The organism is Hydrogenophaga sp., from assembly GCF_050182545.1.
In the GTDB taxonomy this organism is placed as follows: domain Bacteria; phylum Pseudomonadota; class Gammaproteobacteria; order Burkholderiales; family Burkholderiaceae_C; genus Hydrogenophaga.
In genome coordinates, this window is sequence record NZ_JBFXCD010000001.1 from 222,694 (window position 1) to 332,586 (window position 109,893).

Annotated in this window: 107 protein-coding genes, 1 tRNA gene, 3 pseudogenes and 2 riboswitches (2 of these 113 cut by a window edge); of the genes and pseudogenes, 66 read left to right on the forward strand and 45 right to left on the reverse strand. The window is 66.8% G+C overall.

The features are described from left to right. Positions 1 to 342, forward strand: the end of a protein-coding gene (locus tag AB7P10_RS01095; RefSeq protein ID WP_428291984.1) for a LysR substrate-binding domain-containing protein. Its footprint begins 549 nt before the window's first position; only the last 342 of its 891 coding nucleotides appear in the window; its start codon lies beyond the left edge, outside the window; the stop codon is at positions 340 to 342. A gap of 20 nt (positions 343 to 362) precedes the next feature. Here the strand turns inward: AB7P10_RS01095 and AB7P10_RS01100 are convergent, their stop codons facing one another. The 3 genes from AB7P10_RS01100 to AB7P10_RS01110 are packed head-to-tail and all read right to left on the reverse strand — an operon-like array spanning position 363 to position 2,549. Further along, a complete protein-coding gene (locus AB7P10_RS01100) occupies positions 363 to 791 on the reverse strand; it encodes a VOC family protein (protein WP_428291985.1) in 429 nt (142 codons plus the stop codon). 22 nt (positions 792 to 813) lie between these two features. After that, a complete protein-coding gene (locus AB7P10_RS01105) occupies positions 814 to 1,584 on the reverse strand; it encodes an ABC transporter permease (protein ID WP_428291986.1) in 771 nt (256 codons plus the stop codon). Then, a complete protein-coding gene (locus tag AB7P10_RS01110; RefSeq protein WP_428291987.1) occupies positions 1,581 to 2,549 on the reverse strand; it encodes an ABC transporter ATP-binding protein in 969 nt (322 codons plus the stop codon). Before AB7P10_RS01110 ends, AB7P10_RS01105 begins: the two co-directional genes overlap by 4 nt. A gap of 55 nt (positions 2,550 to 2,604) precedes the next feature. Between AB7P10_RS01110 and AB7P10_RS01115 the strand changes: the two genes are divergently transcribed. Continuing rightward, entirely contained in the window at positions 2,605 to 3,699 is a 1,095-nt protein-coding gene (locus AB7P10_RS01115; protein ID WP_428291988.1) for a PA0069 family radical SAM protein, read from the forward strand. A 4-nt stretch (positions 3,700 to 3,703) separates the two neighbouring features. Here AB7P10_RS01115 and AB7P10_RS01120 read toward each other — a convergent pair whose 3' ends face one another. The 3 genes and pseudogenes from AB7P10_RS01120 to thiC all read right to left on the reverse strand — a co-directional run bounded on the left by AB7P10_RS01120 (position 3,704) and on the right by thiC (position 6,068). After that, positions 3,704 to 3,931 carry an oxidoreductase-like domain-containing protein gene (locus tag AB7P10_RS01120; protein WP_428292181.1) on the reverse strand — a complete coding sequence of 76 codons (228 nt, stop codon included), beginning with the start codon at positions 3,929 to 3,931 and terminating at the stop codon, positions 3,704 to 3,706. 15 nt (positions 3,932 to 3,946) lie between these two features. After that, positions 3,947 to 4,174, reverse strand: a pseudogene (locus AB7P10_RS01125) (DUF1653 domain-containing protein); the annotation flags it as partial. A 10-nt stretch (positions 4,175 to 4,184) separates the two neighbouring features. Beyond that, complete coding sequence (gene thiC / locus AB7P10_RS01130) at positions 4,185 to 6,068, reverse strand: phosphomethylpyrimidine synthase ThiC (protein ID WP_428291989.1); 1,884 nt, start codon at positions 6,066 to 6,068, stop codon at positions 4,185 to 4,187. 109 nt (positions 6,069 to 6,177) lie between these two features. Next, a riboswitch (TPP riboswitch) is annotated at positions 6,178 to 6,289 on the reverse strand. Positions 6,290 to 6,392: 103 nt separating this feature from the next. Here thiC and AB7P10_RS01135 point away from each other — a divergent pair. The 8 genes from AB7P10_RS01135 (at position 6,393) to AB7P10_RS01170 (ending at position 13,424) form a co-directional block, all read left to right on the forward strand. Further along, positions 6,393 to 7,694: a GTP cyclohydrolase II gene (locus AB7P10_RS01135; protein ID WP_428291990.1), complete on the forward strand. Its 1,302-nt coding sequence runs from the start codon at positions 6,393 to 6,395 to the stop codon at positions 7,692 to 7,694. After that, positions 7,691 to 8,968, forward strand: a complete 1,278-nt coding sequence (locus AB7P10_RS01140) for a URC4/urg3 family protein (RefSeq protein WP_428291991.1) — start codon at positions 7,691 to 7,693, stop codon at positions 8,966 to 8,968. The genes AB7P10_RS01135 and AB7P10_RS01140 overlap by 4 nt, the downstream gene beginning before the upstream one ends. A 37-nt stretch (positions 8,969 to 9,005) precedes the next feature. Then, entirely contained in the window at positions 9,006 to 9,635 is a 630-nt protein-coding gene (upp, locus tag AB7P10_RS01145; RefSeq protein ID WP_428291992.1) for a uracil phosphoribosyltransferase, read from the forward strand. A 16-nt stretch (positions 9,636 to 9,651) separates the two neighbouring features. Next, positions 9,652 to 10,773, forward strand: coding sequence for an MBL fold metallo-hydrolase (locus tag AB7P10_RS01150; protein WP_428291993.1), 1,122 nt, complete (start codon positions 9,652 to 9,654; stop codon positions 10,771 to 10,773). A 780-nt stretch (positions 10,774 to 11,553) separates the two neighbouring features. After that, positions 11,554 to 12,210, forward strand: coding sequence for a hypothetical protein (locus AB7P10_RS01155; RefSeq protein WP_428291994.1), 657 nt, complete (start codon positions 11,554 to 11,556; stop codon positions 12,208 to 12,210). Positions 12,211 to 12,281: 71 nt separating this feature from the next. After that, complete coding sequence (locus AB7P10_RS01160; protein ID WP_428291995.1) at positions 12,282 to 12,584, forward strand: type II toxin-antitoxin system RelE/ParE family toxin; 303 nt, start codon at positions 12,282 to 12,284, stop codon at positions 12,582 to 12,584. Then, on the forward strand, positions 12,581 to 12,880 hold the full coding sequence (locus AB7P10_RS01165) for an addiction module antidote protein (protein ID WP_428291996.1): 300 nt from the start codon (positions 12,581 to 12,583) through the stop codon (positions 12,878 to 12,880). Before AB7P10_RS01160 ends, AB7P10_RS01165 begins: the two co-directional genes overlap by 4 nt. Positions 12,881 to 12,953: 73 nt before the next feature. Beyond that, on the forward strand, positions 12,954 to 13,424 hold the full coding sequence (locus tag AB7P10_RS01170) for an MAPEG family protein (RefSeq protein ID WP_428291997.1): 471 nt from the start codon (positions 12,954 to 12,956) through the stop codon (positions 13,422 to 13,424). 52 nt (positions 13,425 to 13,476) lie between these two features. Here AB7P10_RS01170 and AB7P10_RS01175 read toward each other — a convergent pair whose 3' ends face one another. From AB7P10_RS01175 to AB7P10_RS01190, 4 genes are all read right to left on the reverse strand, one after another. Continuing rightward, positions 13,477 to 13,776, reverse strand: coding sequence for a hypothetical protein (locus tag AB7P10_RS01175; protein WP_428291998.1), 300 nt, complete (start codon positions 13,774 to 13,776; stop codon positions 13,477 to 13,479). 68 nt (positions 13,777 to 13,844) lie between these two features. Continuing rightward, on the reverse strand, positions 13,845 to 14,045 hold the full coding sequence (locus AB7P10_RS01180; protein ID WP_428291999.1) for a hypothetical protein: 201 nt from the start codon (positions 14,043 to 14,045) through the stop codon (positions 13,845 to 13,847). Between the two features lie 97 nt (positions 14,046 to 14,142). Continuing rightward, complete coding sequence (locus tag AB7P10_RS01185) at positions 14,143 to 14,538, reverse strand: DUF1398 domain-containing protein (RefSeq protein ID WP_428292000.1); 396 nt, start codon at positions 14,536 to 14,538, stop codon at positions 14,143 to 14,145. 25 nt (positions 14,539 to 14,563) lie between these two features. After that, complete coding sequence (locus AB7P10_RS01190) at positions 14,564 to 15,034, reverse strand: MarR family winged helix-turn-helix transcriptional regulator (protein WP_428292001.1); 471 nt, start codon at positions 15,032 to 15,034, stop codon at positions 14,564 to 14,566. A 285-nt stretch (positions 15,035 to 15,319) separates the two neighbouring features. On the opposite strand from AB7P10_RS01190, the gene AB7P10_RS01195 reads away from it, so the two are divergent. Further along, complete coding sequence (locus tag AB7P10_RS01195; RefSeq protein ID WP_428292002.1) at positions 15,320 to 15,538, forward strand: YdcH family protein; 219 nt, start codon at positions 15,320 to 15,322, stop codon at positions 15,536 to 15,538. Positions 15,539 to 15,547: 9 nt separating this feature from the next. On the opposite strand, the gene AB7P10_RS01200 is transcribed toward AB7P10_RS01195, so the two are convergent. Next, a complete protein-coding gene (locus AB7P10_RS01200) occupies positions 15,548 to 16,129 on the reverse strand; it encodes a TetR/AcrR family transcriptional regulator (RefSeq protein ID WP_428292003.1) in 582 nt (193 codons plus the stop codon). A gap of 102 nt (positions 16,130 to 16,231) precedes the next feature. Here AB7P10_RS01200 and AB7P10_RS01205 point away from each other — a divergent pair, with 102 nt between their 5' ends. Together AB7P10_RS01205 and AB7P10_RS01210 are read left to right on the forward strand one after the other, a co-directional pair. Next, entirely contained in the window at positions 16,232 to 16,681 is a 450-nt protein-coding gene (locus tag AB7P10_RS01205; protein WP_428292004.1) for an NAD(P)H-dependent oxidoreductase, read from the forward strand. Next, the gene (locus AB7P10_RS01210) at positions 16,682 to 16,819 is read left to right on the forward strand and encodes a hypothetical protein (protein WP_428292005.1); all 138 of its coding nucleotides are present in this window, start codon (positions 16,682 to 16,684) and stop codon (positions 16,817 to 16,819) included. It begins immediately after the preceding gene. 12 nt (positions 16,820 to 16,831) lie between these two features. Here the strand turns inward: AB7P10_RS01210 and AB7P10_RS01215 are convergent, their stop codons facing one another. After that, positions 16,832 to 18,175 carry a YhjD/YihY/BrkB family envelope integrity protein gene (locus tag AB7P10_RS01215; protein ID WP_428292006.1) on the reverse strand — a complete coding sequence of 448 codons (1,344 nt, stop codon included), beginning with the start codon at positions 18,173 to 18,175 and terminating at the stop codon, positions 16,832 to 16,834. 220 nt (positions 18,176 to 18,395) lie between these two features. Between AB7P10_RS01215 and AB7P10_RS01220 the strand changes: the two genes are divergently transcribed. Further along, positions 18,396 to 19,217, forward strand: a complete 822-nt coding sequence (locus AB7P10_RS01220) for a DUF72 domain-containing protein (protein ID WP_428292007.1) — start codon at positions 18,396 to 18,398, stop codon at positions 19,215 to 19,217. A gap of 57 nt (positions 19,218 to 19,274) precedes the next feature. Here AB7P10_RS01220 and xdhB read toward each other — a convergent pair whose 3' ends face one another. Both xdhB and xdhA read right to left on the reverse strand, forming a co-directional pair. Next, positions 19,275 to 21,581 (reverse strand): xanthine dehydrogenase molybdopterin binding subunit, encoded by a 2,307-nt coding sequence (gene xdhB, locus AB7P10_RS01225; RefSeq protein WP_428292008.1) that lies wholly within the window; start codon positions 21,579 to 21,581, stop codon positions 19,275 to 19,277. Beyond that, the gene (gene xdhA, locus AB7P10_RS01230) at positions 21,578 to 23,071 is read right to left on the reverse strand and encodes a xanthine dehydrogenase small subunit (RefSeq protein ID WP_428292009.1); all 1,494 of its coding nucleotides are present in this window, start codon (positions 23,069 to 23,071) and stop codon (positions 21,578 to 21,580) included. Before xdhA ends, xdhB begins: the two co-directional genes overlap by 4 nt. Positions 23,072 to 23,165: 94 nt before the next feature. Here xdhA and AB7P10_RS01235 point away from each other — a divergent pair, with 94 nt between their 5' ends. The 9 genes from AB7P10_RS01235 to guaD all read left to right on the forward strand — a co-directional run bounded on the left by AB7P10_RS01235 (position 23,166) and on the right by guaD (position 33,722). After that, positions 23,166 to 24,110 (forward strand): LysR family transcriptional regulator, encoded by a 945-nt coding sequence (locus tag AB7P10_RS01235; protein WP_428292010.1) that lies wholly within the window; start codon positions 23,166 to 23,168, stop codon positions 24,108 to 24,110. A gap of 37 nt (positions 24,111 to 24,147) precedes the next feature. Then, on the forward strand, positions 24,148 to 25,704 hold the full coding sequence (locus AB7P10_RS01240; protein WP_428292011.1) for an ABC transporter ATP-binding protein: 1,557 nt from the start codon (positions 24,148 to 24,150) through the stop codon (positions 25,702 to 25,704). Then, positions 25,691 to 26,746 carry an ABC transporter permease gene (locus AB7P10_RS01245; RefSeq protein WP_428292012.1) on the forward strand — a complete coding sequence of 352 codons (1,056 nt, stop codon included), beginning with the start codon at positions 25,691 to 25,693 and terminating at the stop codon, positions 26,744 to 26,746. The genes AB7P10_RS01240 and AB7P10_RS01245 overlap by 14 nt, the downstream gene beginning before the upstream one ends. A gap of 2 nt (positions 26,747 to 26,748) precedes the next feature. Further along, a complete protein-coding gene (locus tag AB7P10_RS01250) occupies positions 26,749 to 27,669 on the forward strand; it encodes an ABC transporter permease (RefSeq protein ID WP_428292013.1) in 921 nt (306 codons plus the stop codon). Positions 27,670 to 27,742: 73 nt separating this feature from the next. Further along, positions 27,743 to 28,885, forward strand: coding sequence for a BMP family ABC transporter substrate-binding protein (locus tag AB7P10_RS01255; RefSeq protein WP_428292014.1), 1,143 nt, complete (start codon positions 27,743 to 27,745; stop codon positions 28,883 to 28,885). Between the two features lie 200 nt (positions 28,886 to 29,085). Continuing rightward, positions 29,086 to 30,126, forward strand: a complete 1,041-nt coding sequence (locus tag AB7P10_RS01260; protein WP_428292015.1) for a Rieske 2Fe-2S domain-containing protein — start codon at positions 29,086 to 29,088, stop codon at positions 30,124 to 30,126. Between the two features lie 20 nt (positions 30,127 to 30,146). Continuing rightward, positions 30,147 to 31,160: an adenosine deaminase gene (locus AB7P10_RS01265; RefSeq protein ID WP_428292016.1), complete on the forward strand. Its 1,014-nt coding sequence runs from the start codon at positions 30,147 to 30,149 to the stop codon at positions 31,158 to 31,160. A 116-nt stretch (positions 31,161 to 31,276) separates the two neighbouring features. Further along, positions 31,277 to 32,368, forward strand: a complete 1,092-nt coding sequence (locus tag AB7P10_RS01270; protein ID WP_428292017.1) for a BMP family ABC transporter substrate-binding protein — start codon at positions 31,277 to 31,279, stop codon at positions 32,366 to 32,368. Between the two features lie 73 nt (positions 32,369 to 32,441). Beyond that, entirely contained in the window at positions 32,442 to 33,722 is a 1,281-nt protein-coding gene (guaD, locus tag AB7P10_RS01275) for a guanine deaminase (RefSeq protein ID WP_428292018.1), read from the forward strand. A 328-nt stretch (positions 33,723 to 34,050) separates the two neighbouring features. On the opposite strand, the gene AB7P10_RS01280 is transcribed toward guaD, so the two are convergent. Genes AB7P10_RS01280 through AB7P10_RS01290 form a run of 3 tightly spaced genes read right to left on the reverse strand, consistent with a single transcriptional unit; the run spans position 34,051 to position 37,049 of the window. Continuing rightward, positions 34,051 to 35,049 (reverse strand): cytochrome d ubiquinol oxidase subunit II, encoded by a 999-nt coding sequence (locus tag AB7P10_RS01280; RefSeq protein ID WP_428292019.1) that lies wholly within the window; start codon positions 35,047 to 35,049, stop codon positions 34,051 to 34,053. Positions 35,050 to 35,074: 25 nt separating this feature from the next. Further along, complete coding sequence (locus AB7P10_RS01285) at positions 35,075 to 36,439, reverse strand: cytochrome ubiquinol oxidase subunit I (protein ID WP_428292020.1); 1,365 nt, start codon at positions 36,437 to 36,439, stop codon at positions 35,075 to 35,077. Between the two features lie 19 nt (positions 36,440 to 36,458). Continuing rightward, complete coding sequence (locus AB7P10_RS01290; protein WP_428292021.1) at positions 36,459 to 37,049, reverse strand: GbsR/MarR family transcriptional regulator; 591 nt, start codon at positions 37,047 to 37,049, stop codon at positions 36,459 to 36,461. Between the two features lie 117 nt (positions 37,050 to 37,166). Here AB7P10_RS01290 and dcd point away from each other — a divergent pair, with 117 nt between their 5' ends. The 4 genes from dcd to AB7P10_RS01310 all read left to right on the forward strand — a co-directional run bounded on the left by dcd (position 37,167) and on the right by AB7P10_RS01310 (position 41,404). Beyond that, positions 37,167 to 37,733, forward strand: a complete 567-nt coding sequence (dcd, locus tag AB7P10_RS01295) for a dCTP deaminase (RefSeq protein ID WP_428292022.1) — start codon at positions 37,167 to 37,169, stop codon at positions 37,731 to 37,733. A 51-nt stretch (positions 37,734 to 37,784) separates the two neighbouring features. Further along, complete coding sequence (locus tag AB7P10_RS01300; RefSeq protein WP_428292023.1) at positions 37,785 to 38,891, forward strand: fatty acid desaturase; 1,107 nt, start codon at positions 37,785 to 37,787, stop codon at positions 38,889 to 38,891. A gap of 60 nt (positions 38,892 to 38,951) precedes the next feature. Further along, positions 38,952 to 39,863: a KPN_02809 family neutral zinc metallopeptidase gene (gene ypfJ, locus AB7P10_RS01305; protein ID WP_428292024.1), complete on the forward strand. Its 912-nt coding sequence runs from the start codon at positions 38,952 to 38,954 to the stop codon at positions 39,861 to 39,863. A 68-nt stretch (positions 39,864 to 39,931) separates the two neighbouring features. Then, positions 39,932 to 41,404 (forward strand): DEAD/DEAH box helicase, encoded by a 1,473-nt coding sequence (locus AB7P10_RS01310; protein WP_428292025.1) that lies wholly within the window; start codon positions 39,932 to 39,934, stop codon positions 41,402 to 41,404. Between the two features lie 49 nt (positions 41,405 to 41,453). On the opposite strand, the gene AB7P10_RS01315 is transcribed toward AB7P10_RS01310, so the two are convergent. After that, a complete protein-coding gene (locus tag AB7P10_RS01315) occupies positions 41,454 to 42,290 on the reverse strand; it encodes a symmetrical bis(5'-nucleosyl)-tetraphosphatase (RefSeq protein WP_428292026.1) in 837 nt (278 codons plus the stop codon). A 9-nt stretch (positions 42,291 to 42,299) separates the two neighbouring features. Here AB7P10_RS01315 and AB7P10_RS01320 point away from each other — a divergent pair, with 9 nt between their 5' ends. Together AB7P10_RS01320 and AB7P10_RS01325 are read left to right on the forward strand one after the other, a co-directional pair. Then, positions 42,300 to 43,613 carry a hemolysin family protein gene (locus AB7P10_RS01320; RefSeq protein WP_428292027.1) on the forward strand — a complete coding sequence of 438 codons (1,314 nt, stop codon included), beginning with the start codon at positions 42,300 to 42,302 and terminating at the stop codon, positions 43,611 to 43,613. 236 nt (positions 43,614 to 43,849) lie between these two features. Then, positions 43,850 to 45,271, forward strand: a complete 1,422-nt coding sequence (locus tag AB7P10_RS01325; protein ID WP_428292028.1) for a hypothetical protein — start codon at positions 43,850 to 43,852, stop codon at positions 45,269 to 45,271. 69 nt (positions 45,272 to 45,340) lie between these two features. Here AB7P10_RS01325 and AB7P10_RS01330 read toward each other — a convergent pair whose 3' ends face one another. Beyond that, on the reverse strand, positions 45,341 to 47,626 hold the full coding sequence (locus tag AB7P10_RS01330) for an ATP-dependent DNA helicase (protein ID WP_428292029.1): 2,286 nt from the start codon (positions 47,624 to 47,626) through the stop codon (positions 45,341 to 45,343). Positions 47,627 to 47,659: 33 nt separating this feature from the next. Here AB7P10_RS01330 and AB7P10_RS01335 point away from each other — a divergent pair, with 33 nt between their 5' ends. The 5 genes from AB7P10_RS01335 to AB7P10_RS01355 all read left to right on the forward strand — a co-directional run bounded on the left by AB7P10_RS01335 (position 47,660) and on the right by AB7P10_RS01355 (position 50,979). Next, a complete protein-coding gene (locus AB7P10_RS01335) occupies positions 47,660 to 48,451 on the forward strand; it encodes a hypothetical protein (protein ID WP_428292030.1) in 792 nt (263 codons plus the stop codon). Positions 48,452 to 48,533: 82 nt separating this feature from the next. Then, positions 48,534 to 49,055 (forward strand): DUF962 domain-containing protein, encoded by a 522-nt coding sequence (locus AB7P10_RS01340; protein ID WP_428292031.1) that lies wholly within the window; start codon positions 48,534 to 48,536, stop codon positions 49,053 to 49,055. Then, positions 49,052 to 49,582, forward strand: coding sequence for a GNAT family N-acetyltransferase (locus AB7P10_RS01345; RefSeq protein ID WP_428292032.1), 531 nt, complete (start codon positions 49,052 to 49,054; stop codon positions 49,580 to 49,582). The genes AB7P10_RS01340 and AB7P10_RS01345 overlap by 4 nt, the downstream gene beginning before the upstream one ends. Before the next feature lie 49 nt (positions 49,583 to 49,631). Next, complete coding sequence (locus AB7P10_RS01350; protein ID WP_428292033.1) at positions 49,632 to 50,105, forward strand: Rrf2 family transcriptional regulator; 474 nt, start codon at positions 49,632 to 49,634, stop codon at positions 50,103 to 50,105. Continuing rightward, on the forward strand, positions 50,077 to 50,979 hold the full coding sequence (locus AB7P10_RS01355) for an NAD(P)/FAD-dependent oxidoreductase (RefSeq protein WP_428292034.1): 903 nt from the start codon (positions 50,077 to 50,079) through the stop codon (positions 50,977 to 50,979). Before AB7P10_RS01350 ends, AB7P10_RS01355 begins: the two co-directional genes overlap by 29 nt. A gap of 17 nt (positions 50,980 to 50,996) precedes the next feature. On the opposite strand, the gene AB7P10_RS01360 is transcribed toward AB7P10_RS01355, so the two are convergent. After that, positions 50,997 to 51,791, reverse strand: a complete 795-nt coding sequence (locus AB7P10_RS01360; protein ID WP_428292035.1) for a metallophosphoesterase family protein — start codon at positions 51,789 to 51,791, stop codon at positions 50,997 to 50,999. After that, the gene (locus tag AB7P10_RS01365; protein WP_428292036.1) at positions 51,788 to 52,750 is read right to left on the reverse strand and encodes a diacylglycerol/lipid kinase family protein; all 963 of its coding nucleotides are present in this window, start codon (positions 52,748 to 52,750) and stop codon (positions 51,788 to 51,790) included. The genes AB7P10_RS01360 and AB7P10_RS01365 overlap by 4 nt, the downstream gene beginning before the upstream one ends. An 86-nt stretch (positions 52,751 to 52,836) precedes the next feature. Between AB7P10_RS01365 and AB7P10_RS01370 the strand changes: the two genes are divergently transcribed. Further along, a complete protein-coding gene (locus tag AB7P10_RS01370) occupies positions 52,837 to 53,985 on the forward strand; it encodes an aromatic ring-hydroxylating oxygenase subunit alpha (protein ID WP_428292037.1) in 1,149 nt (382 codons plus the stop codon). Between the two features lie 22 nt (positions 53,986 to 54,007). Here the strand turns inward: AB7P10_RS01370 and AB7P10_RS01375 are convergent, their stop codons facing one another. Beyond that, positions 54,008 to 56,890, reverse strand: coding sequence for a transglycosylase domain-containing protein (locus AB7P10_RS01375; protein WP_428292038.1), 2,883 nt, complete (start codon positions 56,888 to 56,890; stop codon positions 54,008 to 54,010). A gap of 189 nt (positions 56,891 to 57,079) precedes the next feature. Here AB7P10_RS01375 and AB7P10_RS01380 point away from each other — a divergent pair, with 189 nt between their 5' ends. The 8 genes and pseudogenes from AB7P10_RS01380 (at position 57,080) to AB7P10_RS01415 (ending at position 66,747) form a co-directional block, all read left to right on the forward strand. Next, on the forward strand, positions 57,080 to 57,985 hold the full coding sequence (locus AB7P10_RS01380) for an RNA polymerase sigma-70 factor (protein WP_428292039.1): 906 nt from the start codon (positions 57,080 to 57,082) through the stop codon (positions 57,983 to 57,985). Positions 57,986 to 58,064: 79 nt separating this feature from the next. After that, the gene (locus AB7P10_RS01385) at positions 58,065 to 58,526 is read left to right on the forward strand and encodes a carboxymuconolactone decarboxylase family protein (RefSeq protein ID WP_428292040.1); all 462 of its coding nucleotides are present in this window, start codon (positions 58,065 to 58,067) and stop codon (positions 58,524 to 58,526) included. A 35-nt stretch (positions 58,527 to 58,561) separates the two neighbouring features. Further along, on the forward strand, positions 58,562 to 59,317 hold the full coding sequence (locus AB7P10_RS01390; RefSeq protein ID WP_428292041.1) for an SDR family oxidoreductase: 756 nt from the start codon (positions 58,562 to 58,564) through the stop codon (positions 59,315 to 59,317). A gap of 84 nt (positions 59,318 to 59,401) precedes the next feature. Beyond that, positions 59,402 to 60,067, forward strand: a pseudogene (locus AB7P10_RS01395) (enoyl-CoA hydratase/isomerase family protein); the annotation flags it as partial. 33 nt (positions 60,068 to 60,100) lie between these two features. After that, positions 60,101 to 60,505 (forward strand): VOC family protein, encoded by a 405-nt coding sequence (locus AB7P10_RS01400; protein WP_428292182.1) that lies wholly within the window; start codon positions 60,101 to 60,103, stop codon positions 60,503 to 60,505. 58 nt (positions 60,506 to 60,563) lie between these two features. Next, on the forward strand, positions 60,564 to 64,628 hold the full coding sequence (locus tag AB7P10_RS01405) for a non-ribosomal peptide synthetase (protein ID WP_428292042.1): 4,065 nt from the start codon (positions 60,564 to 60,566) through the stop codon (positions 64,626 to 64,628). 416 nt (positions 64,629 to 65,044) lie between these two features. Further along, positions 65,045 to 66,001, forward strand: coding sequence for a 2-hydroxyacid dehydrogenase (locus tag AB7P10_RS01410; RefSeq protein ID WP_428292043.1), 957 nt, complete (start codon positions 65,045 to 65,047; stop codon positions 65,999 to 66,001). Next, on the forward strand, positions 66,001 to 66,747 hold the full coding sequence (locus AB7P10_RS01415; RefSeq protein WP_428292044.1) for an SDR family oxidoreductase: 747 nt from the start codon (positions 66,001 to 66,003) through the stop codon (positions 66,745 to 66,747). Before AB7P10_RS01410 ends, AB7P10_RS01415 begins: the two co-directional genes overlap by 1 nt. Before the next feature lie 47 nt (positions 66,748 to 66,794). Here the strand turns inward: AB7P10_RS01415 and AB7P10_RS01420 are convergent, their stop codons facing one another. Further along, positions 66,795 to 67,442 (reverse strand): TetR/AcrR family transcriptional regulator, encoded by a 648-nt coding sequence (locus AB7P10_RS01420; RefSeq protein WP_428292045.1) that lies wholly within the window; start codon positions 67,440 to 67,442, stop codon positions 66,795 to 66,797. A 160-nt stretch (positions 67,443 to 67,602) separates the two neighbouring features. Here AB7P10_RS01420 and AB7P10_RS01425 point away from each other — a divergent pair, with 160 nt between their 5' ends. The 8 genes from AB7P10_RS01425 to AB7P10_RS01460 are packed head-to-tail and all read left to right on the forward strand — an operon-like array spanning position 67,603 to position 74,570. After that, entirely contained in the window at positions 67,603 to 68,571 is a 969-nt protein-coding gene (locus AB7P10_RS01425) for a hypothetical protein (protein ID WP_428292046.1), read from the forward strand. Continuing rightward, positions 68,568 to 69,755 (forward strand): FAD-dependent monooxygenase, encoded by a 1,188-nt coding sequence (locus tag AB7P10_RS01430; protein ID WP_428292047.1) that lies wholly within the window; start codon positions 68,568 to 68,570, stop codon positions 69,753 to 69,755. The genes AB7P10_RS01425 and AB7P10_RS01430 overlap by 4 nt, the downstream gene beginning before the upstream one ends. 5 nt (positions 69,756 to 69,760) lie before the next feature. Then, complete coding sequence (locus tag AB7P10_RS01435; RefSeq protein WP_428292048.1) at positions 69,761 to 70,228, forward strand: nuclear transport factor 2 family protein; 468 nt, start codon at positions 69,761 to 69,763, stop codon at positions 70,226 to 70,228. Further along, positions 70,225 to 70,626 (forward strand): nuclear transport factor 2 family protein, encoded by a 402-nt coding sequence (locus AB7P10_RS01440; protein WP_428292049.1) that lies wholly within the window; start codon positions 70,225 to 70,227, stop codon positions 70,624 to 70,626. Before AB7P10_RS01435 ends, AB7P10_RS01440 begins: the two co-directional genes overlap by 4 nt. Positions 70,627 to 70,680: 54 nt before the next feature. Then, on the forward strand, positions 70,681 to 71,790 hold the full coding sequence (gene dctP, locus AB7P10_RS01445; RefSeq protein ID WP_428292050.1) for a TRAP transporter substrate-binding protein DctP: 1,110 nt from the start codon (positions 70,681 to 70,683) through the stop codon (positions 71,788 to 71,790). Then, positions 71,787 to 72,359 carry a TRAP transporter small permease subunit gene (locus tag AB7P10_RS01450; protein WP_428292051.1) on the forward strand — a complete coding sequence of 191 codons (573 nt, stop codon included), beginning with the start codon at positions 71,787 to 71,789 and terminating at the stop codon, positions 72,357 to 72,359. The genes dctP and AB7P10_RS01450 overlap by 4 nt, the downstream gene beginning before the upstream one ends. Continuing rightward, positions 72,310 to 73,683, forward strand: a complete 1,374-nt coding sequence (locus AB7P10_RS01455) for a TRAP transporter large permease (RefSeq protein ID WP_428292052.1) — start codon at positions 72,310 to 72,312, stop codon at positions 73,681 to 73,683. The genes AB7P10_RS01450 and AB7P10_RS01455 overlap by 50 nt, the downstream gene beginning before the upstream one ends. 8 nt (positions 73,684 to 73,691) lie before the next feature. Then, the gene (locus tag AB7P10_RS01460; protein WP_428292053.1) at positions 73,692 to 74,570 is read left to right on the forward strand and encodes an NAD(P)-dependent oxidoreductase; all 879 of its coding nucleotides are present in this window, start codon (positions 73,692 to 73,694) and stop codon (positions 74,568 to 74,570) included. 65 nt (positions 74,571 to 74,635) lie between these two features. Here the strand turns inward: AB7P10_RS01460 and AB7P10_RS01465 are convergent. Continuing rightward, a pseudogene (locus tag AB7P10_RS01465) lies at positions 74,636 to 74,845 on the reverse strand (Lrp/AsnC ligand binding domain-containing protein); the annotation flags it as partial. A gap of 28 nt (positions 74,846 to 74,873) precedes the next feature. On the opposite strand from AB7P10_RS01465, the gene AB7P10_RS01470 reads away from it, so the two are divergent. After that, positions 74,874 to 76,082, forward strand: a complete 1,209-nt coding sequence (locus AB7P10_RS01470; RefSeq protein WP_428292054.1) for a ThiF family adenylyltransferase — start codon at positions 74,874 to 74,876, stop codon at positions 76,080 to 76,082. Next, positions 76,079 to 76,600 (forward strand): Mov34/MPN/PAD-1 family protein, encoded by a 522-nt coding sequence (locus tag AB7P10_RS01475; RefSeq protein ID WP_428292055.1) that lies wholly within the window; start codon positions 76,079 to 76,081, stop codon positions 76,598 to 76,600. The genes AB7P10_RS01470 and AB7P10_RS01475 overlap by 4 nt, the downstream gene beginning before the upstream one ends. Positions 76,601 to 76,847: 247 nt before the next feature. Here the strand turns inward: AB7P10_RS01475 and AB7P10_RS01480 are convergent, their stop codons facing one another. The 5 genes from AB7P10_RS01480 to AB7P10_RS01500 form a co-directional block, all read right to left on the reverse strand. Continuing rightward, positions 76,848 to 77,546 carry a succinate dehydrogenase iron-sulfur subunit gene (locus tag AB7P10_RS01480; RefSeq protein ID WP_428292056.1) on the reverse strand — a complete coding sequence of 233 codons (699 nt, stop codon included), beginning with the start codon at positions 77,544 to 77,546 and terminating at the stop codon, positions 76,848 to 76,850. Further along, complete coding sequence (fdxA, locus tag AB7P10_RS01485) at positions 77,546 to 77,869, reverse strand: ferredoxin FdxA (protein WP_428292057.1); 324 nt, start codon at positions 77,867 to 77,869, stop codon at positions 77,546 to 77,548. Before fdxA ends, AB7P10_RS01480 begins: the two co-directional genes overlap by 1 nt. 63 nt (positions 77,870 to 77,932) lie before the next feature. Further along, complete coding sequence (locus AB7P10_RS01490; RefSeq protein ID WP_428292058.1) at positions 77,933 to 79,120, reverse strand: NnrS family protein; 1,188 nt, start codon at positions 79,118 to 79,120, stop codon at positions 77,933 to 77,935. Between the two features lie 133 nt (positions 79,121 to 79,253). Beyond that, entirely contained in the window at positions 79,254 to 80,516 is a 1,263-nt protein-coding gene (serA, locus tag AB7P10_RS01495; RefSeq protein WP_428292059.1) for a phosphoglycerate dehydrogenase, read from the reverse strand. A gap of 77 nt (positions 80,517 to 80,593) precedes the next feature. Beyond that, positions 80,594 to 80,827 carry a SlyX family protein gene (locus AB7P10_RS01500; protein ID WP_428292060.1) on the reverse strand — a complete coding sequence of 78 codons (234 nt, stop codon included), beginning with the start codon at positions 80,825 to 80,827 and terminating at the stop codon, positions 80,594 to 80,596. Between the two features lie 62 nt (positions 80,828 to 80,889). Between AB7P10_RS01500 and AB7P10_RS01505 the strand changes: the two genes are divergently transcribed. Together AB7P10_RS01505 and AB7P10_RS01510 are read left to right on the forward strand one after the other, a co-directional pair. Continuing rightward, on the forward strand, positions 80,890 to 81,435 hold the full coding sequence (locus AB7P10_RS01505) for an MOSC domain-containing protein (RefSeq protein ID WP_428292061.1): 546 nt from the start codon (positions 80,890 to 80,892) through the stop codon (positions 81,433 to 81,435). 128 nt (positions 81,436 to 81,563) lie between these two features. Next, positions 81,564 to 82,076, forward strand: coding sequence for a hypothetical protein (locus tag AB7P10_RS01510; protein WP_428292062.1), 513 nt, complete (start codon positions 81,564 to 81,566; stop codon positions 82,074 to 82,076). A gap of 15 nt (positions 82,077 to 82,091) precedes the next feature. On the opposite strand, the gene AB7P10_RS01515 is transcribed toward AB7P10_RS01510, so the two are convergent. The 4 genes from AB7P10_RS01515 to AB7P10_RS01530 are packed head-to-tail and all read right to left on the reverse strand — an operon-like array spanning position 82,092 to position 85,137. Continuing rightward, positions 82,092 to 83,024, reverse strand: coding sequence for a thiamine phosphate synthase (locus AB7P10_RS01515; protein ID WP_428292063.1), 933 nt, complete (start codon positions 83,022 to 83,024; stop codon positions 82,092 to 82,094). Beyond that, the gene (locus AB7P10_RS01520) at positions 83,021 to 83,830 is read right to left on the reverse strand and encodes a thiazole synthase (RefSeq protein ID WP_428292183.1); all 810 of its coding nucleotides are present in this window, start codon (positions 83,828 to 83,830) and stop codon (positions 83,021 to 83,023) included. Before AB7P10_RS01520 ends, AB7P10_RS01515 begins: the two co-directional genes overlap by 4 nt. A 17-nt stretch (positions 83,831 to 83,847) precedes the next feature. Continuing rightward, positions 83,848 to 84,045, reverse strand: coding sequence for a sulfur carrier protein ThiS (gene thiS, locus AB7P10_RS01525; RefSeq protein ID WP_428292064.1), 198 nt, complete (start codon positions 84,043 to 84,045; stop codon positions 83,848 to 83,850). Between the two features lie 12 nt (positions 84,046 to 84,057). Continuing rightward, on the reverse strand, positions 84,058 to 85,137 hold the full coding sequence (locus AB7P10_RS01530) for an FAD-dependent oxidoreductase (RefSeq protein WP_428292065.1): 1,080 nt from the start codon (positions 85,135 to 85,137) through the stop codon (positions 84,058 to 84,060). Between the two features lie 115 nt (positions 85,138 to 85,252). On the opposite strand from AB7P10_RS01530, the gene thiD reads away from it, so the two are divergent. Beyond that, on the forward strand, positions 85,253 to 86,092 hold the full coding sequence (gene thiD / locus AB7P10_RS01535; protein ID WP_428292066.1) for a bifunctional hydroxymethylpyrimidine kinase/phosphomethylpyrimidine kinase: 840 nt from the start codon (positions 85,253 to 85,255) through the stop codon (positions 86,090 to 86,092). A gap of 20 nt (positions 86,093 to 86,112) precedes the next feature. Here thiD and AB7P10_RS01540 read toward each other — a convergent pair whose 3' ends face one another. The 3 genes from AB7P10_RS01540 to AB7P10_RS01550 all read right to left on the reverse strand — a co-directional run bounded on the left by AB7P10_RS01540 (position 86,113) and on the right by AB7P10_RS01550 (position 89,320). Next, a complete protein-coding gene (locus AB7P10_RS01540; protein WP_428292067.1) occupies positions 86,113 to 87,435 on the reverse strand; it encodes a purine-cytosine permease family protein in 1,323 nt (440 codons plus the stop codon). Positions 87,436 to 87,508: 73 nt separating this feature from the next. Then, positions 87,509 to 87,619, reverse strand: a riboswitch (TPP riboswitch). Positions 87,620 to 87,727: 108 nt separating this feature from the next. Further along, positions 87,728 to 89,005 carry an FCSD flavin-binding domain-containing protein gene (locus AB7P10_RS01545; protein WP_428292068.1) on the reverse strand — a complete coding sequence of 426 codons (1,278 nt, stop codon included), beginning with the start codon at positions 89,003 to 89,005 and terminating at the stop codon, positions 87,728 to 87,730. A gap of 12 nt (positions 89,006 to 89,017) precedes the next feature. Then, on the reverse strand, positions 89,018 to 89,320 hold the full coding sequence (locus AB7P10_RS01550; protein ID WP_428292069.1) for a c-type cytochrome: 303 nt from the start codon (positions 89,318 to 89,320) through the stop codon (positions 89,018 to 89,020). Positions 89,321 to 89,604: 284 nt separating this feature from the next. Between AB7P10_RS01550 and soxC the strand changes: the two genes are divergently transcribed. From soxC to soxB, 7 genes are all read left to right on the forward strand, one after another. Next, complete coding sequence (gene soxC, locus AB7P10_RS01555; protein WP_428292070.1) at positions 89,605 to 90,945, forward strand: sulfite dehydrogenase; 1,341 nt, start codon at positions 89,605 to 89,607, stop codon at positions 90,943 to 90,945. A gap of 11 nt (positions 90,946 to 90,956) precedes the next feature. Then, positions 90,957 to 92,018 (forward strand): c-type cytochrome, encoded by a 1,062-nt coding sequence (locus tag AB7P10_RS01560; RefSeq protein ID WP_428292071.1) that lies wholly within the window; start codon positions 90,957 to 90,959, stop codon positions 92,016 to 92,018. Between the two features lie 166 nt (positions 92,019 to 92,184). Next, a complete protein-coding gene (gene soxY / locus AB7P10_RS01565) occupies positions 92,185 to 92,640 on the forward strand; it encodes a thiosulfate oxidation carrier protein SoxY (protein WP_428292072.1) in 456 nt (151 codons plus the stop codon). Positions 92,641 to 92,697: 57 nt separating this feature from the next. Next, positions 92,698 to 93,009, forward strand: a complete 312-nt coding sequence (gene soxZ, locus AB7P10_RS01570; RefSeq protein ID WP_428292073.1) for a thiosulfate oxidation carrier complex protein SoxZ — start codon at positions 92,698 to 92,700, stop codon at positions 93,007 to 93,009. A 78-nt stretch (positions 93,010 to 93,087) separates the two neighbouring features. Beyond that, positions 93,088 to 93,897 (forward strand): sulfur oxidation c-type cytochrome SoxA, encoded by an 810-nt coding sequence (gene soxA, locus AB7P10_RS01575; protein ID WP_428292074.1) that lies wholly within the window; start codon positions 93,088 to 93,090, stop codon positions 93,895 to 93,897. 16 nt (positions 93,898 to 93,913) lie between these two features. After that, positions 93,914 to 94,567, forward strand: a complete 654-nt coding sequence (gene soxX / locus AB7P10_RS01580; RefSeq protein WP_428292075.1) for a sulfur oxidation c-type cytochrome SoxX — start codon at positions 93,914 to 93,916, stop codon at positions 94,565 to 94,567. 94 nt (positions 94,568 to 94,661) lie between these two features. Next, a complete protein-coding gene (soxB, locus tag AB7P10_RS01585; RefSeq protein WP_428292076.1) occupies positions 94,662 to 96,386 on the forward strand; it encodes a thiosulfohydrolase SoxB in 1,725 nt (574 codons plus the stop codon). 119 nt (positions 96,387 to 96,505) lie between these two features. On the opposite strand, the gene AB7P10_RS01590 is transcribed toward soxB, so the two are convergent. Then, positions 96,506 to 97,492: a porin gene (locus AB7P10_RS01590; RefSeq protein WP_428292077.1), complete on the reverse strand. Its 987-nt coding sequence runs from the start codon at positions 97,490 to 97,492 to the stop codon at positions 96,506 to 96,508. Between the two features lie 216 nt (positions 97,493 to 97,708). Between AB7P10_RS01590 and AB7P10_RS01595 the strand changes: the two genes are divergently transcribed. Beyond that, positions 97,709 to 98,956: an NAD(P)/FAD-dependent oxidoreductase gene (locus AB7P10_RS01595; RefSeq protein WP_428292078.1), complete on the forward strand. Its 1,248-nt coding sequence runs from the start codon at positions 97,709 to 97,711 to the stop codon at positions 98,954 to 98,956. 126 nt (positions 98,957 to 99,082) lie between these two features. Here AB7P10_RS01595 and AB7P10_RS01600 read toward each other — a convergent pair whose 3' ends face one another. The 7 genes from AB7P10_RS01600 to AB7P10_RS01630 all read right to left on the reverse strand — a co-directional run bounded on the left by AB7P10_RS01600 (position 99,083) and on the right by AB7P10_RS01630 (position 107,107). Continuing rightward, positions 99,083 to 99,928 carry an STAS-like domain-containing protein gene (locus AB7P10_RS01600; protein ID WP_428292079.1) on the reverse strand — a complete coding sequence of 282 codons (846 nt, stop codon included), beginning with the start codon at positions 99,926 to 99,928 and terminating at the stop codon, positions 99,083 to 99,085. A 614-nt stretch (positions 99,929 to 100,542) separates the two neighbouring features. Next, positions 100,543 to 100,618: transfer RNA gene (locus AB7P10_RS01605), tRNA-Thr, on the reverse strand. Between the two features lie 31 nt (positions 100,619 to 100,649). Further along, on the reverse strand, positions 100,650 to 101,660 hold the full coding sequence (locus AB7P10_RS01610) for a class 1 fructose-bisphosphatase (protein ID WP_428292080.1): 1,011 nt from the start codon (positions 101,658 to 101,660) through the stop codon (positions 100,650 to 100,652). 14 nt (positions 101,661 to 101,674) lie between these two features. Continuing rightward, positions 101,675 to 104,371, reverse strand: a complete 2,697-nt coding sequence (pepN, locus tag AB7P10_RS01615; protein ID WP_428292081.1) for an aminopeptidase N — start codon at positions 104,369 to 104,371, stop codon at positions 101,675 to 101,677. Positions 104,372 to 104,374: 3 nt separating this feature from the next. Beyond that, positions 104,375 to 105,479, reverse strand: a protein-coding gene (gene prfB / locus AB7P10_RS01620) for a peptide chain release factor 2 (RefSeq protein WP_428292082.1) whose coding sequence is annotated in 2 segments (ribosomal slippage) — positions 104,375 to 105,397 and positions 105,399 to 105,479 — 1,104 coding nt in all. Because the reading frame shifts where the segments join, the coding sequence is not laid out codon by codon here. Between the two features lie 78 nt (positions 105,480 to 105,557). Next, positions 105,558 to 106,112 carry a hypothetical protein gene (locus tag AB7P10_RS01625; protein WP_428292083.1) on the reverse strand — a complete coding sequence of 185 codons (555 nt, stop codon included), beginning with the start codon at positions 106,110 to 106,112 and terminating at the stop codon, positions 105,558 to 105,560. A 77-nt stretch (positions 106,113 to 106,189) separates the two neighbouring features. Then, positions 106,190 to 107,107, reverse strand: a complete 918-nt coding sequence (locus AB7P10_RS01630; RefSeq protein ID WP_428292084.1) for an alpha/beta fold hydrolase — start codon at positions 107,105 to 107,107, stop codon at positions 106,190 to 106,192. Positions 107,108 to 107,142: 35 nt separating this feature from the next. On the opposite strand from AB7P10_RS01630, the gene AB7P10_RS01635 reads away from it, so the two are divergent. Beyond that, positions 107,143 to 108,891: an acyl-CoA synthetase gene (locus AB7P10_RS01635; RefSeq protein ID WP_428292085.1), complete on the forward strand. Its 1,749-nt coding sequence runs from the start codon at positions 107,143 to 107,145 to the stop codon at positions 108,889 to 108,891. A gap of 66 nt (positions 108,892 to 108,957) precedes the next feature. Here AB7P10_RS01635 and AB7P10_RS01640 read toward each other — a convergent pair whose 3' ends face one another. After that, complete coding sequence (locus AB7P10_RS01640) at positions 108,958 to 109,641, reverse strand: OmpA family protein (protein ID WP_428292086.1); 684 nt, start codon at positions 109,639 to 109,641, stop codon at positions 108,958 to 108,960. A 161-nt stretch (positions 109,642 to 109,802) separates the two neighbouring features. Between AB7P10_RS01640 and AB7P10_RS01645 the strand changes: the two genes are divergently transcribed. Further along, a protein-coding gene (locus AB7P10_RS01645; protein ID WP_428292087.1) for an aldo/keto reductase crosses the window boundary here: on the forward strand, positions 109,803 to 109,893 show its 5' portion. The gene runs 953 nt beyond the window's last position; the window shows 91 of its 1,044 coding nt (coding positions 1-91); it begins with the start codon at positions 109,803 to 109,805; the stop codon falls past the right edge of the window.

Consider the following 109,893-nt stretch of genomic DNA (forward strand, 5'->3'; position numbering starts at 1 on the left):
GGCCCCGTCCGTCTGGGCGAATTGCATGCCTTCTCGGTCGTCCAGCTGGCACGGTCCAGCAGCGTGCGGCAGTACGTCGAGGCCGCGATCTATCCCAAGCGCATGCGCACGGTGCTTGAACTGGAACAGCTCAGCACGGTGGCGTTCATGGTGCAGGCGGGCCTGGGCATCACCATCGTGCCGTCACTGACCCTGTTCCATTTCCGCCTGCCCGGCCTGCTGGCGCGCAAGGTGCGGTCCGCAGGGCTCAGGCGGCAGGTGTTCCTGGTGCGCCGCTCGGACCGCTCCCTGTCGTCGGCCGCGCAGGGGCTGCACGCCCTGTTGATGCACAACCGGCCATGAGAAGCCGCGCCTGCGCGCGATCAGCCCAGTTCGGCCAGCCCCGGGTTGAACACCACTTCCCACAGATGCCCGTCCGGGTCCCGGAAGTAACCGGCGTAGCCGCCATAGAACGTGTCCTGCGCCGGCTTCACGGTGTGTGCGCCCGCCCGCGTGACCAACCGCATCACGGCATCCACTTCGTCGCGAGAGCCCACGTTGTGGCCCAGCGCGACATCGAGTCCGACGGCGTGCCGCGGCGACAGAGGCAGGCCGGTGTCGGCCGCGAGGCTGCGGCGCGGCCACAGGCCCAGCTTGAGGCCGCCCTGCAAGTTGAAGAAGGCCACTGCGCCGTTTTCGAATTCGGTGCCGATGATGCCCTGCGTGGGCCATCCCAGACCGTCGCGGTAGAAGGCGACGGCGCGTTCCAGGTCGTCCACGGTGAGGGTGATGACGGTGACGTGGGGGTGCATGGATCGCCTTCCTGAAGCGGCTTCAGCGCCGCAGCCTGTATCCGGTCTTGAAGACCCACCAGATGAAGCCCAGGCAGGCCATCATGAACACCAGCGTCATGCCGGTGCTCACGGCGATGTGCACGTCGGCCACGCCGTAAAAGGCCCAGCGGAAGCCGCTGATGAGGTAGACCACCGGGTTGACGAGCGAGACGGTCTGCCACAGCGGCGGCAGCATGTTGATGGAGTAGAACGCGCCGCCCAGGAAGGTCAGCGGGGTGACCACCAGCAGCGGAATCACCTGCAGCTTCTGGAAGTTGTCCGCCCACAGGCCGATGATGAAACCGAACAGGCTGAAGGTGACGGCGGTGAGCAGCAGGAAGCCGATCATCCAGAGCGGGTGCGCAATGTGATACGGCACGAAGAAGCGCGCGGTCAGCAGGATGAGCAGGCCGAGCATGACCGACTTGGTGGCCGCCGCGCCGACGTAGCCCAGCAGCACCTCGATCCAGGACACCGGCGCGGACAGCAGCTCGTAGATGGTGCCCGACCACTTGGGCATGTAGATGCCGAAAGAGGCGTTGGAGATGCTCTCGCTCAGCAGCGAGAGCATGACCAGCCCGGGAATGATGAAGGCGCCGTAGGTGACGCCGTCGATGTTGCCCATGCGCGAACCGATGGCGGTGCCGAAGACGATGAAATACAGCGAGGTGGTGAGCACCGGCGCGACGATGCTCTGGGTGATGGTGCGGAAGGTGCGCGCCATCTCGAAGCGGTAGATGGCCCGGATGCCATGGATGTTGAGCCGGCTCATGCGCGTGCCTCCTGGGGTTTGCGCACGAGGCTGACGAAGATGTCCTCGAGCGAGCTTTCGCTGGACTGCAGGTCCTTGAAGGCGATGTTGTGTTCGGCCAGGTCGCGCAGCAGCTCCGGGATGCCGCTGTCGTCCTTCTGCGAGTCGAAGGTGTAGGTGAGCGTGTGGCCGCCCGCCGACAGCTCCAGCGGCCAGCGCGCGAGCGCCTCGGGCACGCGGTCCATCGCGTGTTGCAGGCTGAGCGTGAGCTGCTTCTTGCCCAGCTTGCGCATGAGCACATGCTTGTCTTCCACCAGGATGAGTTCGCCGTGGTTGATCACGCCGATGCGGTCGGCCATATCTTCGGCTTCCTCGATGTAGTGGGTGGTGAGGATGATGGTGGTGCCGCGCTCGCGCAGCTCGCGCACCATGCGCCACATGTCGTGCCGAAGCTCCACGTCCACGCCGGCGCTGGGCTCGTCCAGGAACAGGATCTTTGGCTCGTGCGACAAGGCCTTGGCGATCAGCACGCGCCGCTTCATGCCGCCAGAGAGCGTCATGATCTTGTTGTCCTTCTTGTCCCAGAGCGAGAGGTCGCGCAGCACCTTCTCGATGTAGGCCGGATCGGGCGCCTTGCCGAACAGGCCGCGGCTGAAGCTGACCGTGGCCCAGACCGATTCGAAGGCGTCGGTGTGCAGCTCCTGCGGCACCAGGCCGATGGCCGCGCGCGCGGCGCGGTAGTCGCGCACCGTATCAAAGCCATCGGCCGTCACCGCGCCTTCGGTGGCGCTGGAGATGCCGCAGACGATGCTGATGAGGGTGGTCTTGCCCGCGCCGTTGGGGCCCAGCAGGGCGAAGATCTCGCCGCGACGGATGTCGAGGTCGACGCGTTTCAAGGCCTGGAAACCGCCCGCGTAGGTCTTGCTCACACCGCGCACGGACACGATGGGGTCGACGGGTGGTGCCGCCGTGGAATTCATGGTCATGGAGCCTCCTGAAGCGCTGCACTCTACACTGGTTTTGTGTACAGTGTTCGGTGCCATGGAAAACGTCCACATTCCGATTCAGGCCATCAAGGGCCGCGGCATCAGCCGCCAGCAGCCGCACCGCTTCCAGCGCGACGCGCGCGAGGCCTTCGACGACGGCTGGGGCGCGCTCGACGAACAGGCCCTGGCGCGCGGCGAGTCACCGACCCCGGCCACCGAGGTGACGTGGGAAGACTGCAAGAGCGCGATCACGAAGAACGACTCGCCCGACGTCGGCTTCGACCTCGGCCTCAATCCCTACCGGGGCTGTGAGCACGGTTGCGTGTACTGCTATGCGCGGCCCACGCACAGCTACCTCAACCTCTCGCCCGGTCTGGACTTCGAGACCAAGCTGATCGCCAAGCGCAACATCGCGGCCGTGCTTCAGCGTGAACTCGCCAGCCCGCGCCATGTGCCCGGCTTGCTGGCCATCGGCACGGTGACCGATGCCTACCAGCCGGTCGAACGCGAGCTGCGACTCATGCGCGATGTGTTGCAGGTGCTGGCCCAGGCGCGGCACCCATTGGCCATCGTGACCAAGGGCAGTGGCGTGGAACGCGACATCGACCTGCTCGCGCCCATGGCCGCTCAGGGGCTGGCGGCGGTGTACGTCACCGTCACCACGCTGGATGCGAAGCTCGCGCGCATCCTGGAGCCGCGCGCCGCGGCGCCCCACCGCCGCCTGCGCACCATCCGCGCGCTGGCCGAGGCCGGTATACCGGTGGGCGTGAGCGTGGCGCCGCAGATTCCCTTCATCAACGAGGACATGGAGCAGGTGCTCGAAGCCGCGCGGGAGGCGGGCGCGCGCCGCGCCTTCTACACCGTGCTGCGCCTGCCCTGGGAACTGAGCCCGATGTTCCGCCACTGGCTGGACCTGCACTACCCGGACCGCGCCGCGCGCGTGATGGCGCGCGTGCAGGAGATGCGCGGCGGCAAGGACTACGACGCGAACTTCGCGCAGCGCATGAAGGGCGCGGGCATCTGGGCCGACCTGATCCGCCAGCGGTTCGACAAGGCCTGCGCCCGGCTGGGCTACCACACCGAGCGCGAGCCGCTGGACACCTCGCGGTTTCAGCCGCAGGCGTTGCGCGCGCAGCAGGAGCTGTTCTGAGTGTTCATCGATCCGCCGGCGCCGGCAGTCGCGCCAGCGCGTCCTCGCGCCAGTGGTGCAGCGCGGTGTAGTAGCCCTCCCACACGCAGCCGTTGCAGCCGCGCCCGCAGCAGGTCTGGGGCTCGGGCGGCGGCGGGCGCAGGGCGGCATCCAGGTCGATGCCGCGCCGTTGCGCCAGCCCCCGCAGGTGGGCGATCAGCGCTTGCGCGGTGGGCAGGTCGGCCAGCGGCACCTGCGCCGGGTCGTGCCGCGTGAAGCGCGGCTGCTCGCGCCCCTCGAACACGCCCGCCTCGGCGAACATCGCCGCCGGCCGCACCCACAGGCCCCAGCCGCCGTACAGCGCGCGGTACAGCGTCATGCCCTGCAGGGTTTCGCTGCAGCGCACGGTTTCCAGCACCTCGTACCAGCCGCCCTTGTAGTGGCGGTACAGGCCGGGGGGCGTGGGCACCAGCGGGGGCAGGTCGTCGTCGGTCATGGCGGCGAGTTTATGCGCCGGTCTTTTTCGGGATCGATGACACCGGCACGTAGAACTCACCGCCCGCGGCCCTGAACTCCGCCGATTTCTCCGCCATGCCTTGTTCCGCGAAGTCGCGCACGTCCTGCGTGATCTTCATCGAGCAGAACTTCGGCCCGCACATGCTGCAGAAGTGAGCCTCCTTGCTGCTGTCTTTCGGCAGGGTCTCGTCGTGGAAATCGCGCGCGGTGTCCGGGTCCAGGCCGAGGTTGAACTGGTCGTGCCAGCGGAACTCGAAGCGCGCCTTGCTCATGGCGTCGTCGCGCGCACGGGCACCGGGGTGGCCCTTGGCGATGTCGGCCGCGTGCGCCGCGATCTTGTAGGCGATCAGGCCCTGCTTCACGTCGTCGCGGTCGGGCAGGCCCAGGTGTTCCTTCGGTGTCACGTAGCACAGCATGGCCGTGCCCATCCAGCCGATCATGGCCGCGCCGATGGCGCTGGCAATGTGGTCGTAGCCGGGCGCGATGTCGATGGTGAGCGGGCCCAGCGTGTAGAAGGGCGCCTCGTGGCAGTGCTTCAGCTGCTCGTCCATGTTGGCCTGGATCAGGTGCATGGGCACGTGGCCCGGCCCTTCGATCATGGTCTGCACGTCGTGCTTCCACGCGGTCTGCGTGAGCTCGCCGAGGGTCTTCAATTCGGCGAACTGGGCCTCGTCGTTCGCATCGGCCGCGCTGCCGGGGCGCAGGCCGTCGCCGAGCGAGAAGCTCACGTCGTACGCCTTCATGATTTCGCAGATCTCGTCGAAGTGCGTATAGAGAAAGCTCTCCTGGTGGTGCGTGATGCACCACTTGGCCATGATGGAGCCGCCGCGCGAGACGATGCCGGTGCGCCGGTTGGCCGTGAGGTGGATGAACGGCAGGCGCACGCCGGCGTGGATGGTGAAGTAGTCGACCCCTTGCTCGGCCTGTTCGATCAACGTGTCGCGGTAGATCGCCCAGGTCAGGTCCTCCGCCACGCCACCGACCTTCTCCAGCGCCTGGTAGATCGGCACCGTGCCGATGGGCACGGGTGAGTTGCGCACGATCCAGTCGCGCGTGGTGTGGATGTTCTTGCCGGTGGAGAGGTCCATCACGTTGTCCGCGCCCCAGCGGATGGCCCACACCAGCTTGTCCACTTCCTCCTCGATGCTGGAGGTGACGGCCGAGTTGCCGATGTTGGCATTGACCTTCACGAGGAAGTTGCGGCCGATGGCCATGGGCTCGACCTCGAGGTGGTTGATGTTGGCCGGGATGATGGCGCGCCCGCGTGCCACCTCGTCGCGCACGAACTCGGGTGTGATCAGCTCGGGGATGCGCGCGCCCATGGGATTGCCCTTGAGTCGCGCCTCACGTCCTGCGTCGGCCAGGTACCCGGCCATCCATTCGCGCCGGCCGTTCTCCCGCAGGGCCACGTATTCCATTTCGGGCGTGACGATGCCGCGGCGCGCGTAGTGCATCTGCGTCACGTTCATGCCGCTGCGTGCGCGGCGCGGCGTGCGCTGCAGGCCGGCGGCCTGTGCGCGCAGCGCCTCGATGCGCTCGACGGTGGTGTCGTTCTGGTGCGCTTCGTTCTTCACGCCGTCGTCCAGCGACTGGCGCGTGCGGCCCGCGTAGGTCTCGGTGTCGCCGCGCGCGGCGATCCACGCGCCGCGCACGTCGGGCAGGCCACGCCTCACGTCGATCGCCGCGGCCGGATCCGAGTAGGGGCCTGAGGTGTCGTACACCACGACGCGCTCGCCGTTGGTGAGCGCGATCTCGCGCATCGGCACGCGCACGCCGGGATGTTGCCCGGTCACGTGGATCTTGCGGGAGGCGGGGAAGGGTTCGCGACTGCGGGCGAACTGGTCGGCGAAGGGGATCTTGTCGGGGGCGTTCATGGCGGGGTCTCCGGTTGGGGGCTGGGTCAAGCTCCGGAGACCGCCCGCCAGACCACGCGCCCCGCGCGGACCCACCCTGGGGCGGGGTGGTGCGGGGAGGTGTGCATGCCCTGGTGGCGTGCGCTCTTCTTTCGCCGGTACTAACCGGATCAAGTTCGCGGGTTTGGTCTTGCGGCCATCTCAGCGCGGGTCTTTCGACCCGTGCACCCCGGAGCAGCGGCCAGTATAGCCAGCGGCGGCCAACACGCGCGGGGCTTGGCATCCAACTTGCTCACGCGTATCGTGAGCCCCACGCAAGCCGCATGGCGCAACCCAAGGTGTTTCATGTCTGACAACGCTTCCACTCCCGCAGCCGGCATTGACGCGGTGCCGCCGTCGCCCCGTTCGCCGCATCCGCGCCACATTCGGCTGACCTCGCATTCGGGTGGTTTTGGTGGCCTGCCCATCCAGTGGGGCGCGGCCACGGCGCGCGAGCGCGGGCCGGTGGTGGGGACCACGCTCAACATCGGCAACCGCAACGTGATCGGCACGCACAGCGGCAGCTACAGCGTGTACCGCGCGCTGGCGGTGGCCGCGGGCGCGCTCAAGCGCGAGCACCGCGCCGACCTGACCAACACCGCGCCCACCGACATCATCGGCCCCTACCCGCAGTGGGCGGACCCGGAGAAGATCGTCAGCCTCGACCCCTGGGGCGCGGTGATTGCCGACGTGTACGCCAACGAGCTGGAAGCCGGCTACGACATCCGGCCCACCATTGCCGTGACCAAGGCGCACGTGATCCTGCCCGAGGTGATCGAGGCGCTGCAGAAGGGCCGGCTGCAGCCCGACGGCAAGTACCTCACCCCCGGTGGCGCGGCGGTGGTGACCAAGGTGGCGGTCGAGCCTGTGTGGTACCTGCCCGGTGTGGCCCGGCGCTTTGGTTGCACGGAAGCCGAGCTGCGCCGCGTGCTGTTCGAGGAAACCGGCGGCATGTACCCCGAGCTGGTCACGCGCTCGGACCTGGAGGTGTTCCTGCCCCCTATTGGCGGGCAGACGGTCTACATCTTCGGCAACCCGCGCGACCTGGCCAACCGCGACGTGGAGCTGACCGCGCGCGTGCACGACGAGTGCAACGGCTCGGACGTGTTTGGCTCCGACATCTGCACCTGCCGGCCCTACCTCACACACGCGATCGAGGAATGCATCCAGGGCGCGCAGCGCGGCGGCGTGGGCCTGGTGGCCTATTCGCGCAAGGAAGGCCGCGCGCTGGGCGAGGTGACCAAGTTCCTGGTCTACAACGCGCGCAAGCGCCAGGTGGGCGGCGACACGGCCGACCAGTACTTCGCCCGCACCGAATGCGTGGCCGGCGTGCAGGACATGCGCTTCCAGGAACTCATGCCCGACGTGCTGCACTGGCTGGGCGTGACCAAGATCCACCGCCTCGTGTCCATGAGCAACATGAAATACGACGCCATCACCGGCTCGGGCATCGAGGTCGGCGTGCGCGTGAACATCCCGGACGAACTCATTCCCGCCGACGCGCGCGTGGAGATGGACGCCAAGATGGCGGCGGGCTACTTCACGCCCGGCGCCGTGCCCGACGCCGAAGAACTCAAGCTCGCCAAGGGGCGGGCGCTCAACGGATGACCCGCTTCGCCGAATCCGTGCCGGCGGGCCTGCCGGACACCACCCGCCCGGCCGGCGCCGCGCAGGCGCTGCGCAGCACCGTGGCCGTGCGCGAACGCGCGCGCTTCCTGCTGGCGCGCGCCCGCGCCGGCCGCTCCCCGCACTTCGCGGTGAACGACGCCGCGCTGGCGGGCGCCGCGCGCACGGTGGCCGAGCTCACGCGCGCGCGCTTCCCGGACCTGCGCATCCCGTACCACAGCCGCTGGCGCCATTTCGAGGCCGGGCAGGTGGACCGCGCGGGCCAGCTGGACGCGCTGCTCGGCCCGGTGGACGCGGCCACGCGCGCGCGTGCGCAGATCGACCTGGCGCTGGTGAGTGTGCTGCTGGACGCCGGCGCGGGCGCCGACTGGCGCTACGCCGAGGCGGGCAGCGCGCAAAGCTTCTCGCGCTCCGAAGGCCTGGGCGTGGCGAGCTTTCACGCCTTCACCGCCGGCCTGTTCTCCAGCGACCCGCAGCAGCCGCTGCAGGTGGACGCCGCCGGCCTGAGCGCGCTGACCACCGCGCAACTGGGCGAGGCCTTCCAGGTCAGCGACAGCAACCCGCTGGTGGGGCTGGAGGGACGCGCCGACCTGCTGCGCCGCCTGGGTGCGGTGCTGGCGCGCCAGCCCGGCACCTACGGCCCGCTGGGCCGGCCCGGCGGCCTGTTCGACGCGCTGCTGCACCCGCTCGGTGGCGGTGCCGCGCCCTCGGTCGAGGTGCATGAGCTGCTGGACCTGCTGCTGACCACGCTCTCGGATATCTGGCCCGCGCAGAATGCGATCGACAGCGAGGCCCTGGGCGACTGCTGGCGCCACCCGGACGTGCCGGGCGACGGCCTCACGCACGGGTGGATGCCGTTCCACAAGCTCTCGCAGTGGCTCACCTACTCGCTGCTCGAACCCTTCGAATGGGCGGGCGTGCCGGTGCGCGGGCCCGACGCGCTCACCGGCCTGCCCGAGTACCGCAACGGCGGCCTGCTGATCGACGCCGGCGTGCTGCGCCCGCTGCCAGCCGACCACGCCACCCGCGTGTGGACGGCGGGCGATGTCTTCATCGTCGAATGGCGCGCCCTCACCGTGGCCCTGCTCGACGAGCTCGCGCCGCTGGTGCGCGCCGAACTGGGCCTGCCGCCCGAGCGCATGCCGCTGGCCTGCGTGCTCGAGGGCGGCACCTGGGCCGCCGGCCGCCTGCTCGCGCAGCGTCTGCGCGGCGGCGCGCCCCCGCTGCACATCGCCAGCGACGGCACGGTGTTCTGAATCCCCACTTCCCCGCCAACCCGCACCCACCATGACCTTGAACGACGTCCACCTCATCGACCACCCGCTGGTGCAGCACAAGCTCACCCTCATGCGCCGCAAGGACGCCAGCACCAACAGCTTTCGCCGCCTGCTCAATGAAATGGCCATGCTCATGACCTACGAGGTCACGCGCGACATGCCCATGCAGGACATCGAGATCGAGACGCCGCTGGAGACCACGACCTGCAAGGTGATCGACGGCAAGAAGCTGGTGTTCGTCTCCATCCTGCGCGCGGGCAACGGCATCCTGGACGGCATGCTCAGCGTGGTGCCCGGCGCGCGCGTGGGCCACATCGGCCTGTACCGCGACCCCAAGACGCTGACCGCGGTGGAGTACTACTTCAAAATGCCCAAGGACATGCACGAACGCGACGTGATCGTGGTCGACCCGATGCTGGCCACCGGCAACTCCGCCATCGCGGCGGTGGACCGCCTGAAGGAGTGCCGACCCAAGTCGATCAAGTTCGTCTGCCTGCTCACCTGCCCCGAAGGCATCGCCGCGCTGCACAAGGCGCACCCGGACGTGCCGATCTACACCGCCGCCATCGACCGCGAACTCAACAGCCACGGCTACATCCTGCCCGGGCTGGGCGATGCGGGGGACCGCATCTTCGGCACGCAATGAAGAATCGCTGCGCGGCATGAACAGCTTCGGCAAACGCGCGCAGGGCGAACGGCTCGAACGCATGCGCGCGTCCCCGCTGTGGAACGGCGAAGGTTTTCGCAACATCCACCCGATCACGCCCGGCCTGCGCGACAGCACCGCAGCCCGGCCCACGCTCAAGGAGTTTTTGAGTTCCGGCGGGCGGCGCACCCCGGACGGCCCGCTGCCCGCACTGGACCCGCGCGAGCGCTGGAGCCAGCCTGTGCAAAGCGGCCTGCGCGCCACCTGGCTGGGGCATTCCACCGTGTTCATCGAGATCGACGGCCACCGCGTGCTGACCGACCCGGTCTGGGGCACGCGCGCGTCACCCTTCCGCCTGCTCGGGCCGCGGCGCTTCCAGCCCGTGCCGCTGCGCCTGCGGCACATGCCCGAGGTGGACGTGGTCGTGATTTCGCATGACCACTACGACCACCTGGACTACCCCACCATCCGCGCGCTCGCGCGGCACAGCGCGGTGCCCTTCGTGACATCCCTCGGCGTGGGCGCCCACCTGCAGGCCTGGGGCGTGGCGGCCGAGCGCATCACCGAACTGGACTGGTGGCAGAGCCACCGCGTGCCCGGCACGGGCCTGACCATCACCGCCGCGCCGTCGCAGCACTTTTCAGGGCGCGGCCTCAAGGACCGCAACGCCACGCTGTGGTCGTCCATGGTGATGCACACCGAACGCCACCGCGTGTTCTTCAGCGGCGACACCGGACTGACCACCGAGTACGCCACCATCCGCGAACGCCTCGGCCCGTTCGACCTGGTCATGCTCGAAGTCGGCGCGTTCCACCCCGCCTGGGGCGATATCCACCTGGGGCCCGTCAACGCGCTCAAGGCCCATGCCCTTCTGGGCGGCGGCGCCTTCCTGCCCGTGCACTGGGGCACCTTCAGCCTGGCCATGCACGAATGGGACGAACCCGCCGAGACCTTGCTGCACCTGGCGCCCAATCAAGGCGTGCCCCTGCTCATGCCGCGCCTGGGCGAAGCGGTGGAGCCCGCCCACGCAGAGGGCGTGGTGACGCCCTGGTGGCGCGGGCTGGAGCAGGGCGTGCCGCCGGCGCACCCGGTTGAGGTGCCGGCGCTTCGGCGTGGGTTGCCTTGGCCGCTGGATTGAGCGGGCGGTCGCAAAAGGAGCATGGTGTCGCCCTCAATCCGGACAGGCCTTTTTCGCCTGCGGGCTATAGTGCGGATCGCGAATGTGTTCCTGAGGCGGATCCAAGAGTCAGGTCGATACGAAAGAGGGGCTGCCGGTTTTCATGGTTGCGTTACGCCTGTACAAAAAGCAGGCTCAAGCGTGAAACCCCATGATCTATCAACGTTTCGGGGAGGAAGACGTGACCAGAATATCCCGCACTGTCCAGCTTGTCCCGCAGGTTCTGCGGGATACATTGCGTTAGGCATCGGCAGCGTATGAGCCACTACCGATACTTCATCATCGAAACGTACGCGGCGGTCGGGGAGCGCTCGCCCAGAAAGATTCGGGCGAGACCACTCTCGGGTCAAGGTGTGTCAACTTCCCTAAATCTCGAGTGCTCAGTTGCAATGCGAGAGGCACACCCGCCAGGCACGTTGTTCAAGGTCGACTGCAAAGTGACAGATCGAGAGGGGACGCCTTACCTGTATCGATACTACGGTTGGCCCTACGAGATCGTTACGCCTGAGCAGGCGCAGCTCTTCATCAAGACGAAGTTTGCATATCAGCCGAAGAGGGCGGAGAGGGAATAAATCGTTTGATCGCGAAGCGCTTCAGGGATGGCGGACTGCCTAACTTGGAGTTCAACCGGACAGCTTGCGCAGCCTGGACCTCCAGGGCCTGCGAATGGTCCCTTCCGGCCCAGGCCGCGCAAGCCGCCGGTCAACGTAGGCGTTAGGCCTCGCAACCCAACATCGTGCCGTGCTCAAGCACAAACCATGCGCCTACTGCGGCTCCAAGGCCGTTCCTCGCGGAAAGGGCCACGTCTTCCCCAGGTCCATCTACCCGGACACGTTGCCTGATGCCAAGCGCATCACCGTTCCGGAGTGTGAGACCTGCAAGGCAATCTGGGAGGACGCTGAGCCCCACTTTCGAAACGTTCTACTTTCGATTTGGGATCCTGAGGTTGCTCCACTGGACAACCGCACCGCAAAGCTCTGGCGTAGTTTCGACGAATTGGACGGCTCCCGCCGGATTCAAGACTTGTCCGCAATGCTGCGCCCGGCACATGTGGACGGACAAGAACGCGCCAAGATTTACCCAGACGAAGACGAGAGGTTCAACCTCATCCTCCGCCGCATTGTCCGAGGGCTCTCCCACGAACATCGGCTCGGAACGGCTATCCCGGACAGTGCAGTTGTGTCCGGCGTCATGCGCTGGATCGTTCCACCCGCGTTCGAACCCAGTTTTAGCTGGCACACCATCGCACCTGACTTCATCTCCTACGCGTACGCAAGGGTCGATGAGAGCCATACCTTCTGGCTCCTCCGGTTCTCAAGACACATCACCTTCTTCGCAAGCATCGGCCCAGTCGTCGGCGTGAACCGCCCCGGTTTTCGTGCAGGCCGGTTGATTTAAGTCCCTTTCATTCGTCAGACCACACAACAATCTCCCTTGACGAGCTGTATCCATATGGCTACATTTGAGGCATGTTTGCCGTCCGCCAGACCGAAGAGTTCGTCGCCTGGCTCGACGCGCTGAAGGACAAGCGCGCTCAGATCCGCATCGCGGCGCGTCTGCGGCAGGCAGAAGCTGGGAATCTGGGCGACTGGCAGGCGGTCGAAGGCGAAGTTTCCGAGATGAGGGTTCACTACGGCCCGGGCTACCGCCTGTACTTCGTTCGTCGCGGACGCGTGATCGTTGTCATGCTCAATGCGGGCGACAAGTCGAGCCAGAAACGCGATATCCGCCACGCACTGAAGCTGGTGTCCGAACTCGGAGATGACCTATGACCAAGACCAAGGCCCCCCTCAAGCTCGTGGCATTCGATGCCGCGCGTTACCTCGACGATGACGAGGCCATTGCGGAGTACATGACCGCGGTACTCGAAGCCGATGATCCCGACTTGCTGCTCCTCGCGCTCGGTGATGTGGCGCGAGCCAAGGGCATGGCCCAGGTGGCCAGGGACGCGGGCCTGGGCCGGGAAAGCCTCTACAAGGCCCTGGCGCCCGGGGCGAAGCCACGCTTTGAAACCGTCATGAAGGTGGCCCGCGCGCTGGGCGTCAAGTTCACGGCCCACCCTGCCTGAGTGGCCACTTCGCGCGGAGCGGCCTGGCTCGGTGGGCGGCACGATTCCTTTCCCTGCTGCTGGAGATGTCTGAATGACCTCATCGCTAAGCCTCGAGAACACGGTCTTCTGGACCTACGCCCTGGCCGCTTCGATCATGCTGCTGAAGTTGCTTCTACAGCCGTGGATGACGGTCGTCCGCATGATGAAGGTGAACGCGGGCTTTCGGAATCCGGAAGATGCGAAGAAGAGCCCGATGAATCCTTCGCCGAGTCTTGCGCAGCTGGAGCCGAACGAGTATGTCGAGCGGTCTCGCCGATTGAATCTCAATGACCTGGAGAGCATCCCTGCGTTCCTGGTCGCCGGGCTTCTGTTCGTGATGGCGGCTCCGCCCCTGCTTCTGGCCCAGGTGCTCATCTGGGGGTACGTCCTCTCAAGGGCGGCTCATTTCGTGGCGTATGCGACGGCGCAGCTTCACGAGGTCCGCGCCACGTTCTGGAGCATCGGTTCCATCGCGGTGCTGGTCATGGTGGGTTACACCATTGTCCAGCTGCTCGCCAGATAAGGGCTCGACGTCTCCAGCGGCGTCCACCGCTGGCGGGTGGAGTGCCGCGCCCTCAGATCGGGTCGGCCAGCAGCTTGGACAGCGCCGCAATGTTTGCCGCGCTGGGCACCTGGGGTTTCATCTCGTCTTCTGCGGCCGTGGCGTTCTCGTGCGCCTGCACGGCGTTGACCATGGCGTACTGGTTCTCCCATGAGAGCGTCTTGCCCTCCGGGCACATGTCGCGCACGGTGCCGAACCAGTAGTAGCCGTCCTTGCCGCCGAACAGGGTGTCGATGCCACCGGCGTCGCCCGGCTTGAGGCCGTGGGCGGCCAGGATGAGTTTGAGTTTGTGGTGGGAGACGGAGTATTGCATGGTGGCACGTGGAAAGGGATGCGCCCGCGAAGGGCGCGCCAAGTGTGCCACGGTCGCGGCGGGCGCCGTCAGGCCATGAACACGGCGATGAAGGCCAGCATGAAGATCAGGATGGCCGCCATGACCGGCAGGGCCAGGGGCATGTACTGGACGATGGATTCGAGGATGTCCTCGGCCTGCTCGTCCGCGTATTCCTTGAGTTCGGGGTCCGAATAGGTCTTCGGGTGGTCGGCCAGGGCCAGGTCGGGTGGCATGGCGTGGTGTTGCATGGTGATCTCCTTGAAAAAGGTGGATCCCTCGCCTCCTGGACCGATTGTCCTCCTGTTCGCGGCCGGGTTCCAGTGGCCCCGGCCTTGCTGCGGAGACTCAATCTGGAAACTTCTCAACGTGGCTTTCGCCGCGGCGGCCGTGGTAGCGCACATGGCGGCCCGCGATCCAGACTGTGTAACCCACGCAGCCCGCGCGCTGCGACAGGCGCAGAAACTCCGGGTACATCACGCGGCCTTGCTGCGCTCCCTGGATCACGGCCTGGATGGCCGGCGCATCGAAGTCGTCCGCCACCACTTCGGCGGAGGGATCGAAGGGCAGGTCCAGTGTTTCGCCGCCTGGCAGGTAGTAGGTGGAGCGGCCGGCGCGGTAGTCCACGTGGTAGGACTCGACCTGCACGGCCATGAGCTGGCCGACCACCTGGCCGAAATGGATGCGACCTTCATGCGAGGCGTCGAAGGTTTCCTGGATCGCTTGTCGGGTGCTGGCTTGCATGGTGTGCTGGATCCTTCGGGTGGCGTCAGTGGGTGGGCGTTTCCGTGAGCTGGTGGTGCTGCACCAGTTCCTGCATCAGGGCCATCAGCCCTTCGCGCTCGGTGGCGGTCAGGTGGCCGAAGAAGTGCGCGTCGTTGGCATCGGCCAGGGCGGCCAGCCGGGGCACCAGGGCCTGGCCCGCTGCGGTGAGCACCAGCACCTGTTCGCGCTGGCGTCCGTCGGCCAGCCAGCGCTCGGCCAGGCCTTTGTCCTGCAGCCGGCTGATCACCTTGGACGCGGCACCCTTGGACATGCCCAGCGCCAGGATGAGCGCCGCATGCGTGGTGCCCTCCGGCCCCAGCAGGGTGCGCAGCGCCACCCATTCGGTGACGCTGATGCCTTCGTCCTGCAGCAGCTTCTGAAAGCGGGCGGAGACATGGTTGGAGACGAAGCGCAGCCAGAACCCGAGGTGGGCTTCCAGGGGCGAAGGCGTGGCGGGTTTGCGTTTGCCGGGCATCAGGTTTCCATGGAAACGTTTTTTCGGGATTTTAGTTTCCACGGAAACCTGCGTCAAGCAGGCACGCCGCCGTGGTGCGACTCCGCGGGCGGATGCCATGCGGTGGCATCCGTCCCGGGAAGATTACAAAAATTGACCCAAAAAATGGTCCGATTGATCAGAAAGCACTTGTTTGCGCGGGGTCGCTGCGCGCAATATGTCCGAGGGTGCCGAGGAACGCTGGCGCCCGATTTGCATCCCACGCGTTCGCAATTCCCGCAGCCCTCAACGGAGAAAGGCAGTCCCATGTTTCCAGAGTACCGAGACCTCATCACCCGCCTGAAGAACAAGGATCACCACTTCACGCGCCTGTTCGACAAACACAACGAACTCGATCAGAAGATCTGGAACATGGAGGAAGGGACCGAGGTGGCCACCCAGCTGGAGATTGAAGCGCTCAAGCGAGAGAAGCTGCATCTGAAGGACGAGCTGTACGCCGTGCTGAAGAAGGCGAACGGCGACTGAGCCGCCGATTCAGCCGCCCGGCGGCGACAGCCAGGCGCGCAGGTAGGGCAGCAGCCGGTCCTTCATGCGCTTGTCGCGGTGCAGGGCGCAGAAGTTCAGCGCCAGGGTCTGCACCAGAAAAGCCTCCACCCCCTCGACCAGGATGTCGTTCGGCACGTCTTTGCGGAACGCGCCCTGTTCGAGCCACTGCCCGACGATCTCTTCCAGCCGGCCGAAGGTCAGGGCGATGGGGCCGATCTCTTCCAGGGCGGCCGCGCCCGAGCGGCGCAGGATCACGTCGAACACATAGCGCTCGGAGGCCATCAGGTCCACCACGGGCAGCAGGCGCCTGACCAGATGGTCCACGTCGCGCGGGGCGGGGCGGGCCGCCATCTGCTCCAGCAGGGCGCTGATGCGTTCGCCGATGAGCAGGTCCATCAGCTCGTCCTTGTCCTTGAAGTGGGCAAAGAAGGTGCCTTTGGCCACGCCGGCACCGAGCACCACCTCTTCGATGCGCAGGGCCTCGAAGCCCTTCTGGGCCACGAGTTCGTGCGCCACCGAGGTCAGGCGGGCGCGGGTCTCAAGGGTGCGTTGCTGGACGGCTCTTTTCATCGGGCGTGCGTCACTCGAAAAGTGACCAAAGTCAAAATAAATTGACCATGGTCAAAATAGCGGCTATAAATTTGACTCCGGTCAATTTTACAGGAGCCCTTCATGAAACGCATCTTCATCCTCAATGGCCACCCGGCCGAACGTTCGCTGTCCCGCACCCTGGTGGAGGCGTATGCCGACGCCGCGCGCCAGGCCGGTCACGAGGTTCGCCTGACCCACCTGCACGACCTGCGGTTCGACACCGACTACGGCAAGGGCAACTTTGATGACCCCAAGCCGCTGGAGCCCGAACTGGAGCAGTTGTTGCAGGATCTGTCGTGGAGCGAGCACTTCATGATGTCCACGCCGATGTGGTGGGGCGGCCTGCCCGCCAAGCTCAAGGGCCTGTTCGACCGCGCGCTGCTGCCCGGGCGCGCCTTCGACACCCGCAGCAAGACCCTGATCGGTCTGCCCCGGCCCATGCTCACCGGCCGCAGCGCGCGGGTGGTGGTGACCTCGGACACGCCCGGCTGGTTCATGCGGCTGGCCTACAGGAATGCGCTGCTCTGGTAGGTGCGCCGGCAGATCCTGGAGTTCGTCGGCCTCAAGCCGACCCGCCTGACCCACCTGGGGCCGGCGAGCGAACCGAAGGCGGGGGAGGTGCAGCGCTGGGTGGCGCAGGTGCGGCGGCTGGGCAGCCAGGCGGCCTGAACGTTCGCGCGCTCAGGCCGGAGCCGGCGGCGAAGGCGCCACCTGCGCGGCGGCGTCCTGCCGCACGAGATCGTGCAGGCTCTTGCCCGCCAGCGCGGTGGCCGATGCCTGCTGCAGCTGCATGAGCAGTCCGTCCACGGCGGCCGGTGTCGGCACCGCCGACGGCGAGAGGAAACCGTCCTCGTCGGCGGCGCGCACCGCTTCCAGCACCTCGGCAAGCGGGATGCGATCCGGGCTGCGGGAGGGCAGGTACCCGCACGGCTCATCGGCCGTGGCGACCACCAGTTCCTTGCGCTCGAGGGCGTCGAGCACCACCATCAGCACGTGCCCCGGCACCTTCAGGTGCTGGGTGAGCGCGTCCTGCGACGGCGCCGCCTCGCCATGCATGAAGCTTCTGGCGACGCGTTCCATGATGGACAGGGCGAGCAGTTCGCGCATGCGGTTGCTCAGGCGCGGTTCGCCGCCGCGCATGTAGAGGTACTCGGGGTGCTGCAAGTAGAACGCCACACTGGCCCCGAACAGCAGCACCAGCCAGCTGAGGTACAGCCAGATCATGAACAGGATCAGGATCGCGAAGCTGGCGTAGATGGCCGCGTAGTTATTCGAACTGGCGATGAACAGCGCGAACGCCCAGCCCGCCGTCTGCCATGCGATCCCGCCCACGGCACCCCCCACCAGGGCGGGCAACAGCCGCACGCGCGTGTTCGGCATGAACAGGTAGATGAAGGTGAAGGCGGCGGTGATCAGCAGGTAGGGCACCAGCCGGCTGAGCGCCTGCGCCAGCTGGCTCAGCACGTCGACCTCCATGAGGCCGCGCACCAGCTCGATGTTCATCACGGTCGCGGTGGCGCCCAGCGCGGAGAACACCAGAATGGGCCCCACCATCAGCACCGTCAGGTACCGCGTGAAACGTTCGCCCAGTGGGCGCGCCCGCGGCGCATGCCAGATGAAGTTGAGCGACTCCTCGATCTTCTGGATCAGTGAAACCGACGTGTACAGCAGCAGCGCCAGGCCGACCGCGCCCAGCACACCCACATTCATGTTGGCGATGAAGCCGGTGATGCGCAGCGCGATCTCGCCGCCTTTCTCGCCCAGCGGCGCGAGCAGGTTCAGCAGCATCGGCTGGATCTGGTTCGTGACGCCGAACGCCTTGAGCACCGAGAAGCTCAGTGCGAGCAGGGGCACGATGGACAGCAGCGTGGTGTAGACCAGGCCCATGGCGCGCAGCGTGAGCTGCCCGAAGGCGAGGTCCCGCCCCAGGATCAGGACGGTGCGAGCCAGCCGCACCAGGCCGGTGTCGCGGGCGGGTGTCCAGACCAGCGTATCAATGCGGTCCTTCAGCGAGGCTATGGGCATGTGCGTCGGTTCGCCAAGTCAATGTCGGCCTCAAACGGTACCACGCTCCCCAAGCCGGTCAACTCAGGAGCGAGCGCAGCAGAAGCGCCACGGCAACAGGGGTGCACGGCAAGCGGCATACCCGACATCGCGCGCCGGCCCAGTCAGCCGTCGTCAAGACGGCGCGTGGGTACAGAATCCTGTGGAAGCTGTGAATTCATCCATTTCAAGGAGATCGCACATGGTCGGGAAAGCGGCGGCGGCAGGCACGATCAGGTCGGGCGTGGGGGGCTGGACGTACGAACCCTGGCGCGACAACTTCTATCCCAAGGGTCTCGCGCACAGCAAGGAGCTGGCCTATGCAAGCACGCGTCTGACGGCCATCGAAGTCAACGGCACGTACTACAGCACCTTCAAGCCGCCGACTTTCGCGAAGTGGCGCGATGAGACGCCAGATGGTTTCATGTTCTCGCTCAAGGCCAACCGCTTCGCCACCAACCGCCAGGTGCTGGCCGAGGCGGGAGGGTCGATCGAGCGCTTCATCGGCAGTGGACTGAGTGAGCTCGGCCCCAAGCTCGGGCCGATCGTGTGGCAGTTCGCGCCGACCAAGCTGTTCGACCCGGCGGACTTCGAGGCCTTTCTGCAACTGCTGCCCGGCCATGTGGACGGCATGCCGCTGCGCCATGCGCTGGACGTGCGGCACCGCAGCTTCATGGACCCGGCATACCTCGCGCTCGCGCGAAAGTACCGCTGCGCCACGGTGTTCACCGACTCGGACGACTACCCCTCGTTCGCCGACCTCACGGGTGACTTCGTCTACGCACGCATGATGCGCACCGACCCGAAGGTGAAAACCGGCTATGCGCCAAAAGCGCTGGACCGCTGGGCCGAAGCTGCCAGAACCTGGGCCTCGGGCGGTGAGCCCGCCGACGTGCCGTGCGTGGACAAGCCCGGTACAAGGGCGGGCGCTCGCGATGTGTTCATGTTCTTCATCAGCGGCGCGAAGGAGCGCGCGCCAGCCGCGGCAATGGCATTGATCGAACGGTTGAAGGCGCCCTCCTGACCGGTGCGGCCGCATCTCGCAAGCTGTTGCCGGGTCGCTCGCTTCCTGTGATCCGCCTCAACCCAGGGCCTTCAGCACCTCTTCCGCCGTCGCAGGCGCATGCATCCCCTCGGGCTGGCCGCCCGCCTGGGCCACGGCGTCGCGCAGCGCCTCGAACACGCTGATGGCCAGCATGAAGGGCGGCTCGCCCACGGCCTTGCTGCCGTGCACGTTGTCCTCGCGGTTGGCCTCGGGCCAGAGCTCCACCCTGAAGTGTTCGGGCACGTCGCCGGTGGCGGGGATCTTGTAGGTGCTGGGGGCGTGGGTCTGCAGGTAGCCCTTGTCGTTCCACACCAACTGCTCGGTGGTGAGCCAGCCCATGCCCTGCACGAATCCGCCTTCGATCTGGCCGATGTCAATGGCCGGGTTGATGCTGTGGCCCACGTCGTGAAGGATGTCGACCTTGAGCACGCGGCTCTCGCCGGTGAGGGTGTCGATGGCGACTTCGGTGACGGCCGCGCCGTAGGCGAAGTAGTAGAACGGCCGGCCGGTGAGGGTGGTCTTGTCGTAGTGGATCTTGGGCGTGCGGTAGAAGCCGTCGCTCCAGAGCTGGATGCGGTTGGCGTAGGCCGCGCTCACCACGTCGTTGAACGCGCGGGTGGTCTTGGGCGAGATCACCTGACCGCCCTCGAAGCGCACCGCGCCCGCGCCGCAGCCGTCCAGGCCGGCGACGAAGGCGGCGAGGTTGTCGCGCACGTGGCGCGCGGCGAACTGGGCGGCGCGGCCGTTCAGGTCGGTGCCGCTGCTGGCGGCGGTGGCGCTGGCGTTGGGCACCTTGCTGGTGTCGGACGCGGTGGAGAGCACGCGCTCGAAGGGCACGCCAAGTTCGTCGGCCACGATGGCGGCCACCTTGGTGTTGAGACCCTGGCCCATCTCGGTACCGCCGTGGTTCACCTGCACGCTGCCGTCGGTGTACACGTGCACCAGCGCGCCGGCCTGGTTGAACAGCGTGGCGGTGAAGCTGATGCCGAACTTCACCGGGGTGAGCGCGATGCCCTTGCGGATGACCGGGCTCTGCGCGTTCCAGGCCGCGATCTCGCCGCGGCGCTCGCGGTAGCGGCTGGTCTGCGCCAGCGTGGTCATGAGCGGTTCGAGGATGTTGTCCTCCACCTTCATCTGGTAGTGCGTGACGTTGCGGCTTTCGACGCCGTAGAGGTTGCGCAGGCGCACGTCCAGCGGGTCCATGGCGAGATGGCGGGCGATGTCGCCGAGGATGCGCTCGATCACGATCACGCCCTGAGGGCCGCCGAAGCCGCGGAAGGCGGTGTGGCTTTGCGTGTTCGTCTTGCAGCGGTAGGAGCTGATGGCCACGTCTTCCAGGAAGTAGGCGTTGTCGGCGTGGAAGATCGCGCGGTCGGCCACGGGGCCGGAGAGGTCGGCGCTGAAGCCGCAGTTGGCCAGCATCTCAAGATCGAGACCGCAGAGCAGGCCGCTGGGGTCGAAGCCGGCGCGGTAGCGGTAGGCGAAGGGGTGGCGCTTGCCGGTGATCATGAAGTCGTCGTCGCGGTCCAGCCGCAGCTTGACCGGGCGCTGCAGCTGGCGCGCCGCCACGGCGGCCCACACGGCCAGGTGGCCGGCCTGCGTTTCCTTGCCGCCAAAGCCGCCGCCCATGCGCCGGCACTCCACCGTGACGGCGTGGTTGTGCAGGCCCAGCGCATGCGACACCCAGTGCTGCACCTCGCCCGGGTGCTGGGTGCTGGAGTACACCCACCACTGGTCCTGCTCCAGCGGCAGCACGTAGGCGACCTGGCCCTCCAGGTAGAAGTGCTCCTGGCCGCCGATCTCGAAGGCGCCTTCCAGCACGTTCGGCGCGCGCGCCAGCGCGGCCTGGGCATCGCCGCGCTTCACATGCACCGGCGGCAGCACGTAGCTCTTCTGTGCGTGCGCCTCGTGCACCGTGAGCACGGGGGGCAGGGGCTCGATGTCCAGGCGCACGAGGCGCGCGGCGCGGCGCGCGGTCTTCACGTCGTCGGCCACCACCACGGCCACCACCTGGCCGATGAACTGCACGGTGTCGCTGGCGAACACGGGCTCGTCGTGCGCGAAGGCGGCCAGCGTCTTGTCGCCGGGGATGTCGGCCGCGCCGAAGACACCGCGCACGCCGGGCAGCGCCAGCGCGGCGGACGCGTCCATGCCGCGCAGCCTGCCGTGCGCGATGGCCGAACACACCGGGGCGGCGTGCAGGGTGCCGCGCACTTCAGGGATGTCGTCGATGTAGGTCGCGCCCCCGGCCACCTGGGCGCGCGCGCTTTCGTGGAAGCGCGAGACGCCGGCGGCGCGTGGGCCCGGGCTGGTCAGGGCCGTGATCTTGTCGGGCGCGTTCATGCCAGGGCCTCCAGCGTTGCCGCATTGAGGGTTTCCAGGTTGATGTGCTGCAGGCCCTGGCTCTCCAGCCAGAAACGCTGCAGCAGGTTGCCCAGCACGGTGTGCCGGTAGGCGGCGCTGGCGCGCATGTCGGAGATGGGCTGGAATTCGGCGCGCAGGGCGGTGGTGGCGGTGCGCACGGTCTCGGCCGTCCAGGGCTGGCCGAGCAGGGCGGCTTCGGTCCGGCGCGCGCGCGTCGGCGTGGCGGCCACGCCGCCGGCACCGATGGACACCGCGGTCACCACACTGTCTTCCACCGCCATGCGGATGGCCAGGCAGACGGCGGAGATGTCGTCGTCGAAGCGCTTGCTGATCTTGTAGACGCGCATGAATTCGCCATCCTGCGGCCGGGGCACCTTGATCCAGCACAACAGCTCGTCCGGCTGCATCACGTTCTGCCGGTAGCCGGTGTACAGGTCCTCCAGCGGCATTTCCCGGTGGGCGATCTGGCCGCGCTTGGCATCCCAGCGCATCAGCACCACGTGGGCCCCCAGCGCAATCAGCAGCGGCATGGAGTCGCCAATCGGCGAGCCGTTGGCCACGTTGCCGCCCAGCGTGCCCGAGTTGCGCACCGGCAGGCCGGCAAAGCGCTGGGCGAAGGTCTGGAGTTGCGGGCGGTCCTGCACCAGCGCGGCGTAGGCGTCGGTCAGCGTCACGGCCGCGCCGACGGCGATGTGGTGCGGATAGGCCTCCACGCGGCGCAGCTCGGCCGCGGCGGTCACGTCCAGCACGCGGGGGAAGCGCTTGTGCATCTTGGTGACCCACAGGCCCACGTCGGTGCAGCCGGCCACCACCTGGGCTTTCGGGTGCGCGGCGCGGGCCTGGAGCAGGGCGGCCAGGCTGGTGGGGCGCAGGTAGTGGTCCGCCTGCGCGGGCCGCAGCTTTTTGAGCGCGGCCACCGTGGCGGCTTCGTCCACGCCGCAGCCGGCGGGCAGGGGAAGGTCCCCCATCTGCTGCGCCGCATCGAGGATGGGGCGGTAGCCGGTGCAGCGGCACAGATTGCCCGAGAGGTCGGCCTGGGCCCGGGCGCGGTCAATGCCCTGGCCGCCCTTCGTGTTCTGGTACATCCCGAACAGGCTCATGACAAAGCCCGGGGTGCAGAAGCCGCACTGGCTGCCGTGGCACTGCACCATGGCTTCCTGCGAGGGATGCAGTTCGCCCGAGGGCGCCGCGATGTCTTCGGCCGTGAACACCGCCATGCCGTTGACCGAGTGCGCCAGCCGGATGCAGCTGTTGATCGCCTTGTATTCCAGCTTCCCGCCGACCGCCTCGCCCAGCACCACGGTGCAGGCGCCGCAGTCGCCTTCGCCGCAGCCCTCCTTGGTGCCGGTGCAGTGCAGGTCTTCGCGCAGCACCTCCAGCAGGGTGCGGTCGGGCGCGACGTGGTGCAGCGTCACGGGCTGGCCGCGCCGCAGGAAGCTCAGGGTTTGTGCGGATGTTTCGGAGGTCATGCGTGCCAGCATAGCGCTGCCCCCATGGCACAACATATGCTCAGCCATATGTCCAGAATGCCCAAAACACCATTCAACCGCATACGACAAGGGTATGAAATACGTCTCCATGTTCGACAAGATTGACCTGCACCTGATCCGCGTGCTCCACACCGTGCTCACCGAGCGCAGCGTGTCGCGGGCGGCGCTGCGGCTGGGCATGTACCAGCCAGCGGTCAGTGCGGCGCTCAAGCGCCTGCGCGAACTCGCGGGTGACCCCCTTCTGGTGCGCTCGGGCTCGGGCATGGTGCCCACGGTGGCGGGCCTGCGCATGATCGAGCCGGCGGCCGACATCCTGCGCAGCGCCGAGGTGCTGTTCTCCGACGCGCGCAGTTTCGACCCCGCCACCGCCCACCACAGCTTCAGCCTGGCCGCCAGCGACTACATGGACCCGCTGTTCCTGCCGCAGCTGGTGAGCCAGATCAAGGCCCAGGCGCCGAACTGCACCATCGACATCCACCCGCTCTCGCGCGATTCCGACTACCGCAACCACCTGGCCCAGGGCGACGTGGACGTGGTCATCGGCAACTGGTCGCAGCCGCCGGACGACCTGCACCTGGGCCGCCTGTTCGGCGACGAGGTGGTGAGCCTGGTGTCCAGCCAGCACCCCGCCGTGCGGCGCGGCTGGGACGTGGAGGCCTGGCTGGGCGCCGAGCACATCGCCCCCACGCCCACCCACCCGGGTGCGCGCGGCTTCATCGACGAGCACCTGGCCACGCTGGGCCTGACGCGCAACCTCACCGCGCGCTGCCCGCATTTCGGGCTGATCCCGGCCATGGTGGCGGGCACCCTGCTGGTGCTCACCACCGGGCGCCAGTACTGCGACCGCTTCACCGCCACGCTGCCGGTGCAGGTGCTGCCCTGTCCGGTGGACTTTCCGCGAATGATGTATTACCAGCTCTGGCACGAGCGCACCCACGCCTCCAAGGCCGGGCGCTGGCTGCGCGAGCAGGTCAAGAGCGTGGCCGCGGCACTGAAGCGGCCCGACGCCGACCACTGAGCGGACGAACCCGAAAGACGAAGAAAGAAGGAGACCCATGACAACCACACGATTGCAGCTCAGCGGCATCACCAAGCGCTATCCGGGCGTGGTGGCCAACAGCGGCGTCTCGCTCACCGTGTTGCCCGGCGAGGTGCACGCGGTGCTGGGCGAGAACGGCGCGGGCAAGTCCACGCTGATGAAGATCATCTACGGATCGGTCAAACCCGACGAGGGCTCGGTGATGTTCAACGGCAAGCCGGTGCACATCCGCAACCCGCAGGAGGCGCGCGCGCTGGGCATCAGCATGGTGTTCCAGCACTTCAGCCTGTTCGACACGCTCACCGTGGCCGAGAACGTGTGGCTGGGGCTGGACAAGTCGCTCACACTGCCCGAGGTGAGCGCCAGCATCACCGCCAAAGCCACCGAGTACGGGCTGGACATCGATCCCTCGCGCCCGGTGCACACGCTCTCGGTGGGCGAGATGCAGCGGGTGGAAATCATCCGCGCGCTGCTGACCAACCCGCAGCTGCTCATCCTGGACGAACCCACCTCGGTGCTCACGCCGCAGGCGGTGGAGAAGCTCTTCATTGTGCTGAAGAAGCTGGCCTCGGAGGGTTGCAGCATCCTGTACATCAGCCACAAGCTGCACGAGATCCGCGAGCTGTGCACCGCCTGCACCGTGCTGCGCGGCGGCCAGGTCACGGGGGTGTGCGACCCGCGCCAGGAGAGCAACGCCTCGCTCTCGCGCCTGATGATCGGTGTCGAGCCGCCGGCGCTGGAGGTGCGCGAGCTGCACGCTGGCGCTGCGGTGCTGGAGGTCAGCGGCCTCACGCTGCAAAGCGACGACCCCTTCGGCACGCACCTTAGCGACATCGCGCTGCACGTGCGCGCGGGCGAGGTGGTGGGCATCGCGGGTGTGTCGGGCAACGGCCAGAGCGAGCTGCTGTACTGCCTCTCGGGCGAGGACACGCGTGCGCCGGCCGGCAGCATCCGCATGGGCGGGCAGGACGCGTCGCGCCATGGCCCGGCCCGTCGGCGCGCGCTCGGCCTGCATTTCGTGCCGGAGGAACGCCTGGGGCGCGGCGCCGTGCCCACGCTCTCGCTGGCGCACAACCTGCTGCTGTCGCGCGGCGACGCGCTGGGCGCGGGCGGCTGGATCCGCACCGGCGCGCTCAAGGCGCAGGCGGTCGACATCATCGCGCGCTACAAGGTCAAGGCCAACGGGCCCGACGCGGCGGCCAAGTCGCTCTCGGGGGGCAACCTGCAGAAGTTCATCGTCGGCCGCGAGATCGAGGCAAAACCGAAGCTGCTGATCGTGAGCCAGCCCACCTGGGGAGTGGACGTGGGCGCGGCCGCGCAGATCCGCGGCGAAATCCTGAAGCTGCGCGACGCGGGCTGCGCGGTGCTGGTGGTGAGCGAGGAGCTCGACGAGCTGTTCGAGATCAGCGACCGCCTGCACGTGATCGCCAAGGGGCGGCTCTCGCCCAGCCTGGACCGCAAGGACGCCACCATCGAGCGCATCGGTGAATGGATGTCGGGGCTCTGGGACAGCGCGCACAACCCCAGCGCGCACAACCCCAAGAACGAGGAGACCGCCCATGCTGCGGCTTGAAGTCCGTCCCCAGCCGTCGGCGCGCTGGGGCTATGCCTCGCCCCTGCTGGCGCTGCTGATCACGGTGGTGATCGGCATCATTCTGTTTGCCGTGCTCGGCAAGGATCCGGTGCGTGGCCTGCAGGTGTTCTTCTGGGAACCGATCAAGAGCACCTATGCGCTTTCGGAACTCATGGTCAAGGCCACGCCCTTGCTCATCATTGCGCTGGGGCTGGCGGTGTGCTTCCGCTCCAACGTGTGGAACATCGGTGCCGAAGGCCAGTATGTGATCGGCGCGGTGTTCGCCGCCGGTGTCGCGCTCATGGCGGACAAGACCACCGGGGGCTGGATCGTGCCGGCGGTGCTGGCCGCCGGCGTGTTCGGCGGCATGGTCTGGGCCGGCATCACCGCGCTGCTGCGCGACCGTTTCAATGCCAACGAAATCCTGGTCAGCCTGATGCTGGTGTACGTGGCCATCCAGGTGCTCAACTTCCTGGTCTACGGCCCCTGGAAGGACCCGCAAGGCTACAACTTCCCGCAGACCAAGACCTTCGAGGCGGTGACGCAGATGCCGCGGCTGATGCAGGGCTCGCGCGTCACCATCGGCCTGCTGCTGGCGCTGGCCGGGGTGGCGGCGGTCTGGGTCTTCCTGTTCCGCACCTACGCGGGCTACGCCCAGCTGGTGGGCGGCCTGGCGCCGGCGGCTGCGCGCTACGCGGGCTTTTCCTCGCGCAAGGCGCTGTGGATCGCGCTGCTGACCTCGGGCGGCGCGGCCGGCCTGGCCGGTGCGCTGGAGGTGGCGGGCCCGATCGGCCAGCTCACGCCCTATGTGCCGGCGGGCTACGGCTTCGCGGCCATCATCGTCGCCTTCGTCGGGCGGCTGCACCCGGTGGGCATCGTGTTCTCTGCCATCCTGATGAGCATGTTCTACATCGGCGGCGAACTCGCGCAGTCGCGCCTGGGCCTGCCCAAGTCCATCACGGGTGTGTTCCAGGGCTTGCTGCTGTTTGCATTGCTGGCCTGCGACACCCTCATTGCGTACCGCGTCGTCTGGAAGAAATGATCATGGAATCCACCGCACTGCTGATCGCCGCCTCGCTCAACGCGGGCACCGTGCTGGCCATTGCCTCGCTGGGGCTGCTCATCAACGAGAAGGCCGGCATCGTCAACCTGGGGGCGGAGGGCATGATGCTCTGCGCCGCGCTGGCCGGCTTCGCCACCGTGGTGCACACCGGCAGCACCACCCTGGGCTTTGCCGCCGGCATGGCCGCGGGCGCGCTGCTCGCCGCCGTCTTCGGTGGCCTGGTGATCTGGCTCAACACCAACCAGTACGCCACCGGCCTGGCGCTGAGCCTGTTCGGCGCCGGTTTCTCGGCCTTTGCCGGCACGAGCTACGTGCAGGAAAAGCTGCCCGAGCAGGCCAGGTTCGCGATCCCGCTGCTGGGGGACATTCCGCTGATAGGCCCGGCGCTGTTCCGCCACCACCCCATGGTCTACATCTGCGTGGCGCTGGTGGTCTTCCTGATCTGGTTCCTCTACCGCACGCGCGCCGGCCTGGTGCTGCGCAGCGTGGGCGAGAGCCCCGAGTCGTCGCACGCGCTGGGCTACCCGGTGCGGCGCATCCGCCTGGTGGCGGTGATGGCCGGTGGCGCGCTCTGCGGCCTGGCCGGGGCCTATGTGTCCACCGTATATACGCCGCTGTGGGTGGAGGGCATGATCGCCGGCAAGGGCTGGATCGCGCTGGCGCTCACCACCTTTGCCACCTGGCGCCCGGCACGCGTGTTGCTTGGGGCCTACCTGTTCGGTGGCGTGACCATGCTGCAGTTCCACCTGCAGGGCGTTGGCGTGAACGTGCCCAGCCAGTTCCTGACCATGATGCCCTACGTGGCCACCATCGTCGTGCTGGTGCTGATCTCGCGCAACCCGACCTGGATCCGCATCAACATGCCGACGTCGATCGGGAAACCGTTCTATCCCGGTTCATAATTTGCGTTCCAATTGAATACCCATCTGGGTACAGTTTTACTGTTTTCTTCACCCCTGAACTTCGAGGTTCTCCATGACAGACCTGAGCAAACGTTCCCTGATGAGAGTTGCCGCACTGACCGCGCTGACCAGTGCCGTGCTGATCGGCTGCGGCAAGAAGGAAGAGGCCGCCGCACCGGCGCCCGCACCCGCGGCGGCCGAGGCGCCCAAGGCCGAGCCCCTGAAGATCGCGTTTGCCTACGTCGGCCCGGTGGGCGACGGTGGCTGGACCTTCGCCCACGACAACGGCCGCAAGGCGGTGGAGAAGGAATTCGGCGACAAGGTCGTCACCAGCTTCGTGGAGAACGTGCCCGAGAGCGCCGACGCCGAGCGCGTGCTGCGCGACCTGGCCAGCCAGGGCAACAAGCTCATCTTCGGCACCACCTTCGGCTACATGGAGCCCATGCTCAAGGTCGCGCCCGACTTCAAGGACGTGAAATTCGAGCACGCCACCGGCTACAAGACGGCCGAGAACATGCGCACCTACGACAGCCGCACCTACGAAGGCGCGTACATGGCCGGCATCATCGCCGGCGGCATGACCAAGACCAACACCCTGGGTGTGGTGGCCTCCATTCCAATTCCCGAGGTGATCCGCAACATCAACAGCTTCACACTGGGCGCGCAGTCGGTGAACCCGAAGATCAAGACCAAGGTGGTCTGGGTCAACGGCTGGTTCGACCCACCGAAGGAAACCGAGGCCGCGACTTCGCTGATCAACGGCGGCGCCGACGTGCTGATGCAGAACACCGACTCCTCGGCCGTGCTGCAGACCGCCGAGAAGCTGGGCAAGCGCGCCTTCGGCTGGGATTCGGACATGACCGCCTATGGCCCCAAGGCCCACCTGGGTTCGGCCATCATCAACTGGGCGCCTTACTACATCAAGGCCACCAAGGACGCGCTGGAAGGCACCTGGACCACCGGTGGCGTGTGGTGGGGTGTCAAGGAAGGCGCGATCGACATGGTGTCGGTGGCCGAGGACGTGCCCGCCGAGATCAAGGCCAAGGTCGACGCCGTGCGTGCCGGCCTCAAGGACGGCAGCTACTCGATCTGGAAGGGTCCGATCATGGGCCAGGACGGCAAGGAAGTGCTGGCCAAGGACGCCGTCGCCGACGACGCGTTCCTGGGCGGTGTGAAGTTCTACGTCAAGGGCGTCGAAGGCAAAGTGCCGAACTGACCCACCCCCGCCGCGCTTCGCGCGACCCCCTCAAGGGGGCTGAGGGCCGCGGCTCCAAGCCTGCCTGCGCAGGCTTGGACGGCCTGAAGAGTCAGCGCCTCTGGCGCTGGCGCGGCCTGCAAGGCGCACGTGTGGGCCGGCGGAGCCGGACCCACCGTGCCCTGGAATCGAAAGCCGCCTCCTCCGGGCGGCTTTTCTGCTTGAATGACATCGCGATGATCGAACAGCAACTCTGGCATCCCGTGATCGCGTCGCACCAGGTGCGCGAGGCGCCGGTCGCGTGTGCGCTGCTGGGGCAGCCGCTGGTGCTCTGGCGCGAGAGCGCGCACGACGGTAGCCGGGTGCATGCCTGGGCGGATCGCTGCCCGCACCGGGGCGCGAAGCTTTCGCTGGGCCGGGTGCTGATCGGCCTGCACGGCGCGCGGCTGGAGTGTCCGTACCACGGCTGGCAGTTCGGTGGCGCGGGGCGCTGCCAGCATGTGCCCGCGGCACCCGATTTCATGCCCCCGGCCGGTCACACGGCGCAGGTGTTCGAGGCGCGTGAGCGGCATGGCCTGGTGTGGGTGCGTCTGGGCACGCCCGAGCAGGCGCTGGATACCAGCCTGCGGGAGCCGCCCGCATTCCCGCCCGCAGGCGACCCCGCCTGGCGCGTGGTGCTGTGCGGGTCGTATGAGGTCAGCACCAGCGCGCCGCGGCTGGTGGAGAATTTTCTGGACCTGAGCCACTTCGGCTTCGTGCACGAGGGCTGGCTGGGCGAACGTGGCCATGCGCAGGTGCGGCCCGGCACCGTGGAAGAGGCGGGCGAGCGGGGCGCGGGCCTGGTGGTGCGTGAGGCCCACGCCTGGCAGCCGCGCGCATATGCGCAGGCGGACAAGGGCGCGTGGGTCGCCTATCGCTACGACGTGCCGCACCCTTTTGCCGCCTTGTTGAGCAAGGAGGCCACTGCGGGTGATCCGGTGAGCAATGCCATCGCGCTGTTCATCCGGCCCGACGGGCATGAGATCTGCACGGCCTGGTTTGTCATGGCCACGCAGGGCGACACATCAACCGATCCGGAGTTGATCGCCTTCCAGGACGCGGTCTTCGCGCAAGACCGCCCCGTGGTGGAGTCGCAGACGCCACGCGCCCTGCCGATTGGCCGCACCGCGCCCGTGACCGAAGTGCACGGACCGGCCGACCGGGTGTCGAGCGCCTACCGCCGCTACCTGATGCGCCTGGGCATCTCGGTGGGCACCTGTTGACCACAAGGGAACGCACACACATGAGCACCACAACCGCCACCCAGCTCGCCGCCGCCATTCCCAAGGCCGAGCTGCACATCCACATCGAAGGCTCGCTCGAACCCGAGCTGATCTTCGCGCTGGCGCAGCGCAACGGCCTGAGCCTGGCCTACGACAGCGTGGACGCCCTGCGCGCGGCCTACGCGTTCACCGACCTTCAGAGCTTCCTCGACATCTACTACGCCGGCGCCAGCGTGCTGCTGCACGAAGCCGACTTCCACGACATGGCCTGGGCGTACTTCCTGCGCGCCAGGGCCGACAACGTGGTGCATGCCGAAATCTTCTTCGATCCGCAGACCCACACCGCGCGCGGCGTGCCCATGGCCACGGTGATCAACGGCCTGTCCAGCGCCTGTGACCGCGCGCAGGCCGAACTCGGCATGAGCACGGCGCTGATCCTGTGCTTCCTGCGCCACCTCAGCGAGGAAGACGCGTTCGCCACACTGGAGGCGGCCATGCCCTACCGAGCCCGCTTCATCGGCGTGGGTCTGGATTCGAGCGAGGTCGGGCACCCGCCCTCGAAGTTTTCGCGTGTGTTCGCGCGCTGCCGCGAGCTGGACCTGCGCATCGTTGCGCACGCGGGCGAAGAAGGGCCGCCAGCCTACATCTGGGAGGCGCTGAGCGACCTGAGGACGGAGCGCATCGACCACGGTGTGCGCTCCCTCGAAGATCCGGCTCTGGTCAACGAACTGGCGAAGCGCCGCACGCCGCTCACCGTGTGCCCGCTGTCCAACCTCAAGCTCTGCGTGGTGGACGACCTGAAAGCACACCCGATGAAGCGGCTGCTCGACGCCGGCCTGTGCGCCACCGTCAACTCGGACGACCCGGCCTACTTCGGTGGCTACATGAACGCCAACTTCGTGCAGACGGTGGAGGCGCTCGGCCTTTCGCGGGACGACGTGATCACGCTCGCACGCAACAGCTTTGAAGCGAGCTTCGTGAGCGAGGCCCGGCGCGCCGAACTCATGGCCCTTCTCGACAGCGCCATCGACTGAGGGTGCAAGCCCTCCGGTGGTGATCGGGTGCCACCGCGCGGCTAAAATCCTGGACAGCGAGCCCGGTGCTTCCCCGGCTCGCTTTTTCATTCACGGAAGCCATGTAGAGGAACACCATGTACAAAAACCTCGTGGCCCGGCGCGCCTGTTGCGCGCTGGCGGCTGCCAGCTTTTTCTCCCCCTTCATCGCCACGGCGCAGACGCAGCCGCTCAAGGCCGCGTTTGTGTACGTCGCGCCGCTCACGCCCGCGGGCTGGGTGCGCCAGCACGAGCTGGGCCGCCAGGCGGTGCAGGCCGCGCTGGGCAATCGCGTTGAAACACATTACGTGGAGAACGTGCCCGAAGGCGCCGACGCCGAGCGCGTGATCCGCGACCTGGCGCAACAGGGCCACCGCATCATCTTCACGCCGAGTTTCGGTTACATGGAGCCCACGCTGAAGGTGGCGCGCGAGTTCCCGGACGTGAAGTTCGAATCCATCACCGGCTACAAGACCGCGTCCAATGTCGCCACCGCCAACGCGCGCTACTTCGAGGGCCGCTACCTGGCCGGCGTGGCTGCCGGTCGCATGGCCACGCAGGCCGGTTACGTCGCGGGCTTCCCGATTCCGGAGGTGATCCAGGGCATCAACGCCTTCACGCTGGGCATGCGTTCGGTGAACCCGGGCGCGCGCGTGAAGGTGGTCTGGCTGGGCGAGTGGTTCAACCCGCCGCGCGAGCGCGAGGCGGCCATGACGCTGATGAACCAGGGCGCCGAGGTGCTGGCCTTCCACACCGGCTCGACCGCCGTGATGGTGGCCGCGCAGGAGCGCGGCAAGCTGGCCGTGGCTTATCACTCCGACATGCGCGCGGTCGCGCCGGACGCCCAGATCGCCGCGGTGACGCACCTCTGGGGCGATTACTACACGCGCCGCGTGAAGGCGGTGCTGGACGGCAACTGGCAGAGCGCCAGTGTGTGGGGTGGCGTGAAGGACGGCATGATCCGCGTCGACGGCTTTGGCAGCAAGGTGCCGGCGAAGGTGCGCGACGAAGTGCTGGCGCGCCAGGCCGACATGGCCGCCGGCAAGTTGTCGGTGTTTGCCGCGTTGCGCGAGCCGGTGCGCGACAACGCGGGCCGCACGGTGATCGAGGCCGGCAAGGCCCTCGGTGATGCGCAGATCCTGGGCATGAACTGGCTGGTCGAAGGCGTGCAGGGCAGCATTGATCGATGAACGCGCAGCGGGGTATGGGCGCTATCGGTGTGGCCGTATGCCCGGACACGGCCAACGCGTTAAGCTGCGCGCCATGAAAGCCTACCGTGCCGCCCTGCTGCGTTTTGCCGATGACCACAGCCCCGTGTACGACGCCGACGGCCTGCTCGTGGTCGGCCCCGATGCGCAGGGCCGGCGCGTGGTGCGCGCCGCGGGCGACCACGCCGCGTTGATCGGCAATTACCCCGGCGTGGCGGTCGAGGATCTGCGCGGCAGGCTGATCGCACCGGGCTTCGTCGACATGCACGTGCACTACCCGCAGACCGATGTGATCGGCGCGCCCGCCGCGGGCCTGCTGCCCTGGCTGGAGAACTACACCTTTCCGCACGAGTCTCGCTTTCACGAGCCGGCCCATGCGCGCGAAGTCGCGGGCTTCTTTCTCGACGAACTCGCGCGCCACGGCGTGACCACGGCGCTCACGTTTGCGACCTCGCACCCGGCCTCGGTGGACGCGATCTTCGAGCAGGCGCGCGAGCGTGGCCTGCGCCTCATCACCGGCAAGGTGCTGCAGGACCGCCACAGCCCCGACGGCGTGCGCGACGAGACCGAGCAAAGCCTGATCGACACCGAAGCGCTGATCCAGCGCTGGCACGGCGTGGACCGCCTGGGCTACGCGATCACGCCGCGCTTTGCGCCCACGAGCACGCCGGCGCAGCTGCGTGGCGCGGGCGACCTGGCCGCGAGGTACCCGGACGTGTGGATCCAGTCGCACGTGGCGGAGAACCGCGACGAGGTGCGCTGGGCCGCAGAGCTGTTCCCGGATGCGCGCAGCTACCTGGGTGTGTACGGCGATTTTGGCCTGCTGCGCGAGCGCGCGGTGTACGCGCACTGCATCCACCTGGACACGGCCGACCGCGAACTTATGGCCACCACCGGTGCCGTGGCCGCGGTGAGCCCGACGAGCAACCTGTTCCTGGGCAGCGGCTTCTTTGACTACCTCGCCGCCGACGCCGCCGGCATGGGCTACGGCCTGGCCAGCGACGTGGGTGGCGGCACAAGCCTTTCGCCGTTTCACACCATGCTGGCCGCGTACTGCGTGGGACGCGAAGGTCACACCAAACCGGGCCTGAGCCTCACGCCAGGCCAGCTCTGGTGGCAGCACACGGCGGGCGCCGCGAAGGCGCTCGGTCTGGAGGGTGTGGTGGGCAATCTGCAACCCGGCAACGAAGCCGACTTCGTGGTGCTCGACCCAAAGGCCACGCCTCTGCTGGCGCGCAAGACGGCGCAGGCCAGCAGCCTGGATGAGCTCCTGTTTGCGCTGATCGTGCTGGGAGACGACCGGGTCGTTGCCCGCACGGTGGTGGCTGGCGGCTGATTTCGCCCGGTGCTTTTGTGGGAGGGAGGGCGGGCCGGGTGCGCGTTCTCCGGTCCAGCTCGCGGGCGTCTTCTCGTGTGCGCCATTGTGAGCCCATCAACGCCGCCTTTGGCGCGCCTCCTCTGTGGCAACCGCGAATCGTTCCTGCGCCCGCGCACCCGGCCCGCCCTCCCCGGCGAGGTGCAGGCGCTCAAACCGCGCAAGGCGCGAAGCAACGCACTGACCAGGGGCATCAAGGGTCCGGCTTCGCCGGCCCGAGATGCCGTCCCCCTCCCAGCGCCGAAGGCGCGCCCGAGAGGGGGAAGCCGCGTCAGCGGCGCAGGGGGTGTCAGTTGTACGTCAGCGCCCGCGCCTTGCCCCAGAACACCCGGTACATGTAGACCGTGTAGATGATGATCACCGGCAGCGTGATCGCCACGCCGATGAAGACCACCGTGAGCGATCCGGTGGAGATGGCGGCTTCCCACACCGTCATGCGCCCGATCACGATGTCCGGGAAGATGCTGTACGCCAGGCCGAAGAATGCCAGCACGAAGATCAGCACGGTGGACGCGAACACCACCCAGCCGTAACCCGCCTTGACCACGTTCGGGTGTGTCACCACCCAGCGCACCGCGAAGAAGGCGATGGCACAGCTCAGCGGGATCGGCATCAGGCCGAACACCTCGGGCACGCTGAACCATTTGGCCACCACGGCCGTGTTCACCAGCGGCGTGGCCGCCGAGATGGCCACCAGTGCGAAGCCCATGGGCCAGAGCACGCGGCCCGCCCAGCGCACGGCGTGCGCCTGCAGTTCACCTTCGGCCTTCATGATCAGCCAGCCCGCGCCCAGCAGCACGTAGGCGGCCGGCAGGGTGACGGCAATGCCCAGGCTGAACGCCAGGCCCAGCGCGCCACCGGCGAAGCCGGTGATGTAGCTGCCCAGCATCCAGCCCTGCGAGGCGCTGGCCAGCAGCGAACCGGCGAAGAAGGCGCCGTTCCAGAACGGTTTGTAGGGTGTGGGCGCCTTGACGCGGAAGTCGAACGCCACGCCGCGCAGAATCAGACCGATCAGCATGACGGCCACTGGCAGGTAGAGCGCCTGCAGCACCAGGCCGTGCGCCATCGGGAAGGCCACCAGCAGCACGCCGACCCCGAGCACCAGCCAGGTTTCGTTGGCGTCCCAGAACGGGCCGATGCTGGCGATCATCGTGTCCTTTTGCGCGTCGTCGGCCAGTGGCAGCAGCAGGCCGACACCGAGGTCGTAGCCGTCCAGCACCACGTAGGCCAGCAGGGCCAGGCCCATCACGGCGAGAAAGATCAGCGGCAACAGGTTCGCCCAGCTCATGTCCATCGTGTGTCTCCCAGGTGTGTCAGGCGCCGGCCTTGCCGAGTGTGGCGGGGGTGACCTCGGGCGGGTGTTTCACGGGGTGCTCGGCCATGTACTTGAGCACGCCGACGTAGGTGACCAGCAGCAGGCCGTAGACGATCAGGTAGGCGGTGAGCGTGACCGCGATCATGGGAGAGGGCAGCTGGGTGGCCACCTCGGCCGTGCGCAGGTGGCCATAGACGATGAAGGGCTGGCGGCCGATCTCGGTGACGTACCAGCCCGAAAGCGTGGCCAGCCAGCCCGAGAAGGTCATGCCCGCCAGCGTGTAGAGTATCGGGCGTGGCAGCTCCACCCGGGCGCCGGCGCCGGCGTGGCGCTGGCGCCAGAGCATCCAGGCGGCCACCCAGGCCACCAGCAGCATGAGCGAGCCCACGCCCACCATCACACGAAAGGCCCAGAAGATCGGCGCCACCGGCGGGTGCGCGCCGGGGAATTCGTTCAGGCCCTTGAGCTCGGCATCCATATCGTGCGCCAAGATGAGGCTGGCCAGCTTGGGAATCTTCACCGCGTAGTGCGTGGTGCCCGCGGCCTCGTCCGGAAATCCGAAAAGGGTCAGCGGCGCGCTCTTCTCGGTCTGCCAGATGCCTTCGAGCGCGGCGATCTTGGCGGGTTGGTGCTCCAGCGTGTTCAGGCCGTGCATGTCTCCCACCAGGAACTGCAACGGCATGGCGACCGAGGCAGCAACGACGGCCGTGCGCAGGGCCTTGTGTGTGCCGCCGGTGGCGCTGCCCTTGATCAGTTGCCAGGCACACAGGCCGGCGATCAGGAACGACGCGGTAAGCGTGGAGGCCAGCAGCTTGTGCGCGAAGCGGTAGGGGAACGAGGGGTTGAAGACCACGGCCAGCCAGTCCACCGGGATGAACCTGCCATCGACTATCTCGAAGCCTGCGGGCGTCTGCATCCACGAGTTCAGGCTCAGGATCCAGAACGCCGAGAGCGTGGTGCCGGCGGCCACCAGCATCGTGGCGATCAGGTGCACGCGCTCGCTCACACGGCCCCGCCCGAACAGCATGATGCCCAGGAAGCTGGCCTCCAGGAAGAAGGCAGTCAGCACCTCGTAGCCCAGCAGCGGGCCGGAGATGTCGCCGGTCTTCTCCATGAAGCCAGGCCAGTTGGTGCCGAACTGGAAGCTCATCACGATGCCCGAGACCACACCCAGCGCAAAGGTCAGGGCAAACACCTTGGTCCAGAAGTAGTAGGCCTCTTCCCATGCCGGGTCGCGCGTCTTCAGGAAGCGCAGCCGGAAGAACAGTAGGAACCAGCACAGCGCGATGGTGATGGTCGGAAACAGGATGTGGAAACTGATGTTGGCGGCGAACTGGATGCGCGAGAGGATGAGGGCGTCCATGCGGGATCTCCTGGCGGGGTCAGGTGGTCGGCGCGCTCTGCGCGCCGCGCGGGGCCGTCTTGCCGGTGAGCCGGTCCTTGATTTCGAGCACCCGCGTCACCGTCGCGCCCATGCCCATGAGCTGCATGGCGGTCTCGGGCGCGAGCTTCTGCACATCGTCGAACCAGGTCATGAGCCGGTCGATCAGGTCGTGCATCTCGCGCATGCGCGCCTGGGCGTGCCGCTCGGCGTCGCTGCGGGGTGTCTCGAGCAGTGCGGTGCGCAGCATGGACAGCGTGGGCTCCACCTCGCGGCGCCGGCGTTCCTCCGCCAGCACGCGGAAGATCTCCCACACGTCGGCGGGTGCCTCGAAGTACTCGCGCCGGTCGCCGGGCTGGTGGCGCAACCGCACCAGCCGCCAGGCCTGAAGTTCCTTCAGGCCCATGCTCACGTTCGAGCGCGAGAACTCCAGGGTCTCTGCGATCTCGTCGGCGTTCAGCGCCCGGGGCGAAAGATAGAGCAGGGCGTAGATCTGGCCGACCGTGCGGTTGATGCCCCACTTGCTGCCCATTTCCCCGAAATGGGCAACGAACTCGCGGTTCAGCGGAGGGAGGTGGTCTTGCAGGGGCATGGGCGCGACTGTAGCGTTTTTTGCCTGAAATTTCAGTAATTACTGAAATTACCGGAAGTTGATGGGGAAATGCCACGCCCCGGCGCCATCGGGTGGCCCCCCCTACAATCGCGCCCCATGAGCATCAAAAGCGACAAATGGATCCGCCGCATGGCCGAGCAGCACGGCCTGATCGAACCTTTCGAACCCGGCCAGGTGCGTGCCGTGGAAGGCAGGAAGGTGATCAGCTACGGCACGTCGAGTTATGGCTACGACATCCGCTGCGCGCCCGAATTCAAGGTGTTCACCAACATCCACAGCACCGTGGTCGACCCGAAGAACTTCGACGAGAAGAGCTTCGTGGACTTCCATGGTGACCACTGCATCATCCCGCCCAACAGCTTCGCGCTGGCGCGCACGGTGGAGTACTTCCGCATTCCACGCAACGTGCTCACCATCTGCCTGGGCAAGAGCACCTACGCGCGCTGCGGGATCATCGTCAACGTCACGCCCTTCGAGCCCGAGTGGGAAGGCTATGTGACGCTGGAGTTCAGCAACACCACGCCGCTGCCGGCCAAGATCTATGCGGGCGAGGGCTGCGCCCAGGTGCTGTTCTTCGAGAGCGACGAAGTCTGCGATGTGTCCTACAAGGACCGTGGCGGCAAGTACCAGGGGCAGGTCGGCGTGACCCTGCCCAAAGCCTGAACTTGACCTGAGTCAAGTCGGGCCGGCGGCGGCGCCGATAGCATGCCGGGCATGTCACGCAACCCGCTTGGTTTCACGTCCCCGTTGCCCGAACCCATCCCCGCCGGCCAGCCGCTGCCGCATCGCAAGGTGATCCGCGGCTGGCTCGCGCCCATCGTTGAACGGCGCACTGCGCGGGCCGTGGCCCTGCTGATGCTCGACTGGATCGCCTTCGCCGCGTTCATGGCGGGCACCGCGCTGCTCGTCAACGTGTGGGCCAAGCTGCTGTGCGGTCTGGCCGCGGGCTTCATGATCGGGCGCCTGTTCATCATCGGCCACGACGCCTGCCACCAGAGCTACACGCCGCACCGCGCGCTCAACCGCGTGCTCGGCCGCATGGCCATGCTGCCCTCGCTCACGCCCTATAGCCTGTGGGAGGTGGGGCACAACGTGGTGCACCACGGCTACACCAACCTCAAGGGAGTGGACTTTGTGTGGGCGCCGCTTACACGCGAAGAGTACGAAGCGCTCCCGCCCGCGCGGCGCGCGCTTGAACGCGTGTACCGCAGCGGCTTCGGGCCGGCGCTCTACTACCTGGTGGAGATGTGGTGGCACCGCATGTTTTTTCCGCGCAAAGCGTACATGGGCACGCGCCGCGCCGTGTTCGTGTGGGACGGGGTGTTCGTGGTCGCCACCGCTGCGGTCTGGATCGGCGCGCTCGTGGCGGCTGCGCAGGCCACGGGGCAGTCGGTCGGCTTGCTGCTGGGCATGGGCTTTGCCGTGCCCTTCCTGTTCTGGAATGCCATGATCGGCTTCGTGGTCTACGTGCACCACACGCACACGGCGGTGCAATGGCACGACGACAAGGCCGGCTGGGCCCGGGCCGCGCCCTTCGTGTCGACCACGGTGCACCTCACGTTCCCGATGCGCATCGGCGCGCTGCTGCACCACATCATGGAGCACACGGCGCACCACGTGGACATGAGCGTGCCGCTCTACAAGCTCAAGGGCGCCCAGCAGCTGCTCGAAACGGCGCTGCCCGGGCGCATCATCGTGCAGCGCTTCTCCTGGCGCTGGTACTTCGACACCGCGCGGCGCTGCAAGCTCTACGACTTCGCCAACCGCTGCTGGACCGATTTCTCGGGGCGACCCACAAGCGAGCGCCACGCCACGGCCTGATCCTGCGCCGCCCGGCCGATAATGCGCCAGCAACCGCGTGCGTTGCGCAGGAGGCTCGCCATGAAGTGGGAAAACAACCGCCAATCCGATCAGATCGAGGACCGCCGCTCGCAAGCGGGTGGGGGCGGGCTGGGTGGCCTGGGGGGTGGCGGCCGGCGTGTCGGGGGTCGCGGCATCGGCCTGGGCACCGTCGTCATTGCGCTGGTGGCGGGCTGGATCTTCGGCATCAACCCCATGACCCTCCTGGGCGTGCTCGGCGGCGTGGGCGACATGGGCGCTCCCACCGAACAGGTGCAGACCGCACCACCGGGCCCGGCGCAGGCGCCAACCGACGACATGGGTCGTTTCGTGGCGGCCGTGCTCGGTGGCACGGAAGACGTGTGGGGCCAGGTGTTCCAGCAAGGTGGCGCGCAGTACCAGAAGCCGCGCCTGGTGCTCTTCCGCGGCGCCACGCCCACGGCCTGTGGCACCGGGCAGGCCGCCATGGGGCCTTTCTACTGCCCGGGCGACCAGAAGGTTTACATCGACCTGAGCTTCTACGACACACTGCGCCGCCAGCTCGGTGCACCCGGCGACTTCGCCCAGGCCTACGTGATCGCGCACGAGGTTGGCCACCACGTGCAGAACCTCATGGGCATCACCGACCAGATGGAACAGGCGCGCCGCCGCGTGAGCGAGCGGGAATACAACGCGCTGTCCGTTCGGCTGGAACTGCAGGCCGACTGCTTTGCCGGCATCTGGGCGCACCACAACCACAAGAGCCAGGCCATCCTGGAGCCGGGCGATGTGGAGGAAGCGCTCAACGCCGCGGCCGCCATCGGCGACGACGCCCTGCAACGCAAGAGCCAGGGCCATGTAGTGCCCGACAGCTTCACCCACGGCACCAGCGCGCAGCGCCAGCGCTGGTTCAATGCGGGCTTGCAGAGTGGCAACATTCAGAGTTGCGACACCTTCAAGGCCGCGACGCTTTGACACGCTGGCGGTGGGTTTTGGGCGAAAAGTCGTCAAAGTGAGACAATACCCGGCTAACTTTGAAGCCAATGACCCAATCCTTCTCCGAACTGTCCCTCTCTCCCGCCATTGAGCGCGCCGTGGCCGAAATGGGCTACGAGACCATGACGCCGATCCAGGCGCAGGCCATTCCTGTGGTGCTGCAGGGCCGTGACGTGATGGGTGCCGCCCAGACCGGCACCGGCAAGACCGCCGCGTTCACCCTGCCGCTGCTGCAGCGCATGCTCAAGCACGAAAACGCTTCCACCTCGCCCGCGCGCCACCCCGTGCGCGCCTTGGTGCTGCTGCCCACGCGCGAGCTGGCCGACCAGGTGGCCGAGCAGGTCAAGCTCTACGCCAGGTACACCAACCTGCGCAGCACGGTCGTGTTCGGCGGCATCGATATGAAGCCGCAGACGGCCGAACTGAAGAAGGGCGTGGAAGTTCTGGTGGCCACGCCCGGGCGCCTGCTGGACCACATCGAGGCGAAGAACTGCGTGCTCAACCAGGTCGAGTACGTGGTGCTGGACGAAGCCGACCGCATGCTCGACATCGGCTTCCTGCCCGACCTGCAGCGCATCCTGTCCTTCCTGCCCAAGCAGCGCACCACGCTGCTGTTCTCGGCCACGTTCTCGCCCGAGATCAAGCGCCTGGCCAACAGCTACCTGCAGGACCCGGTGACGATCGAGGTGGCGCGCTCCAACGCCACGGCTTCCACGGTCGAGCAGCACTTCTACCGCGTCGAGGACGACGACAAGCGCGGTACCCTCAAGCAGATCCTGCGCGAGCGCGGCATCAAGCAGGCCTTCGTGTTTGTCAACAGCAAGCTCGGTTGCGCGCGGCTGGCGCGCTCTCTGGAGCGCGAGGGCCTCAACACCACGGCCTTGCACGGCGACAAGAGCCAGGACGAGCGCCTCAAGGCGCTGGCCGCGTTCAAGGCCGGCGAGGTCGACCTGCTGGTCTGCACCGACGTGGCCGCGCGCGGCCTGGACATCAAGGACGTGCCGGCGGTGTTCAACTTCGACATCCCGTTCAACGCCGAGGACTACGTGCACCGCATCGGCCGCACCGGCCGTGCGGGCGCATCGGGTCTGGCGGTGTCGTTCGTGAGCGGGCGCGACACGCGCCTCATGGGCGACCTGGAAAAGCTGCTGGGCAAGAAGCTTGAACTCGAAGCCCTGGAGTTCGAGGCCGACCGCCGCCCGGCGGGCCGCTTCAACGACGGCCAGCGCGCCTGGCAGCAGCCCGAGGACGGCGAGCGGCGCGAGAGCCGGGCCATCCGCGAAAGCCGCGACAGCCGACCACCGCGCGAACCCCGCGGCGATCAGCGCCCGGCCCGCGCGCCACGACCGCCTGCAGATCCGCTGTTCGACAAGCCCTACGAGCCCAGTGCCAGTGATGCACCCCCGGCATGGGAAGTTGCGCAGCGCCCGGCAGCGCGCACAGCGTCGCCCAACATCAAGACGCGCCGCAAGGTGGCGGCCCTGTTCAAGAGCGCACCGGCGCCGGTGCAGGAAAGCTGAGGGGTCGGCCCTTGCCCGAGCCTGCCAGGCGGCCCCCGCCGCCACCGTTTCAGTTTTTCCCCGGTTTGCGAGCCTGCTCGCAGCGCACCGCCAACCGCTCCACCTGTCCGGGTACGCCGGTGATGCGCGCCGCCGTGAGGCATCCTCCCCAGACACAGCCCGTGTCCAGCGCCTGCAGGTCGGCGCGGTTCACGGTGCCCAGCGTGGACCAGTGGCCGAACGCGATCGGCACGCCCTCGGTGCGTCGCCCGGGCACGTCGAACCAGGGCATGAAGCCCTCGGGGGCCGCGCCCGCGCTGTCCTTGGTGGCGAACTCCATCACGCCCTGCGCGGTGCAGAAGCGCAGCCGGGTGAAGGCGTTGACGATCACGCGCAGGCGGTCCGCGCCCCGCAGTGAATCGCTCCACAAGGGAGGTTCGTTGCCGTACATGGTGTGCAGGAAATCCGTCCAGTCCGGCCCGCGCAACGCGACCTGCAGTTCGTCCGCGAGTGCCAGCGTGTCTGCGGCGCTCCACTGCGGCAGCACGCCCGCGTGCACCATCAACCAGCCGTGCGCGTGCAGCGCCAGGGGCCGCGCGCGCAGCCAGTCCAGCAGCGCCTCGCGGTCGGGTGCTCGCAGGATGTCGTCCAGCGTGTCGCTGCGGTGTGGCTTGCGCACGCCGTGCGCGGTGGCCAGCAGGTGCAGATCGTGGTTGCCAAGCAGACACTGCGCCGCGCCCTCCAGCGCAATCAGCCGCCGCAGCACCGCCAGCGACCCGGGCCCCCGGTTGACCAGGTCGCCCAGCAGATACACGCTGTCGCGGCTGGCAGAAAAACCGATGTGGTCGAGCAGACGGCCCAGTGCGTCGTCGCAGCCCTGCACGTCCCCGATCATGTAAATTGCCATCCGCCGATTATGGATACGCTCCTGATTGTTTTTCTGACGCTGCTCAACGGCGCGTTTGCCATGTCCGAGCTGGCGCTGGCGTCCAGCCGCAAGGCGCGTCTGGCGGCGATGGCCGAAGCCGGTGACAAGGGCTCGGTCACCGCGCTCAAGCTGCTGGAGAATCCCACGCAGTTTCTTTCTTCGGTGCAGGTCGGTATCACCTCCATCGGCATGCTCAACGGCATCGTCGGCGAAGCCGCGTTCAGTGGTGATCTGGGTCTGTGGTTCGAGGCCAGGGGGCTGACGGAAGCCACCGCCAACGTGCTGTCCACCGGCATCGTGGTGGTGGTCATCACCTTCATCACCATCGTGTTTGGCGAACTGGTGCCCAAGCGCATCGGGCAGCTGTACCCCGAAGCGGTGTCGCGCTGGGTGTCGCGTCCCATGGCTTTTGTGGCTCAGGCGGCCAAGCCCTTCGTGTGGCTGCTCACGCACACCACGCAATGGGTGCTCAAGCTGCTGCGCATCGACAGCAATGCCGTGCAGCACGTGACCGAGGAAGAAATCAACGCCAGCCTGGAAGAAGGCGTGGACGCCGGCATCATCGAGGAGCACGAGCACTTGATGGTGCGCAACGTGTTCCTGCTCGACGACCGTCAGCTCACCTCCATCATGGTGCCGCACTCGGAGATCGAGTGGCTCGACGCCGAGGACAGCATCGACTTGGCCGTGCAGAAGGCCTGGACCACCGGCCACTCCTGGTATCCGGTGTGTCGCGGTGGTCTCGACGACGTGGTCGGCGTGATCCACTTGCCGCGCATGCTGGCGTTGCAGGCCGAGGGCAACAACGAACCGCTGATGCGCCACGTACAGCCGGCCGTGTTCGTGCCCGAGACACTCAGCGGCATGGAGCTGCTGGAACAATTCCGCGAACGTGCCACGCGCATGGTGTTCGTGGTGGACGAATATGGCGTGGTGCAGGGCCTGCTCACGCCGCTGGACATGCTTGAGGCCATCACCGGTGAGCTCTCACCACATGCCGCGGTCGACGCCTGGGCCACGCTGCGCGAAGACGGCGCCTGGCTGGTGGATGGCGCGATGCCGGTGGCCGAACTCAAGTCTCGCCTGTCAATCGATGCACTGCCCGACGAGGACAAGGGTCGCTACAACACCGTTGCCGGTCTGATGCAGACCGTGGCCGGCGATCTGCTCGGCCAGGCCGACAGTGTCGACTGCGCGGGCTGGCGCTTCGAGGTGCTGGTCCTGGATGGCCGGCGCATCGATCAGGTGCTTATCTCGCGCTTGCCCGAGACCGTCGATGACGACGGCGGTGGCGACGGCTAGGGGGTTAAAGAACGCGCCAATCGAGGCGCGCCGGCGGCGTTTCGGGGGCCTGGAGCGGTCGTTCCAGTGAGAACTCCGTCATGAATGGGTCAACGACCGAAAAAATATAGTACTTAGGCAGCATTCTTCTGTTGCGGCGGTTTGAGGACCATCGGCGCACCGCAGCACCTGCGGGCGCAGGGGTTCCTGGCCAAGGTGGTGCGCAGCCCTACCACCGTTGACCGACAGGATGCTCCGTGAACCGCCGCAAAATTCGCCGCTACTTCCAACTGATCGCCGCCGCACCCGTGCTGTGCGCCAGCCCGCTGCTCGTGGCCTGCCTGGGTGGCACGGTTCCCCTGGACGACCCGGCCGCTGCGGTGACCCTCCCCATGTCCGCGCGGCCCGGGCTGGCGACGCTGCGCAGCGGCGCACTGGAGGCCGTCGCCCACCTCAAGGTTCCGCATGCCGAAGCTTCCGCCCTCTTTGGCGCGGCGGTGGCCCTGTCGGGCGATGGCAGCACCTTGGCCGTGGGGGCCGATCTGAAATCGCTGGGCCGGGGAGGCTGGTTTGCATCATCCGGTGGCGATGTGCCACGGGCTGGCGCGGTGTACCTCTACGCGCGCACGCCCCAGGGCTGGGAGCCGCAGGCCCAGTTGGTGGCGCAGTTCCCCGTGGCGGGCGCCGGATTTGGCTTCAGCCTGGCCCTGTCCAATGATGGCCGCACGCTCGCGGTCGGTGCGCCTTTTGAAGTCGAATCGGCCGATGCGGGCGCCGAAGACGTGGCCTCGGGCGCCGTGCACGTGTTCCGGCGAGAAGGCCGCCACTGGTTGGCGCAGTCGCGGCTGGCGGCTCCGGCGGGCGCCAGTGGATTCGGCTCGGCGGTCTCAATGGCCGGGCAGGGCGACCTGCTGGCCGTGGCGATGCTGCGTCCCCAGGGGCGCGTCGGCGCACGCGCCGATACCCGGCAGGGCCCGGTGCACGTATTCGGTCTCGATGGAACGGCCTGGTCGCACCGCGCCGAACTGCAGCCCGCCGAGGCCACGCTCAGCGGCGGCTTCGGCGCCAGCGTGGCGCTGTCCGCCGATGGCGGCACCATTGCCATCGGCGCACCGGAGGCGCCACGTGCGGCCGTGCATCTGTTCCGCCGCGATGGCGAAGGCTGGCGCGCGGGCGAGCAGGTGCTGGCAGACCCGGGCTCGGCGCGCCAGGGCTTCGGTGCCCGCCTGGGCCTGTCGGCCGACGGCGACACCCTGGTGGTCGGGGCGCCCGGCGTGTCAGCGCGAGAGGGCGCAACACCGGCCGCACCGGGTGCCACATACGTCTATGCGCGGCAGGCCGGCTCATGGCGCCAGCAGGCGCTTCTTCGGGCGCCACACAGCGCACCGGGCGATGGCTTCGGTGGGCAACTGGCGCTCTCGGCCGATGCGCGGGTCCTCGCGGTGGGTGCGCAGCGCGGTGCTGGGGCGGTGCACCTGTTTGCGCATGACACGGCATCCTGGCGTCCGCGCCGGCCTCTGACGTTCGATCACGCCGACGGCGGGCATCCCTTCGGCGCCGCCATCGCGCTCTCGGGGGATGGCCGCACGCTCGCGGTGGGGGATCGGCTGGAGCACGGTGGCGCCACCGGCTCGCAGCAGCGCCACAGCGGCGCGGTGCGCCTGTACGCGGCGCGCTGAGCGCTCACTGGGTACCTTCGCCCTGCGGGCCGCGGTGCGAACTGGCTTGGGAACGGCCCGGCGCGGCGCTCATGCGCGCTCCATCCGCCACCACCCGGGCAGCAGGCGCCGCACCGCGGGCTGGCCAAAGCGCTCGTCCATCAGCACCACCACACCCGTGTCGTTCGGTCCGCGTATCACGCGGCCAGCTGCCTGCACCACCCTCTGCACCCCGGGGAACAGGTAGGCGTAGTCGTAGCCCTGGCCAAAGCGCGTCTGCAGCCGCGTGCGCAGGCGCTCGTTGACCGGGTTGACCTGGGGCAGGCCCAGCGTGGCGATGAACGCGCCGATGAGTCGCCGGCCCGGCAGGTCGATGCCTTCGCCGAACGCGCCGCCCAGCACCGCGAAGCCGATGCCCTGGCCGTCTTCGGTGAAGCGCGCCACGAAGGCATCGCGCTCGGGCTCGCCCATGCCGCGCGACTGCGCCCACACGGGGACATCGGGGTGGCTGCGTTGCAGCCGCTGCAAGGCCTGTTGCAGGTAGTCGAAGCTGCTGAAGAAGGCCAGGTAGTTGCCCGGGCGGGTGGTGTACTGCGTAGCCATCACATGTACCAGCGGGTCGAGTGAATCCGCGCGGTCGACGAAGCGGGTCGAGATGTGCGGGGTGAAACGCACCTGCAACTGCGCTGGGTCGAAGGGCGAGGGCACATCCACGCGCGCGGTGTCGTCGGGCAGGCCCAGCAGGGCACTCACGTAATCCATGGGGCTGAGCGTGGCCGAGAACAGCGTGGCACTGTGCGCGGCTTGCCAGCGGGGCTGCAACAGCGGTCCGGGGTCGAGGTTGCGGATGTGGATCGTCGGGTGGCGTGCGCGCCCCGGCGGGCGAAGCGTCCGTGTGAGTTCCACCAGCGAATGCGCATCGAACACCTCGGCCACCCGCAGGAACTGCAGCACCTCGAACAGCCAGGTCTGCAGCGCGGAGCCAGCGGATGGTGGTTCGTGCGCGAAGTGGTCCGAAAGCGCCGCAGCGTGGCGCTGCAGCGCATCCATGAAGGGGCCGGGCAGTTCCGGACAGAGTTCGTGGTCCTGCGTCTGGGTGCGCGCCAGCGTGCCCCATTGCCGGTGCAGGCGGTCCATGGGCTTTTTCAGCGCGGCCGGCGCGGCCTGGCGTGCTGCGTGAAGGACCGCCGGGCGCAGTTCGGCGCTGTACATCGAGCGCGCGCGTTCGATCAGGTTGTGCGCTTCGTCCACCAGCAGGCCCGCGCGCAGCTCCTCGCCCACGGTGAGCGCCCACGCACTGGCACCCAGGTCGAAGAAGTGGTTGAAGTCGCCCACGACCACGTCGCTCCAGCGCAGCAGGTCCTGGCCGAGGTAATAAGGGCAGAGGGTGTGGCGCAGCGCGACCTCACGCAGCGCGGCCTTGTCGAGCCAGCCGGCCTGCACGGCCGCTTCGCGCGCCGCCGGCAGGCGGTCGTAGAAACCTTGCGCGAGGGGGCATGACTCGCCGTGGCAGGCCTTGTCGGGGTGCTCGCAGGCCTTCTCTCGGGCCACCAGTTCGAGCACGCGCAGGGGCTTTGCCTGCAAGCGCCGCAAGGCGTGCAGCGCGAGCTGGCGACCCGGTGTTCTGGCCGTGAGGTAGAACAGCTTGTCGGTGCCCTGGGCGGGCGCGGCGCGCAGCGCGGCGAACAGCGTGGCCACGGTCTTGCCGATGCCCGTGGGCGCCTGCGCGAGCAGGTGGCGCCCGGCGCCCTGGGCGCGGTAGACGGCGGCGGCCAGTTCGCGCTGCCCGGGGCGGAATGCCTCGAACGGAAAGGCCAGCGTTTGCAGCGCGGCGTCGCGCGCGGCGCGGTGGGCCTGCTCGGCACGCGCCCAGCCGGCGTAGCGCGCGCACAGCGATTCGAAGAAGGCCTTGAGCTCGGTGGCGCCGTGCCACACCGGCAGCACCGTCTCGTGGCCGGTGTCGACGTTGAAGTAGACCAGCGCCAGTTCGATGCGCTCAAGCCCGAGCTGTTCGCAAAGCATCCAGCCATAGACGCGCGCCTGCGCCCAGTGCAGGGCGCGGTGGTTGTCGGGGATCAGGGCCGCATCGCCGCGGTGGGTCTTGATTTCCTCCAGCCGGGGCACGGCGGGGTCGAAACCGTCGGCCCGGCCCTGCACCCGCAGTCCGTCGCAATGGGTGGCGAGCGAGACCTCGCGCTGGTAGCCGGCACCGCGCCGGGCAGTCACCGTGCCATGGCCTGCCACGCCTTCCTGCGCACTGGGCGAGGGCGTGAAGCGCAGGTCGAGGTCGCCGGTCTTTGCCGCGAATGCGCACAGCACACGCACCGCCACCGGTGCGGTGGCCGTCAGCTCGTCGGACAACGGGGCGGTGGGCATGGAGGGTCATGGTACTGGATATATAGTCAGTCCATGGAGCCGACCGCACCCCCTTTGACGCGCCGCCACCACCAGCGTCTGCGCGAGATCTACCGCTCGGCGGGCTGGCCTTGCCACGACACGCTGGAGGTCGAGCTGCTCGCCGCCGGCCTGCTGGAGCGGCGCCCCTCACCCGAGGGCTTCGAGACCCTGCGCGTGACCGACGCCGGCGTCCGGCGCCTGGCCGAGGTGTTCGCGCACAACAAGGCCGCGCGGACGCCGCACGAGGCGCTGGTGGAGCGCGTGGCCATCGCGATGGCGCAGGCCGGGCGCATCACCTGGCGCGGTCTGGCGCTGCGCGTGCCGCTGCCGCGGGCGCTGCTGAACGGCGAACCCGATGCGGTGGCCCCGGCGCAGGCGGCGGTTTTCGACACCGAGGCGCCCGCCTTGCAGCCCGAACACGGCTGGTGCATGGCCTGTCCCGATGTGTTTTCGGTGCGCCACACCACGGTGGAGGCCTACCTGGAGCCGGTGGTGCACGAGATCAAGGTCAGCCGGGCCGACCTGCTGGGGGACTTGAAGAAGCCCGCCAAGCGCGCGGCCTACCTGGGCCTGGCCGGTGCCTGCTGGTATGTGCTCGGGCAGGACGCGAAAGGCCGCCCGATCGCGCGGCCGGATGAGATACCGCCCGAGTGCGGCGTGATGCAGCTCGAAGGCGAGCGCCTGGTGGTGGCGCGCGAGGCACCGCGCCGCGCCATCGAGCGGCTGCCGTTCCATGTGTGGATGGCGCTGGCGCGCACCGGGCCGGCCGTGCGGCTGGAGGACGACGCGCAGTCGCTGTTGTGACGGCCTGCGTGTAACCCCGCTGGCGCCTCGCCAGCGCCATGGTCATGATGTGCGCCTCGGTTGCGTTTCAAGGAGACACGCCATGAAGACACTCAACGACCACCTGAGCCAGTACGCGGCCTACCACCGGGACCGCCGCAACATCCTCACCCACTTTGTTGGCATCCCCATGATCGTGCTCGCCGTCGTGGTGCTGCTCGCGCGCCCGGTGTTCGAGGTCGTGGGCATTGCCCTTTCTCCCGCGACGCTGGCGGTGATCGCCGCCACCCTGTACTACCTGCGGCTGGACCTGCGCTTCGGCATCGTGATGGGCCTGCTGCTGGCGCTGTGCCTGGCGGTGGCGCATGCCACGGCGCCCTGGTCCACCGGCGCCTGGGCCGGCTTCGGCCTGGGGCTGTTCGTCGTGGGCTGGGTGATCCAGTTCGTGGGCCACATCTTCGAGGGCCGCAAGCCCGCATTCGTCGACGACGTGATGGGCCTGATCATCGGCCCGCTGTTCGTGGTGGCCGAGCTGGCCTTCCTGATGGGTCTGCGCCGCGAGGTCGAGGCGGTGGTCGAATCGCGCGCGGGGCCGGTGCATTCGGGCCGCGCGCTCGCGAAGTGATCCGCTTCGAGTCGCCGGCCGACGTCGAGACCATCCACGCGCTGACCGCGGCGGCGTTCCAGCGCGCGCCGCACACCAGCCACACCGAACACCTCATCGTCGACGCGCTGCGCGCCCGGGAACAGCTCACGATCTCGCTGGTGGACGAGCGCGAAGGCGTGATCGTGGGCCACGTGGCGGTCTCGCCAGTGTCGGTGTCCGGCGTCAGCAACGGGTGGTTCGGCCTGGGGCCGGTCTCGGTGCTGCCCGGCCACCAGGGCCGGGGGGTGGGCAGCGGTCTCGTGCGCGCGGCGCTGGCGCAACTGCGCGCACAGGGCGCGGCCGGATGCGTGGTGCTGGGCGAGCCGGCTTACTACGCCCGCTTCGGTTTTCGCGCCGAGCCAGGCCTGGTGCTGCAGGGCGTGCCGCCCGGGTATTTCCAGGCCCTGGCATTCGACGCGGCCATGGCCCATGGCGTGGTGGCGTATGACGCGGCCTTTGATGTGCGGCCGCCCGAATCCGAAAACCCCGAAGCCTTGCAGGGTTGAATTTCACGAGAGATCGGTTCGATGGATTTCATGTAACTATGCAAGTTGCATGAAACTCAACAGCAAACTTGCATCGATCCTGCACCTGCTGCTTCACATGGCGCACAGCGAGCGGCCCATGACGTCCGAGGCGCTGGCCGCCTGCCTGCAGGGCAGCCCCGTGGTCGTGCGCCGCACGCTGGCCGGCCTGCGCGAGGCGGGTTTCGTGAGTTCCGAGAAGGGCCACGGAGGCGGCTGGGTGCTGGCCTGCAACCTCAAGACGGTGACGCTGCGCGACGTGTACGACGCCGTTGGCGCGCCCGCGGTGTTCGCGATCGGCCACCGCTCGGACAACCCCGAATGTCTGGTCGAACAGGCGGTCAACCAGGTCCTTTCGGGCGCCCTGCAGGATGCCCAGGCTCTGCTGGTCCAGCGCTTGGGCCGCGTGACGCTGGCCGACCTCGCGGCCGATTTCAACCGGCGCTTTGCCCAACACCCCCATGCCAGGAGCCACCATGCGCACACCCACCACCGTTCTGAATGACGCCATCGTGATCGGTGGCAGCTACGCCGGCATGTCCGCCGCCCTGCAGCTCGCGCGGGCGCGCCGCCGCGTGCTCGTGGTCGACGCGGGCATGCGCCGCAACCGCTTTGCCAGTGCGTCGCACGGTTTCCTGGGCCACGACGGACGCGCGCCCGGCACCATTGCGGCCGAGGGCAAGGCGCAACTGCTCACCTACCCCGGCGTGCGCTGGCTGGACGCCACGGTGTCACAAGCCGAGCCCTGCGAAGACGGCTTTCGCGTGGCGCTCGCTGACGGCCGCGTGGAGCAGGCGCGCAAGCTTGTGATCGCCAGCGGCGTGGTCGACGAGCTGCCAGCGATTGAAGGCTTGGCACAGCGCTGGGGCCAGGGCGTCTTCCATTGCCCGTACTGCCACGGCTACGAGCTGGACAAAGGCCGCATCGGCGTACTGGCCAGCAGCGCGCTGTCGATGCACCACGCGCTCATGCTGCCCGACTGGGGGCAGACGACGCTGTTTCTCAACGACGCGTTCGAGCCCGACGACGGGCAACGTGCCGCGCTGGCCGCGCGCGGCGTCACTGTCGAGGTTGGTGCGATTGAGCGGCTGGTGGACACCGCCACGGTCGAACTGCGCGATGGGCGCCGCTTCGCCATGGACGGCCTGTTCACGCTGACCCGAACCCGCCTGGCCAGCCCGGTGGCGGACCAACTCGGCTGCGCGCTGGAAGAGGGGCCCACGGGTGCGTTCATCCAGACCGATGGGATGCAGGCCACCAGCGTGCCGGGTGTGTTCGCCTGCGGCGACGCCGCGCGCGCCGCCGGGAATGTGGCGATTTCCGTGGGCGCCGGCGCCATGGCCGGTGCCTCCGCGCACCGTTCGCTGATGTTCGGCTGACCGAGGCGGCGCAGGGGTCAGCGCGCTCGCGCGGGCGCCAGGCGCGTTGCGCGCACGGGCTCGAAGGCCTGCGCGCTTTCCGAATGGTCCCATTGCTCCACCGTGCAGACGCCCTCATCGGCATTCCAGCGCAGCAGGTTCACCGAGTTCGGCACACCCGGGCGCACGCGGTGCGAGACAGCGGTGCCGGCCTGCACGGCCCACATCGGCCGCGCCAGGCCGGGCAGCGGCATCACATAGGGCAGGTGGATGTGGCCACCCATCACAACGTCTGCGCCCGCGGCAGCCCAGGCCGCTTGCGCGGCGGCGTAGCCGATCAGGCGGTCGGGCACATCCTGCGCGCGCATCACGTCGATGGGCTGGTGCACCACCACCACGCGCAATTGCCGCGCCGTGGCCTGCGCGAGCCGCTCGCTCACTCGCCGGACCTGTTGCTCGCCGACTTCACCGTTCTTGTGCCGGTGCGTGCGCGTGGTGTTCACGCCCAGCACCAGCAGTGCAGTCGTGCTGAACACGGGGTCGAGCACGTCGCCGAACGCGGCGCGGTGGCCTCCGTAAGGTCGCGTGCAGCGCGCCCACAGGTTGAACAGGGGGATGTCGTGGTTGCCCGGCACCGCCAGCATCGGCGCGCCCAACCCGTCCATGAAGCGACGCGCCGCGCGGAACTGGGCGGCGCGCGCACGCTGTGTGATGTCGCCCGAGAGCACCACGAGATCGGGGCGCACCGCCAGGCTCAGCCGCGTGAGCGCCCGTGCCACGTCGGCGCGTTCGGTGCCGAAGTGGGGGTCGGAGACGTGCAGGATCAGGCTCAAGCCGGGGGCTCCCTGTCGTCAGGCGGTGGTTTGAGCAGGTACAGGGGGGTGGTCAGGACGCGAAAAGTCAGCGGTGGCTTCATGCGCTCGACTTCGCCATCGAACGCGATCTTCGTGCGCCGCAGGCGCCGCAGGCGCGACGGCTTCACCACCATCTGCTCGAAGGAAAAATGCTCCACACCGTCGGCGTCGCCGAGCGTGCCCATGGCCCCGCGCAGCATCAGGCCCAGCATCGCCAGGGTGCCGATGGGCTTGAGCATCACGGCGGTGATCCGCCCGTTGTCGCGCGCTCCATTGGCCGGTGGCCCGCTGACCATGCCCACCTGCTCCAGCTGCAGCCGGTTGTTGCCCACGAACAGCGTGAGGGTGCGCACCTCGCGCTGAGCGCCGCCCAGGGCAATCTGCAGCGTGAGCCGCTGGCGCGATCGCATGACGGTGGCCAGGGCCGCACCCAGGGCCACCAGGCGGCTGCGCCCATACCGGCGCTTCCAGGCTTCCCGGTCCTCCAGCAGATCGGGGTACAGGCCGACGCTGGCATTGACCAGGAACAGGCGCTGGTTCACCGCCGCCACCTGGACCGGCTCTGGCCGCGCGCGCAGCAGTTGCGCCATGGCCTCCGCCACGTCGGTGGCGATGCCATGGGTGCGGGCGAAGTAGTTGAACGTGCCGCGCGGAATCACGCCCAGGACGCAGCCTGCGGCATGTGCCGCCTGCGCCGCGGTGTTGATGGAGCCGTCGCCGCCCACGGCCACCAGCGCCGAACCCTCTGACCCGCAGTGCGCGGCCAGGCGGGACGCGACCCGGGGCAGATCGGCCGGTTCACAGAAGTGAAGTTCGCCCCGCCGGCCGGTGGCCGACAGCGCGCGCTCGATGGTCTCGCGGGTCGCGTCGCCATCCTGGCTGCCGGAGCGGCCATTGATGACGAAGTGCAGCGTGGCCGAGGGATCGAAGACGGGCATGGTGGTGAGGGTTGCGCGGATCAGTGTAGCGAGGCGTCATCGAAACCCCCATGGTCAGGTGACACGCCGCTGGCGATGATGTCGCCATGAACGCCGCTTTGCCCGCTCCCGCCGCCGCCGCATTGTTCGATCGCATCCAGGCCGCGCTGGTTGGCGAGCAGCGGCAACGCCGGCCTGGCACCTGGTCGCCGGTCGAGCGTTACCTGGACCCTTCGCGCCACCAGCGCGAGCTCGTGGCGCTGCGCCGCTTGCCCCAGGCCGTGGCCGACGCCGCCAGCCTGCAGACGATCGGCGACTGGCGGGCCTGCAGCGTGCACGGTGTGCCGGTTCTGCTCGCGCGCGGGGCCGACGGCCGCCTGCGCGCCTTCATCAACGTCTGCCGCCACCGCGGCGCGGCGCTGGTGCCCGAGGGCGCCAGCGGTCAGGGCCGCGAGCGCTTCGTCTGCCCGTACCACAGCTGGACCTACGGCAGTCACGGTGCCTGCGTGGGCCGGCCGCACGACCGCGACTTCCCGCATGCGCCCCGGGACCGCGCAGGCCTGGTGGAACTGCCCTGCGCGCAGCGCTTCGGCCTGGTGTGGGTGGTGGCCACCGCGCTGCCCGGCTTCGACTGGGCCGCGTACTTCGGACCGCTGGGCGATGAAATCGAAGACCTCGGCTTCGATGCGGCCGCGCGCGTGCAGCGCGAACGCCACTTCACCCAGGCCTCGAACTGGAAGCTGGTGCTCGACGGCAACCTGGAGAGCTACCACTTCGCCTATGCGCACCGCGAGACCATCGCCCACCTGTTCCACGACAACCTGGTGGTGCACGACCAGTTCGGCGATCACCAGCGCATCGTGCTGCCCAAGCGCAGCTTTGCCGAACTGGCAGAACCGCCAGCGACGATGGCGGGCTTCGCGAAAGCCGTCAACACCATCTACTTCCTGTTCCCCACCACGCTGCTGCTGTGGGAAGGCGATCACATCAACGCCATCGCGCTCTCGCCTGCCGACGGCGCCTCGACCCGGGTGGACGGGTGGCTGGTGGCGCCGCAGCGGTACCTGGCCACCCGCAGTGGCGAGTACTGGCAGCGCAATTTCGACATGTTCTGGCAGGCGATCGACGAGGACCTCGCGCTGGCCGCGAGCATGCAGTGCGGCCTGGCCAGCGGCGCGAACCAGGCTCTGTGCTTCGGCGAGAACGAGTTCGCCTGCGAGGCCTTCCACGCCGCCGTGCAGCGCATGCTGGACTGACCGGCGCGGCGTGGGTGGCGCCTCAGGGTTCGCGTGGGCAGCCGCTGCCGGGTTCGCCGTCAAGTTGGGCCATCAGCACCGGCGCCATGGATCGCAGGATCTGCACCGGCAGGCCCGAGGTGAAGCGGTGGTTGGCCGCGTTCGGCCCGACCACGTAGGCGGTGACGCTGCCGAAATGCTTGGGCCCGAGATAGAACACGAAGGTGGCGGTGCGGTTCAGGGCCAGGCCGCCGCGCCCGTTCACCACCACGCGGTTGTCGCCCGTGCCGGTCTTGCCACCGGGGGCGAAATCTGCGCCCGAGGGGGACTTGAAACTGCCGGCCAGTCGCCGGGCGGTGCCCGCTTCCACCACGTCCGACAACGCCTTCTTCAGCGCCCTGGCCACCTCGGGGACCATGACGCGTTCGCCGGTTGCCGGCGTGGGCCGCAGCGCCGTTTCCCATGGGGTGTCCGCCGCGAAGCGCAGGTTGGCGATGCGGTAGGTCGGCAGGCGCACGCCGCCGTTGACGATGATGCCCATCAGCTCGGCCAGCGCGGCGGGCCGGTCGCCCGAGCTGCCCAGGGCGGTGGCGAGCGAAGGCACAAGCTGGCCGAAGGGATACCCCAGGCGGCTCCATCGGCGCTGGATGTCCTGGAACGCCTCCGCCTCCAGCATGGTGTGGATGCGCGCGTCCTGTGCGTCCCTGGCGCGTGTGCGGAACAGCCACTGGTAGGCCTCCTGGCGCTCGGCGGTGCTCGCGGCAATGGCATCGCCCAGCGTGGCCTGAGGGTGCTGCTGCCGGTACGCCGCCAGCCAGGCTTCCAGCGGGTGCACGCGGTCCGCGTCGCCGCCATCCGCCAGGGCCTGCGGTTTGTCGGCGCGGCGCGGGTCGGTCTTGCGCCAGAAGCGGCGCAGGAAAGTCTGACCCTCCTGGTCGGCAAAGCGGGCGAGGTAGGCCTCGCGGCGCGGGTCGAGCGGGTCTTGCAGCAAGCGCGCGCTGCCGCCGGTCGCGCGGTCCATGGTGTGCTGCACGACTTCCTGCAGCAGGCGCACGAAGGGCAGGTTGATCGACGCCTGCATGGCTTCGCGCAGGGTCGGTTCGCGCGTGTCGTCCTTGGGGTTGAAATTGTGGAAGCTGTGCAGGCCACCCCCAGTGAAAAACTGTTCATGCGGGCTGGCGGAGAAGCGGCGCTCCATCGCCGCGTCCAGCATCGCGCCCAGGCTGCGGTCTTTCGCGCCCGACAGGTGCTGCACCGCCCAGCGGCTCAGGCTGTCCTGCGGGTCGGGCCCGGCGGCCCGCAGCGCCGCGGGCTCCAATGGCGCCAGCCGGCCGTGCAGCTCGGCAACCAGCTCCAGGTAGGTCGCCAGCACGCGCAGCTTGGCCGTGGAGCCGAGTTCGAGCTTGCTGCCTTCGTTGATGTCCAGCGGCTGCTGGGTGGTGTCGGTCTGGACCCGCACCAGGTTGCCCTGCGGCGTGCTCTCCAGCAGGGTGAAGCTGTAACGCACCTCGCCCAGCGTGTCGGCCTGCAGCAGGCGCTCACCCAGCAGTTCCTGCGAGCGCGCGAAGTCCGGGTCCTCCAGGCGGCCGAGGTAGGCGCTCACCGCGTGCTGCAGCCTGCCGTTGAGCGTGGTGTCGGCCTGGGCGTCCAGCCGGTCCAGCCGGTAGAGCGAGGTGCCCAGCAGGCCCGCCAGTCGGGTGCGCACGGCGGTGATGCCTTTGCCGCCGGCTGCCGGCAACTGGGGCGGGTTGTGTGCCATGTCGCGAAACACCAGCCGCTGTCGCAGGGCCGCATCGCGCCAAGCCGTGTCGATGATGCCCGCCTCGGCCAGCAGGCGCAGGTGGGCATCGGTGGCGCTGTCGAGTTCGGCGCGGCCCTGCGCCAGGTACCAAGAAGGTCTGCGGTGGGCGATCATGAGCGCCACCGCCTGCCGCAACGCGAGCGCCCGCGCGGTGGGTTCCTGCGCGGAGCCGGCGGCGGTCGACAGCGCTGCCATGGCGCTGTCGAAGTCGGTGCCGAACCACACCCACAGGCCGTCACCCAGGCCATGCACCTCGCCATGGCGCGGCGCCGCCGACAGCGGCACCGTGTTCAGGTAGTCGAGCACCAGTTGCCGGCGCACGGGCAGGGTATCGGCGCCATGCAGGTAGGCCCGCACCGAAGCCGACGCCATCTGCCGCAGCTTTTCGCGCGCGTCGTGCGTGATGCCGCCGGGCGAATGGCGGTACTTCTCGATCTGGGTGGCCAGCGTGCTGCCGCCGTGGGTGTCGATGTCCGCGTCGATGTGGCTGCCCAGCTGCCCGATCACGGCGCGCGTGAAACGCACCCAGTCCACCGCCGGGTTCATCTGCGGGCGTCCGGGGTCGAGCAGGTCGCGGTTTTCGATGAAGAGCAGGGCCTGGACCACCACCGGCGGCACGCTGTCGAAGCTGTCAAAGCGGCGAAACGGGTAGCGGAAGGCGTGCAGCGGTTCGCGGCTGCAGTCGTACACCGTCAGGCCGGTGTGGGTTTTCTCCACATGCGGCGCAAACCAGCCGCGCGCCAGGTGGGCGCGCAGGGCATCGTTGTGGCGCGCCTGCGCCGAGACTTCGAATCCGCGCGCCAGCAGCCGCTCGGTGAACCCGGGGATCCCGGTGTAGCCCATGCGCTCGTCGAAAGGGCCGTGCAGCGGGAACCGGAGGGTGTCGGACGGACCCGGGGCGACGTGGTGGTGCAGGGTGGCCGCGTGGCGGCTGAGTTCGCGGGCCTGCCAGTGCGAGGTCTGCGCCTCGTGGCGCAGCAGCAGGGCCATCACCGTGCCCAGCATGGCCAGAACCAGCAGCGCCCATTGCCACCAGGGCAGGCGAGGGGCCGTCGAGCGCTGGTACCCCGGTGGATCACCGAGGAGCGCCGTGTATGGCTCTTTCCCGAAACGTGGTTCGGACATGGCAGGACCCCCTTGCGGCAAGCTGGCCCGACGGGTCGGCGTCACGATCCTGACTTGCGCTGGGCCCGATCTTGTTCCTGTCCGGTTCCGATGTCACGCGTGCATTGCACGTTCGCCGCCTGCGGACCGAGCCGGAAAGACGTAACGTGATGGCTGTCACAAAATCGGGTGGCGCAACGTCTACATCCCATGAACCCTTCCGCCGACGACACTTTCAGCCGCCTTCGTCCGCGCCTGCAAGGCATTGCCTACCGGATGCTCGGTTCCTCCGCCGAGGCCGAGGACGTGGTGCAGGACACCTGGTTGCGCTGGCGCGAGAGCGCGCACGACGACCTGGAGAGCGCAGACGCCTGGCTGGTGACCATCGCCACCCGCCTGTCCATTGACCGGCTGCGCAGCGCCAAGGTGCAGCGCGCGCACTACGTCGGCACCTGGCTGCCCGAGCCGCTGCTCTCCGACGCGGCGCCCTCGCCCGAGCAGATGCTGGAGCGCGCCGACGATGTGTCGGTGGCCTTTCTCGCGCTGCTCGAGCGCCTGGCGCCGGAGGCGCGCGCGGCCTACCTGATGCGCGAGGTGTTCGATGCCGACTACGGCGAGGTCGCCCAGGCCCTGGGCAAGACCGAGAGCGCGTGCCGCCAGATCGTGCACCGCGCGAAAGCGCAGCTGCAGGACGAGCGGCCGCGCCACGTGGTGCCGCGCGAAGCCCAGTTGCGCCTGCTGCGCGGCTTTGCCGAAGCGGCGGCCAGCGGCCGGTTCGCCGCGCTACAGGGCCTGCTGGCCGAGGACGCGCAGCTCATTGGTGACGGCGGCGGCATCGTGCCCAGCTTTGGCGTGCCGCTGGTGGGCAGCCGGCGCATCGCACAACTCTTTTACGCCACGCACCGGCGATTCGGCGACGCGGTGCGCTACGAGGTGGTGGTGCTCAACGGGCAATGGGGTTTGCTGCGCTTCATCGGCAATACGCTGGAATCGGCGCAGTCGTTCGAGACCGACGGAGAACGCATCCTGACCCTGCACGTGCAGCGCAACCCGGACAAACTCGCCCGCATGGCCGCCGCGCTGGGCCGCGACACCGGGCCGGTGCAAAAAAAGTAAGGCCGCCGGGCCGGCGGCTGTCACAAACCGGGGGGCTGTGACGTCTTGTGTGTGTATCTCAACCATTTCAAGGACACACATGCACAACGCTCCCCGACTCCCCTGGACCCAGATCGCCCCCAAGGCCTACCAGGCCATGGCCGCCGTTGGCGCCGCCACGGCCGCTTCCTCGCTCGGCCCCATCCTCATGGAACTCGTGAAGACGCGCGTCTCGCAGCTCAACGGCTGCGCCTTCTGCGTCGACATGCATGTGCGCGACCTGCGCAAGCACGGTGAAACCTGGCAGCGCATCAACAGCCTGTGCACCTGGCGCGAGGTTGGCCTGTACAGCGCGCGCGAACGCGCCGCCTTCGGCTGGGCCGAGAGCCTGGCGCGCACGGTGGAAGACCACAGCGACCGCGACGCCGAATTCAACGCGCTCAAGGACCAGTTCAGCGACCAGGAAATCGTCGAGCTGACCTGGGTCATCGCCCAGATCGGCGTCTGGAACCGCATGTGCGTCGGCATGCGCGCGCCGGTGCCGGAAAAAGAGATCGCCTGAATCCCCGTCACCCCTCCAGCATGCAAGGAACTCCCATGAACATCGTCATCCTCGGCGGCAGCGGCCTCATCGGCAAACAGCTCGCCGCCCGGCTCCAGCAAGCCGGCCACACGGTCACGCCCGCATCCCCGTCCACCGGTGTGAACGCCGTCACCGGCGAAGGCCTGGACCAGGTGCTCGCGGGCGCGGACGTGGTGGTCGACGTGACCAATTCGCCCTCGTTCGAGGACGAGGCGGTGATGCACTTCTTCCGCGCGTCGACGCAGAACCTGCTGGCCGCCAGCGCGCGCGCCGGTGTGGGGCACTGCGTGGCGCTGTCGGTGGTCGGCTCCGAGCGCGTGCCCGACAGCGGTTACTTCCGCGCCAAGATCGCGCAGGAATCGCTGATCAAGGCCGGCCCGGTGCCGTACACCATCGTGCGGGCCACGCAGTTCTTCGAGTTCCTGCCGGCCATCGCGCACATGAACACCGAAGGCCGGACGGTGCGCCTGCCGTCGGCCCCGCTGCAGCCCATGGCCTCGGCCGACGTGGCCGCCGAACTCGCGCGCGTGGCGCAGCTGGCACCACTGAACGGCACCTGCGAGGTGGCCGGGCCACAGGCCATGGCGCTCGACGCCTTGATCCGCCAGCTGTTCGAGGCGCGCCGCGATGATCGCGAGGTGGTGTCCGACCCCGCCGCGCGCTACTTCGGTTCGACACTGGACGCAAACTCCCTGGTTCCGGGGCATGGCGCCACCATCGCCCCGACATCGCTGGCGCAGTGGCTGGCCAGCGCGCCGGTCGCGCACTGAGCCACCGGTCCACCCCGGTGGCGCCGGTCGGGGTGTGGCGTGTACGCTTGTGGGCCGCGTCCTGCGCGCCCATGGAAACCTGCCATGCACCTGATACAGACCCGCGACGACGATGGCGTGCTCGAACTGCGCCTGAACCGGCCCGAACGCCTCAACGCGCTCACGCTCGCACTGGCCCGCGACCTGCTCGCGGCGGTGCGCGCGGGCGTGGCCGACCCCGCCGTGCGCGCGATCCTGCTCAGCGGCGAAGGCAGGGCCTTCTGCGCCGGCAAGGACCGCGACGACCCGCCCACGCCGGCCTTCGTCGACACGCTGCAGGCGCTGGCGTCTGCCCTGGTGCACGCGCCCCAACCCGTGGTGACGGTGGCGCAGGGCTGGGTGGTGGGAGCGGGTTTCGAAATCATGCTCAACGGCGACCTCGTCGTGGCCGCGCGTGGCGCGCGTTTCATGCTGCCCGAGGTGAACGTGGGCCTGTTCGGCACGGGCGGCGTGGCCGCCCTGCTGCCGCGCCTGGTGGGCCTGCAGAAGGCCAAGGGGCTGTTGATGCTGGGGCAGGAGTTGAGCGCTACCGACGCGGAGCGCTGGGGCCTGGTGTGGCAGGTGGTCGAGGACGATGCCTTGCCTGCCCACGCGCGCGCCCTGGCGCGGCAGCTGGCGCGCGGCAGTCCGGCCCTGCTGGCCGAGATCAAGCGGCTGGTACGTCGCGAGCAGCTGGGCGATTTCGACGCCGCGCTGGCGCGCGAAGCGCAGGTGCACGCGCGCCTGCAAGGGGCCGTGGCGGCGATCCGTCCGCGCGAGATCGACCACATCGTGCTGCGCGTGACCGACCTCGATCGCATGCTGCGCTTCTACTGCGATGCACTGGGCTGCACCGTGGAGAAGCGGCAGGACGAGATCGGCCTGGTGCAGTTGCGCGCGGGCCGTTCACTGATCGACCTCGTGCCGGTGGACGGCCAGCTCGGCCGCGCCGGTGGCGCGCCACCGGGCCGCGAAGGCCGCAACCTGGACCACTTCTGCCTGCGCGTTGAGCCGTTCGACGAGGCCACGATCCGCCAACGCCTGCAGGCGCACGGCGCCGAACCCGGGCCGGTGGAGCAGCGCAACGGTGCCGAAGGCGAAGGCCCGTCGATCTATGTGACCGACCCCGAAGGCAACGTGGTGGAGCTCAAGGGACCGCCGCAGGGCTGAAGCAGCACTGGCCGGTCCGCGACGAGCACGATCTTCACCGCCGTGCACGACAATCCGCGTGACGCCTGTCGCCGATATTTTTGAGCCGATGAGCCGAACGCCGCAGCCCCAAGCCCGAGACGTCCGCACGGACGCGGGATCGGGCGCGTTTGCGTTTCCGGCCTCCATGGCCCAGCAGGCCTTCTGGTACGCGGAACTGCTCCAGGGCAATCTGACCGCTTTCAACATCCCTCTGCGCTGGCGCCTGACGGGCCCGCTGGACGTGGGCTTGCTGGAGCGGACGATGAACATCCTCATCGAACGCCACGAGGCCCTTCGCACCCACTTTGACGAGGATCGCGGGGAGCTTCTGCAGATCGTCAGCCCGACGAGCACGCTCAAGCTCGAGGTCGTCGATATCAGCCATTGGCCGGTGGACCAGTTGGACGAGGAGGCGGACCGCCTTGGCGACATCGAAGCCCGCCGGCCGTTCCGGCTTGCGACCGGTCCATTGATCCGTGTGGGACTCGTCCGCCTCGGGACAGCGTCCTGGCAGCTGCACGTCACGGTCCATCAGGCGATCTTCGACACGTTGTCGACGGCGGTGCTTACCGAAGACATCGCGGCGATCTATCAGGCCTGCTTCGAAGGCAGGCCTTGCCCGCTTGAACCCTTGCCGCTGCAATACGGCGATTTCAGCGTCTGGCAGCACGATTGCCTGAAAAGCCCCGAAATGCAAAGGCAATGGGCTTACTGGAAAGCGCGGCTGGAAGGCATGACCGAGCTGGATCTGCCGACCGATTTTTCGCGGCCTGCCGTCAGGTCGTGGAAGGGTGACATCGCGTCCATGCTGCTGCCCTGGGCGCTGACGGATCGACTCCATGCCATCGCCGCAAATAGCGGTGCCACGCTCTTCCAGCTCCAGCTCGCTGCCTGCACCCTCCTGCTGCATCGCTACACCGGCAGCACCGACGTCGCCGTCTGTACACCGACTCCTGGCCGCAACCGCGAGGAGTGGGCGCCGCTGATCGGCGTGTTCACCCAATGGCTGATCGTTCGCAACGATCTATCAGGACGCCCGCCATTCGGCCAGTTCTTCGGCCAGGTCCGCGACACGGCCCTGGAAGCGCTGGAGAACCAGGATCTGCCCTTCGCGTGCCTGGTGCGCGAGCTGATGCCGGAGCGGGATCCAGGCCGCGGCCCGCTGCTGCAGGTCAGCTTCAGCCACCACCGCTCGTTCGACAGGGCGGAGACGTTCGGCGGCGTAACGATCACACCCATGCCCGCGCCTTCACCGGGGACGATGTTCGACCTGAATTTCCTGATGGTCGAGGGTCTGGAAGGCTGGCAGGCTGCCTGCCACTACAGCACGGACCTTTTCTCTCGCAGCTCCGCGGACCGGATGCTCGGGCATTTCAGGCGGTTGCTGGAAGACATCGCCGAGCATCCCTCGGCGACCATCGATCAGCTGAAAATCCTCACGGAAGCGGAGGAAGCCGCACTGCTCGGGGAATGGCAAGGCGTCAGCGCCGCTTACCCGCGGGATGCGACCATCGGCGGGCTTTTCCAGGAGACCGCGCACCGCTTCCCGGAACGCGTGGCACTGCGTTCCGGTGGCCATTCGCTGACGTATTTCCAGCTGCATTCGGAGGCGAGCCAGCTCGCGCTGCAATTGCTCGAAGCCGGGGTCGCCCCCGGCGATCTGATTGCGATCAGCGCGCGCCCTTCGCCGGAAATGATCGTCGGATTCCTCGCCATCCTGCTCGCCGGCGGCGGCTGCGTGCCGATCGACCCGGCCTACCCGACGGAGCGCTTCGCGCTGCTGCTGGGGGATTGTGGTGCGTCCATCGGCCTCGCGACGGCGGGTTGCGAGATCTGCTACCCGCAGGGCTGGAAGGGAAGGGTCATCCCGATCCCCGCAACCGGCAACGCGACCGCCCCTGCCGGGCTGGCGGAGATCCCGCTGACGGCAGAGCATCCGGCACATCTGCTTTTCACCTCGGGCTCCACTGGGCGGCCGAAGGGCGTCCTGCTTGCCCATCGCGGCGTGGTGCGCCTGGTCAGGAATCAGAACTTCATGGCGATCACGCCCGACGACGTTTTCCTGCAGGCCGCGCCGGCGTCTTTCGACGCTTCGCTGCTCGAAATCTGGGGACCGTTGCTCAACGGCGGCTGCCTGGTCCTGCCCACCGATGGCCCGGGCCTCGCGGCCATCGCCACGGCGGTCCGCGAACACGGCGTCACCACGCTCTGGCTCACGTCCGGGTTGTTCCAACTCATGATGGACGAAAGCCCGGAGTCGCTCAAAGGGCTGCGCCATCTTCTGGCGGGAGGCGACGTCCTCTCTCCTTTCCATGTCCGGCGGGCGCTGGAAACCTTGCCAGACACGCGGTTGATCAACGGCTACGGGCCCACCGAGAACACGACGTTCACCACCTGCCACACCATCACCCTGGCCGATCTGGAGAAGCCATCGATCCCGATTGGCAAGCCGATTGCCAACACCACCGTGTACCTGCTGGACAGCAGGCTCAAGCCGGTGCCGGTCGGCATTCCTGGCGAGCTGTTCACGGGTGGCGACGGCCTCGCCATCGGCTACCACGGGGCGCCCGATCTGACAGCAGAAAAGTTCATCCACCACCCCGAGTTCGGCAGGCTCTACCGCACCGGCGATCTCTGCCGCCGGGCTGCCGACGGCACCATCGCGTTTCTCGGCCGTAGCGACCATCAGGTCAAGGTCCGCGGCTTCCGGATCGAACTCGGGGAAATCGAAACCGTGCTGGCCAGCCACGCGGGCGTGCGCCAGGCCAAGGTCGCCGTGCGTGGTGACAGTGCCGAAACCAAACGCATCCTCGCCTGGGTGATTCCCCACGAGCCGGGCCACGTTCAAGAGAGCGATCTGACGGAATTCCTCGCGGCCCGGTTGCCCGCCTTCATGCGGCCCGCCGCCGTCGGCATCATCGAATCGTTCCCGCTCAACGCGAACGGCAAGATTCAGGTGTCTGCCCTCCCTGACCCTGTGAGAGACAGGTTCGAGACAGGGGCGAAGGCTGCGGCACCGCCGGTTGGAGAAACAGAAGAGCAACTTGCGGTGATCTGGCGCGAGTTGCTCGGCATCGCCGACATCAACCGCGAAGACGACTTCTTCGCCCTCGGCGGTCACTCGCTGATGGCATTGCGGATGTACTACCGGATCCACCGCGAGTTCGGCCAATCCCTGCCTCTGGCCACGCTGCTGCAACACCCCACGATCGAAGGTCTGGCCGGACTTCTGGCCGCGTCGGTCGAGGTGAACGCGGTCGAAGTTCCACCGATTCCGGGCAAGGGCAATATCGTCATCCTCTCGCGCGGAGGCGATGCCACACCGCTGTTCTGCATCCACGGCGGTGACGGCGGGGTCTTGTTCTACCGCAGTCTCGCGGCCTTGATGCCGCCGGAAATTCCCTTGCATGCCATCGAGTCGCTGGAGCTTGGCAACAGCGGGCCCATCGAGTCGTGCAGCATCGAAGAAACGGCAGCTGGCTATATCCGCGGCCTGCGTGCCATCCAGCCGCAAGGGCCTTACCGGCTGGCCGGTTACTCGTTCGGCGGCGTGGTGGCGCACGAAATGGCCTGCCAGTTGACCCGGGACGGGCACGCTGTCGAGTTCGTGGGTCTCTTCGACACCCACAACCCGGCTGCCCCGGAGCGGAACTACACGATGGCGGAGCGACTGCGCGTCTTCTGGCAACAGCACTCAGCCGTGCCCGTGTGGCGCCGGCTGAAGCTGGTGGGTGCCCGGTTGAGCGAAGGGGTCCGGACCAACCGCCGGGTGAAAGCCGAGACCGAGGCCGCGCAACGAAGCGGCCCGGCGGAGCCCTACAGCGATCTTCGCCGCGTGCAGGTGCGCCAGAACAACTGGCGGGCCATGCAGGCCTACCGTCCCCAGACTTACGCGGGAAGCATCACACTTTTCAAGGCCTCGGCGATCGGCGACAAGGTCGAACGCCCAGCCGACTATGGCTGGGCAGGGCTTGCAGACGGCGGGCTGGATATCGTCTTGCTCCCCGGCGAGCACCTCACCCTGTTTGCGCCGGAGAACATTGCCACCCTTGCCCAGGTGCTGACGGAGTCTCTCCGCCCATCCGACTGCCTGGCTCGTTGACTGCTTCCCCTATCGCCATGCGCGGTTCCTGCTGCGGACACTTCGGAGAGCTGCTTCGCAGCGATCGCAGTCGGTGGTTGTTGGCAAACGTACTTCTGCTCAATGCACAAAGCCGGCCGTTCACAGCGTCCCTCCGCAGTGTCCAAACACCCGATGATGATTCAGTAGGTGTGTCTCCAATCGTTGAAGCACCAGCGACATGCAACCTACTTAGCCTTAGAGAGGCCGGCGTGTTGACGCGGGCATCGGTGTCGACTCTGCATGCTGCCGCGAGAAGTTGATGTAGCGGTCAACGCTTTCGAGCACTTACCGGCCAGGCTTCCCCGCGCGCATACCTCGAGCCCGAAGCGTGCTTTCTCGGTTTGTAGACAAGACGAGACGGATCGTTTAGTATCAAGTTACTTTAACAGAGGGCGATGTACGTGAAAGAAATTGTTCTGCTTGATCCAATCTATGGCCCGAGCCAGTCGAAGCTCGTTGACCGGTTTAAGGTGCACGGCGCCCCGGTGCAGGGATCTGACCGAACCGAATTCCTGCGCCAGTTTGCGGGTCGAGTTGAGTGCGTCGTGAGCCATTCGAGGTTTGGAATGTCACCAGCTGAGATGGACGCGCTACCAGGTTTGAAATTGATCGCGAATTTCGGGGTTGGTTTAGATCGGCTTGATGTAGATGAGGCGGCACGCCGCGGAATCACTGTTACCCATACTCCAGATGAACTGACTGAGTGTGTTGCCGACATGGCGTGGGCGCTTATGCTTGGCGTGACGCGCCGCATACTGCCGAATGATCATTTCGTTCGTACGGGTCAGTGGCTTTCCGGGCCTGCGCCGCTCTCGCAAAAGCTCTGGGGCGAGAACCTGGGCATCGTGGGAGCGGGCCGAATTGGCCAAGCCATTGCGAGGCGAGCAGCCGGATTCAATATGGAGATCGGATATGTTGACCCGTTGTCCAAAATCGCAGGGGCGACTCGGTTCGAACAAGTGAAGGACCTGGCCAGATGGGCCAGAGTGTTGGTTGTCGCATGCCCTGGCACTCCGGCCACCCGACACATCATTGATTCGGAAGTGCTTGTTGCGCTTGGCGCTGACGGCTATTTGGTCAACATCTCACGCGGATCGAATGTTGACGAAGAGGCGCTGCGTCACGCCATCGGCGCAGGCCACATAGCGGGCGCAGGCTTGGATGTCTTTGAGAGCGAGCCTGAGGTGCCAGAAGCGTTCGTAGGGAATACAAATGTCTTGCTCCAACCTCATGTAAGCAGTGGCACGCACCAGACATATGCCGCAATGGGGGGCACAGTCGTGCAGAACCTTGAGTCCTTCTATACAGGGCAAGCGCTGCGAAACATCGCGCGCCCCTCGAGGGCAGCCTGATGCGACGCGTTGCAGTTGTAACTGGAGGCGGGTCTGGCATTGGCCGTGAGGTTGCACTAGCCTTGCGAGCTGATGGATTCACCGTTGCAGTTTTGGGACGGAATGCGGGCAACCTGGTCGAGACAGCTGAGCTCGGTGGCGGAGGGGACAATTGGCTCACGGTTTCTTGTGATGTCGGAAACCCGAGCGATGTCAAAGCCGCATTTGATAGAGTTGTCGACAAGTGGGGCCGCGTAGATCTTCTATTCAATAATGCCGGAGTGTTTCCGCCTGGGCGGATCTTGGATGAAGTCACCGACGAACACTGGTCCTCTGCTGTTAGAACCAACTTGGACGGAGCGTTCTACGCGACCCGTGAAGCCTTCAAGGTCATGAAAAAGCAGCTTCCCCAAGGTGGCCGGATCATCAACAACGGATCAATCTCGTCTCACTCGCCACGACCACATTCCTCCGCCTACACTGCAACCAAACACGCCATCAGCGGCTTGACCAAGGCAACGGCCTTGGATGGACGGCCATATGACATTGCCTGTGGCCAGATCGACATTGGCAACGCTGCAACGGAGTTGGCAGCGCGAATCCATTCAGGGGTGCTGCAGGCGGATGGCAGCATGCGCGGCGAGCCGACCATGGACTTGGCGCATGTGGTGAGCGCGGTGCTCTACATGGTCCGACTACCCTTAGGCGTCAATGTCCATTCAATGACGGTGATGGCCACCAAAATGCCGTTTGTCGGTCGCGGGTGAACCTCATCGACACACATGAATGCCGCCAAAACGACGGCTGATCTTGATCAAGCGCTGGCACGGCCAACTGAAGGGGCTTTCTCAGCGCTGATCCCAAGCACGACGGTTCTGACAATCTGATCGGCACGCTCATCACTGATGGGAAAGTCCCCAACCAATACCGCGTAGTAGACCGCGCCGGTAATCACGTCACTCACCGCCTGCAAGGGGGTGTCCGGACTGATCTCACCGCGCCCAATGGCTCGTTGCAGGATCAGCATGTTCCTCTCACGCCGTTGAACCGCGAAGTCCTTGCGCAGGATGCGAGCCACTTCAGGGTTTGACTGCGCCTCGGCAACAAAACCCGCCAGCGCGATGCCGGCGACCGACTCGCGAAACAGCTTGAATGCGCCACGTATCAGCCAGCGCAGATCGCCTTCGAGCGAGCCGGTATCCACCGGATCCATCATGGTGTCGGCGAGCGCCGTGTACAACTCCATGAACACGGAGGCCTTGCTGGGCCACCATCTGTAGATGGTCGCCTTGCCCACACCGGCCTCTGCCGCAATCTGATCAACGCTGATGCTCGTATAGCCCTTGGCGAGCAGCAGCCGTTCAGCCGCACGCAGCACGGCCTCGTGACTTTTTGCGTTGCGCCTGTCGGGCGACGGAGCGGCGCGTTCTGGCTTCAAGGTGCTCGTTTTCAAGGGGTTCATGGGTTGCGATTGTCAGGCAAGGGGTCAAGAGCAAACAGCACTGGACACCTTGAATCTAGCGGTGGACGTAGCCTAGGGTTTACGATTATAACAATACGGAACGTCTCGTCTAAACTTTATCCCATGCGACGGCACGGGGCTGGCGCGAACGGGATCTGTGATGGCGAGGCAAATCAAATACGACAGGTCGGCAGAGGATGTCGGCAATCTGTTCTCTCTCGAGCATGTCAATCTCCAGGTTGATGGGCTGGAGCGGGCGCTTGTGTTCTATGTAGAGGCACTCGGGCTGACCCGGGACCCGTACATGATGACGGGTGGTCGCATCGGTTGGATCAATGCAGGCCGCAACCAGTTTCACCTGATCCAGGGCAAACCCCAGGTCGTGGCCGGGCACATCGGCCTCGTGATGCCAGGGCGCCGCGACTTGTTGGCCAGGCTCGACGCAGCGAAACCACATCTGGCGGGAACTGAATTCAGTTACGAAGAGATGGACGACTGCGTGATCGCAGTCTGTCCCTGGGGTAACCGGTTCCGGATCCATGAACCGGCGGCCGGATTTGGGCGAATGACGCTCGGAATGCCGTATGTCGAGGTGGATGTCCGACCTGGAACAGTGGAGGGCATCGTTGCGTTCTATCGGGACATCGTCCACGCCCCAGGCCGAGTGACCGAAGAACGGGGCGCCCCTGCAGCCCGAATCTCAGTGGGACGGGAGCAGGCGATCGTGTTCAGGGAAACGGAAGGCGTGATCCGGCCGTTCGACGGCCACCACATTCAGGTGTACCTCTCCGATTTTTCCGGCCCGCATGGACGCCTGAGCGAGCGTGACCTCATCACCGAGGAGAGCAACGAGCATCAGTACCGATTCGAGGTCATCACTGACCCGACCACCGGCGCAGAGCTCTCGCGCATCGAGCACGAGGTGCGCAGCATCGGACATCCATTGTTCAACCGCGCGCTGATCAACCGCAATCCTAGTCAGACCAACGTCAACTACGCAGCCGGACTTGACGCATATGTGCCTCCCAACACAGCGCGTGAGACTGATGACCCGCGACTGCGTGACCTGCTCAAGGGGTTCAATGAGCAACTCGCGAACCCTGGTAACGGTCCAGAGGGGGTTGCATGAGCCGGACCGTACTCATCGCAGGAGGCTCGCTGTGCGGCCTCATGATTGGCGCGATCCTGGCTCGAGATGGCTGGAACGTGCGTGTATACGAGCGCGTGCCCGGCGGCATAGAGAGTCGGGGCGCAGGCATAGCGACGCATCCCAAACTGTTCGAGGCGTTCCGTCGGGCGGGGGCAAAGGTGGACGACAGCATGGGTATGCCCCTGGTCGGTCGCACCGCATTCAATCGAACGGGTGAAGAGATCTGTCACTACGCATTTCACCAGATGTTGAGTCCCTGGAGCATCCTCTATCGCAGACTGAGGGACGCATTGCCCGCTGATTGCTATCGCCTGGGCAGCGACGTCGTCGATGTGACCGATTCGGAAGACGGTGTCACCTTTCATTTCCAAGACGGCAGTGAGGTCAGTGGTGACATTGCCATAGGCGCGGACGGCATCTGGTCTCGCGTACGCGAAAAACTGAACCCCGCAGCCGTTCCAGGGTACTCAGGCTACGTGGCCTGGCGGGGCCTGATCGATGAAAGCAAGCTCGAAGCAGACTTCGCCGAGCGCTATGCACCACTACATTCCTTCTACGTCGAGCGCAATGAGCAATTCATCCTCTACGCAATCAACGGCTCTGACGATAGTTTGGAGGTTGGGCGTCGGCGATTCGGGTTCCTATGGTACCGGGCAGCTGACGAAGAAAAGGAACTACCGGATCTGTTAACGGGAACTGACGGTGTACGCAACCCGCACTCGGTGCCGCCTCCGAACATTCAGCCTCGACATATTGCACGGATCAAGGGCCTGGCAGAAGAGCTGCTGCCACCACAGTTTGCCGAGGTCGTGCGCCGAACAGCACAACCCTTTCTGCAGCCCATATTCGACCTCGTAAGTGATCGAGTGGCGTTTCGTAGCACTGTACTGCTTGGTGATGCGGCGTTTGTCGCACGCCCACACGTCGGAGCAGGGGTGATGAAAGCTGCATGTGATGCACTTGCACTAGCAGATGCACTTCAAAAGACACCCGCAGTCCAATCGGCGCTAAGGGTCTACCAGGATGCCCGCATAAAAGACGGCGCAGCCTTAGTGGAGAGGGCGCGCTATCTCGGAGGCTATCTGGAAGGCAACAAGCGAAGAGGTCCTGAGGCCGCTGTCTTGTCTGCAGAAGAAGTGATTCGCGAGTCGGGGCGAGGGTAGGAAAAATGAAAACCCACGGAACAGACCCAATCGATCAATTGGCGGTAGCTACGTTGCTACAACAGTACGCATGGGCTTCAGATGCCCGTGACAGAACGATATTAGAGGCATGTTTCACGTCAACGGCAACGGTGTGGATGTCGGATGCAGATGAGGAGTTAAAGAAAGTGGTCGAGGGCAGTGACGACATCGCCGATTGGGTGATTGCCCGTCATCGAGCCGAATTTGATGCTGGCCACGTTCGACGGCATATGTTGGCATTCCCGTTACTGACAGCAAATTCCGACCACATCATCGCGAAATCGTACTTTGCCGTTCTAGTTCGCGATCAAGACGGCCTGCGACCCGCCGCAATGGGGTGGTACGAGGACGAACTCGTAAACGAGTACCAGGCATGGCGGATTCGCCGGCGCGTGGTTCACATCGACAAAAACGACAGTGCATCTGCACCGAATCAGGAGACCAAGAAATGACATCGACCGATAACAAAGCACTGGTGGACACCTACTTCAGGCATTTCACCGCGGGCCGCTACGACGAAGCACTCGACATGCTTGCGCCAGATGCAACGGTCTGGATCTGCGGAAAGCCAGACAGGTTCTCGCTTGGCGGCGTGCGAAGCAAGGCCCAGTTCTCGGAACAAGTTCGTGGCGTCACCAATGCGGTCCCCAAAGGGCTGACGCTGCATCCCACCAAGTTGATCGCAGAGGGCGAATGGGTTGTCGCCGAGACCGATGTCTCGGGAATTTCGGCCAACGGTCGAACCTACGAAAACAAGTACGTATTCATATTCGAGATCAAAAATGGGCGCTTCAAGACGCTCAAGGAGTACCTTGACACCATGCATGCCAAGGAAACGTTTCTGGACTAAACAGCGGCAAGACCGCGCGCGAACTCCCCCCCCCCCACCAAATAGGAGACAGCAATGAAAGCCCAATCAGCGCACACACCGCGCAACAACACCCGGCGTGCAGCCCTGCGACTCGCATTGGCGGTCACCGTAGGCACCTCGTTCGCAACCTTTGCCCGGGCAACGGAGACGATCAACGTGGCCTTCGTGTCAGGCTTCCCGCCAAATGCCACATTTGTTGCGGCATTCAACTCGGGATTCGCTCCGGCAGTTGACAAGGTGCTCGCAAAGACGGGGAACTACAAGGTCCGTTGGAACTTCGCCCACAGCGGCCAGATTGCCAAGCCGCGTGGTGAGTTGGAGGCGTTGCAAGGCGGTCTGGCCGATATCGCAGCAGTTCCAGGGCCGTACCACTTTGATCGAGCTCCCATGTTGGAAGTGGTCTATCAGACGCCTTTCAGCGGACACGACGCAGCACAAATGAGTGACGTGTTTCAGCAGATGGAGAAGAAGTTTCCGCAAATCCAGCAGGGCTGGGCGAAGTTGAACCAGCGCGTTCTGGTTGCAACGGCGAACGCAGACAGCTACGTCCTGGTTTTGACCAAGCCCGCGCGGACTGTTGCGGAACTCAAGGGTGTGAAAATCGGCGCTGTGGGCCCCAACAGCCCGTGGCTCCAATACGTTGGGGCAACGCCTGTGCAGGCCGCGATGGCAGACTGGTACACAGGAATGAACACCGGTGTCTACCAGGGCGCGATGACGCCCCCGCAAGCATTGGGCGCGTTCAAGCTGTGCCAGGCGGGAAAGTACGTGGTTGACGCGGGACTGGGCGCCAGCGGCATCATCAACCTGAACGTCAATCTGGCGTTCTGGAACAAGCTGCCAGCCGAAGTCAAGCAGGCCTTCGAAGAAGCGGCCCCGGTATACAACAAGGAGCAGCTGCGCATTCTCTTTGAAGGATCGAAAGAGGCGATGGAACTGTGCCGCAAGCAGTATGGCATGGTTGAGATCAGCTTTTCGCCAGAGGAGCGTGCGCGTTGGGCAAAGGGCATGCCGAACATTGCACAGGAATGGGCGCAACGCATGGAGAAACAAGGGCTTCCGGGTAAGGAGGTGTTGACCTTCTACATGGACGCCATGCGGGCCAGCAAGCAGCCTATTGCACGCCACTGGGACCGGGAATGATGTCGTCCCGTCCCCACACGGCAGCACGGCGCGCATTCGACTTCGTTGTTGAAGCTTCGAACTTCCTTGCGTCCGTGCTGATATTCGGCTTGATGCTGCTGATGGTGGCAGACGTCACGCTCCGCTATTTCTTCAATGCCCCCATCACGGGGGTCAACGAGATGATGGAAATCGCCATCGTGGCGATGCTGTATATGCAGGTGACGCAGGCACTGAAAGACAATCGGCACACCCGATCCGATGCGTTCTTCACTACGATGACGCGTCGAAGTCCTGCCGCGGGCCGTGTACTTACAACCATCTTTTCGCTCGCGGGAATGTCGTTGATGATTGCGGTCGTCTGGGTCGGAGTACCTGGCGTCAGAGAGGCCCTGGCTGACAACTACACGATTGGCACGCATGGAGTGTTCATCGTCCCCGAATGGCCTATCCGCCTCGTGATCGTTTTCGGTTGTTCACTCATGGCAATCGAATTCGCCAGGGCGGCGTATCAAGCTGTCCGCTCCTTGGTGACGAGAGATGCCACTGAACCGATTGTTGTCGCGGAGGCGAACGATGCCGGGATTTGAAACAGCTGCCATCTCGATTGTCGCGATGCTGGTGCTCATCTACATGGGCATGCACATTGCAGTCGCACTGTCGTTGATCTCTTTTATTGGTGTATGGATCATCAAAGGCAATGTCGATGTGGCGATGAATCACCTTTGGGGCGCATTCTCGAAGACGATCGACAGCTCGGTATTCGCCGTCGTGCCGCTCTTCGTCTTGATGGGAAACCTCGCCGGAATCGCAGGGGTTGGAAGAGATACGTACGACGTAGCCCAACGGCTCATTGGGCGCATGCGCGGCTCCCTTGCGATTGCAACCGTGGTGGCCAACGCCATCTTCGCAGCGATAACGGGAGTGTCGGTGGCCTCGGCTGCGGTATTTGCCAAGTTGTCTGTGCCTGAGATGCTGCGTCACGGATATCGTGCGCGGTTTGCCGTTGGCGTGGTGGCTGGGTCGTCGGTTCTGGGTATGCTGATACCGCCCAGCGTTCTCATGATTGTCTACGGCATCATTTCTGAGCAGTCAATCGGAGACATGTTCATTGCTGGAATTGGGCCGGGGCTGTTGTTGACAGGGGCGTTCATTGCCTACATCGTTGTAGCGTCGTACAAGTTCCCTGCCTTGGTCTATGAAGGTGGTAAACCACCGGTTCTCGATGCGACCAATAGGCCGGAGAGCGACAGCATTCGTCCGCTCTGGAGTCAGGTCAGCGCTGTCGTGTCACTGATCTCCATTGTTATTGGCGGCTTGTACACGGGTGTATTCACGGCGATCGAAGCTGCAGCTGCGGGCGCCTTCGCAGCCTTCGTCATTGCGCTTTGTCGGCGATCGCTTACTTGGGCTTCCACTCTCCAGGTGGTGCGCGATTCCGGGAGTATTACGGCTGTGGTGTTGTTCCTGATCGTTGGCGCCAGCATGTACAGCCGGATGCTTGGCGTGTCGGGGCTGCCGACGCAGATTTCGGAATGGATACTCACGGTTGAGGCCAACTTCTGGCTTCTGATGGCGTTGTACATCCTGATGGTAATTTTCCTGGGCACGCTGATTGACTCCATATCGATCATGTTGATCATGGTTCCCATCTTCATGGTGGTCTTCAAACCCTACGACATCGATCTGATCTGGTTTGGCGTCGTGACAGTGATGGCAGCAGAAATCGGGCTATTGACGCCGCCGTTTGGTCTCTCCGCTTTCGTGGTCCACTCTGCCTTGGCCAGGCGCGACATCAGTCTCAAGGACGTTTTTGTCGGATCCGGGGCCTTTGCCGCTGTGATGTTCGTGGTGCTCCTGGCCGTCGTTGCGGCGCCCCTGATCGCCACAGGTCTTGTGTACTTGAAACTGTAGGTGTACGAATGGACATCGGTTTCATCGGGGCTGGTGCGATGGGTGTACCGATGATTCGGCGCCTCCTGGCGGCTGGTCACAAGGTCAGGGTCTACAACAGGACGCCGCATCGGTTGCACACACTTGTAGAGGAAGGTGCCGTATCTGTTGATTCGCCGGCTGCTGCTGCGACCAGTCCGGTGACTGTGAGCATGCTCGCAGACGACGATGCTGTGAATGCTACTGTGCTGGACGCGGGCGTGTTGGACGCTATGCCCCGGGGTGCGGTGCACGTCTGTATGGCCACCATTAGCGTTTCATTGGCTGCCCAGATGCGCGATGCGCATGCCCGGCACAGGCGAGGATTTGTTAGTGCACCCGTGTTTGGGCGTCCGGCTGCCGCCGCAGCTGGCAAGCTGTTTATTCTGGCAGCGGGTACTGCGGCTGATCTTCAAGTGGCCGCGCCCGTGTTTGAGGCAGTCGGACAGAAGACCTTCGAGTTGGGGGCCGATCCGGTCGCAGCCAACGTGGTCAAACTTTGCGGCAACTTGAGTGTTGCAGTTATGAACGAAACATGGGGTGAGCTGTTTGCGCTAGCGGGCGCGCACGGTGTTGCAGCCCAACAGCTGGTGGATGTTCTCACAGGCTCCATCTACCCGGCGCCCATCTATCGCCTTTACGGCGATTTGATTGCGCAGGAGGCATATTCCCCACCGGCCTTTCCGCTGCGCTTGGGGCTGAAGGATGCGAAGCTGGCGCTTGGTGCCGCTGACAGCGCCCACGTTGCGCTTCCACTGGCAAGTTTGGTGCGAGACCAGTACCTGAAAGCCGTGGCGCGGGGGTGGTCAAACCTAGACTGGGCTGCCCTGGGACAAGTGAGCAGGGAGGATGCCGTTGGCGAATCTTGATGCTTGGCCGCTGTTTGACGAGGTGCAGCGCACTCGACCCAGAGCGGCGCTGGCTCCCATGCGAATCAAAGGTTGTGTAGCGGCAGCGTCGTCTTGTAACGCACCTGCTTGAGCGCGAAGCTGGATCGGATTTTCTCGATGTCGGCGATCGGCGTGAGCTGGTCGAGGATGAAACGCTCTAGCGCTGCGATGTCTGCCACGACCACACGGATCAGGTAGTCCGAGTCGCCGGTCATGAGGTAGCACTCCATCACCTCGTCGTGTTCGGCGAGCCTCGTCACCTCGGGCGGCGTCACGCGCGAAGTGGCTTACTTTTTCGATGCAAGGGCCAACCGCCACGTCATCGCCGATGACAAGGACGCGCTCAAGCGCTGGCTTCGCAACACGGGCGCCAACCCTGGCGACAAGCAGATCTACCCGACCTGGCTGTTCCGCCCTTCGCAGCCGTGGACGCCGCGTGAATTTCCGGAAACCGGCGACGAAATTACCAAGTTGCTCCCGCAAGACATCGTCCGAAAGTGCCTGGAGCCTGGGCTGCTGTCGCCGTTCCTTTTCGAGGTCGACACCAAGACCGGCACGGCCTTCGCGGCAGTGGTGCTGCGGGGCGCCGAGCGGCGTGATGTGATGAAGGGTTTTCGGCACATGCCGAAGGTGCCTGCTGAGCGCATTGTCGGCTCCTACTCGAAGCGGCCTGTCGAGCGCTGCAAAGTCGCACGTGTCGACGGGGCATGGGTTCACGGTCGGGATCACCCTTCGAGCTATGCGTCGGTCAGGAACCGCAAGGTGGCCATCGTGGGCTGCGGCGCCATTGGTGCGGCGGTGGCGCGCCTTCTCGCCCAGGCAGGAGTGGGCGAACAGATCTTCGTCGACGCCGACAGCCTGTCGACGGCCAACGTTTCTCGGCATCCGCTGGGCATGTTCCACGTCGGCATCAACAAGGCCTCGTCGCTGAAAGAGCACCTGCGACGTGAGTTTCCTCACCTGACATTTGAACACGCGTTTCGCAACCGCGTCGAATGGCTAGGCTCCAAGGACCTTGACCATTTGGCAGGCGCCGACTTGATCATCACGGCGGGCATCGACTTCGACGGCGAGGCAGCGCCGGACCATTGGCGACGAAGCCTGGCACGCCCTCCGGCTCACCTCAGCACCTGGGCCGAGGCCTATGCGGCCGCAGGGCATGCTCTCTTGCTCTACGGCCGGGCGTCGATCCTGGCGGGGTTTGACGGCGAGGAGCGGCCGAACTTCCGGTTGACGGATTGGTCGGATGAATCCGGGGCACTCATCGTGGAGGCTGGGTGTGGCAACAGCTTCCAGCCGCATGGCGTGATCGATTTGCACCCCACAGTAGGGATGGCGGCCGGGCTGGCACTCGATACGCTGCTGGACAAGGTGCCTGCCTCGTGCCGCCGCGTGTGGATGGGCGACCCCGAAGTGGTAGAAGCCAACGGCGGCATACTGCGAGAGACCTTCACCGACCGGCTGACGATGCGCGAGTTTGTCTGGCCATGATCTGCTTGTTTGCAAAGCCTATGCCGAAGCACTCGATCGTCGGGCATCTCGACGACATCTCTCAAGCTCTGTCGATTGCCCTGCCGGCCTTGCAACACGTCAGCCGGCACCGACAGTCCGCCCCTTGGGCAACAGAGGCCGGCGGCCAGCTGTTTGGCACGCTCAATGCCACACAGGTCTGCGTGACCGAGGCCTCTGGCCCGTATGCTGGCGACGAGCGCTCCAGGTTTCGCTACCGCTCTAACCCCGCCGCCGCACAGCGCGCGATCGAGGACCGACACAAACGTGGTCTGCTGTACCTGGGCGAGTGGCATGCGCATGTCGAAGACCACCCAAGCGCCTCGGGACTCGACGACGATGCCATGCGCCGCCTGATCGCCAGTTCGCAGCTGAACAGCAACGCGCTGCTGATGATGATCGTGGGACGGGCACGAAGTGCATCAGGACTCGCGGTGTGGAGCGTTTCCAGTGCGGCTGCTCGCCGATGGATTCTGAGCGCGAACCCGGAGGAAACCTGACCTGAGCATCGGCGTTGCGCTTGTCATCGCCATGCTTCGCCAACTCCTGGCGAATGGTCTGCTCAGCCTGGGTCGCCCTGGCATAGTCGCACGGCTGTTAGCCTGACCGGGAGCAACTGCTTTCGCGTGCTTCAGTCACTCACCGGTCAAGCTCGAACGGCAGCAGTCAGTCTTGAGCTGTCCTCATCACCCGAAGTACAGCAGGTCAGCGACAGCTGACGGTGTCGGGTTCGTCATTCATTCAGTCTCAAACACTGCGGCGAACCATCATTTCCTTGATCTTGCTGATGGCACCCGCCGGGACCAATCCTTTGGGGCACACGTCCACGCAGTTCAGGATGTCGCGGCAGCGGAACAGGCGGAACGGGTCGTTGAGGTGGTCCAGTCGCTCTGCGGTGGCGGTGTCGCGGCTGTCGACGAGGAAGCGGTAGGCCTGCAACAGGCCGGCGGGCCCCACGTACTTGTCCGGGTTCCACCAGAAGCTGGGGCAGGCCGATGAGCAGCACGCACACAGGATGCATTCGTACAGGCCATTGAGCTCCTCACGCTGCTCGGTCGACTGCAGGCGCTCCCGCTCCGGGGGTGGTGCCGGGTTGATGAGGTAGGGCCGGATCGAGTGGTACTGCTTGAAGAAGTCGGTCATGTCGACGATCAGGTCGCGGATGACCGGCAAGCCCGGCAGGGGTTTGAGCGTCACCACGCCGTCCAGCGACAGCATGTTGGTGACGCATGCGAGCCCGTTCTTGCCGTTGATGTTCATCGCGTCCGAGCCGCAGATGCCTTCGCGGCAGGAGCGCCGGAATGACAGGCTCGGGTCCATCGCCTTGAGCCTCATGAGCACATCGAGCAGCATGCGGTCGCCCGGGTTGACCTCGAGCTGAACCGTTTGCATGTGCGGCTTGACATCGACATCCGGGTCGTAGCGGTAGATCCTGAAGGTGTGCATTACCGCTTCAGCTCCGACAGTTTCGATGTCACCTTGCTCCACTCCTCGGCGTCCGGCAGCGGCAGCTTGGTGCGCACGATGGGTTTCCATTCGCGCGCCAGTTCGGCGTTCAGTGCCGTGAAGTGCAACTGGTCGGGCGGCACATCCTCTTCGGCGTAGATGGCGTTGACCGGGCATTCCGGCACGCACACCGCGCAGTCGATGCAGTCTGCGGGGTCGATGGCGAGGAAGTTCGGCCCTTCGCGAAAGGCGTCGACCGGGCAGACGTCCACGCAGTCGGTGTATTTGCAGCGTATGCAGGCTTCGGTGACGACGAAAGTCATGGTCGACCCCAGTCAGAAAGGGCTGCTGCGGATACAGCCAGTGGAGACAGGTGGGCCATCTGCTCAGCCGTCCTTTCCGTCGAGGCGGGTCGTGACCAGCCAGGGCGAGAACACCATCAGGTACAGGGCAAACGCGAAGCCCCAGGCGGCTGCCGCGGCCACCAGCCAGATGACGAGGTGCTGCGGCGCCAGCAGCGGCAGCAGGACCCTTGCCACGGCAGCGCCGGCCACCAGCAGGTACGCGGCTGTCTCAAGCCTTGAGGCCTGCAGTGGCCGCCCGGTGTGGCCGCGTGCGGTGCGGGTGATCATGCCGATGATGAGCCCGCCGGTGGCGCCCACCGCCAGGGCGTGGATGCCGGAGGACACGCCCACCACGCCGAGCTGGGACAGCGCGAGCAGCGCGAGGCCGATGGGCAGCCACGCATAGGCGAGGTGCAGCACCCAAAGGATGGGGCGCGAGCGTGTGCGCAACGGTTTCCAGCGCAGCAGGCGAAGGGCATGCAGCAAGGCCGCTGCACCGAGCACGGTGGCGCTGAAGATGCTGGCCGGTGCCAGCACCCACAAAGCCAGCGCGATGGCCGTGGTACCGAGCGTGGCCCGTTCCAGAACGGGTGGCACCTTCAGCCGCATGCCAGGCAGCGCCGACTGGGTGAACGCCGGGATCACCCGCCCGGCGATCACGCACTCGATCATCACGATCATCGCCAGCCCCGCGTGCAGGGCGCGAACCGGATCCACGTCGATGAGCCCGCTCACGGCGCCGTGAAACACCGCGTTGGCCAGGGTCAGCAACAGGAGGATGAAGCCCAAGGGCAGGTTGCGCCCGCCGCCCGCGCGCAGGAGCAACGCGATGAAGATGCCGGCCACCAGCGGCAACAGCAGCAGGTCCAGAAGCGCATAGACCCCATACGGTGCAAAGACGGCTGCCAGGCGGGCCGCCAGCCACAAGCCCGCAAGCGCTGCCAGCACGGCGCCTCGTGGCGTGTCCAGCCCGGTCCAGGCTTTGCCCGCCGTCAGCAGAAAACCCACGATGACGGCAACCGCAAAACCGAACAGCATTTCATGGGCGTGCCACAGCACGGGCGAGAGCGTCAGGTTCAAGGACATCTGCCCCAGCAGGACGGCGATCCACAGCGGGATGGCGAGCATGCCGTATGCGGCGGCTCCCAGGTAGAACGGGCGAAAGCCGAGCCGCAGCAATGGCCAGCCTTGCGGCGATGGCAGGCGGGCCGAATCGGTGGCGGTGGGCATGGGCAAGGGGCTCATCCAATGGGGATCGGGGCCTGGAGCACATCCAGCCCAGGCGGCGACGTTAAATATTCATTTAAAATGCATCTTATAGGGATCTGCTGACCAGGGCAAGGCAATACCCGCCAGGCCGGCATCAAAAAAGCACGCGGGTGCGCAAGGTACCGCCCACACCGGCCAGCCCGGCCAGGGCGGTGTCGGCATGCGCGGCGTCGACGTCGATCACCACATAGCCCACGTCGTCGCGGGTCTGCAGGTACTGCGCGGCGATGTTGATGCCGTTGTCGGCGAACACCCGGTTGATGGCCGACAGCACGCCGGGCATGTTGCGGTGCACGTGCAGCAGGCGGCGCTTGCCGGGGTGGGCGGGCAGCGCCACCTCGGGGAAGTTGACCGACGAGGTGGTGGTGCCGTTGTCGCTGTACCGCACGAGCTTCTCCGCCACCTCGTTGCCGATGTTGGTCTGTGCCTCCAGCGTGGAGCCGCCGATGTGCGGTGTCAGGATCACGTTGTCCAGGCCGCGCAAGGGCGAATCGAAGACGTCGGCGTTGCTCTGCGGCTCTTGGGGAAAGACGTCGATGGCGGCGCCGGCCAGGTGGTGCTCGCGCAGCGCGGCGGCCAGTGGCTCGATCTCGACCACGCGGCCGCGCGAGGCGTTGATGAGCACTGCGCCGGGTTTCATCTGCGCGATCTCGCGCGCGCCGATCAGCCATTCGGTGCTGGCGTTTTCGGGCACGTGCAGGCTGACCACGTCGGCCGCTCCCAGCAGTTCGGGCAGGGTGGCCAGCTGGCGGGCATTGCCCAGCGGCAGCTTGCTGAGCACGTCGACGAAGACCACCTGCATGCCCAGCGCTTCGGCCAGCACCGAGAGTTGCGAGCCGATGGCGCCGTAGCCGATGATGCCCAGCGTCTTGCCGCGGATCTCGTGCGCGTTGCGGGCCGTCTTGAGCCAGCCGCCGCGGTGTGCCACCGTGCTCTTTTCGGGCACGCCGCGCAGCAGCAGGATGGCTTCGCCCAGCACCAGCTCGGCCACCGAGCGGGTGTTGGAAAACGGTGCGTTGAACACCGCGATGCCGCGCTGTCGTGCGGCCACCAGGTCGACCTGGTTGGTGCCGATGCAGAAGCAGCCGATGGCGATCAGCTTGGGCGCGTGGGCCAGCACCTCGGCGGTGAGCTGGGTGCGCGAGCGGATGCCGACGAAGTGCACATCGGCGATCTTGCGCCGCAGCTCGTCGTCGGACGGCGAGCCCGCCATGGTTTCGATCTGGCTGTAGCCGGCCGCTTGCAGCGTGGCGGTGGCCGAGGGGTCGATGCCTTCGAGCAGCAGGAAACGGATCTTGCGCTTGTCGACCGAGGTGGTGGCGGCTTGGAGGCTGGAGGGGGGCAGGGCAGTGCTCATGTCCGACCAATGTAGTCGGGATCAAGCGTCCTTGCGCAGAGCATCCCTATCCACCAACGGGGTCTGCGGATGCCGTCTCAGTAATGCGGCGGCAGCTCGTCGCGCGGGTCGCGCGCCGCGGGTGCGGCGTCGGGTTCACCGCGCTGGCGCAGGCGGCTCACCTCGCGCAGCAGCAGCTCGATCTGTTCCTGCTGGCGTGCCACCAGCTGGTTGAGCGTGTCCAGCAGGTCCTCGGCATAGCTGGCCTTGATTTCCAGCTCGGTCAGGCGGTGTTCGGTGGTGTCGGGGCGGGAAGGGGTGGTGGCCGTCATGCCCTGTATTGGACGCGATGTCGGGCCGCGGTGCGAAGGCCTGTGCTAAAACCCGCGGCACCATGCGCCCTGCACACGTCCTCGCCGTCCACCTCAGCCCGGTGCACGCGTTCTCCAAGTCGATGACCACCGCCATCACGCTGCTCGCCGGCCTGGGCGTGCAGGGCGATGCGCATTGCGGCGAGACCGTGCAGCACCGCTCGCGCGTGGCGCGCGACCCGGCGCAGCCCAACCTGCGCCAGGTGCACCTGCTGCAGGCCGAGCTGTTCGATGAGCTCGCGCACCGGGGCCATGCGGTGCGGCCCGGTGACTTGGGCGAGAACATCACCACGCGCGGCATCGACCTGCTGGCCCTGCCCACGGGCACCGAGCTGCGTCTGGGTGCCGCGGCCGTGGTGCGCATCACGGGTCTGCGCAACCCGTGCGCGCAGATTGACCACTTCCAGCCCGGCCTGATGGCCGCGGTGCTGGACCGCACGCCCGATGGTGCGCTGGTGCGCAAGGCCGGTGTGATGGCGGTCGTGCTGTGCGGTGGCGTGGTGGCGGTGGGTGATGGCGTGCTGCCGGTCTTGCCCGACGGGCCGCACGCACCGCTGCAACCCGTGTAACGCGGCGTTTCACACCGCGGTTACCGCATCACAGGGAGTCTGTGCGTCATCGCACAGACTCCGACCCCGTCGCAAGCGACCCTTCGGTGCCCTCCGCAACTCGCGGGTCACACACCAGGAGCTTGCGCATGCCAGAAATCGTTCGGCCCCTTGTCCATCCCGAGGCCGCCTTCACCGAGACCCTGCCGCAGCCGCGCGAACCCCAGCGGCAGGTGCTGCCGGTGCGCCACTGGCTGTCCCTCGCTGCCGCCTTCGCCGACATCGGCGGGCTGGTCAGCGACGACGAACTGGCCGACCTGATCCGCGCGCAATGCACGGACGATTCGCAGCCGCTCGTGTCCCAGCCGATCTCGCTGGTGGCGCGCTGGATCGTCGCGCAGCGGGTGTTGACGGTCGAGAGCCCCTGGGGCCGCATGCTGCCGCTGTTCCAGTTCGACCTGCCGCGCGCGGCCGTGCACCCGGGCATGCGCCTCTTGCTGGCCGAACTGCGGGGCGTGCTGGACGACGTCGAACTCGCGCTGTGGTTCGTCACGCCCAACGAATGGCTCGGGGGTGCGCGCCCCGCGCTGGCGATGCAGACGATGCTGCCGGCCGTGCGCGACGCCGCCCGGGCCGATCGGTTCGTGGCCCTCGGCGGTTGAGGGCCCCGGGGCGTCTCAAGGCGCAGTGCAGGCGGCGTCGCGGGCCAGCGCGGCTTTCCATTCGGCCACGGTCGCCTCCAGGTCGTCGGCCGTCATCAGCGCGCGCACCACGCCGACGTTGCGCACGCCGGCGGCCAGCACCTCGGGCAGGTTGCGCAGGTCGATGCCGCCGATCGCCATGTGCTGCACGTCGCGCAGCAGGCGTGCGTACGCGCGCAGGCGGCCCGTGCCCTGGGGCGCGGTGGCCATCTGCTTGAGCGTGGTGGGGTAGACCGCGCCCATGGCGATGTAGCTGGGGCTGTGGCGCTCGGCGATCAGCATCTCGGCATAGCCGTGCGTGCTCAGGCCCAGGCGCAGGCCGGCATCGCGGATGGCGGCCAGGCCTTCGGGCGTCATGGCCTGCAGGTCCTCCTGCCCCAGGTGCACGCCATGGGCCCCGGCCTCGATGGCCGCTTCCCAGTGGTCGTTGATGTACAGGCAGGCGCCGGTGTCGCGCACGCCTTCGACGGCGGCGCGCACTTCGGAGCGGACCGCGTTGGCGTCGCCCGACTTGAAGCGCAACTGCACCGTGGGCACGCCGGCGCGCGCCATGCGCACTGTCCATGCGGCGTCGGGCATCACCGCATACAGGCCGATGTCGCGGGGGCAGGGTGCGTAGGCCTGTTCTCGTGGATAGGGCGCCATGTGGAAGTCGGCCGGTTCGTCGGGCCAGGCGCCCGGGTCGAACTGGCCGGTGCGCCGCGTGCGCGTGGCCCAGGCGCGCGCCACGCACAGCGCGTCGGCGGGCACAAAGCCGAGCGCGTGGCAGGCCTGCAGCGCGGCGGTGAACACCGGGTCGTCGGACGCGGGCGCAGGGGCCTCAGCGCCCGGCAGCACGGGCAGGGCCAGGGATGGGTGCGCGTCGATGATGTCGCGCGCCATCTGTTCGGTGGTGCTGGTCAGGTTCATGTGTGGTGCCAGAACGGGGTGCCCAGCACTGGCGTGCTCGGCTGGGCGCTGGCCTGGGGCTGCATCGCGCCCGAACGGAATGCCGCGCGCCCGGCGCGCACCGCGTCGGCAAAGGCGCCGGCCATGTCCACCGGCGACTGCGCCAGCGCCACGGCGGTGTTGAGCAGCACGGCGTCATAGCCCCATTCCATCACGGTGCAGGCGTGCGAGGGCAGGCCCAGGCCGGCGTCGACGATCAGCGGCACGCCCAGGCGCTCGCGCAGCAGGCGCATGGCGTAGGGGTTGACCGGCCCCTGGCCGGTGCCGATGGGTGCGGCCCAGGGCATCACCGCCTGGCAGCCCGCGTCCACCAGGCGCTGGCACAGCACCAGGTCCTCGGTGCAGTAGGGCAGCACCTTGAAGCCGTCGTTGATGAGCTGGCGCGCGCAGTCCACCAGGTTGAGCGTGTCGGGCTGCAGGCTGTAGTCGTCGCCGATGAGTTCGAGCTTGATCCACGGGGTGTTGAACACCTCGCGCGCCATCTGTGCCGTGGTGATGACCTCCTGCGTGGTGTGGCAGCCCGCGGTGTTGGGCAGCACCGGCACAGCGAGTTCCTGCAGCAGCTTCCAGAAGGCCGCGCCGGCCTCCGGTTGTGCCGCGCCCTGGCGCCGCAGCGAGGCGGTGAGCATGGCAGGTTGCGCGCGTTTCACGGCAGCTTCGAGCGTGGCGGGTGAAGGGTAGCGCGAGGTGCCCAGCAGCAGGCGGCTGGCGAAGGTCTCACCGTAGAGCAGCAAAGGGTCGTCGTGGGTGAGCGTGTTCGTGTTCATGTCCATGGTGGTGTTCCTCAGCCTCCCGTGATCGGGGCGATGATCTCGATGCGGTCGCCTTCGGCCAGCGCATGCTGCGCATACGCGGCGCGCGGCACGAACTGCAGGTTGACGGCAGCGGCGAACACGGCCGGCGTCTCCCATGCGCGAAGTGCGTCGGCCAGCGTGGCGCCTTCGGGCAGTTCGCGGGGTTCCTGGTTGATGAGCACGTTCATGCGGTCGTTCTTTCAGCGGATCAGCGCCAGGCCAAGGCGTTCGGCCAGCGGCGAGCGGTCCTGGTCCACCAGTTCGAGCGCCGCGTCCAGCAGGGCGGGCGCAATCATGAAGCCGTGGCGGTACAGGCCGTTGATCGCCATTCTGCGCGGTGCGGTCAGGCGCAACGCGGGCAGGTTGTCGGGCAGGGTGGGGCGCAGTTGCACGCCCAGCTCGACGATGCGCGCCTCGCCAAAACCGGGGTGCACGGTGTAGGCCGCGCTCAGCAGCTCCAGCGCGGAACGCACGCTGGCCGGCGAGAGGTCGTCGGACTCGATCTCGGTGGCGCCGATCACGAACAGGCCTTCGGGCTTGGGCGCGATGTACAGCGGGTAGCGCGGGTGCACCAGGCGCGTGGGGCGCGAGAGGCTGACACCCGGCGCGTGCACGCGCGCCACTTCACCGCGCACGCCGCGCAGCGCGTTCCACTGGGGCTGCGCGCCCAGGCCGCGGCAGTCGAACAGCCAGGTACCGGGGCCCGGGTCGACCTCGGCGGGTGTGCTCGGTGTGTGCCAGTGCAGGTCCACGCCGAGCACCTGCATCTGGTGCGCGAGCGCGGCGAGCAGTTCGCGGTTGTCGAGCTGGCCCTCCTGCGGCAGGTACAGGCCCTGCACGAAGCGATCGGCCAGCGCGGGTTCGATCGCGGTGATGGCGCGGCCGTCCAGGCGCTGCGCGGGTGCCAGCGTGGGCAGGGCGGCGCTGGTGCGCGCCAGCTGGCCGGCCAGGCGCTCGGCCTCGGCCGCGTCCTGCCGGTGCCACAGCACCAGCGTGCCCTGCTGCTGGAAAAACACCGGGCGCTCCAGCGTGGCCAGCAACTGCGGCCAGCGCGCCAGCGCATGCTGGCCCATGCGCACCACGTTGAGTTCGGTCACGGCCGATTCGGCCAGGGGCGCGAGCATGGCCGCGGCCACGCGCGCGGCCGCGTGTTCCGCCTCGGGGCCACCGGCGTCGAACACCTCCACGCGCAGCCCGCGCCGCGCCAGCGCGCAGGCGAGCAGACGGCCCATGAGGCCGGCGCCGAGGACCACCGCGTCGGGTTTTTGCGAGGTGTTCATGTCAGTTCATCTCGATCCTGAAGCATCTTGGCGTGCGTGCCCTCACCCCAACCCTCTCCCGGAGGCAGAAGGAGAAGAAGCGCCGCGCGCGGGGCGCCTCTCTAGAATGCGCGCCATGACGAACGAACCCCAGCGCTACACCCGTGTCCTGTCGATCGCTGGCTCCGACAGCGGCGGCGGCGCCGGCATCCAGGCCGACCTGAAGACCTTTGCGGCGCTCGGCTGCTACGGCATGACCGCCATCACCGCGCTGACCGCGCAGAACACGCTGGGCGTGAGCGCCATCCACGGCGTGCCGCCCGAGATGCTCAAGGCGCAGCTGTGCGCGGTGTTCGACGACATCGGCGTGGACGCGGTGAAGATCGGCATGCTGCACGCGCCCGACATCGTGCGCACCGTGGCCTGGGCCCTGAAGCACTACGGCGTGCGGCGCGTGGTGCTCGACCCGGTGATGGTCGCCACCAGTGGCGACCAGCTGATCACCCCGATGACAGTGCAGGTGCTGGTGGACGAGCTGTTCCCGCTGACCACGGTGGTCACGCCCAACCTGGACGAGGCCGCGCTCCTGCTCAGCCGGCCTATCGAAGCGGCGCACGAGCTCGAGGCCGCCGCGCGCGACCTGCTCGCAATGGGCGCGCCCGCCGTGCTGCTCAAGGGCGGGCACCTGCCGGGCGATGAGGTGGCCGACCTGCTGGTGGCCGGCTCCGGGCTGTCGCGCCGCCTCGCTTCGCCGCGCATCGCCAGTCGCAACACACACGGCACGGGTTGCACGCTCTCGTCGGCCATCGCCGCGCACCTGGCCCTGGGCGAGCCCCTGGAGCAGGCCGTGGTGCTCGCGCGCGGCTACATCCTGCGTGCCATTGCCGAAGGCGCCGACGTCTACACCGGTGGCGGCCACGGCCCGCTCAACCACGGCTTTGCGCCCGTGGCGCAGATCAAACGGGCACGGGACTGAAGCGCGGCGCGGCATGAACATCAGGCCTGGGCCGGGGTGAGGCCACCGGCGCTGCGCGGCCGCGTGAGCGCGGCCAGCACGAAGGTGATGGCCAGGGTGGGCAGGGCGGAGCCCAGGTCGGGCGCGTACTGCTTGATCAGGTGGTAGGTGGCGATGCCGGCCACCCACAGCACGGCCGCACTCCAGTCCACCGTGCGCGCGCTCACGCCCGGCACCGCCGTGCCACTGCCCAGGCGCCCCAGGATCACGCCGTACAGCGGCACGAAGACCGAACTCAGCAGCAGCAGGAAGGGCTCGAGCGTGTGGATCGGCAGCACCAGCGCGAACGCGGTGCAGACCACGGCGAAGCCCAGGCCGGCGGCGCGGATGCTCCAGCGCGGGCGCAGGCTGTGCACCGAGACCGCGCCCGAGTGCGCGTCGCCGTAGGCGTTGTCCATCTCGTCGAGCAGGATCAGGCCGAGCGCGATCAGGCCACCCTGCGCGAGCAGCAAGGCTGCCACGAGGTTGGTGCCCGGCTCCACCGTGCTCACCACCAGCACACCCAGCGCGTAGCACCAGATGTTGGCCAGCGCATAGCCCAGCCAGGTGCCGCCCAGCGTGCTGGCGGCGCGCTTGCCGTGGCGGGCGTAGTCCGCCACCAGCGGCAGCCAGGAGACCGGCATCGCGATCACCAGGTCCATGGCGGAGAACAGGCCCATGCCGCCGGTGCCGGGGCGGTTCCAGAACGCATCGAAACCTTGCGCGTGCAGGCGCGTGCCGAACTGCCAGGTCAGCCAGGCCAGCGAGGCCACCACCAGCGGCAGGCCGAAGCGGCTGACGAAACGGCGCACCAGCGTGAGCATGGAACCCGTCATGAGGGCGATCAGCACGCCACCCCAGAGCAGTGTGGCCAGCAGCTTGCCGGACATGCCGTCGAGCAGGCCACCCGGTGCGGCGCCCAGCGCCTGCTGGAGGATGGCGACCGTGCCCTCCTGCATGATGACCAGCTCGAAGGTGGTCCAGCCGAGCAGCTGCGCGATGTTGAGCAGCACCGGCAGGCGGGCGAAGGCGCTGCCGTAGGTGGCGTGCATCAGGCCCGCGCTGGACAGGCCGGTCTGGCAGCCCAGCCGCGCCGTCCAGGCCAGCAGGCCGGCACCGACCAGCGAACCCAGCACGATGGCCACGAGCGCGTCGCGCGTGCCCACCGCCGGCACCAGGTAGGCACCGATCTGCATGACCAGCAGGCCCGTGCCCAGGCTGAACCAGAGCGCGGCGTGTTCATGGAAATGGAAGACCCGGTTGCCTTGCGGCACGGGGGTCAGGGCCTGGTTGGCCGGAGAAGACGGGAAATGGTCGGATGCCATCAATTTGCTCCATGCAATTTGAGGCAGGTGGGCTGGGCCGGAAGTCGCACCCGGGGCGCGTGATGAGGCGGCGGGTGGTATCGGCCTGCTTCCCTGCGCGAGGATTACCTCAATCAGGTTCGAAGGGACTTTCTCAGTCGCGGCCGTGGTCAGGAACCCCGGTGCAACACCCCTAGCGGATATGCCTTGCGGCACGGGTGGGAGTATACGTTCGCGCTGTTCCGCAGGCCGCGCGCGCCATGAAAAACGCCCCGCTGCCAGTGGGGCGTTGTGCGGCGCGGGCCGATGCCGATCAGGCCAGCGTATCCGCCCAGATGTTGCGCGCCCAGGCCATGGCGTACTGGCCTTCGAGTTCGCTCGCGGCGGAGGAGACACCGCCCGAGCCGGCCACCGGCAGCATGGTCTTCTTCTCGGCGTCGTAGCGGTGCACGCTGGCCACGTGCACCACGTCCGTGGCGGTGACGAAGCTGTAGCAGGTGTTGGCGTAGATCGGCAGCGACGGCGGCTCCTTGCCCTCCAGCAGCGAGACCACGGCCGCTGCGCAGGTCTTGCCGTGCTGGTTGGCCATGTGGCCCGACTTGGGCATGGCCGGTGCCACCTGGATCGAGTCGCCGAGCACGTGGATGTTTTTCGCCGCCTTCGATTCGAAGGTGAGGAAGTCCACCTCGCACCAGCGCGCGTTGGCGGTGGCCAGCCCGGTCTTCACCGCGATCTCGCCCGCGCGCATGTTCGGGATGACGTTGGCCACGCCGGCCTTGAAGTCGTCGTTGAAGTCGAACTTCAGGGTGTTGGTGGCGGCGTCCACGTCGACCACCTTGTGTTTCGGCCGGTAGTCGATCATGCCGTCGTAGTGGTCCTTCCAGGCCTTCATGAACAGGCCCTTCTTGGACGTGATGTCGTCGTTGGCGTCGAACACGACGACCTTGCTTTTCGGCTTGGCGACCTTGAAGTAGCTCGCGACCATGCAGGCGCGCTCGTAGGGGCCGGGCGGGCAGCGGTACGGTGCCAGCGGAATCGACAGCGCGTACACGCCGCCGTCGGGCAGCGCCTCCAGTTGCCGGCGCAGTGCCACCGTCTGCGGGCCGGCCTTCCAGGCGTGCAGCACCTTGTCGGCCGCGCCGGGTTTGGCCATGCCGGGCAGGGTGTCCCACATGAAGTCGATGCCGGGCGAGAGGATCAGGCGGTCGTAGGGCAGTTCGCCGCCGCTGGCGAGCTTCACGGTGCGCTTGTCCGGGTCGATGCTGGCGACCATGTCGCGCACCACCTTCACGCCATGGCGACGGCTCAGGTTGTCGTAGGGCGTGGTGATGTCGGCCATGGTCTTGTGGCCACCCAGCACCAGGTTGGAGATCGGGCAGGAGACGAAGCTCGCGTTGGGCTCGACCAGGGTCACGTCGATGCGGTTGTCCGAGAACATGCGCACGTACTTGGCGGCGGTGGCACCGCCATAACCGCCACCGACGACGACGACTTTGGCACCGCTGCCCATGGTGGCGCAGCCACCGAGCAGGCCCAGACCGGCCACGGCCGAACCGGCCCCCAGCGTTTGAACGAATTGACGGCGTTGCATGGTGTGGGCTCCTTATTTCTTCTGGGTGGCGAAGTAGCCGGCGATCTGGGCCAGTTGCTCGTCGGTGTAGCCCTTGGCGAGCTGGTGCATCACGGTCGCGGGGCGCTTGCCGTTCTTGAAGTCGAGCAGCTTCTGCAGCAGATCGTCCTTGCTCTGGCCGGCCAGGGCGATCGTGCCGGGCTGTGCGCGCCCGTCGGTGCCGTGGCAGTTGGCGCAGGCGGCCGCCCACACCTTGATCTGGTTGACCTGGGCGTGCGCGCCCGCCGCGGCGGCGCAGAGCACACCCGCCAGCAGCCAGTTCTTCGTTCTCTTCATCGTGGTCTCCTGAGCGTGGTGAAACGTAAGGTCGCCAAAAACTGTAGCAATGAAGTGCCACCAGTCTTTGTGCATGGCCATGCTACACGGGCGGTCGAGGTCTTGTCTGGCAGGCCATTGCGCCCGCCCTCTTGTGGGCACGCCGGCGCGCCCGCTGGCCCGGAAAGTCTGACCGGCTTCGCGAACTTGTTGGTGCGGGTTTGTACCAATCAGAATATCAGCAACTACTCATATAGTCGTTTCATCGCAGCGACTGACCCTCGCGCATCACAAGGAATCCGCTCGTGTCCCAAGACCTGAACGACGTCATCGGACGAGTTCTGCCCGCCCCCGAAAACCACCTGAGCAGCGACAAGCTGGAGCAGGCCCGCAAGGCCCGGCGCAGCTTCATGGGCAAGGCCCTCGCGATGGGCGCAGGCGCCGTCTCCGCCGCCGCGGGCGCGCGCGCCCAGGCCGCCGACGGCGAAGACGTCATCCTCAAACTGCCCGCGCACAGCACTGGCCTGGGCCAGTCCGTGGTCACCCAGGGCTATGGCGTGCCCAGCCAATGGGAGGGCAATCTGCAGCGCCGCCAGAGCCCGGGCCTCACGCGCGTGCCGCAGGCCTCGGTGAGCTTCGCGCCGCTGCAGGGCCTGTTCGGCATCATCACGCCCAACGGCCTGCACTTCGAGCGCCACCACCAGGGTTGGTGGGACATCGACCCCTCGAAACACCGCCTGATGGTCAACGGCCTGGTCAAGCGCGAGCGCGTGTTCACCATGGACGACCTGATGCGCCTGCCCAGCGTCTCGCGCATCCACTTCATTGAATGCGGCGCGAATTCCGCACCCGAGTGGGGCAATGTGGCCCTGCCTTCGGTGCAGTACACGCACGGCATGCTGAGTTGCTGCGAATACACCGGCGTGCTGCTCTCCACGTTGCTGGAGATGTGCGGCTACGACAAGAAAAACGGCAAGTACGTGCTGGCCGAGGGCGCCGACGGATCGTCGATGACGCGCACCATCGACATGGACCGCGCCATGGACGACTGCCTGGTCGCCTGGGCCATGAACGGCGAGATGCTTCGCCCCGAGAACGGCTACCCGCTGCGCCTGGTGGTGCCGGGCATCCAGGGCGTGAGCTGGGTGAAGTATCTGCGCCGCCTGGAAGTGGGCGACCAGAAATGGGCCACCAAGGATGAGGCCGTCCACTACATGGACCACATGCCCGATGGCACCCACCGCCAGTACACCGGCATCCAGGAATGCAAGAGCGTGATCACCACGCCCTCGGGCGGTCAGACGCTGCTGGACAAGGGTTACTACAACGTCACCGGCCTGGCCTGGTCGGGGCGGGGCACGATCAAGCGCGTGGACGTCAGCGTGGACGGCGGGCGCAACTGGCGCACCGCGCGGCTTGAAGGCCCGGTGCTGCCCAAGGCGCTCACCCGCTTCAACATCGACTGGGTGTGGGACGGCAAGCCCGCCGTGCTGCAGAGCCGCGCGATCGACAGCACGGGCTACGTGCAGCCCAAGATCAACCAGCTGCGCGCGGTGCGCGGCACGCGCTCGATCTACCACCAGAACGCGATCCAGTCGTGGCGTGTCGCGGAAAACGGCGAAGTGTCCAACGTCCAAGTCTATTGATGAAGCCGTCCATGCGAACCCTGTTGATCTGCCTGGCCACCGCGCTGGCGAGCGCCACAGCCCTGGCCCAGAACCCGCCCTGGCACGAGATCGGCCGCGATGCCACCCGGGCCGAAGTGAAAGCATGGGACATCGACGTGCGGCCCGACTTCAAGGGCCTGCCCGCAGGATCGGGCAGCGTGAAGCAGGGCGAGCGCCTGTGGGACGCGCAGTGCGCGTCCTGCCACGGCAGCTTTGGTGAATCCAATGAAGTGTTCACGCCCATTGTGGGTGGCACCACGAAGGCCGACATCGAACGCGGCCGGGTGAAGAACCTGGAGCCGGGCAGCACCTTCCCGCAGAAGACCACGATGATGAAGGTGGCCACCGTGTCCACGCTGTGGGACTACATCAACCGCGCCATGCCGTGGAATGCGCCCAAGTCGCTCACCGCCGACGAGGTCTACGCCGTGACGGCCTACATCCTGAGCCTGGCCGAGGTGGTTCCGGCCGACTTCACGCTGAGCGACCGCAACATCGCCGACGTGCAGCAGCGCATGCCCAACCGCAACGGCATGGTGTTTTACGAACCGCTGTGGAAGGTGGAGGGCAAAGGCGACGTGAAGAACACGGCGTGCATGAAGGACTGCCCGGTGGACCCGACGATCCGCTCCGCGCTGCCCGATTTCGCGCGCGACGCGCACGGCAACATCGCCGAGCAGAACCGCGTGGTCGGCCCGGTGCGCGGCGCCGACACCACCCAACCCGCACCCACCGCACCCGTGGGCAGCACGCCGCGCGCCGCGCCGGTGGTGGTCGCTTCGGCGAAACCCGCCGCGAACGACGTGAAGGCCCTGCTCGCCGCCAACAGCTGCACCGCCTGCCACGGCATGACGCAGAAGGTCGTGGGGCCGGGTTTCACCGAGATTGCGCTCAAGCACAAAGGGCAGGAACGGCTGGAGGCCTACCTGGCCGTCAAGATCCGCGAAGGCGGTGTGGGTGTGTTCGGCGCCGTGCCCATGCCAGCCCAGCCCCAGTTGAGCGCTGCCGAGGCCGCCACCATCGCACGGTGGATCGCGGCGGGCGCGAGGTGAACACCGGCGCGCCTGCGATCAGTCATGCTTCTAAATATTTGCATTTACTCGTAAATACCAAGACCCCTCACGCCGTGCTGGCCGTAAGCTTCGCGCCTGCGCAAGGAATGTCCCAGCCTCTACACTCGACCGATTTTCTTTCTCTCTCACAAGACAGGAGTTCCCCATGAACAACTCACGCCGCGTCGCCCTCAAGACCACCGGGGCGTTTGCCACGCTGGTGTCGCTGGGTGTCATCACCCAGGGCCAGGCCCAGGCTGCGGTGGACCGCGCCGGATTCGAAGTGAAAACGCTGGCCGACGCGCTCAAGGCCGTGGGCGGCACGCCCGCCAACAGCGATCAGGTCACGGTGGTGGCGCCCGACATCGCCGAGAACGGCGCCGTGGTGCCCGTGGGTGCCTCGAGCAAGGTGCCGAACACGACCGAGATCTACCTGCTCGTGGAAAAGAACCCGATGCCGCTGTCGGCCGGCTTCATCATTCCCGCCGGCACGGCGCCCGAGGTGCAGACGCGCCTGAAGATGGGTCAGAGCAGCAACGTGATGGCCATCGTCAAGGCCGATGGCAAGCTGTACTCGGCCACCAAGGAAACCAAGGTCACGCTGGGCGGCTGCGGCGGCTGATCGCGCCCCTCCCGACCCCACTGCATTCGTCTCATTCACAGATTTCAGGAGTCCATCATGGCCGATCCGATGCGCATCCGCGCCGCTCTCGCCGGTGACGAAACCACCGTCCGCATCCTCATGTCCCACATCATGGAGCCCGGCACGCGCCGCGACGCCTCCGGCAACCTCATCCCGGCGCATTTCATCAAGGACGTGGTGGCCACCCACAACGGCAAGACGGTGCTGCAGGCCATGTTCACAGGCTCGGTGGCGCAGAACCCGTTCCTCTCGTTCAAGTTCAAGGGCGCCGCCAAGGGCGACAAGGTCGTGGTGAAGTGGTCCGACTCCAAGGGCGACAGCCGCACCGACGAAGCCACGATTGCCTGAGCGCGCGCGCCAGTGGACGGCGGGTCTGCGTGGCCCGGCCGTCCTTGATTTTTTCATCACGACAACGAGGAGACCCCCATGAAACATCACCTGACACGCGGCCTGCTGCTGTCCACAGCCCTGGCTGCCGGACTGGGCGCGGCCCAGGCCCAGGACAGCACCGCCGAGGCGATCGCCAAGTACCGCGAGATGCTGCAGGACGGCAACCCCGCCGAGCTGTACGAGATGAAGGGTGAAGAGTTGTGGAAACAGAAACGGGGTCCGAAGAACGTCTCGCTTGAGCAGTGCGACCTGGGCAAGGGCCCGGGCGTGATCAAGGGTGCCTTTGTGGAGCTGCCGCGCTACTTCAAGGACACCGGCCGCGTGCAGGACCTGGAGTCGCGCCTCGTCACCTGCATGGAAACCCTTCAAGGCTTTGATGGCGCGGCGATCGCGAAGACGCCGTTTCGCCGGGGCGAGATGGCCAACGTGACCGCACTGGCCACCTATGTGGCCACGGCCTCCAAGGGCATGGACTTCAACCTGCCGCAGTCGCACCCGCAGGAAAAGCTGATGTACGAAGCCGGCAAGCGCATGTTCTTCACGCGCGGCGGCACGCACGATTTTTCCTGCGCCTCCTGTCATGGCACCGACGACAAGCGCATCCGCCTGCAGGACCTGCCCAACCTCACGAAGAACCCGGGCGACGGCATCGGCTTTGCCGCCTGGCCGGCCTACCGGGTCTCGAACGCGCAGATGTGGAGCATGCAGCTGCGCCTGAACGACTGCTTCCGCCAGCAGCGCTTTCCCGAGCCCAAGTTCGGCAGCGATGCCACCATCGCGCTCGGTGTCTACATGGGCGTGAACGCCAAGGGCGCCGAATCCGCCGTGCCCGCCATCAAGCGCTGAACCGGAGACCATCGACATGAAAAAGATCCACTTCGCCTACGCCTTGCTGCCGGTTGCCGCCATCGTGCTCTCGGGTTGCACCGCATCGCCCTCTGCCGCCGACTACGACAAGGCTGCTGCCGACATCATCAAGAACTCGTTCCAGGCCCGCGGCATCGCCACGATGGACCGCCTGGCGCAGGACGACGCCAACCGCGAGTGCGCCGCCGCCGACGTGGCGGGCAAGCCCATTGCCGAGGCCACCGCCAAGGCCATTGAAGCGGCCAACATGAAGACCGTGAAATGGCCGAGCGACGGCAAGTTCATCGGCAACTGGAAGGAAGGCGAGAAGATCGCGCAGAGCGGCCGCGGGCTGACCTGGTCCGACAAGGCGGATGCGGCCAATGGCGGCAACTGCTACAACTGCCACCAGATCAGCAAGGAAGAAATCTCCTTCGGTACCTTGGGCCCCAGCCTGTACAACTACGGCAAGCTGCGCGGCGTGACCGACCCGAACGCCGCCGGCAGCAAGGCCATCGTGGAATACACCTGGGGCAAGCTGTGGAACTCGCGCGCCTACAACGCCTGTTCACAGATGCCGCGCGTGGGCCACATGGGCATCCTCAACGAGGCGCAGCTCAAGGACGTGATGGCCTTGTTGCTGGACCCGGCTTCACCGGTGAACAAGTGAGCGCCGCACCCCGGTTGCCCGTCAGGGCGGCCGGGGCGTTCACCCAAAAAAATTTCGCGCAAATATCAGCGTTCAATTATTGATAGGTCCAGAGATGAGTTTCAGCCGCCGTGAATTCATGCAAGTGCTGGCCGTGGCCAGCGCCACCGGCATGGCCCTTGACCACCGCGCTGTGCTGGCCGCGGCGCCCGGCGCGGGGGAGCGGCTGTACGACGTACCCGCGTTCGGCAATGTCAGCTTCCTGCATTTCACCGACTGCCACGCGCAGTTGCAGCCGATCTACTTTCGCGAACCCAGCGTGAACCTCGGCGTTGCCGAGGCGCTCGGTCGCCCGCCGCACCTTGTGGGCGAGAAGCTGCTGAAGCACTTCAACATCAAGCCAGGCACCGCGCAGGCGCATGCGTTCACCTACCTCGATTTCCGCCAGGCCGCGAAAACCTATGGCAAGGTCGGCGGCTTCGCGCACCTGGCCACGCTGGTCAAGCAGCTCAAGGCCAGCCGCCCCAACGCGCTGCTGCTGGACGGCGGCGACACCTGGCAGGGCTCGGCCACCTCGCTGTGGACCCATGGCCAGGACATGGTGGACGCCTGCAAGCTGCTCGGCGTGAACATGATGACTTCGCACTGGGAACACACCTTCGGCGCCAAGCGCGTGCAGGAGATCGTGGAGAAGGATCTGAAGGGGAACATGGAATTCCTCGCGCAGAACATCAAGACCACCGACTTCGAGGACATGGTCTTCAAGCCCTACGCGCTGCGCGAAATGAACGGCGTGCAGGTGGCGGTGATCGGTCAGGCCTTCCCCTACACCCCCATCGCCAACCCGCGACACATGGTGCCCGACTGGACCTTCGGCATCCAGGACGAGCACATGCAGAAGATGGTGGACGAGGCGCGCGGCAAGGGCGCGCAGGTCGTCGTGGTGCTCTCGCACAACGGCATGGACGTGGACATCAAGATGGCGGGCCGCGTGCGCGGCATCGACGCCATCCTGGGCGGCCACACGCACGACGGCATGCCCGCGCCCACCATCGTGAAGAACGCCGGCGGCCAGACGCTGGTGACCAACGCCGGCTCCAACAGCAAGTTCCTCGGCGTGCTCGACTTCGATGTGCGCGGTGGCAAGGTGCAGGACTTCCGCTACAAGCTGCTGCCCGTGTTCTCCAACCTGCTGCCGGCCGATGCCGCCATGCAGGCCTTCATCGACGGCGTGCGCGCGCCCTACAAGGACAAGCTGGAGGAAAAACTCGCGGTCACCGAAGACCTGCTGTACCGCCGCGGCAACTTCAATGGTTCGTGGGACCAGCTCATCTGCGACGCGCTGATGCAGAACAAGGGCGCCGATATCGCCTTTTCACCGGGCGTGCGCTGGGGCACCTCGCTGCTGCCGGGCGACACCATCACCTACGAGGCCATGATGGACCAGATGGCGCTGACCTATCCGGCCACCACGCTCAACGAGTTCAGCGGCGAGCAGATCAAGACCATCCTGGAAGACGTGGCCGACAACATCTTCAACCCCGACCCCTACTACCAGCAGGGCGGCGACATGGTGCGCGTGGGCGGCCTGCAGTACACGGTGGCGCCCAAGGCCGCGATGGGCCAGCGCATCAACAACATGACCCTCAAGGGCAAGCCCATCGAGGCCGGCAAGACCTACAAGGTCGCGGGCTGGGCGTCGGTGCAGGAAGGCGTGCAGGGCGAACCGATCTGGGACGTGGTCGCGGGCTACCTGCGCGGGCAGAAGGTCGTCAAGGGCGTGAAGATCAACACGCCGCGCATCGTTGGCATGCAGGGCAACCCTGGCCTGGCGGCCTGATCGTTCCCGCGCTTCCCGCACAAGGCAAAAAGCCCCGCCACCCGCACGGGTGACAGGGCATGAAAACCCTGGAGAGGGCTGGAAGTAACTAACTCAGAGCCTGACGGATCGGCCGACGATCAGAAGTCGTGGCGCACGCCCAGGGCGAACAGGCGGTAGTCGCGCACGGACACGCCGGCCGCGGTTTCCACCTCGCCGTCGATATAGCCGCCATACAGCTTGGTGCGCTTGGACAGGCCGTACGTGGCACCCAGCGAGAAGGCCGTGCCCTTCTGCGCGTCGGCGCCAGCGGCGTCCTTGGCCTTGCTGCGGGCATAGCCGGCCGACAGGTCGACGTTGCCCACCGGCACGCTCACGCCCAGGGCGAACTCCGTGTCCTTGCGGTTGTCACCGGCCTTGATGTTCTGGAGCTGGCCCGACACCTTGGCCACGCCGAAGTTGTACGTGCCCGCGAGCACCGTGTACTTGCGGTCGTTGGCCAGCACCTGGAAGTCGTCTTCCTGATAGGCCACGCCCACGGCCAGGTTGCCGGCGCTGTAGCGCAGGTTGAGCGCGGTGGTCTCGGCATTTGCGGCCACGTCTTCGTCCAGGGCGTAGGTCAGGCCGGCCGAGAAACCACCCATGTTCGGCGTTTCGTAGCGGATCTGGTTGTTCGGCCGGCTGGTGAAGCCGCCCAGGCCCGCACGGTAGGCCTCCTTCGTGGCGGTGAACTCCGAGTCGAACACGTTGTGCGCGTTGCCCAGGTCGTAGATGTCCTTGTAGACGCTGTCGGTCTTGCCCAGTTTGAGCGCACCGAAGCCGCCGCTCAAGCCCACCCAGGCCTGGCGGTTGAACGCGGTGTTGGCCGAGCCCAGGGTGCCGTCGTCGGCGTTGAAGCCGTTCTCCAGCACGAAGTTGGCCTTCAGGCCTCCGCCCAGGTCTTCCGTGCCGCGGAAGCCGTAGCGGCTCGTGGTCAGATTGCCGCTGTAAACCTGCGACGTGCTCACGCCATTGAGCTTGGTGCTGCCGATCGAGGTGTCGATGCGGCCATAGAGGGTGACGCTGGACTGGGCCATCGCGACGCCGGTGGTAGCCAGAACGGCCAGAGCGATGAGGCTCTTCTTCATGTGGTTGCTCCGATGAAATGAATGCAGGGCTTTGTGGGCCCCTGCTTCCTGCACCATGCAGGAAGTCCTGTGTATTTCATCGAACCGTGACGACATGTCCGTGACACATGGCCGCGGCAATGGGGTTATTCCCGAGATACAACAGATGGCCTTGCGAGGTTCAAGGGCTGTCATGGCGGTGCAACAAAAATCGTAGCAACTAGAATGACCTGCAGCATGAAGCACGACGTCATCGTTCTTGGCGCAGGCATGGTGGGCGTGTCCTGTGCATTGCACCTGCAGGCCAGGGGCGAGGCCGTCGCGCTGCTTGACCGGCGCGCGCCGGGGCTGGAAACCTCATTCGGCAACGCAGGCATCATCCAGCGCGAAGCCATCGCGCCCTACGCCTTGCCGCGGGACTTCGGCTTCCTGCTCTCCGGCGCGACCAACCAGCGCATCGACGTGCGCTACCACGCGGGCGATGCCGCGCGCCTGCTCGGCCCGCTGTGGGCCTACTACCGCAACTCCGCGCCCGAGGCCTACCGGCACATCTCGCGCGAGTACGAGACCCTGATCGCGCACTCGCTGGAGACGCACCAGCAGCTGATGAACGACGCCGACGCCCATCACCTGGTGGCCGGCCAGGGCTACCTCATGCTCTACCGCAGCGAGCGCGAGCTGCACGACTTCTTCCATGTGGCCGACGAGCGCGTTGAGGCGGGTGTGCACCACATCAAACTCACCGGCGCCGACGTGGCGCGGGAAGAGCCTTCTCTGCAAGGCGCATTCGCCGGCGCCGTGCGCTGGACCGACCCGCTCGCCATCCGCAGCCCCGGCGACCTGGTGCAGGCCTATGCGCGCTTGTTCCAGCAGCGGGGCGGGGCGCTGCACCTGGGCGAGGCCACCACGCTGCGCCGCACCGATGAGGGTGGCTGGCAGGTGGACACCGCCGACGGCCCGGTGCTGCAGGCGCAGCAGGTCGTCGTGGCGCTGGGCCCGTGGACCACGCAGCTCACAGCGCGCTTCGGCTACACCGCGCCCATGATCCCCAAGCGCGGCTACCACATGCACTACGCGCCGTTGCCGGGCAGGCCACTCAACAGCACCATCATCGACGCCGAATACGGCTACGTCGTCGCGCCCATGAAGAACGGCCTGCGCCTCACCACCGGCGCCGAACTCGCCTTGCCCGACGCCCCGCGCACGCCGACCCAGATCGACGACGCCGAAAAGATCGCGCGCCAGAACTTCCCCCTGGGCGACCGCGTGGACCCCGAACCCTGGATGGGCACACGCCCCTGTATGCCCGACATGAAACCCGTCTTCGGCGCCGTGCCCGACGTGCCCGGCATGTGGTGCGCCTTCGGCCACGGCCACCAGGGCTTCACGCTCGGGCCCATCACCGGGGAACTGCTGGCGGCGATGATGACCGGGGCGAAGCCGCGGGTGGAAGTGGGGCCGTTTTCGCCGGGGCGGTTTGGGTAGGCCAAGGTCGCACTGGTCATCGACAGAAAGTTGCTGTCTAGCTTTTTCGTACGGTTCGATATGCCGCTCTACAAACGCAAAAAAATGCCCCGACATGCGGGGCAGGGATGAAGTCAACAGTGCGCGCTAGTTCACAGGTCTCTCAGGAGGCCTATCGGTTTTGCCTGACTTGGCACGGCGGATCATGGCGTCAACAGCTGGTGAAGCGTTGATACAGGTCAACTCAATGCCTGGATGCTCGGAGGCATAGACTCGAAAAATCTGATCCGCGAATGACTGGCCGATCTCGCGCACACCTTCGAAGTCGAAAACAACACGTTCAAACAGGTTCACGCGCGCCAGTACACGCTTGGCTTGCGATCGAGAAACGAGCGCGTCCTCGCCATATTGAGCTAGTGCAACAGGAATCACTGTCTTGTTGAAGCCGTAGTCACCATCGGTGCCGGAGTACTGGTCAAAGACCTTCCGCGTTGTGCGAGAAGAGTGATTGTTCAGGGCCATAGATACTGTAGTTCCACTGGTGGGTTTCCCCATGTCCAGTAGCCAATCATTCGAAAAATCGTGCCTGTGGCTGAAATACAGCTCCCCAGACATTATGGTGAAGAGATCGAGCATTCGCGAGGTGAAGAAAATTCCTTCCCCCGAGTGGTTTTTGGGATCAGTTGTCAGTTTGCCTTTTGAAAGCTCGAAGATCGCATGACTTTCACTTTCAAGATCGAGCTCCTGCTTGAGCTTCTTAAAAATCCCGACCCCCTCATCGTCGATGTGTATGGATGTTGACGCTGCCGTCCTCTCTATGGTGACTAGCGCATGAGGAGATCCGGAATGATCGATCGCGTTGTTGAACATCTCAGTGAATGCGTGGTTCCAGATGCCTTTCACGTTCGTCGGTAGCATCCGAACCATGGGCTCAACAAATTGCTCCCACACCTCATGCTCAGCGAGATCGGGTGTGATCTTGAAGGATTGCATGCTTTCTTCAATCGGGACTAGCGCGTAGCGAGGGCTTCGACGCGAGCCTGATACGGTTATGGCCCCTTGATCTCGCAATCGGTTGATGTGTTCATGCACACCTTGCCGACTAATCTTGAATCGCGCGGCAGTCCTTTTGACAACATCAGGCCTCTGCTCGATGATGCTCTGCAAAATGAAGACGCGTACCCGTTCCCCCCTAGGTTGGACCCCTTGACTCATAGCACCTCAATTGACAAGCTTTAGGTGGATTATTGTCAAGCTTTAGATTCCATCTTGTCAAGTGATGCAGTGGTGTCACTGCACTCGCCTAGAGATTTCTGTCACTCGCTGAGCGCTGCAGTCTTAAGCCAAAGCATGGCTTCCCAGGCTTGCTGATCGACTTGGGTCAGATACTTGTAACGTCCGCCCATTTGACCAGAATGGTCGTTAGGGCATTGTCTTTCCCAATCGTCGCTTATGGCTGCTCCTGTTCACTTGGCTCCTTTCACGGCGTCAAACTGTGGTCGGTAGGGCGCGCGGCGGTTGGTGATCGGTACTGCAGGTTGTAAATTGTCTGAGGGCGCAAAACAGAAAAACCCCGCACACCATGACAGCGTGCGGGGTTTTGAATGTGGTGCCGGAGAGATGAATCGAACACCCGACCTTCTCATTACGAATGAGCTGCTCTACCGACTGAGCTACACCGGCAACGCCCGCGATTATAGCCTGCCGGCCACGCTCAGGCCTCCTGGTGGTACTGGGTCACGCGCTCGACCTCGTTCTTCGAGCCCAGGATCACGCTGACGCGTTCGTGCAGCTTGGTGGGCTGGATGTCCAGGATGCGTTGCTTGCCGTTGGTGGCGGCGCCGCCGGCCTGTTCGACCAGCCAGCCCATGGGGTTGGCTTCGTACATCAGGCGCAGCTTGCCGGGCTTGTTGGGTTCGCGCTTGTCCCAGGGGTACATGAAGATGCCGCCGCGCGTGAGGATGCGGTGCACGTCGGCCACCATGCTGGCGATCCAGCGCATGTTGAAGTCCTTGCCGCGGGGCCCTTCGCTGCCGGCCAGGCATTCGTCCACGTAGCGCTTCACCGGGGCGTCCCAGTGGCGCATGTTGCTCATGTTGATGGCGAATTCCTTGGTGTCGGGCGGGATCTGCACGTTCTCCTTGGTGAGCACGAAGGAGCCTTGCTCGCGGTCCAGGGTGAACATGGCCACGCCGTCGCCCACGGTCAACACCAGCGTGGTCTGCGGGCCGTACACGCAGTAGCCGGCGGCCACTTGGTGGGCGCCGCTCTGCAGGAAGTCCTGTTCGCTCACGCCGGTGTGGCCTTCGGGCTTCTTGAGCACGCTGAAGATGGTGCCGATGCTGACGTTGACGTCGATGTTGCTGGAGCCGTCGAGCGGGTCGAACAGCAGCAGGTATTCGCCCTGCGGGTAGCGGTTGGGCACCACGTAGATGCTGTCCATTTCCTCGCTGGCCATGGCGGCCAGGTGGCCCCCCCATTCGTTGGCCTCGATCAGCACCTCGTTGGCGATGATGTCGAGCTTTTTCTGCATCTCGCCCTGCACGTTCTCGGTGGTTGCCGCGCCGAGCACGCCGCCGAGGTCGCCCTTGTTGACGGCCTGGCTGATGCTCTTGCAGGCGCGCGCCACCACTTCGAGCAGCAGGCGCAGCTGCGAGGGGATGTGGCCGTCGACGCGCTGCTGCTCGACGAGGTAGCGGGTGAGGGAGATGCGTTTGTTGGACATGGAGTGGAATCCGTTCAGTCGGCCAGGGCGCGGGTGACGACCTCGCGCACGTCGTTGCTCAGGTCGGTCTTGGCGGCGACGCGGGCGATGGCTTCGCGCGCGGCGCTGCGGTAGGGCTCGGCGAGTTTCTTCCAGCGGTCGAGCGCGCGCGCCAGGCGGGCCGCCACCTGCGGGTTGAAGGCGTCGAGTTCGACCACGCGCTCGCTCCAGAACAGGTAGCCGGCCGCGTCGGCGCGGTGGAAGGCGCCCGGGTTGGCGCTGCAGTAGCTGAAGATCACGCTGCGCGCGCGGTTGGGGTTCTTGAGCTGGAAGTCCGGGTGCTTCATGAGCGCGCGCACCGCGGGCAGCACGTTGCCGCCCCGGTCGGGCGCGCTGGCCTGCAGCGCAAACCACTTGTCAAGCACCAGGGCTTCGTCGCGGAAGAGGGCGTGGAAGCGCGCCAGCGCGTCACGGGCCAGCGCGTGTTCGCTGACCACCAGGGCCGAGAGCGCGTTGAAGCGGTCGGTCATGTTGCCGGCGTCCTTGAAGTGCTGGTACGCCTTGCCGGGCCAGACGGAATCCGCGGTTTGGCGCGCGGCCAGGCACAGCATGCCGAGCGACAGGCCGGCAAGCGCGCGCCGACCGGTGCTCACCGGGTCGGGGCGGTAGGCGCCGTTGTTCTTGTGGGTCTCGAAGGCCCAGGCCCAGTCGTCCTGCAGGGCGGTGGCGAGCTGGGCGCGCATGGCCTCGCGCACGGCGTGCACGCGCTGCGGGTCGACCTCGGCGAGCTGTTCGGCGATGTAGGTCTCGCTCGGCAGCGTGAGCACGAGTTCCTTGAACGCGGCGTCCAGCGCCGGGTGGCGCAGCACGTCGCGCATGGCGCCGATGAAGGCGCCGTCCAGCGGAGCGTGCGGCGCCGGGCCGTCGGTCAGGATGGCCATGAGCGCGCGACGCAAGGCCAGTCGCTGGCCCGCTTCCCAGCGGTTGAAGGGGTCGGTGTCGGAGGCGAGCAGGGTGAGCAGTTGCGCGTCGGTGTAGTGGCAGTCGAGCACCACCGGCGCGGAGAAGCCGCGCAGCAGCGAGGGCACAGGCGCGCTGTCGAGGTTGACGAAGGTGAAGGTCTCGCTGGCCTGCGTGAGCACGAAGGTGCGGCTGCCCGCTTCGGGCGCGCCCCAGTGGGCCAGCTGCAGCGGCAGTTCGCGGCCATCGGCGCTCAGCAGGCCGAGCGACACGGGGATCACGAAGGGCTCCTTGGTGGCCTGGCCCGGGGTGGGTGCGCAGCTCTGCGTGAGGGTCAGCCGGTAGCTGCGGGTCTCGGCGTCGTACACGCCCTCGGCCAGAACGTGTGGCGTGCCGGCCTGGCTGTACCAGTGCTTGAACTGCCGCAGCAGGCGGGTGAGGTCGCTGTCGGGATTGGCGTCGGCGATGGCCTGGGCGAAGTCGTCGCAGGTGACGGCCTGGCCGTCGTGCCGCTCGAAATAGAGCTTCATGCCCCGGGCAAAGCCTTCGCGGCCCACCAGGGTCTGCATCATGCGCACGACCTCGGCGCCTTTTTCGTAGACGGTGACGGTGTAGAAGTTGTTGATCTCGGCGTAGCTGTCGGGCCGCACCGGGTGGGCCATGGGGCCGGCGTCCTCGGGGAACTGCGCGGTGCGCAGCACGCGCACGTCCTCGATGCGCTTGACCGCGCGCGCCGAGGGCTCGGCGCACAGGTCCATGCTGAATTCCTGGTCGCGGAAGACGGTGAGGCCTTCCTTGAGCGAGAGCTGGAACCAGTCGCGGCAGGTGACGCGGTTGCCGGTCCAGTTGTGGAAGTACTCGTGGCCCACGACCGACTCGATGTTGGCGAAATCGGTGTCGGTCGCGGTGGCGCTGTTGGCCAGCACGTACTTGGTGTTGAAGATGTTGAGGCCCTTGTTCTCCATCGCGCCCATATTGAAGTCGGCGGTGGCGACGATCATGAAGCGATCCAGGTCCAGCGGCAGGCCGAAGCGGGCCTCGTCCCAGGCCACGCTGGCAATCAGCGAGTTCATGGCGTGTTCGGTCTTGTCCATGTCGCCGCGGCGCACGTAGACCTGCAGCAGGTGGTTCCGGCCGGCGCGCGAGCGGATGCGCTGTTCGCGCGCGACCAACTGGCCCGCGACGAGCGCGAACAGGTAACTCGGCTTCTTGTGCGGATCGACCCATTTCGCAAAGTGCCGCCCCTCGGGCAGGGCCCCTTCCTCGACGAGGTTGCCGTTGGACAGCAGCACCGGGTATTTCGCCTTGTCGGCGCGCAGCGTCACGGTGTAGCTGGCCATCACGTCTGGGCGGTCCAGGAAGTAGGTGATGCGGCGAAAGCCCTCGGCCTCGCACTGCGTGAAGAAGGTGCCCTGGCTGACGTACAGGCCCATGAGCTGCGTGTTCTTCTCGGGCACGCAAATCGTGAAGATCTCCAGATCGAAGGGCTCGTGCCCCTCGGGCAGGCTCTCCAGCACGAGCTGGTTGCCATCGATCTTGAAGGAACAACCCGCCCCGTTGACCAGCACGCGCGCCAGGTTCAGGTCCTCGCCGTCGAGCCGCAGCGCCTGCGCGGGCACGTCCGGGTTGCGGCGCACGCGCATGCGGTTGAGCACGCGGGTCTTGGCGGGCTCCAGGTCGAAAGTCAGGTCGACGCTGTCGATCCAGTAGGCCGGGGCGGCGTAGTCTTCGCGGCGAACGACGGTGGCGGGGCCTTCACGCAATGAGCTCATGGGTCAGACCCCTTGTTTGAGTGACGCTTCAATGAAGGGATCGAGATCGCCGTCCAGCACCTTCTGCGTGGCGGAAATCTCGACGTTGGTGCGCAGGTCCTTGATGCGGCTGTTGTCCAGCACATAGGAACGGATCTGGTGGCCCCAGCCCACGTCGGTCTTGGTGTCCTCCAGCTTCTGCTGCTCTTCCTGGCGCTTGCGCAGCTCGTGGTCGTACAGGCGCGAGCGCAGGCGCTTCCACGCCACGTCGCGGTTGCTGTGCTGGCTGCGGCCGTCCTGGCACTGCACCACGATGCCGGTGGGGATGTGCGTGAGGCGCACGGCCGAGTCCGTCTTGTTGATGTGCTGACCGCCCGCGCCGCTGGCGCGGTAGGTGTCGGTGCGCACGTCGGCGGGGTTGATGTCGATCTCGATCGAGTCGTCGATTTCCGGGTAGACGAAGATGGACGCGAAGGAGGTGTGGCGACCGCCGGAGGAGTCGAACGGGCTCTTGCGCACCAGGCGGTGCACGCCGGTCTCGGTGCGCAGCAGGCCGAAGGCGTACTCACCCTCCACCTTGATGGTCGCGCTCTTGATGCCGGCGGTGTCGCCTTCGGTCTCGTCCTCGACGGTGGTCTTGAAGCCCTTGCGTTCGGCGTAGCGCAGGTACTGGCGCAACAGCATGCTGGCCCAGTCGCAGGCTTCGGTGCCACCGGCGCCGGCCTGGATGTCCACGAAGCAGTTCAGCGGATCGGCCGGGTTGTTGAACATGCGGCGGAATTCAAGCTTTTCCACTTCCGCCGCGACCTTGGCGGCTTCGCCTTCGATGGTGACCAGGCCGGCGATGTCGCCGTCGTCGCTCGACATCTCGAACAGCTCGGTGTTGTCGGCGAGCTCGCTGGTGAGCCGGTCCAGCACCAGCACCACGTCTTCCAGTGATTTTTTCTCGCGGCCCAGGTCCTGGGCGCGCTTGGGGTCGTTCCAGACCGTCGGGTCTTCGAGGGCGGACTCGACTTCCTTCAGCTTCGATGCCTTGGCATCGTAGTCAAAGATACCTCCGGAGCTCGACCACGCGGGTGGTCAGGTCTTCGAGCTGGCTTCGGATGGCGTTGCTGCGTTCGGCTTCCATGGGGCAAGTTCCTGCGGTCGATGTTCAAAGACAGCGATTTTCTCACGGGAGGGGCCTTCGCTGGCGCGGCGGCCAGTCTCAGAACCGCCAGGTCGCCCCGACCATGAAGGCGGCAGTGCCGAGCAGCTGGATCTCGAAGCTGGCATTGGGCGCGAAGCGGTAGCCGATGGCCGGGATGATCACGGGCGAGAAACCACCGACATTGAGCGGCACCTTGTCCTTGTACTTGCCGACGTAGCCGTAGATGACGCCGGCGCTGGCCGAGACGTACAGCTCGGGAACGCTGGGCAACAGGCCGGGCCAGGACTTGCCGATGAAGGCATAGGCCGAGGGCTGGCCGAACGAGTTTCTGAACAGGCTGAAGCCACAGTAGCGGTCGTTGGGCAGCAGGCGGCTCAGGCTGACGGCGTAGACCTGCCGGTGTTCGGGGTCATCGGACCAGTGGTGCGTGTAGGGCGAGAGGAAGACTTCGTAACGCGGTGCAGTGGCGCCTTCGGTTGCGGGATCGCGCAGCCCGGGGCAGAGCGTCCAGTCGGTGGCCAGTGCCCGCGCGGACAGCGCCGCGAGAAAGGCGAAGGCACACAGAGGGCGTGACGCGTTCGGAAATGCGGGCGGTGTGGTGTGCAAGGGCATTGCACACCAGTATGCGGCGGCCAGACGCCCTGCGTGGCCCGCCGCTGCAACAAACCGTACCCGCGTGCGGGGCAGCCTCAGTCGGGCATGTTCAGGAATTCATCCATGATCTGCGCCAGCTCGGCCGGCTGGTCGTGGTGCATCATGTGCCCCGCGTCGTGCACCACGGCGCTGCGCAGTTGCGGCACCGCCTGGATGCGCTCCTGGTACTGGGCCAGCGTGAACTTGCCCTTCCACCACAGCCCGAGGCTGTCGTCGCTGGCGGTCACCGAGAGCACCGGCGCGGTGATCTGGCGGTAGATCTCCAGCGTTTCGTCCAGCCGGTACAGGTTGGCGTTCACCACCTTGTGGGCCGCATCACCCAGGATTTCCCATTCGCCCGCTGCATTGGGCGCGGCCCACTGGCGCGCGAGCCAGTCGGCCTTGTCGCGCGGCAGGCGCGGGTTGGTCTTCATCAGGCGTTGCGCCACACCCTCCGCCGACGGGTAAGTCTTGAGCGCGCTCTCGCCCCGGTGCAGGGCCTTGAGTTCGTTCATCCATTGCGCGTAGCGGCGCGGCGCCTGCGCGGGCCGCGTCTCGGGCATGCCGAAACCCTCCAGGTTGATGAGGCGGCGGATGCGCTGCGGCCGCACGCCGCTGTAGATCATGGCCACGTTGCCGCCCATGCTGTGACCCACCAGGTCGACCGCGCGTTCGCCGGCGTAATGGTCGAGCAGCAGGTCGAGATCGGCCAGGTAGTCGGGGAACCAGTAGTTGTCCGGCGCCGGGCCGTCGGCCCTGGTAAGGCCGAAGCCGCGCCAGTCGGGCGCGATGATCCAGCGCTCGTCGCGCATCGCGTCCACCACGAACTGCCATGAAGCGGACACGTCCATCCAGCCGTGCACGAGCACCAGCGGTGGCCGCGAAGCGTCGGGCTGGCCCCACTGGCGCACGTGGTAACTGAGGTGGCGCACCGGGACGAACTCGGTGCGCGAGGGCTTCTGGGCTTGGTACATTCGCCCGATCATAGAGAACGAGATGGAGACAGGCCATGCGCCCGAGTCAAGCCAGAGACAAGCCCGCGACGGCCCCCGCCGACCTGTACGACAGCCTGCACCAGCGCTTTCGCTGGGAGGTGCCGACGCATTTCAACATGGCGCAGGTCTGCATGCGGCGCTGGGCCGAGCGACCGGCCACGGCCACGCAGACCGCGGTGATCGCCACCGCGCCGGACCAGCCCGACCGGCGACACAGCTACGCCGAGTTGATGGACCAGGCCAACCGCCTGTCCAACGCGCTGACCGCGCTGGGGGTGCAGCGGGGCGACCGCGTGGCCATTGTGCTGCCGCAGCGCTTCGAAACGGCGGTGGCCTACATGGCCGTGCTGCAGTTGGGCGCGGTGGGCATGCCGTTGTCGCAGCTGTTCGGCCCCGACGCGCTCGAGTACCGCCTGCACGACAGCGAGGCGGTGGTGGCCATCTGCGACCAGCCTTCACTGCCCGCGCTGCTGGGCGTGCGCGACAACTGCCCGCTGCTGCGTGCCGTGATCGGCCTGGATGGCGACGGCACGCCCGCGGGCATGCGCGCCGACCTGGACTGGGCCGACCTGCTGGCGCAGGAGCCCGCCGCCTTCGCCCCCGTGACCACGCTGGCCGACGAGGCCGCCGTGCTGATCTACACCAGCGGCACCACCGGCAACCCCAAGGGCGCACTCATTCCGCACCGCGCGCTCATCGGCAACCTGAGCGGCTTCGTCTGCAGCCAGAACTGGTTCGGCTTTGATCCCTTCGACGCGTCGAAGCCCTCGAAGGCGGTGTTCTGGTCGCCCGCCGACTGGGCCTGGACCGGCGGCCTGATGGACGCCCTGCTGCCCACGCTGTACTTCGGCCGGCCCATCGTCGGCCACAACGGCCGCTTCAGCCCGCAGCTTGCCTTCGAACTGATGCAGCGCCATGGCGTGACGCACAGCTTCCTCTTCCCGACCGCGCTCAAGGCCATGATGAAAGCCGTGCCGAAGGTGCGGCCCGCGTACCGCCTGAAGCTGCAGGCGCTGATGAGCGCGGGCGAGGCGGTGGGCGATGCGGTGTTCGCCTATTGCCGCGACCAGTTGGGCGTGACGGTCAATGAGATGTTTGGCCAGACCGAGATCAACTACGTCGTGGGCAATTGCGCGCGCCTGTGGCCTGCGAAGCCGGGCAGCATGGGCAAGGGCTACCCGGGACACCGCGTGGCGGTGATCGACGATGAGGGCCACGAGTGTCCGGTCGGGGTGCCGGGCGATGTGGCGGTGCACCGCCTGGACGTGCACGGCGAGCCCGACCCGATCTTCTTTCTCGGCTACTGGAAAAACGAGGCCGCCACGCGCGCCAAGTACACCGGCGACCCGGTCAACAGCTGGTGCCGCACGGGTGACCTGGCCACGCGCGACGCCGACGGCTACCTCTGGTACCAGGGGCGCGCGGACGACGTGTTCAAGGCCGCGGGATACCGCATCGGGCCGAGCGAAATCGAGAACTGTCTGGTCAAGCACCCGGCGGTGGTGAACGCGGCGGTCGTGCCCAAACCCGATGCCGAGCGCGGCGCGGTGGTCAAGGCCTATGTGGTGCTCGCGCCCGGACATGCGGGCGACGATGCGCTGGTGAAAGCATTGCAGACGCATGTGAAGGGCATGCTCGCGCCCTACGAATACCCCAAGGAGATCGAGTTCATCGATGCCCTGCCCATGACGACCACGGGCAAGGTGCAGCGGCGGGTGTTGCGGCTGCAAGAAGAGGAGCGGGCGCGGCTGGGCAGACCCTGACATCTCCGACGGCGCTGCAAAAAGAAAGCCCGGCTGTGCCGGGCTTTTTGTTGTGCGAGCGCTGGATCAGCGTGCAGCGGTCTGGGCCGGTTCGGCCACGTAGATTTCCACGCGGCGGTTGGCCGCGCGGCCAGCGGCCGTGCCGTTGTCGGCGATAGGTTCGCGCGAGCCGCGGCCATCGGTGGCGAAGCGCGCGGCGGACACGCCGCGTGCCACGAGGTAGTCGCGCGTGGCGTTGGCGCGGTCGAACGAGAGTGGGTTGTTGACCGCATCGCTGCCCGTGCTGTCGGTGTGGCCGACGATGGCGATGGCGGTGACCGGGTTGGCGTTGAGCGTGCCGGCGAACTGGTTGAGCACTCCCTGCAGCGTGGGGCTGACGGTGGAGCGGCCAACGGCAAAGCCCGCGTCGGCCGGCACGTCGAGCTTGAGGCGGTTGTCCGCCGTCTGGCTCACGCCGATGCCGGTGCCGGCGGTGGCGGCTTCCATCTGGCGCTTCTGCTCCTGCATGCGGGTCGACCAGATGTAGCCGCCCAGCGCGCCCGCGCCCGCGCCGATGACGGCGCCCTTGGCCGCGCCCTTGGAGCCGCCCGTGGCAGCGCCGAGCAACACGCCCGCCACGGCACCAATGCCGGCGCCCTTGGCGGAGTCCTGCTGGGTTTCGCTCATGTTGGCGCAGCCGCTCAGGGCCAGGGCTGCCACCAGCGTGGTGACGGTCAGTCCGCGGGTCAGTCGGGTGTCGAGTCGTGTCATGGTGTTTTCTCCACTGTGTTGTTGATGGGGCAAGGCCAGAACGGCGTGTGCCGCTCCGGAGATCGGCGCACCGGCCAACGAAGGTGGCCGATGCACTCTAAACTTATACCCTCGCCTGCTGGCACGCCCGGCAATGTCAGATCGACGTTACAAATAATTTCATGAAAACCGTTTCATTGGGCAGCAGCGCGCTGCAGGTCACCCCCATCTGCCTGGGCACCATGACATTCGGCGAGCAGGTGGATGAGGCCA

What these genes read in the sequence shown, in the direction of transcription:
- AB7P10_RS01335 (WP_428292030.1), top strand. Translation starts at nt 47,660, where the DNA reads ATGGAGCCGACCGCACCCCCTTTGACGCGCCGCCACCACCAGCGTCTG.
- AB7P10_RS01410 (WP_428292043.1), top strand. Translation starts at nt 65,045, where the DNA reads ATGTACGTGAAAGAAATTGTTCTGCTTGATCCAATCTATGGCCCGAGC.
- ypfJ (WP_428292024.1), top strand. Translation starts at nt 38,952, where the DNA reads ATGAAGTGGGAAAACAACCGCCAATCCGATCAGATCGAGGACCGCCGC.
- AB7P10_RS01255 (WP_428292014.1), top strand. Translation starts at nt 27,743, where the DNA reads ATGACAGACCTGAGCAAACGTTCCCTGATGAGAGTTGCCGCACTGACC.
- AB7P10_RS01475 (WP_428292055.1), top strand. Translation starts at nt 76,079, where the DNA reads ATGATCTGCTTGTTTGCAAAGCCTATGCCGAAGCACTCGATCGTCGGG.
- AB7P10_RS01250 (WP_428292013.1), top strand. Translation starts at nt 26,749, where the DNA reads ATGGAATCCACCGCACTGCTGATCGCCGCCTCGCTCAACGCGGGCACC.
- AB7P10_RS01160 (WP_428291995.1), top strand. Translation starts at nt 12,282, where the DNA reads ATGTTTGCCGTCCGCCAGACCGAAGAGTTCGTCGCCTGGCTCGACGCG.
- AB7P10_RS01390 (WP_428292041.1), top strand. Translation starts at nt 58,562, where the DNA reads ATGAACATCGTCATCCTCGGCGGCAGCGGCCTCATCGGCAAACAGCTC.
- AB7P10_RS01380 (WP_428292039.1), top strand. Translation starts at nt 57,080, where the DNA reads ATGAACCCTTCCGCCGACGACACTTTCAGCCGCCTTCGTCCGCGCCTG.
- AB7P10_RS01450 (WP_428292051.1), top strand. Translation starts at nt 71,787, where the DNA reads ATGATGTCGTCCCGTCCCCACACGGCAGCACGGCGCGCATTCGACTTC.
- AB7P10_RS01370 (WP_428292037.1), top strand. Translation starts at nt 52,837, where the DNA reads ATGAACGCCGCTTTGCCCGCTCCCGCCGCCGCCGCATTGTTCGATCGC.
- AB7P10_RS01630 (WP_428292084.1), bottom strand. Translation starts at nt 107,107, where the DNA reads ATGTACCAAGCCCAGAAGCCCTCGCGCACCGAGTTCGTCCCGGTGCGC.
- dctP (WP_428292050.1), top strand. Translation starts at nt 70,681, where the DNA reads ATGAAAGCCCAATCAGCGCACACACCGCGCAACAACACCCGGCGTGCA.
- AB7P10_RS01170 (WP_428291997.1), top strand. Translation starts at nt 12,954, where the DNA reads ATGACCTCATCGCTAAGCCTCGAGAACACGGTCTTCTGGACCTACGCC.
- fdxA (WP_428292057.1), bottom strand. Translation starts at nt 77,869, where the DNA reads ATGACTTTCGTCGTCACCGAAGCCTGCATACGCTGCAAATACACCGAC.
- AB7P10_RS01100 (WP_428291985.1), bottom strand. Translation starts at nt 791, where the DNA reads ATGCACCCCCACGTCACCGTCATCACCCTCACCGTGGACGACCTGGAA.
- serA (WP_428292059.1), bottom strand. Translation starts at nt 80,516, where the DNA reads ATGAGCACTGCCCTGCCCCCCTCCAGCCTCCAAGCCGCCACCACCTCG.
- AB7P10_RS01500 (WP_428292060.1), bottom strand. Translation starts at nt 80,827, where the DNA reads ATGACGGCCACCACCCCTTCCCGCCCCGACACCACCGAACACCGCCTG.
- AB7P10_RS01180 (WP_428291999.1), bottom strand. Translation starts at nt 14,045, where the DNA reads ATGCAACACCACGCCATGCCACCCGACCTGGCCCTGGCCGACCACCCG.
- dcd (WP_428292022.1), top strand. Translation starts at nt 37,167, where the DNA reads ATGAGCATCAAAAGCGACAAATGGATCCGCCGCATGGCCGAGCAGCAC.
- AB7P10_RS01285 (WP_428292020.1), bottom strand. Translation starts at nt 36,439, where the DNA reads ATGGACGCCCTCATCCTCTCGCGCATCCAGTTCGCCGCCAACATCAGT.
- AB7P10_RS01140 (WP_428291991.1), top strand. Translation starts at nt 7,691, where the DNA reads ATGACCCGCTTCGCCGAATCCGTGCCGGCGGGCCTGCCGGACACCACC.
- AB7P10_RS01110 (WP_428291987.1), bottom strand. Translation starts at nt 2,549, where the DNA reads ATGACCATGAATTCCACGGCGGCACCACCCGTCGACCCCATCGTGTCC.
- AB7P10_RS01385 (WP_428292040.1), top strand. Translation starts at nt 58,065, where the DNA reads ATGCACAACGCTCCCCGACTCCCCTGGACCCAGATCGCCCCCAAGGCC.
- thiS (WP_428292064.1), bottom strand. Translation starts at nt 84,045, where the DNA reads ATGAACGTGCTCATCAACCAGGAACCCCGCGAACTGCCCGAAGGCGCC.
- AB7P10_RS01300 (WP_428292023.1), top strand. Translation starts at nt 37,785, where the DNA reads ATGTCACGCAACCCGCTTGGTTTCACGTCCCCGTTGCCCGAACCCATC.
- AB7P10_RS01610 (WP_428292080.1), bottom strand. Translation starts at nt 101,660, where the DNA reads ATGTCCAACAAACGCATCTCCCTCACCCGCTACCTCGTCGAGCAGCAG.
- guaD (WP_428292018.1), top strand. Translation starts at nt 32,442, where the DNA reads ATGAAAGCCTACCGTGCCGCCCTGCTGCGTTTTGCCGATGACCACAGC.
- AB7P10_RS01635 (WP_428292085.1), top strand. Translation starts at nt 107,143, where the DNA reads ATGCGCCCGAGTCAAGCCAGAGACAAGCCCGCGACGGCCCCCGCCGAC.
- AB7P10_RS01355 (WP_428292034.1), top strand. Translation starts at nt 50,077, where the DNA reads ATGCGCACACCCACCACCGTTCTGAATGACGCCATCGTGATCGGTGGC.
- AB7P10_RS01105 (WP_428291986.1), bottom strand. Translation starts at nt 1,584, where the DNA reads ATGAGCCGGCTCAACATCCATGGCATCCGGGCCATCTACCGCTTCGAG.
- soxB (WP_428292076.1), top strand. Translation starts at nt 94,662, where the DNA reads ATGAGTTTCAGCCGCCGTGAATTCATGCAAGTGCTGGCCGTGGCCAGC.
- AB7P10_RS01415 (WP_428292044.1), top strand. Translation starts at nt 66,001, where the DNA reads ATGCGACGCGTTGCAGTTGTAACTGGAGGCGGGTCTGGCATTGGCCGT.
- AB7P10_RS01240 (WP_428292011.1), top strand. Translation starts at nt 24,148, where the DNA reads ATGACAACCACACGATTGCAGCTCAGCGGCATCACCAAGCGCTATCCG.
- AB7P10_RS01420 (WP_428292045.1), bottom strand. Translation starts at nt 67,442, where the DNA reads ATGAACCCCTTGAAAACGAGCACCTTGAAGCCAGAACGCGCCGCTCCG.
- AB7P10_RS01350 (WP_428292033.1), top strand. Translation starts at nt 49,632, where the DNA reads ATGAAACTCAACAGCAAACTTGCATCGATCCTGCACCTGCTGCTTCAC.
- AB7P10_RS01135 (WP_428291990.1), top strand. Translation starts at nt 6,393, where the DNA reads ATGTCTGACAACGCTTCCACTCCCGCAGCCGGCATTGACGCGGTGCCG.
- AB7P10_RS01330 (WP_428292029.1), bottom strand. Translation starts at nt 47,626, where the DNA reads ATGCCCACCGCCCCGTTGTCCGACGAGCTGACGGCCACCGCACCGGTG.
- AB7P10_RS01365 (WP_428292036.1), bottom strand. Translation starts at nt 52,750, where the DNA reads ATGCCCGTCTTCGATCCCTCGGCCACGCTGCACTTCGTCATCAATGGC.
- AB7P10_RS01540 (WP_428292067.1), bottom strand. Translation starts at nt 87,435, where the DNA reads ATGGCATCCGACCATTTCCCGTCTTCTCCGGCCAACCAGGCCCTGACC.
- AB7P10_RS01625 (WP_428292083.1), bottom strand. Translation starts at nt 106,112, where the DNA reads ATGCCCTTGCACACCACACCGCCCGCATTTCCGAACGCGTCACGCCCT.
- AB7P10_RS01440 (WP_428292049.1), top strand. Translation starts at nt 70,225, where the DNA reads ATGACATCGACCGATAACAAAGCACTGGTGGACACCTACTTCAGGCAT.
- AB7P10_RS01490 (WP_428292058.1), bottom strand. Translation starts at nt 79,120, where the DNA reads ATGCCCACCGCCACCGATTCGGCCCGCCTGCCATCGCCGCAAGGCTGG.
- AB7P10_RS01220 (WP_428292007.1), top strand. Translation starts at nt 18,396, where the DNA reads ATGGTCGGGAAAGCGGCGGCGGCAGGCACGATCAGGTCGGGCGTGGGG.
- AB7P10_RS01550 (WP_428292069.1), bottom strand. Translation starts at nt 89,320, where the DNA reads ATGAAGAGAACGAAGAACTGGCTGCTGGCGGGTGTGCTCTGCGCCGCC.
- AB7P10_RS01245 (WP_428292012.1), top strand. Translation starts at nt 25,691, where the DNA reads ATGCTGCGGCTTGAAGTCCGTCCCCAGCCGTCGGCGCGCTGGGGCTAT.
- AB7P10_RS01195 (WP_428292002.1), top strand. Translation starts at nt 15,320, where the DNA reads ATGTTTCCAGAGTACCGAGACCTCATCACCCGCCTGAAGAACAAGGAT.
- AB7P10_RS01115 (WP_428291988.1), top strand. Translation starts at nt 2,605, where the DNA reads ATGGAAAACGTCCACATTCCGATTCAGGCCATCAAGGGCCGCGGCATC.
- AB7P10_RS01435 (WP_428292048.1), top strand. Translation starts at nt 69,761, where the DNA reads ATGAAAACCCACGGAACAGACCCAATCGATCAATTGGCGGTAGCTACG.
- AB7P10_RS01640 (WP_428292086.1), bottom strand. Translation starts at nt 109,641, where the DNA reads ATGACACGACTCGACACCCGACTGACCCGCGGACTGACCGTCACCACG.
- thiC (WP_428291989.1), bottom strand. Translation starts at nt 6,068, where the DNA reads ATGAACGCCCCCGACAAGATCCCCTTCGCCGACCAGTTCGCCCGCAGT.
- pepN (WP_428292081.1), bottom strand. Translation starts at nt 104,371, where the DNA reads ATGAGCTCATTGCGTGAAGGCCCCGCCACCGTCGTTCGCCGCGAAGAC.
- AB7P10_RS01320 (WP_428292027.1), top strand. Translation starts at nt 42,300, where the DNA reads ATGGATACGCTCCTGATTGTTTTTCTGACGCTGCTCAACGGCGCGTTT.
- AB7P10_RS01150 (WP_428291993.1), top strand. Translation starts at nt 9,652, where the DNA reads ATGAACAGCTTCGGCAAACGCGCGCAGGGCGAACGGCTCGAACGCATG.
- AB7P10_RS01510 (WP_428292062.1), top strand. Translation starts at nt 81,564, where the DNA reads ATGCCAGAAATCGTTCGGCCCCTTGTCCATCCCGAGGCCGCCTTCACC.
- AB7P10_RS01375 (WP_428292038.1), bottom strand. Translation starts at nt 56,890, where the DNA reads ATGTCCGAACCACGTTTCGGGAAAGAGCCATACACGGCGCTCCTCGGT.
- AB7P10_RS01590 (WP_428292077.1), bottom strand. Translation starts at nt 97,492, where the DNA reads ATGAAGAAGAGCCTCATCGCTCTGGCCGTTCTGGCTACCACCGGCGTC.
- AB7P10_RS01310 (WP_428292025.1), top strand. Translation starts at nt 39,932, where the DNA reads ATGACCCAATCCTTCTCCGAACTGTCCCTCTCTCCCGCCATTGAGCGC.
- AB7P10_RS01460 (WP_428292053.1), top strand. Translation starts at nt 73,692, where the DNA reads ATGGACATCGGTTTCATCGGGGCTGGTGCGATGGGTGTACCGATGATT.
- AB7P10_RS01545 (WP_428292068.1), bottom strand. Translation starts at nt 89,005, where the DNA reads ATGCAACGCCGTCAATTCGTTCAAACGCTGGGGGCCGGTTCGGCCGTG.
- AB7P10_RS01215 (WP_428292006.1), bottom strand. Translation starts at nt 18,175, where the DNA reads ATGCCCATAGCCTCGCTGAAGGACCGCATTGATACGCTGGTCTGGACA.
- AB7P10_RS01595 (WP_428292078.1), top strand. Translation starts at nt 97,709, where the DNA reads ATGAAGCACGACGTCATCGTTCTTGGCGCAGGCATGGTGGGCGTGTCC.
- xdhA (WP_428292009.1), bottom strand. Translation starts at nt 23,071, where the DNA reads ATGACCTCCGAAACATCCGCACAAACCCTGAGCTTCCTGCGGCGCGGC.
- AB7P10_RS01560 (WP_428292071.1), top strand. Translation starts at nt 90,957, where the DNA reads ATGCGAACCCTGTTGATCTGCCTGGCCACCGCGCTGGCGAGCGCCACA.
- soxY (WP_428292072.1), top strand. Translation starts at nt 92,185, where the DNA reads ATGAACAACTCACGCCGCGTCGCCCTCAAGACCACCGGGGCGTTTGCC.
- AB7P10_RS01530 (WP_428292065.1), bottom strand. Translation starts at nt 85,137, where the DNA reads ATGAACACCTCGCAAAAACCCGACGCGGTGGTCCTCGGCGCCGGCCTC.
- AB7P10_RS01480 (WP_428292056.1), bottom strand. Translation starts at nt 77,546, where the DNA reads ATGCACACCTTCAGGATCTACCGCTACGACCCGGATGTCGATGTCAAG.
- AB7P10_RS01315 (WP_428292026.1), bottom strand. Translation starts at nt 42,290, where the DNA reads ATGGCAATTTACATGATCGGGGACGTGCAGGGCTGCGACGACGCACTG.
- xdhB (WP_428292008.1), bottom strand. Translation starts at nt 21,581, where the DNA reads ATGAACGCGCCCGACAAGATCACGGCCCTGACCAGCCCGGGCCCACGC.
- soxA (WP_428292074.1), top strand. Translation starts at nt 93,088, where the DNA reads ATGAAACATCACCTGACACGCGGCCTGCTGCTGTCCACAGCCCTGGCT.
- AB7P10_RS01165 (WP_428291996.1), top strand. Translation starts at nt 12,581, where the DNA reads ATGACCAAGACCAAGGCCCCCCTCAAGCTCGTGGCATTCGATGCCGCG.
- AB7P10_RS01430 (WP_428292047.1), top strand. Translation starts at nt 68,568, where the DNA reads ATGAGCCGGACCGTACTCATCGCAGGAGGCTCGCTGTGCGGCCTCATG.
- AB7P10_RS01185 (WP_428292000.1), bottom strand. Translation starts at nt 14,538, where the DNA reads ATGCAAGCCAGCACCCGACAAGCGATCCAGGAAACCTTCGACGCCTCG.
- AB7P10_RS01270 (WP_428292017.1), top strand. Translation starts at nt 31,277, where the DNA reads ATGTACAAAAACCTCGTGGCCCGGCGCGCCTGTTGCGCGCTGGCGGCT.
- AB7P10_RS01455 (WP_428292052.1), top strand. Translation starts at nt 72,310, where the DNA reads ATGCCACTGAACCGATTGTTGTCGCGGAGGCGAACGATGCCGGGATTT.
- AB7P10_RS01175 (WP_428291998.1), bottom strand. Translation starts at nt 13,776, where the DNA reads ATGCAATACTCCGTCTCCCACCACAAACTCAAACTCATCCTGGCCGCC.
- AB7P10_RS01280 (WP_428292019.1), bottom strand. Translation starts at nt 35,049, where the DNA reads ATGAGCTGGGCGAACCTGTTGCCGCTGATCTTTCTCGCCGTGATGGGC.
- soxX (WP_428292075.1), top strand. Translation starts at nt 93,914, where the DNA reads ATGAAAAAGATCCACTTCGCCTACGCCTTGCTGCCGGTTGCCGCCATC.
- thiD (WP_428292066.1), top strand. Translation starts at nt 85,253, where the DNA reads ATGACGAACGAACCCCAGCGCTACACCCGTGTCCTGTCGATCGCTGGC.
- AB7P10_RS01265 (WP_428292016.1), top strand. Translation starts at nt 30,147, where the DNA reads ATGAGCACCACAACCGCCACCCAGCTCGCCGCCGCCATTCCCAAGGCC.
- AB7P10_RS01205 (WP_428292004.1), top strand. Translation starts at nt 16,232, where the DNA reads ATGAAACGCATCTTCATCCTCAATGGCCACCCGGCCGAACGTTCGCTG.
- AB7P10_RS01340 (WP_428292031.1), top strand. Translation starts at nt 48,534, where the DNA reads ATGAAGACACTCAACGACCACCTGAGCCAGTACGCGGCCTACCACCGG.
- AB7P10_RS01425 (WP_428292046.1), top strand. Translation starts at nt 67,603, where the DNA reads ATGGCGAGGCAAATCAAATACGACAGGTCGGCAGAGGATGTCGGCAAT.
- AB7P10_RS01190 (WP_428292001.1), bottom strand. Translation starts at nt 15,034, where the DNA reads ATGCCCGGCAAACGCAAACCCGCCACGCCTTCGCCCCTGGAAGCCCAC.
- AB7P10_RS01200 (WP_428292003.1), bottom strand. Translation starts at nt 16,129, where the DNA reads ATGAAAAGAGCCGTCCAGCAACGCACCCTTGAGACCCGCGCCCGCCTG.
- AB7P10_RS01515 (WP_428292063.1), bottom strand. Translation starts at nt 83,024, where the DNA reads ATGAACCTGACCAGCACCACCGAACAGATGGCGCGCGACATCATCGAC.
- AB7P10_RS01520 (WP_428292183.1), bottom strand. Translation starts at nt 83,830, where the DNA reads ATGAACACGAACACGCTCACCCACGACGACCCTTTGCTGCTCTACGGT.
- AB7P10_RS01290 (WP_428292021.1), bottom strand. Translation starts at nt 37,049, where the DNA reads ATGCCCCTGCAAGACCACCTCCCTCCGCTGAACCGCGAGTTCGTTGCC.
- AB7P10_RS01235 (WP_428292010.1), top strand. Translation starts at nt 23,166, where the DNA reads ATGAAATACGTCTCCATGTTCGACAAGATTGACCTGCACCTGATCCGC.
- soxZ (WP_428292073.1), top strand. Translation starts at nt 92,698, where the DNA reads ATGGCCGATCCGATGCGCATCCGCGCCGCTCTCGCCGGTGACGAAACC.
- AB7P10_RS01505 (WP_428292061.1), top strand. Translation starts at nt 80,890, where the DNA reads ATGCGCCCTGCACACGTCCTCGCCGTCCACCTCAGCCCGGTGCACGCG.
- AB7P10_RS01600 (WP_428292079.1), bottom strand. Translation starts at nt 99,928, where the DNA reads ATGCAATCCTTCAAGATCACACCCGATCTCGCTGAGCATGAGGTGTGG.